The following is a 114,870-nucleotide window of genomic DNA, read 5'->3' as shown; positions in this document are numbered from 1 at the left end:
CCGACGCGGAGAGCACGCCGGGCGGCGGCGGCCACGGTCTGCTCGGCATGCGCGAACGCGTCACCGCGCTGCGCGGCACCCTCACCACCGGCCCGCGCTACGGAGGCGGCTTCCGCGTCCACGCGATCCTGCCGGTCAAGACCCGCGCCCGCTCCGCGGCGCCCGGCACCGCAGAGGATCTCGTATGACCATCCGCGTCCTGCTCGCCGACGACCAGGCGCTGCTGCGCAGCGCGTTCCGCGTGCTCGTCGACTCCGAGCCCGACATGGAGGTGGTCGGCGAGGCGTCCGACGGCGCTCAGGCGGTCGCGCTGGCGAGGAGCGAGCGCGCCGACGTCGTCCTGATGGACATCCGCATGCCCGGCACCGACGGCCTCGCCGCGACCCGCCTGATCAGCGCCGATCCCTCCCTCGCCCAGGTGCGGGTGGTCATCCTGACGACCTTCGAGGTCGACGACTACGTCGTGCAGTCGCTGCGAGCCGGCGCCTCGGGCTTCCTCGGCAAGGGCAGCGAGCCGGAGGAACTGCTCAGCGCGATCAGGATCGCCGCCGGCGGCGAGGCCCTGCTGTCGCCCACCGCCACCAAGGGCCTCATCGCCCGCTTCCTCGCCCAGGGCGGGGCGGACGACGACCCCGTCCGCTCCGCCCGGCTGGACGCGCTGACCGTGCGCGAGCGCGAGGTCCTGGTGCAGGTCGCGGGCGGCCACTCCAACGACGAGATCGCCGAGCGCCTGGAGGTCAGCCCCCTCACCGTGAAGACGCACGTCAACCGGGCCATGGCCAAGCTGGGCGCCCGCGACCGGGCGCAACTCGTGGTCATCGCCTACGAGTCGGGGCTGGTGCGCCCGCGCGCGGAGTGAGGCGCCGGCGGCGGTGCCTCACCCGGCGGCGCCTCGCCCGGCGGCGGCGGGCTTCCCTATGCTGGGTGCCTGAACTGCTCTGCGGGGGAGAGGATCGGAGCGGTGTCGCTGCACAAGGACGACCCGAAGACGCTCGGCGGATACCGGATCGTCGGCCGGCTCGGGGCCGGAGGCATGGGCGTCGTCTACCGCGGCCGGTCCCGCTCGGGGCGCGAGGTCGCCGTCAAGGTCGTGCACGCCCAGTACGCCGAGGATCCCGTCTTCCGCGCCCGCTTCCGCCAGGAGATCGAGGCCGTCCGCAAGGTCAGCGGCGCCTTCACCGCCCCCGTCGTCGACGCCGACCCGGAGGCCGTCCGGCCCTGGATGGCCACCCAGTACGTGCCCGGCCGCACGCTCGCCGCCCGCATCCGCGAGCACGGCCCGATGCGGGGCGGGGAACTGCGCCGGCTCGCCCTCGGCCTGGTGGAGGCCCTGCGCGAGATCCACCGGGCCGGAGTGGTCCACCGCGACCTCAAGCCCGGGAACGTCCTCATGGCACACGACGGGCCGCGCGTCATCGACTTCGGGATCTCCCGCGCCGCGGAGAACCAGACCCTCACCGAGACCGGAAAGATGATCGGCACCCCGCCGTTCATGTCTCCGGAGCAGTTCACCGACGCCCGCTCGGTCGGACCCGCCTCGGACGTGTTCTCCCTCGCCGCGCTGCTGGTGTTCGCCACGACCGGGCGCGGCCCCTTCGACGCGGACAGCCCGTACCTGACGGCGTGGCGGGTGCTCCAGGAGGAACCGAACGTGCGGGCGGTGGCCGAGCCGCTGCGCGCGGTCCTGACCCGCTGCCTGGCCAAGGACGCCGACTCCCGGCCCGGCCTCGGGGAACTGGCCGAGGACTTCGCACGGGCGCTGCCCGAGCCCGCGGACGACGACGCGCACACGGTGACCCTGCGCCTGCCGCCCGCGCCCGCGCCGCGCGAGGAGCCCGGCCCGGCCGTCGCCGCGCGCCGCCCCGGCCGCCGCGTCCGCCTGCGCCGCCGCCCGGTCCTGGCCGGCGTGGCGGGCGTCCTCGTCCTGGCGCTCACCGGCTACCTCGTGTCCGACCCGTTCTCGGGGGGCGGGAAGTCGCAGGCGTCGGCCGGCACCACCGACGACGCCCCGCGCTGGGACCCGCTGCCGAAGGGCTGGCGGCCCTGGCGGACCTCGCTGTTCGGGACGGCCGCGAGCGGGACGGCGAAGCCGCTGGGCTCCGGCGTCCAGAGCGGCGGCGTCTCCGCGTCCTGCGTGGGCGCCGGCGGCGCACTGTACTGCGGCGGCAACGGCACCCTGCCGGTCCGGATCGACGGGGCGACGGGCCGCCTCGCCTGGCGCGCGGGCTCCGCGGCGTCGCGCAAGGCGGCGGACTACGACAGCCTCGTCCTGGGAGTGCACCAGGGCGTCGTCGTGGTCAGCGAGTCGGTGCTGAACAGCACGCGCGACGACACGATCGTCACCGCGGTGGCGCTGGACGCCGCCACCGGTGCGCGGCTCTGGGCGCACCGGATGCGCCCGGGCAGCGTCGAGGGCGCCGTCGTCGGCGATCTGCTGCTGGCCCCGGACGGCGACCGTGTGACGGCGCGCGAACTGTCCGGGGGCGCCGTCCGGTGGCGGGCGACCCTGCCCGCGGGCGACGGGTACAGCTGCCGCTTCCACAGCTTCGCGGGCCTGCCGCCGTACGCGGGCTGCGCCGACGCGGGAGCGACCACGCGCAACGTGTTCTACGCCGTCGACCCGGCGGACGGCGTCTTCCGGAAGCTGGCGGTGCCGGACGGGGACGTCACCGCGCTCGGCGCGGTCGACGGCGAACTCGTCTTCGGGGTGGTCTCCCCGCGGGTCCGTACGGGCTTCGGGGGGAGTGCGTACGGCGAGGTCCTGCTGATCGACCCCGGCACCGGCGCCGTGCGCAGGAAGCCGCTGCCGGGCAATCCCCGCGGCCGGGCCGCGCTGGTGGGCGGGGTGCTGTGCGTCGCCGACTCGACGGGCCGGATGGTCGCCCACTCCGTGCGGACGGGCGGGCGGCTGTGGCGGACCTCCACGACGCTTCAGCAGCCCGGCACGCCCGTCGCCGACGGGCGGGGTCGCGTGGTGTTCGCGGCCAGCGCCTCGGGGCGGGTCGCCGCCGCCGACGTCCGGACGGGCGCGCTGCTGTGGGAGTCCTCGGCGAGGGCCGAGCAGGTCGACGCGTTCGGCTTCTCCCCGGCACGGGTGTTCCCCGACGAGGGCTCCCTGATCGTGCTCACCCCCGACGGCACCGTCTTCGGCGTGGACCCGGCCCACCCCGACCGGATGTCTCCGGGGGAGTGAACCGGGTCCACGGGGGGGCCCGCTACGGCAGCGCGAGCATGCGCTCCAGCGCCAGCTTGGCGAACGCCTCGGTCTCCTCGTCGACCTCGATGCGGTTGACCAGCTTGCCCTCGGCGAGGGACTCCAGGGTCCAGACCAGGTGGGGCAGGTCGATCCGGTTCATCGTCGAGCAGAAGCAGACCGTCTTGTCGAGGAAGACGATCTCCTTGCCCTCGGGCGCGAAACGGTTCGCCAGCCGGCGCACCAGGTTCAGCTCGGTGCCGATGGCCCACTTGGAGCCGGCCGGCGCCGCCTCCAGCGCCTTGATGATGTACTCCGTCGAGCCGACGTAGTCCGCGGCGGCCACGACCTCGTGCCGGCACTCGGGGTGCACGAGCACGTTCACGCCGGGGATCCGGGCGCGGACGTCCTCGACCGACTCCAGGCTGAAGCGGCCGTGCACCGAGCAGTGGCCGCGCCACAGGATCATCTTCGCGTCGCGCAGCTGCTCCGCGGTCAGCCCGCCGTTCGGCTTGTGCGGGTTGTAGAGGACGCAGTCGTCCAGGGACAGGCCCATGTCCCGGACGGCGGTGTTGCGGCCGAGGTGCTGGTCGGGCAGGAACAGCACCTTCTCGCCCTGCTCGTAGGCCCACTCCAGGGCCCGCTGGGCGTTGGAGGAGGTGCAGATCGTGCCGCCGTGCCTGCCCGTGAACGCCTTGATGTCCGCGGACGAGTTCATGTACGACACGGGCACGACCTGCTCGGCTATGCCGGCCTCGGTCAGCACGTCCCAGCACTCGGCGACCTGCTCGGCGGTGGCCATGTCGGCCATCGAACAGCCGGCGGCGAGGTCGGGCAGGACCACCTTCTGGTCGTCCGACGTGAGGATGTCGGCGGACTCGGCCATGAAGTGCACACCGCAGAAGACGATGTACTCGGCCTCCGGGCGGGCGGCCGCGTCCCGGGCGAGCTTGAAGGAGTCGCCCGTGACGTCGGCGAACTGGATGACCTCGTCGCGCTGGTAGTGGTGGCCGAGCACGAAGACCTTGTCACCGAGCTTCGCCTTGGCGGCGCGGGCGCGCTCGACCAGGTCCGGGTCGGAGGGCGAGGGCAGGTCGCCGGGGCACTCGACGCCCCGCTCGCTCTTCGGGTCGGCCTCGCGGCCGAGCAGCAACAGGGCGAGCGGAGTCGGCTGTACGTCGAGCTCCGTGGTCTGGGCGGTGGTCACGACACGCACCCTTTCTACTTTTCGTCGAATTGACGTTATCTATCATAACCCGCTTCACGTCACTTTGACGATGGTCATAGCGTCGGTGTGACGTGAATCCCCGTGAGGCGTTTTCCGCCCGCAACCGTGTGTGCGAGCATGAGAAGGGAACGCCGAAGACGACGGCCCGGCCCGGAATGAATCCGCGGCCCCGACGGTTGCAACCGTCGGCAAGCAGTCTCCGTACAACCCGGGAGAGATGTAGATGTCCGTATCGGACGAGACCAGCACCGTCACCGACGGCATCATCCTGTCCGACGCCGCCGCGGCGAAGGTCAGGGCCCTGCTCGACCAGGAAGGCCGTGACGACCTGGCCCTGCGTGTCGCCGTTCAGCCCGGCGGCTGCTCCGGCCTGCGCTACCAGCTCTTCTTCGACGAGCGTTCCCTCGACGGGGACGTCGTCAAGGACTTCGACGGCGTCAAGGTCGTCACCGACCGCATGAGCGCCCCGTACCTGGGCGGCGCGTCGATCGACTTCGTCGACACGATCGAGAAGCAGGGCTTCACGATCGACAACCCGAACGCGACGGGCTCCTGCGCCTGCGGCGACTCCTTCAACTAGACCGGCCCGCCCGCCGCACGACGGCCGGCCGGACGACGCGAAGGCGGCGGTCCCCCTCCGAGGGGGACCGCCGCCTTCGCGTTCACCACGGCAGCCGGTTCGCGGGCGCCGCGGCCGGCGCTACCGGGTCTGCGGCAGACGGGCCCCCGCCTTCTCCAGCGGGATCGCCCGGCCGTCCGAGTCGACCACCTTGCGGCTGCCCGGCGCCTCGTCCAGCTGCACCACCTGGTGGTACTCCTTGGCGATCATGATGCAGACCTTGTCCGGCCACGGCGTCTGCGTCACCGTGACCTTCACCTCACCCGCGCTCTCCACCGCCGTCGCCTTGTAGTCGGCGCACACCCCGCCGCTGAAGCCGACGGTCAGCTCCCTGCCCTCGACGGTGTAGCCGGTCACCCGCACGGTCCGCGCACCGGACGCCCCGGACGAGCCGCTCGGCGTCGGAGCGGGCGGGGGCGTGGTCGCCGGCTTCAGGTACGCGGGCTCGACGGCCGGCTGCGTCACCGTGTAGGCGGCCTCGGTCCCCGCCGCCTTCACCTCGAACAGCCAGGACGGCACGAGCACCTGGCGTCCGCCGGAGGTGTGCGGGGCCAGTCCGAGCACCGCGTCCTCGACCGTCGCGGTCTGCCGCGCCGGGGCCTTCGGCGTCCTGCACGGGCTCTCCAGCCGGTCCTTCAGCGGCACCGGGCTCGCACAGCCGCCGATGCCCATCCGGTGGCCGCCGCCGGGCGCCGCGTTCAGCGCGTCCAGCGCCTCCCGGGCGCTCAGCAAGGGGTACGCGGCGCCCTTGACCGGCGCCTTGAGCTGCCCGTTCCCGGCGACGATCTCGCCCTGGGCGCTGACCTGGACCCCGGTCGTCCAGCCGTAGGAGGACAGACCGCCGATCACCGGCTCGGCGTTCACCACCCGCAGGGCGCCCATCACCTGGCTCGCATCGACCTTGGCGTCGTCCTGGCCCACCGCCTTGAGCACGGGGGCCGCCGCCTTCTTCGCCGCCGCCTCGCTCACCGGGGCGGTGTCCCCCGGGGCCACGGGCGTCGGAGGGCAGGTGACCTTGCCGCGCACGCAGTTGTCGCTGCCGGGGGCGTACCGGGTGAACGTCCACATGCCCGGCGCCTGCCGGTTCACCCGCACGACCGGACCGGAGCCGTCGTTCCCGGCGCCGACCTTCCACCCCGCGCCGTCGGCCACCGGGGTCCCCTCGACGCCGAGCGCCTTCGCCAGCGCGGCCACGTCCTTGGCGGCGACCTCGCCCCGCGCCCAGTACACGGGCGCGGACCCGGGACCGTCGGGCAGGGGACCCGCGGCCTTGTACGTCACCCCGTAGGGGTTCGGCTCACCGGGCGCGATGCCGTTGGCGGGGCCGGTGCCCCCCGTGCCGTTCCCGGGGGTACCCGTACCCCGCGAGTAGTCGTCCAGAGCGAGGGGGACGGGCTTGCCGTCACCGGAGGGGGCCCCGGCGCCGGACCCTGCGTCCGAGCCGCCGAGGGCGTCGGAAGTGAGATACGCCCCGCCTCCGCCCACCAGCAGCACGGCGGCCGCGACGGAGGCGATGAGCACGGGGGAGCGGCGCCGGGAGCCGCCGGAGGGCTCGCCCTCGCCGGCGTGAGCGGCCACGGGGCGCGACACCACGGGCTCGTCGGCCGTCCCGTCGTCGGCGCTCCCGGCGTTCTCGCCGGCCTGCCCGGCGCTCCTGGGGGCTGCCTCGGAAGCGGTGGCGGGGACGCCGTCCGCACCGCCGGAGGCCTCGCCATCGGCAGACCGGTGGGCGTCGGAGGAGGCCCCGGAACGGGAATCGGGCCCGGAACCGCTCCCGGCGGCGGCTTCGGGAGCGGCGGCGGGCGGCTCGTCGGCGGGCCGGGGACGGGCGTCCGCGCCCGGGGCGTCCCGCTCCGCCGGTGGTACGGCGCCCTTGGTGAGTTCCACCGCCGTCTCTTCGGCGGCGGCCTCCCCGGCGCGGTCGTTCCGCGCCGCATCCGCCCCTGCCGCGGCCCCGGTCTCACCGCTCTCGGCGGCATCGGTCTCGTCCGCGCCGGGCGCACCGGTCTCGTCCGCACCGGCCCCGTCCGCACCGGGCGCACGGGCGGCCCCGGCCGCATCCGTCGCGTCCGGATCCGTTCCGGCCGTCGTCCCCTCGGAGCCCGTCGTTCCCGGCTCGCGCGCGGCGTCGTCGTTCTCGGGTCGCTCGGTGTTCACCGCATCGCTCCTTCGGCTGCCCTGCTGTCGTACCCCGCATCCCCTTTGCGGAGGATGCCGATGGGACGTGGCGGGGGAGCGCACGGTTCCCTTCCGAGCGCCGTGCCGGTGAAACGGAGGGAGCGGGGGAGGGGGCCGCCGGGGCGGTTCCCCTAGTTGCCGTAGTCGGGCATGGCCTCCAGGAGCCGGGCGGACGTCGCAGGAACGTTCACGCCGTGGATGAGTGAGGGGGAGACCGGACGGGAAAGGATCTTCTCCGGGGCCGCCCAGTGCAGCGCCGTCCGGGCGCAGTCGCCGCGCAGCGACGCCAGGTCGCCGTCGGACTCGGCCGGCCGGGGCGCGTGGACCTCGAGGTTCGTCATAACCGAACCGTATGCACGTGCGGCCTGCGAAGAAAGATCTACTATCGGGTAGTTTCGCGTGCTTCAGTGGCGCGAGCGGAGCGGGTAGCGTGAACTGTCAATCCCCCTCCCCTCAGGAGAGTCCACGCCGTGCGCATCGCAGTCACCGGCTCCATCGCGACCGACCACCTCATGACGTTCCCCGGCCGCTTCGCCGACCAGCTCGTCGCGGACCAGTTGCACACGGTCTCGCTCTCCTTCCTGGTCGACAACCTGGACGTGCGCCGGGGCGGCGTGGGAGCGAACGTCGCCTTCGGCATGGGGCAGCTGGGCACCCGCCCGATCCTCGTCGGCGCCGCGGGCGCGGACTTCGACGAATACCGGGCCTGGCTGGACCGGCACGGCGTCGACACCGCGTCGGTCCGCATCTCCGAGACCCTGCACACGGCCCGCTTCGTGTGCACCACCGACGCCGACCACAACCAGATCGGCTCCTTCTACACGGGCGCGATGAGCGAGGCCCGGCTCATCGAGCTGAAGACGGTCGCCGACCGGGTGGGCGGCCTGGACCTGGTCCTGATCGGCGCCGACGACCCGGAGGCGATGCTCCGCCACACCGAGGAGTGCCGCTCCCGCTCGATCCCCTTCGCCGCCGACTTCTCGCAGCAGATCGCCCGGATGGGCGGCGAGGAGATCCGGATACTGCTGGAGGGCGCGACGTACCTGTTCTCCAACGAGTACGAGAAGGGCCTCATCGAGTCCAAGACCGGCTGGTCGGACGCCGAGATCCTCGCCAAGGTCGGTCACCGCGTCACCACCCTCGGCGCGCGCGGCGTGCGCGTCGAGCGCGACGGCGAGGACCCGATCGAGGTCGGCTGCCCGCAGGAGGAGCGCAAGGTCGAGCCCACCGGCGTCGGCGACGCCTTCCGCGCCGGGTTCCTCTCCGGTCTGGCCTGGGGCGTCTCCCTGGAGCGCGCCGCCCAGATCGGCTGCATGCTCGCGACCCTCGTCATCGAGACGGTCGGCACGCAGGAGTACCAGCTGCGCCGCGGCCACTTCATGGACCGCTTCGCCGCCGCCTACGGCGACGAGGCCGCCTCCGAGGTCCGCAAGCACCTGGCCTGACTCAGGACGTCCGGCGGACCGTGTAGACGGCGCCGCGGTCCGCCGGCTCCTCGCCCAGGTACTCCTGCCCGCGCATCTCGCACCAGGCGGGGATGTCGAGCCGGGCCGCCTCGTCGTCGGACAGCACCCGCACCGTGCCGCCGACCGGCACGTCCCCGATGACCTTCGCCAGCTCGATGACGGGGATGGGGCACCGCCTGCCCAGCGCGTCCACGACGAGCCCCTCGCGCCCCTCGCCCTCCGCGTCCGCCGCAGCAGCCGACGCGGGGGCGGGGGCGGACGCCGGCGCCCCGAGCTTGTCGCGCACCCCCGCCACCGCGCCCGGCAGCACCGCGAGGAATCTCTCCACGTCCTCCTCGGCGGCTCCCCACGGCAGGGAAACCCGCACATTCCCCTCACTCAGCACCCCCATCGCGCGCAGCACATGGCTGGGCGTCAGCGTGCTGCTGGTGCACGACGAACCGGACGAGACGGAGAAGCCCGCCCGGTCCAGCTCGTGCAGCAGGGCCTCCCCGTCGACGTAGAGGCAGGAGAACGTGACGATCCCGGGCAGCCGCCGGATCGGGTCCCCGACCACCTCCACGTCCGGGACGACGTCCGCCACCCGCTCCCTGATCCGTGCCGTCAGGTCCCGCAGCCGCGCCGCCTCGGCCGCCGCCTCCGCCCGCATCGCCCGCAGCGAGGCCGCCGCGGCCACGATCGCCGGAAGGTTCTCGAACCCGGCCGCCCGCCCCGACTCCCGCTCGTCCACCGGCCCCTGAGCGGCGAACCGCGTCCCCTTGCGGACCACGAGCAGCCCCACCCCCGACGGCCCGCCCCACTTGTGGGCGCTGCCGGTCAGCAGCGACCAGGGCCCCTCCACCGCCCCCCACGCCAGCGACTGCGCCGCGTCCACCAGCAGCGGCACGCCCGCCGCCCGGCACGCCTCGGCCACCGCCGCCACCGGCTGCTCGGTGCCCACCTCGTGGTTGGCCGACTGCAGACAGGCCAGCGCGGTGCCGGACCGCAGGGCCTCGGCGTACGACTCGACGGCGACCGCGCCGGTCCTGGTCACCGGCGCCCGGGTCACCTCGCCGCCCGCGGCCTCGAACGCCTCGGCCGAATGCAGTACCGAGGAGTGTTCGACGGCTGACACGATCAGGTGACGTCCGACCCGTCGCCGTCCGGCCGACGCGCCCGCGACCGCGGTGTGCACGGCCCGGGTTCCGGAGGACGTGAAGGTCAGTTCGTCCGGCCGGCAGCCCACCGCCTCGGCCGTCGCCTCGCGTGCCGCGTCCAGCAGCAGCCGCGCCCGCCGCCCCTCTCTGTACAGGCGTGCGGGGTCTGCCCATCCCTCGTCGAGCGAGGCCAACAGCGCCTGGCGGGCGACGGGATGCAGGGGAGCGGCGGATGCGGCGTCGAAGTAGGACACACCGCCACCGTAGAACGTGCAGGGGCCGGACCGGGGCGCGGGCGGCTCCGGTCCGCACCCCGGCGCAGCCCGCGGGCGGCGGCCGTCGTCGTTCCGCAACCGCCGCACAAGCCGCATTGACGAGCTATTAGGCGCCGACGGGCGCTCTTCCCACCCCTTCGGGGTGACCCGCGGCGCGTATGCCACCCTCCCCGCGACCCCCCGGAGGGCGTCGGCTAGGGTTTGGTCCGCATAAACATCCAAACCCCTGCCCGACGCAGGGCGGCGACCGACCAGCGAGAAGGCAGGCCGCAGCCAACCGCGCGGGCGAGACTCTCGGGAAGGCGCTACGTGAGTCCCAACGGCTCCGACCGCTCGCCGCGGCGCCCGATGCGGCGGAAGCTGCTGCAGGCAATGACCGCGGGCCTGGTCCTGGCGACCGCCACCGGTTGCACATACAAGGACTTCCCCCGCCTTGGCATGCCCACCCCGGTCACAGAAGAGGCTCCGCGGATCCTCTCCCTGTGGCAGGGCTCGTGGGCCGCCGCGCTGGCCACCGGCGTGCTGGTGTGGGGCCTGATCCTGTGGAGTGCTTTCTTCCACCGGCGCAGCCGCACAAAGGTCGAAATCCCTCCGCAGACCCGGTACAACATGCCCATCGAGGCGCTGTACACGGTCGTGCCGATCATCATCGTCTCGGTGCTGTTCTACTTCACCGCCCGCGACGAGTCGAAGCTGCTGAGCCTCGACAAGAAGCCCGACGTCACGGTCAACGTGGTCGGCTTCCAGTGGAGCTGGTGCTTCAACTACATCGAGAAGGTCGACGGTTCCCAGGGGAACGCGACGACCGACGCGAACCTGGCCGCGATCCCGGACCGGTACAAGAAGGACTTCCCGTCCGACGCGGGCGGCGTCTACACCTGCGGCACCCCCGGTGAGCGGAACCCGCAGACCCACAACCCGGGCCCGACCCTCTGGCTCCCCAAGGGTCAGACGGTCCGCTTCGTCCTCACCTCGCGTGACGTCATCCACTCCTTCTGGGTGGTGCCGTTCCTCATGAAGCAGGACGTCATCCCGGGTCACACCAACTCGTTCCAGGTCACCCCCAACCGCGAGGGCACCTTCCTGGGCAAGTGTGCCGAGCTGTGCGGCGTCGACCACTCCCGGATGCTCTTCAACGTGAAGGTCGTCTCCCCGGAGCGCTACGAGCAGCACCTGAAGGACCTCGCCAAGAACGGGCAGACCGGGTACGTGCCGGCCGGCATCGAGCAGACCGGCCCCGAGAAGAACCGGGAGTCGAACGTCCTGTGAGCATCCTCAACGAACCCCAGGGTGCCTCCGCAGCTGAGGACTCGTACGAGAACGAGCTGCCGGTCAGGCGCAAGCAGCCCGGCAACGTCGTGGTGAAGTGGCTGACGACCACCGACCACAAGACCATCGGTACGCTGTACCTGGTCACGTCGTTCGCGTTCTTCTGCATCGGCGGCGTCATGGCACTCCTCATGCGCGCCGAGCTGGCCCGTCCGGGCCTGCAGCTCATGTCGAACGAGCAGTTCAACCAAGCGTTCACGATGCACGGCACGATCATGCTGCTGATGTTCGCGACGCCGCTGTTCGCCGGCTTCACGAACTGGATCATGCCGCTCCAGATCGGCGCGCCCGACGTGGCGTTCCCGCGGCTGAACATGTTCGCCTACTGGCTCTACCTGTTCGGCTCGACCATCGCCGTGGGCGGCTTCCTCACCCCGCAGGGCGCCGCCGACTTCGGCTGGTTCGCCTACAGCCCGCTGTCGGACGCCGTCCGCTCCCCGGGCATCGGCGCCGACCTGTGGATCATGGGCCTGGCCTTCTCCGGCTTCGGCACCATCCTCGGCGCGGTCAACTTCATCACCACGATCATCTGCATGCGCGCTCCCGGCATGACGATGTTCCGCATGCCGATCTTCGTGTGGAACGTGCTGCTGACGGCCGTCCTGGTCCTGCTCGCCTTCCCCGTCCTCGCCGCCGCGCTGTTCGCGCTGGAGGCGGATCGGAAATTCGGGGCACACGTCTTCGATGCCGCGAACGGAGGGGCGTTGCTCTGGCAGCACCTCTTCTGGTTCTTCGGCCATCCAGAGGTGTACATCATCGCCCTGCCGTTCTTCGGCATCATCTCCGAGGTCATCCCGGTCTTCTCCCGCAAGCCGATGTTCGGCTACATGGGCCTGGTCGCCGCGACGATCTCCATCGCCGGTCTGTCCGTGACGGTGTGGGCGCACCACATGTACGTCACCGGAGGCGTGCTGCTGCCGTTCTTCTCCTTCATGACGTTCCTCATCGCCGTGCCGACCGGCGTGAAGTTCTTCAACTGGATCGGCACCATGTGGAAGGGCTCCCTGTCCTTCGAGACGCCGATGCTGTGGGCGACGGGCTTCCTGATCACCTTCACCTTCGGCGGTCTGACCGGCGTCATCCTGGCCTCGCCGCCGATGGACTTCCACGTGTCCGACTCGTACTTCGTGGTGGCGCACTTCCACTACGTCGTCTTCGGCACCGTCGTCTTCGCGATGTTCTCCGGCTTCCACTTCTGGTGGCCGAAGATGACCGGCAAGATGCTCGACGAGCGCCTCGGCAAGATCACCTTCTGGACGCTGTTCATCGGCTTCCACGGCACCTTCCTGGTCCAGCACTGGCTGGGTGCCGAAGGCATGCCGCGCCGTTACGCGGACTACCTGGCCGCGGACGGGTTCACCGCCCTGAACACGATCTCGACGATCAGCTCGTTCGTCCTCGGCCTGTCCGTCCTGCCGTTCTTCTACAACGTGTGGAAGACCGCCAAGTACGGCAAGCCGGTCGGCGTCGACGACCCGTGGGGTTACGGCCGCTCCCTGGAGTGGGCCACGTCCTGCCCGCCGCCGCGCCACAACTTCCTCACCCTGCCGCGGATCCGCAGTGAATCCCCGGCGTTCGACCTGCACCACCCGGAGGTCGCCGCGCTCGAGCAGCTGGAGCACAGCGGCCACGGCGCCAGCGCCATCGCGGGCAGCAAGGAGGCCGGCAAGTGAAGATCCAGGGCAAGATGTTCGTCTGGCTGAGCGTCTTCCTCCTTGTCATGGCGACCGTCTACGGCGTCTGGTCGAAGGAGCCGGCCGGCACCACGGCCCTCTTCCTGGCCTTCGGCCTGAGCATCATGGTCGGCTTCTACCTGGGCTTCACCGCCCGGCGGGTCGACGCGGGCGCGCAGGACAACAAGGAGGCGGACGTCGCGGACGACGCCGGCGAGGTGGGCTTCTTCAGCCCGCACAGCTGGCAGCCGCTGTCGCTCGCCGTCGGCGGCGCCCTGGCCTTCCTCGGTGTCGCGGTCGGTTGGTGGGTGCTCTACTTCTCCGTCCCGGTGATCATGATCGGCCTGTGGGGCTGGGTCTTCGAGTACTACCGCGGTGAGAACCGCACCCAGTAGCACGCGCACCACCCCGCATGAGCCCGGACACTCCGTCAGGAGGGTCCGGGCTCACGCTTTTGCCGTACCGGGCGTCCGCCGTCCGTGTCACTCAGCGCGCCGCCGCCGACCCGGCTCCCTAGCGTGAAGCCATGAGCCACCAACCACGCCCTCGCACCGTCGTCGGCTGCACCCTGCTGGTGATCGCCCTGGGCGCGGTCGCAAGCGCCTGCGGCTCGGACGACGACCCGCTCTCCGCGCGCCCCTACGACGCGACGGACCAGATCTCCTTCAACACTCCCGACGGGGACGGCGAGAAGGCCGACCCGGACAAGCCCCTGCAGATCACCGCCGAGGACGACGACCGCATCACGGACGTCACCGCCGTGGACGCCACAGGCCGCTACCTCGCGGGCGAACTCGCCGCCGACGGCAGCCGCTGGCACAGCACCGAGCCGCTGGCCGCAGGAGCCCACTACACCGTCCGGGTGAGCACCGAGGACGACGACGGAGCGCCCGGCCGCCGGGTCCTCGCCTTCGACACCGGCAAGCCCACCAGCAAGAAGCGGCTGGCGGTCCAGTTCGGCCCCGACGCCGGCGAGTACGGCGTCGGCCAGCCCGTCACCGCCAAGCTCGACCAGCCCGTGAAGGACCCCGCCCAGCGGGCCGTCGTCGAACGCGGCCTCAAGGTCACCTCGTCGCCGTCCGTGCAGGGCGCCTGGTACTGGGTGGACGACAAGGAACTCCACTACCGGCCCAAGGACTACTGGCCCGCCCACGCCACCGTCCGCGTGCGCAGCAACCTCGACGGCATCAAGATCAGCGACCGGCTGTGGGGCGGCCCGGCCAAGGAGCTGAAACTCACCATCGGGGACCGCGTCATCGCCGTGACGGACGCCGCGGCGCACTCCCTGTCGGTGTTCAAGAACAACGAGGAGATCCAGCAGATCCCCGTCACCACCGGCAAGCCCGGCTTCGAGACCCGCAACGGCGTCAAGGTCGTCCTGGGCAAGGAGTACTTCGTACGGATGCGCGGGACCACCGTCGGCATCGCGGAGGGCTCCGCGGACTCCTACGACCTGCCCGTCTACTACGCCACCCGCGTCACCTGGAGCGGCGAGTACGTCCACGCCGCCCCCTGGTCCGTGGGCTCCCAGGGCTACGAGAACGTCAGCCACGGCTGCACGGGCATGAGCACGTCCAACGCCCAGTGGTTCTTCGACCACATCCGCCAGGGCGACGTCGTCCAGGTCGTCAACAGCAACGGCGACACGATGGAGACGTTCGGCAACGGCTTCGGCGACTGGAACCTGGACTGGAAGAACTGGACCACCGGCAGCGCGCTGACCGGCGGCAAGCAGCAGACCGGCCAGGAGACGGCGCGGCTGAGCCCGGCGGCCGTGTAGGCGCCGTGCACGCGCCGCCGAAAGCGCGGGGCCGGGAGCCGCGGGGCCGTGACCGGCACGGCTGCGCGGGCGGACGCGGCGGACGGCCCCGGACCCGGGTCCGCGCCGCGGCCGCATCCCGCCCCGGCAGGCGCTACGCGCTCTGCTGAAGCCTCTTCGTCCGCAGGAGGGACGCGAGGGCCTGAGCGAACTCCACGGGCTCCACAGGCAGCGTCACGGCCGCGTCGGCCCGGCTCCAGGTGGCGAGCCAGGCGTCCTGGGGCCGCCCGATCAGCAGCAGCACCGGCGGGCAGCGGAACACCTCGTCCTTGAGCTGACGGCACAGCCCCATGCCCCCCATGGGAGCGGCCTCGCCGTCCAGGACGACGACGTCGATGCCGCCCCGGTCCAGCTCGCGCTGCACGGCGGCGGGCGTCGCGCACTCCAGGAACTCCACCACGGGGACGTCCGGCGCGGGCCTGCGGCCGGTCGCGAGCCGTACCTGCTCCCGCGTGTTGGAGTCGTCGCTGTAGACCAGCACCGTGGCGGTCGCCTGCATGCTTCCTCCGTGACATCAGTGTCGTACGGACAGAACCGATGCCGCGGATGCTACTCCCTCACCCACCGCCCCAACACCGCTTGGAACACGGCTTCGATGGGCCATACGGGCAGTACACACGGTGCGAACACTCCGAACGGCACCCCCCGGAGTGAGGGCGGGATAAGGGACCGACATAATGTCGGTCGTGGCGACAGCAACGACAGTAGACACCGGGCACGCGCACCCGTCGGTCAATCGACCGAACCTCACCAGCGTCGGAACCATCATCTGGCTGAGTTCCGAGCTGATGTTCTTCGCGGCCCTCTTCGCGATGTACTTCACCCTGCGATCGGTGACGGGTCCTGATCACTGGAAGGAGATGGCCGAGGCCCTGAACCTCCCGTTCTCGGCCACGAACACCACGATCCTGGTGCTCTCCTCGCTCACCTGCCAGCTCGGCGTCTTCGCCGCCGAGCGCGGTGACGTGAAGAAGCTGCGGATGTGGTTCATCGTCACCTTCATCATGGGTGCGATCTTCATCGGCGGTCAGATCTACGAGTACACCGAGCTGGTGAAGAAGGACGGGCTCTCGCTCTCCTCGGATCCGTACGGCTCGGTGTTCTACCTGACCACCGGCTTCCACGGCATGCACGTGACGGGCGGCCTCATCGCCTTCCTGTTCGTCCTCGGGCGCACCTACGCGGCCAAGAGGTTCACCCACGAGCAGGCGACCGCGGCCATCGTCGTGTCCTACTACTGGCACTTCGTCGATGTCGTCTGGATCGGCCTCTTCGCCACGATCTACCTGATCAAGTAGCCGGGGCCCGCTCCCGCACCTCCACAAGCATCGACGCAGAAGATCCTGACACCGGGGTAATCCGTGAAAAAGCTCTCCGCACGACGACGCCATCCGCTGGCGGCGCTCGTCGTCCTACTCCTCGCGCTGGCATGCACAGGGGGGCTGTACGCCGCGTTCGCGCCCGCGAGCAAGGCGCAGGCAGACGACAGCGCCCAGTCCCTCACGATCGACGAGGGCAAGAAGCTCTACGCCGTCGGCTGCGCCAGCTGCCACGGCACCGGCGGTCAGGGCACCTCCGACGGTCCGAGCCTGGTCGGCGTGGGCGCCGCGGCCGTCGACTTCCAGGTCGGCACCGGCCGCATGCCGGCGGCGACCTCCCAGGGCCCGCAGGTGGTGAAGAAGAAGAACATCTACACGCAGGCCGAGATCGACCAGCTCGCCGCGTACATCGCCTCCCTCGGCTCCGGCCCGGCCGTTCCCACCAAGGCCGAGTACGGTCCGGAGGGCGCGGACATCGCCAAGGGCGGCGAACTGTTCCGCACCAACTGCGCGCAGTGCCACAACTTCACCGGAAAGGGCGGCGCCCTCACCAAGGGCAAGTTCGCTCCGACCCTGGAGGACGTGGACCCGAAGCACCTCTACGAGGCCATGCAGACCGGCCCGCAGAACATGCCCTCCTTCCCCGACACCACGCTGTCGGAGCAGAACAAGAAGGACATCATCGCGTACCTGCACGCGGTCAACAGCAGCGACACCGACAACCCCGGTGGTCTGGAGCTGGGCGGTCTCGGGCCGGTCAGTGAGGGCCTGTTCGCCTGGATCTTCGGTCTCGGCGCACTGATCGCGGTCGCCGTCTGGGTCGCCGCTCGGACCGCAAAGGCCAAGAAGTCATGAGTAGCCAAGACATTCCAGAAGAGAACCTGCCTGCCGAGCAGTCCGCAGGACACCACGAGCACGGCGCGGTAGACGTCGCGGACGAGAAGAACCCGTTCGCGGACCCCGGCCTGCCGCCCCACGAGCACCGCGTCCAGGACATCGACGAGCGGGCCGCCAAGCGGTCCGAGCGTGCGGTCGCCTTCCTGTTCACGCTGTCGATGCTGGCCACGGTCGGGTTCATCGCCTCGTACGTGGCGATCCCCGCCGACAAGTCGGTCTTCGTGTTCCCGATCGGCCACCTCAGCGCGCTGAACTTCGCGCTGGGCCTGACCCTGGGCACGGCGCTGTTCACCATCGGCGCCGGCGCGGTCCACTGGGCCCGCACCCTGATGTCGGACGTCGAGGTCGCCGACGAGCGCCACCCGATCGCCGCCGACCCCGAGGTCCGTGCCAAGGTCCACGCGGACTTCCGGCAGGGCGCCAAGGAGTCCGCGCTCGGCCGCCGCAAGCTGATCCGCAACACGCTGTTCGGCGCGGTCGCCCTGGTGCCGCTGTCCGGTGTCGTGCTGCTGCGCGACCTCGGCCCGCTGCCCGAGGACAAGCTGCGTCACACGCTGTGGGCCAAGGGCAAGCTGCTCGTCAACATGAACACGAACGAGCCGCTGCGTCCGTCGGACGTGGCCGTCGGTTCTCTCACCTTCGCCAAGCCCGAGGGCCTGGAGGAGCACGACGAGGACTTCCAGAACGAGATCGCCAAGGCGGCCCTGATGATCGTCCGGTTGCAGCCGGACAACATCAAGGACAAGCGCGAACTCGAGTGGTCGCACGAGGGCATCGTGGCGTACTCGAAGATCTGCACCCACGTCGGTTGCCCGATCTCCCTGTACGAGCAGCAGACGCACCACGTGCTGTGCCCCTGCCACCAGTCCACCTTCGACCTCTCCGACGGTGCCCGAGTGATCTTCGGCCCCGCCGGTCACGCCCTGCCGCAGCTGCGCATCGGCGTGAACGACGAGGGCTACCTTCAGGCGCTCGGCGACTTCGAAGAGCCCGTCGGTCCTGCTTTCTGGGAGCGCGGATGAGCACGACAGAGAACCACGACAGCGCCGTGACCCGCGAACGCGGGAAGGCCCCGGCCGGCGAGCGCATCGCCGACTGGGCCGACGGCCGGCTGGGGATCTACTCCCTCGCCAAGGCGAACATGCGCAAGATCTTCCCCGACCACTGGTCGTTCATGTTGGGCGAAGTGTGCATGTACAGCTTCATCATCATCATCCTGACGGGTGTGTATCTGACGCTGTTCTTCCACCCGTCGATGAACGAGGTGGAGTACCACGGCAGCTACGTCCCGCTCCAGGGACAGCTGATGTCCGAGGCGTTCAGCTCGACCCTGCACATCTCCTTCGACGTGCGCGGCGGTCTGCTCATCCGGCAGATCCACCACTGGGCGGCGCTGATCTTCCTCGCCGGCATGTTCGTGCACATGATGCGCGTGTTCTTCACGGGTGCGTTCCGCAAGCCGCGTGAGGTCAACTGGCTGTTCGGCTTCCTGCTGTTCGTCCTGGGCATGTTCACCGGATTCACCGGTTACTCGCTCCCGGACGACCTGCTCTCCGGCACCGGTGTGCGCTTCACGCAGGGCGCGATCCTGTCGATGCCGATCGTCGGCACGTACATCTCGATGTTCCTGTTCGGCGGCGAGTTCCCCGGCCACGACTTCGTGGCCCGGTTCTACTCGATCCACATCCTGCTGCTGCCGGGCATCATGCTGGGCCTGATGGTGGGCCACCTGATCCTGGTCTTCTACCACAAGCACACGCAGTTCGCGGGCCCCGGCAAGAGCAACAAGAACGTCGTGGGCATGCCGCTGCTGCCGGTGTACATGGCCAAGGCCGGAGGCTTCTTCTTCCTGGTCTTCGGCGTGATCGCGGCCATCGCGGCCGTGGCGCAGATCAACCCGATCTGGGCCATGGGCCCCTACCGTCCGGACCAGGTGTCGACCGGCGCCCAGCCCGACTGGTACATGGGCTTCGCCGAAGGCCTGATCCGCTTCATGCCGGGCTGGGAGATCAACTTCTGGGGCCACACCCTGGTCCTGGGCGTGTTCATCCCGCTGGTGCTGTTCGGCGTCCTGCTCGCCCTGCTGGCGCTCTACCCCTTCATCGAGGCGTGGATCACCGGCGACAAGCGCGAGCACCACATCCTGGACCGCCCGCGCAACGCCCCGACCCGTACGGCGCTGGGCGTCGCCTGGGTCACGATGTACATGATCATGCTGGTGGGCGGTGGCAACGACCTCTGGGCCACCCACTTCCACCTGTCGATCAACGCGATCACCTGGTTCGTCCGGATCTTCTTCTTCGCCGGACCGGCCATCGCGTACATCGCCACCAAGCGGATCTGTCTCGGCCTGCAGCGTCGCGACAAGGACAAGGTGCTGCACGGTCGCGAGACCGGCACCATCAAGCGCCTGCCGCACGGTGAGTTCATCGAGATCCACGAGCCGCTCAGCCAGGAGCAGCTGCACACCCTGACCGCGCACGAGCAGTACGCGCCGGCCGCGATCGGCGCCACCGTCGACGACAACGGCGTCGAGCGCAAGGTCACGGGCAAGGAGAAGCTCCGCGCCAAGATCAGCGAAGCGTACTTCGGCGAGGACCAGCAGATCCCGAAGCCCACCGTCGAGGAGTACAAGGAGATCACGAGCGGCCACGGCCACCACTGATCGCCCGGGCGTCGCCACGCCACGCACAGGGCCCCGTCCGGTTGCCGGACGGGGCCCTGTGCCGTGCCCGCGGCTGGATAGGGTGGGGTTCACCGTGTTCCACGACTCGCGGCCGGCGACGCGGCCCCCGGGTCCCGCGCCGCACACCGGCCGGCGAAGCACGACGCACGACGTATGAAGCACGACTCACGACGACACACGCAGGAGCGGCTATGAGCGCTGTGACCCCCGCTGGAGGCGACACCGCGGCGGGCCGTTCCTGGCCCGAGGTGCTGAACGGCCTGCTGTACGGCCGCGACCAGGACGCGGACGCCACGTTCTGGGCGCTGGACCGGATCATGCGCGGCGAGGCGACCGACGCCCAGATCGCCGGGTTCGTGGTGGCGCTGCGCGCCAAGGGCGAGACCGTCGCCGAGATCAACGGCCTGGTCCGCGCGATGTACGAGCACGCCAACCTGATCGAGGTGCCGGGTCCGACCGTCGACATCGTCGGCACGGGCGGCGACGGCGCGAAGACCGTCAACATCTCCACGATGTCGGCGATCGTCGTCGCCGGCGCGGGCGCCACGGTCGTCAAGCACGGCAACCGGGCCGCGTCCTCCGCGTCCGGCGCCTCGGACGTCCTGGAGAAGCTCGGCGTCAATCTGGAGCTGACCCCGAAGCGGGTGCAGGAGGTCGCCCAGGAGGCCGGGATCACCTTCTGCTTCGCGGTCAAGTTCCATCCGGCGCTGCGCCATGTGGGCGCCGCGCGCGGGCAGCTCGGCATCCGCACGGTGTTCAACGTGCTCGGTCCGCTGACCAACCCGGCCAGGGTGGCCGCCCAGGCGGTCGGGGTCGCCGACCCCCGCATGGCGCCGGTCGTCGCCGGCGTCTTCGCCGAGCGGGGAAACTCCTCGCTGGTCTTCCGCGGCGACGACGGCCTCGACGAGCTGACCACCACGGCCACCTCGCGCGTGTGGGTCGTGCGCGACGGCAAGGTCACCGAGGAGAGCTTCGACCCGCGCGACGTCGGCCTCGCCCTCGTCCCGGTCGAGGCGCTGCGCGGCGGCGACCCCTCGTACAACGCGGAGGTCGCCCGCCGGCTGCTGGAGGGCGAGACCGGCCCGGTGCGCGACGCCGTCCTGCTGAACTCGGCGGCGGCCCTGGTGGCGCTGGAACCGGGGGCCGGGCCGCTGGCCGGGCAGCTGCGGGCCGGCATGGACCGGGCGGCCGAGTCCATCGACTCCGGCGCGGCCAGGCGGGCGCTGGAGCGCTGGGTGGCGGCCAGCAACGCGTGACGCCGGCGGCGGCGGTCGTCCCGCGATCCGGACACGGGTTGCGGGACGACGATCACCTGACGTAGTTTCCTGTACCAGGTCATGAGTGACAGTCATGAGGCCCCGGCCGACTGTCCGGCAACCCTCCGTCCGTGGCGGGGTGCCCCGGGTGAAGACCAGGCCGTGGACAGCAAGGTCCACGGCAAGCGCGGACCCCTCGCGAAACCAGGGGTCCTGGGTCGTCCGAGGGAGTCTCCCGTGAGCAAGCGAATGCGCTAGGGCGCAGAGCCCCGCCCCGCATCCCCTGCACCTCTCTTCCCCTTCCTCCGTGCCGGAGCGCTGTCCGCCCGCACGGCGGTTCCCCCTGCTCTCACGGGAGTTCGCCATGTCCGTCTCCACCCTTGCCGCCGCCCGCACCCTTTGTGCCCCCCTGCCCGTTCTGGGCCGGGACGTCACCGTTCCGCTCGTGACCGGCGGCGAGGTCGCCTACGCGGCCCTCGACTACGCGGCCAGCGCCCCCGCCCTCCAGCGCGTCTGGGACGACGTGGCGGCCTACGCCCCCTACTACGGCAGCGTCCACCGCGGCGCCGGCTACCTCTCGCAGCTGTCCACGGACCTCTTCGAGAACGCCCGCCGCACCGTGACCGAGTTCCTCGACTGCCGCCCGGACGACCAACTGGTCTTCACCCGCTCGACGACGGACTCCCTCAACCTGCTCGCCTCCGCGCTCCCCGCCGGCTGCCAGGTCTTCGTCTTCGAGACCGAGCACCACGCCTCGCTGCTGCCCTGGACGAACGCCCACGTCACGTACCTCGACGCCCCGCGCAGCCCGCGCCAGGCCGTCGACACCCTGGAGCGGGCCCTCGCCGCGCGCGACCCGCACGGTCCGGCCCTGGTCTGCGTCACCGGCGCCTCGAACGTCACCGGCGAGCTGTGGCCGGTGCGCGAGCTGACGGCGGCGGCGCACGCCCACGGCGCCCGGATCGTCCTCGACGCCGCCCAGCTGGCCCCCCACCACCCCGTGTCGGTCCGTGACCTCGACGTGGACTGGATCGCCTTCTCCGGCCACAAGCTGTACGCGCCCTTCGGCAGCGGCGTCCTGGCCGGCCGCGCCGACTGGCTCACCCTGGCCGACCCCTACCTCGCGGGCGGCGGCGCCAGCCGCAAGGTCACCCGGCGCGAGGACGGGGGAGTGGACGTGGAGTGGCACGAGAGCGCCGCCCGCCACGAGGCCGGCTCCCCGAACGTGATCGGCGCGTACTCCATCGCCTCGGCCTGCAAGGCGCTGACCGAGGCGGGCTTCGACGCCCTGGTCGCCCGCGAGGAGCACCTGATCGCCAAGGTGCGGGCGGGACTGGCCGACGTCCCCGAGGTGCGGATCCTGTCCCTCTTCGGCGAGGATGCCCCCCGGGTCGGCGTGCTGTCCTTCGTCGTCGAGGGCTGGAACAGCTCCCACTTCGCCGCCGCCCTCTCCGCCGAGTACGGCATCGGCGTCCGCGACGGCCTCTTCTGCGCCCACCCCCTGGTCCGCACCCTCCTGGGCGGCGACCTGCAGACCCAGGGCGAGTGCGGCGCCCCCGAGGCGGCACCGGGGGAGAAGTCCCTCAACGCCATCCGCGTGAGCTTCGGCGCGGGCACCCCCGACGAGCACGTCGACCGCTTCGTGACGGCGGTCCGCGAGCTGGTCACCCAGGGCGCGAAGTGGCAGTACCACACGGAGAACGGCCGCTGCGTCCCGTCGGTGAACTGAACAGCCCCCCAAGCGGGGCCGACATGCCGCCAACGTGGGGGCCACCCCCTCAGGGGCGCGCGGAACTGCGGGGAACTGCGCGCTCGGCCCCGGCGGCAGTGCGCGGGTGGCGGGGCCCGCATGACCCCGACGTGAGGGCAGCCTCCCCAGGGGCGCGGGGAACTGCGCGCCCAGCTGACACGGAGCCGCACCCGCCCGCGGCGCGAGGGCCCCCGGCGGCAGTGCGCGGGTGGCGGGGCCCGCATGACCCCGACGTGAGGGCCACCCCCTCCAGGGGCGCGGGGAACTGCGCGCCCAGCTGACACGGAGCCGCACCCGCCCGCGGCGCGACGGCCCCCGGCGGCAATGCGCGGGTAGCGGGGCCCGCATGACCCCGACGTGAGGGCCACCCCCTCCAGGGGTGCGGGGAACTGCGCGCCCAACCGACACGGAGCCGCACCCGCCCGCGGCGCGAGGGCCCCCGGCGGCAGTGCGCGGGTGGCGGGGCCCGCATGACCCCGACGTGAGGGCACCCTCCCCAGGGGCGCGGGGAACTGCGCGCCCAGCCGACACGAAGCCGCACCCGCCCGCGGCGCGACGGCTCCCGGCGGCAGTGCGCGGGTAGCGGGGCCCGCATGACCCCGACGTGAGGGCAGCCTCCCCAGGGGCGCGGGGAACTGCGCGCCCAGCCGACACGGAGCCGCACCCGCCCGCGCAGCTGCGGCCACCCCGCCGGCGAGGCGCCCGCAGCGGGGGGCGACGTCTCACGGACGCCGTGGTGACACTCGCAGGCCGCCCGCCGGCACAGGAACCGCCCCGCCCAAGCCGAGCGCAGCGCCGCAGCGCCCCCTACGAGTCCAGCCCGATGGCGAACGCCGCCTCCAGGTCGTGCTGCGAGTACGTGCGGAACGCCACGTGCGTGTCCGTCCCCTCCACCCCGGGGATCTTGCTGATGCTGCCGGGGATGACCTCGGCGAGGTCCTCGTGCTGCTTCACCCGGACCATCGCGATGAGGTCGTACGTCCCCGTCACGGAGAAGACCTCGCTGACGCTGTCCAGCGAGGCGATCCGCTCGGCGATCTCGGGGATCCGGTCCACGCTGGTCTTGATGAGGACGATCGCGGTGATCACGGCTGGTTCTCTCCCTCGGGGGCCGGAGCTGGGGCGGCCTTCACTCTAGTCGCCCGCCCGTCTCCCCCCGCCGCCCTTCCGGGGCCGTCCCCGGCGCCGCGGCGCTCGCCGAAGCGGGCCCACGCGTAGAGGAGCCCCAGGCCGAAACCGACCAGGTGGGCCAGGTACGCCACCCCGGGCCCGTGCGGGGACCGCCCCGCCCCCACCCATTGCAGGCCCGCCCAGAAGGGCAGCACGACCCAGGCGGGGAAGCGCAGCGGAAGGAAGAACAGGAACGGCAGGAGACTGGTCACCCGCGCCCGCGGGAACAGGTACAGGAACGCTCCGAGCACCGCCGAGATCGCGCCCGAGGCGCCCACCAGGGACTGCGACGACTCGGCGTTCGCGGCCGCGTAGCCCAGCAGGGCCAGGGAGCCGCAGCAGGTGTAGAAGAGCGCGAACTGAAGGCGGCCCATCCGGCGCTCGGTCATGGCCCCGAAGACGAAGAGGAACAGCATGTTGCCCAGCAGGTGCACCCAGCTGCCGTGCACGAAGAGGGCGGTGGCCGGGCTCAGGACGGCGCCGGGAGCGCCGTCGAAGAGTTCGGCGGGCACCACGCCCCAGCGGCGGAAGTAGGCGCGCTGCGCGGCCGGCAGCCCGCCGCCCGCGCCGTACGCCGGGTTGAAACCCGAGGCGGGACCGATCACGAAGATCAGACAGCACAGGGCGATCAGGCCGTGGGTCACCGGCGCCGGGGAGGTGCGGAGCGCCCTGCGGACCGGCCCGCTCCAGTTGCTGGTCATGGCTACAAAGCATGACGTAACGGGACGCACTCCCGTGGGCCGCCTCGCCGCCGGACGGCCCCCGTGGACGGACGGGCGGCGAGTACCCGCCAGGCCGTAGGGTTACGAGCCACACGCACGGGGGAGCCTCCGGCCCGACCCCGGCACCAGAAGCGGGACACTAGAAGGAGCGGAAAGTCACGATGACGGTTCCCCTGCCGACCGCCACGACACGGTGGCGCTGCACGCTCTGCGGCAACCTCACGAGGTTCGACGTGACGCGCTCGTCGAAGGTCGTCGAGTACGTGCACCTCGACCTCGCCGGTGAGCCGAAGGTCGAGGAGCGCGACGTGGTCAGTGAGACCATCGAGTCGGTGCGGTGCCGCTGGTGCAACGCCGTGGACCAGGTGGAACTCGTGGACCGGCCGGGCGCCGGTTCCTGACGGTGGGGTCCCCCCGCTCGAGCGACGGCGAGAGCGGGGGAGGGCCCGCACGGATATTGGGGTGTGACGGATGGTGGAGAGCGCAGGCGGGGGGCCGGGCGACGGCGCCGCCGAGATGCTCGACCGTCCGCTGCCGGACGGCGTGCGGCGCAGGGTCGTCACGATCGTCTCCGACGGCTTCGGCGGGCTGACGGTCGGCGAACTGCCCACGCAGTTGCGGCAGTACGCCCGGTTCGCCCCCAATCGACGGGCCAAGTTCGCGGGGACCGCGATGGCGGCCGCGCTGGAGACCGATCCGCTGTTCCGGCAGCGCATCGCCGAGAAGTACAGAGAGGCCCAGCCGGAACTGTCCGGCGCCCTCGACTCCGGCTCGCCGACCCCGGCCGCGGACCCGCTCGACGTGGCGGCCGCGGCCTACGTACTGCGGCCCGCCGGCTGGGTGAAGCTGGTCACCGCGGCCGGCGAGGAGGCCCAGCGGGCCGACGCGGAACGGGCCGACGAGGAGAGCCGGGCCGAACTGGAACGGCTGCGCGAGGAGCTGGACCGGGCCCGGGAGCAGACCCGCGCGGACACCGAGCGGCTGCGCGCCGAGCTGGACGCGGCGAAGAAGGAGGCCGAGTCGCTGCACCGCAAGCTGCGCTCGGCCCTCAGCGACGTCAAGCGGGGCGAGGCCGCGCTGCGCAGGGTGCAGGCCGAGACGGAGACCGTGCGCGCCGAGGCGCACGCCCAGGTGTCCGCCGCCGAGAGCGAGACCCGGCGGCTGAAGTCGCGGCTGGGCGAGGCGGAGGCGGCCCTGGAGGCCACCCGGCGGGCGGCGCGCGAGGGCCGCAGCGTGGAGGACATGCGGGTGCGGCTGCTGCTGGACACCGTGCTGGACGCGGCCCAGGGGCTGCGCCGGGAACTGGCGCTGCCCCCGGTGTCGGTGCGGCCGGCGGAGACCGTCGAGGCGGTCGAGCCGGGCCGGATGACCCCCAAGGACATCGCCGCCCGGGCCCTGTCGGAGCACGATCCGGCCATTCTCGACCAGTTGCTCGCGCTGCCGCAGGCGCACCTCGTCGTCGACGGCTACAACGTCACCAAGACCGGCTATCCGCAGATGCCGCTGGAGAAGCAGCGGTTGCGGCTGCTGGGGCAGCTCTCGCAGCTCGCCGCGCAGACCGGCGCTGAGGTCACCTGTGTCTTCGACGGTGCCGAACTGGCCGCTCCGGTGCTGCTCGCGCCGCCGCGCGGGGTGCGGGTGCTGTTCTCCAAGCCGGGCGTCACGGCCGACGAGCTGATCCGTCAGCTGGTGCGGGCCGAGCCGTCCGGCCGCCCGGTCATCGTGGCCTCGACCGACCGTGAGGTGGCCGACGGGGTGGCCAAGGTGGGCGCCCGGCCGGTGGCTTCCGCGGTGCTTCTGAAGCGCCTGTCCTGAAGGTCGGCGTTCGCAGGGTTGATGACCGTATTGACGCAATCGTCACGCAACGTAGCGTCAATCGCGCACTACTGCTCGTGAGTTGAGTGAAAAAACTGCGTTGCGTGATGGGTTTTTTTCTCCTGAGGATTTGAACTGATCACGGCAAGGTCACTAAGGTCAGGCCTCGAACCTCCACACGGGTGATCACTCAAAAGAAGGAGCCCGTCTCCGTGGCGTCCCACCGTCGACCGAAGCAGCCGAGTCGCGCACGCGTGACCGTCCTGACCACCGCAGCCGCCGCTGCCGTCGTGCTCAGCTCCCAGGCCGCCAACGCGGCGCCCAGCGAGAAGCTCAGCAAGGACGAGGTCAAGAGCAAGGTCGACAAGCTCTACGAAGAGGCGGAGCAGGCCACCGAGACGTTCAACGGGGCCCAGGAGAAGCAGGAGAAGCTCCAGAAGGAGATCTCCACCATCCAGGACAACGTGGCCCGCGGTCAGGCGGACCTCAACGAGCTGCGCGACTCCATGGGGCTCGCGGCCGCCGCCCAGTACCGCACCGGGTCCATAGACCCCTCCCTCCAGCTCCTTCTCTCCTCGGACCCGGACGACTTCCTGGACAAGGCGTCGACCGCCGACCAGCTGAGCGGCCAGCAGGTCGCGGCGCTCAAGAAGATCCAGGAGAAGCAGCGCGAGCTCGCCCAGCAGCGCACCGAGGCCACCGGCAAGCTCAAGGACCTCGCCACCACCCGCACCGAACTGGGCAAGAAGAAGAAGGAAGTCCAGGCCAAGCTCGCCGAGGCGCGCAAGCTCCTCAACACGCTGACGGCCAAGGAGAAGGCGGCCCTCGCCGCCGCCGACACCCGCGCCAGCCGGGACGCCGGCCAGCGGGTCGACCTCGGCGACGCCCCCACCGGCTCCGGCCGGGCCATGGCCGCCTTCCAGGCCGCGCAGAGCCAGCTCGGCAAGCCGTACCACTACGGCTCCACCGGCACCGCCATGTACGACTGCTCGGGCCTCACCTCCTGGGCCTACGGCCAGGCCGGCGTCGGCATCCCGCGGACCTCGGAGGCGCAGGCCAACTACGGCACGCGCATCTACTCGCAGAGCGGCCTCAAGGTCGGCGACCTGGTGTTCTTCTTCAACGACCTGCACCACGTCGGTCTGTACGCCGGCAACGGCCAGATCATCCACGCGCCGCGCACCGGAACCGTCGTGCGCTACGAGTCGATGAGCACGATCGGCGGCCCGTTCATGTTCGGCGTCCGGGTCTGACCCACGCCGCGGCGGGGTCCGGTCCGGCTCCGGGATCAGGACGCCACGCCGCCCGAACGGGCGAATCATGACGACGAGGAGTGACCCCACGCCCCGCCGGTGACCTGCGTCAGCGGCGGGGCGTCACTGTGCGTGCCCGCCGAGGTCTTTGGCCGACCCCCCGTCGCGGGGCTACTGTCTGCCGCGTTTCCCTGTCCACCGGTGGAAGGAGCGCGGCTTCTCGTGGGGTCCCATCGCCGCCTTGCACAGTCCGGGTTCGACCGGGGCGCCTCCAGCGCCCTGAGCGTGCTGTCCGTCGCGGCCGCCGCCCTCGGCGCCGTGTCCGCCGTACCGGCCACGGCCGCGCCGCACGACGGCACCCGTGCCGAGGTGGACCGTCTCTACGAGGAGGCCGAGAAGGCCACCGAGGCCTACAACAAGGCCGACGAGAGCGCCGACGCCCTGCGCAGGCAGGTCACGGACGCCCAGGACCGCATCGCCCGGCAGCAGGAGCGCGTCAACGGCCTGCGCGATCAGCTCGGTTCGCTGGCCGGCGCCCAGTACCGCTCCGGCGGTCTCGACCCGTCCCTGGCGCTGCTGCTCTCCGACGACCCGGAGGAGTACCTCGCCAGGGCGTCCGTCCTGGACCGCATCACCGCCCACCAGGCCGGTGAACTGAGGGAACTGCAGGGCGCGTTGCGCGAGCTGGACCAGGAGCGCTCGGAGGCCGCCCGCAAGCTCGCCGACCTGGAGAGGAGCCGCAAGGCCGTGGTCGGCCACAAGCGGGCCGTGGAGCAGAAGCTCGCCCGGGCCAGGAAGCTGCTGGACTCCCTGTCCGCCGGGGACCGCGCCGCCTACGACCGGGCCTCCCGCTCCGGCCGCGAGGGCCTGCCCGCCCTCTCGGGCGAGGTCCCGGCGTCCGGCCGGGCGGCCGCCGCGCTGGCCGCCGTCCGCTCCGCGCTGGGCAGGCCCTACGTCTGGGGCGCCAACGGGCCCTCCGGCTTCGACTGTTCGGGCCTCATGCAGTGGTCGTACGCGCAGGCCGGCGTCTCGCTGCCGCGCACCTCGCAGGCCCAGGCGCACGCCGGCCGGCGGGTCCCGCTCTCGCAGGCACAGCCCGGCGACATCGTCACCTACCGCTCCGACGCCAGCCATGTCGGCATGTACGTCGGCAACGGGCAGGTCATCCACGCCCCCTATCCGGGCGCGCCGGTGCGCTACGACCCGGTCGGCATGATGCCGGTCTCGTCCGTCACCAGGCCCTGACCCGCGCCCCGCACGCCCCGGCCGCCGTACGATCGGGTGGATGACCGGTCGAGGGCGGGTGCGCGCATGCCGGGCCGTGGGGCCCTGGCCGGTGGTCGTCGCGCTCCTCGCCTCCCTGGTCGCCTGCGGCGGCCGGGCCCCGGCCGACGGTGCGCGGGCCGAGGTGCAGGGGCTGCTCGACCGGCGGGCCGCCGCCGTCCTCGACCGTGACGCGCGCGCGTACGCGGCCACCGGCGACGCCGCCGGGTTCGCCGCCGTGCGGGCCGTCCCGCTCGCGGCCTGGTCCTACCGGGTGACGGCGCTGCGGCGCGGCGGGGACACCGCGACCGCGGACGCCGAGCTGAGCTACCGGGTGGCGGACTACGACCGGGCCCCGGTGGTCGTGAAGCGCACCGTGCGCCTGGCCCTGGGCGCGGGCGGCCGGTGGTCGGTGACGTCGGAGAAGCCCGCGAAGGAGACCGGCCAGCAGCTGTGGGACCAGGGCACGGTGAACGTCGTGCGGGGGGAGCACAGCCTGGTGCTGGGCGTCGGGCAGTCCGGGGGCCGGCTGCGGTCCTTCGCGGAACTGGCCGACGACGCCGTCCCCGCGGTGTCGGCGGCCTGGGGCACGGCCTGGGCGGGCCATGTCGTCGTCCTGGTGCCCAGGTCGCTGGCGGGCATGGCGGGGCTGCTCGGCTCGCCGGCCGCCGCCTACCGGGGGATCGCCGCGGTGACGACGGGGGAGACGGGCGGGCGGGCGAGGACGCCCGCGGACCGGGTCGTCGTCAACCCCGACGCGTACGGCATGCTCGGCCAGGTCGGCCGGCAGGTGGTCCTCACCCACGAGACGACCCATGTCGCGACCCGGGCCCACACCGGCGCCGCGACCCCGCTGTGGCTGTCCGAGGGGTACGCCGACTGGGTCGGCTACCGCGGCACCGGACGCACCCCGCCCGAGGTCGCGCCGGAACTTCAGCACTCCGTCATGACCGGGAGCGTCCCGTCGGCGCTGCCCGCGGACGGCGACTTCGCGTTCTCCGGCGACGCGAGCCGGCTGGCCGAGGCGTACGAGGGCGGCTGGCTGGCCTGCCGGATGATCGCCGAGCGCTGGGGAGAGGCGCGGCTCGACGCGTTCTACCGGGCCGTCGGGGAGCACGAGGAGCGGCCGGGGGCGGTGGAGGGCGCGCTGAAGGACGTCCTGCACACCTCGCTCCCGCGGTTCACGGCCGACTGGCAGGCCTACCTGAAGAGCCGGCTCGGCTGAGCGCCCCCGGCGGCGCGGTCACGACGACTCGGCCGCCCGGTCCGGTCCCCCGGCCCCGCCCCGCGCCGTCAGCTCCTCGATCGCCTCACGCAGCCAGGCCCGCTCCGCCTCGGTCGGGGCCGGCGTGCGGGGTTTGGGTAGGGTCGGGCGCGATGGACAAGACCCTGATCGTGACCAACGACTTCCCGCCCCGGCCGGGTGGGATCCAGGCGTTCCTGCACAACATGGCGCTCCGGCTCGACCCGGACCGGATCGTCGTCCACGCCTCCACCTGGAAGCGCTCCCGCGAGGGAGCCGAGGCGACCGCCGCCTTCGACGCGGAGCAGCCCTTCCCCGTCGTCCGGGCCGCCACGACGATGCTGCTGCCGACGCCCGCGGCGACCCGCCGGGCGGCCGGGCTGGTGCGCGAGCACGGCTGCACGTCGGTGTGGTTCGGGGCGGCGGCGCCGCTCGGGCTGATGGCCCCGGCGCTGCGCCGGGCGGGCGCCGAGCGGCTGGTGGCCACCACCCACGGGCACGAGGCGGGGTGGGCGCAGCTGCCCGCCGCCCGGCGGCTGCTGCGCCGGATCGGCGACGGCACGGACACGATCACCTACCTCGGCGAGTACACCCGCTCGCGGATCGCGGCCGCGCTGAGCGCCGGGGCCGCGGACCGGATGGTGCAGCTGCCGCCGGGCGTCGACGAGAAGACCTTCCATCCGGGCTCGGGCGGCGACGAGGTGCGGGCGCGGCTCGGGCTGACCGACCGGCCGGTGGTCGTGTGCGTCTCGCGGCTGGTCCCGCGCAAGGGGCAGGACACGCTGATCCTGGCCATGCCGCGGATCCTGGCGGCCGAGCCGGACGCCGTGCTGCTGATCGTCGGGGGCGGCCCGTACGAGAAGGACCTGCGCAGGCTGGCGCGCGAGAGCGGGGTGGCCGCCTCCGTGCGCTTCACCGGGCCGGTGCCCTGGTCGGAGCTGCCCGCCCACTACGGCGCCGGGGACGTCTTCGCGATGCCGTGCCGGACGCGGCGGGGCGGACTGGACGTCGAGGGGCTCGGGATCGTCTATCTGGAGGCGTCGGCGACCGGGCTGCCGGTGGTCGCCGGGGACTCCGGGGGCGCGCCCGACGCCGTGCTGGACGGCGAGACGGGATGGGTCGTGCGGGGCGGTTCCCCGGCGGAGGCCGCCGAGCGGATCGGCGCCCTGCTCGGGGACGCCGAACTGCGCCGCCGGATGGGCGAGCGGGGCCGGCTCTGGGTCGAGGAGAAGTGGCGCTGGGACCTGCTCGCGGAGCGGCTGAAAACCTTGCTCTAGTTTTTTCCCCGCTGCTCTAGGCGGAGGGGGAAAATCCGCTGATGCTGCGCACATGACAGCCAAACTGATGCAACGTCAGCTGACGAGACGTCACATTCTTGGTATGGCCGCCCTCCAGACGGCGGCCTCCCTCGGTTTCACCCGCGTGGGTCTTCAGTCGGCCCGGGCGGCCGAGCCCGCCGCGGTCGAGTCCGCCCCCGCCGTCGTGGTCGGCTCCGGTTACGGCGCCGCCGTCGCCGCCCTGCGCCTCGGCCAGGCCGGCGTGCGCACCCTCGTCCTGGAAATGGGCCGGCTGTGGAACACGGCCGGCGCCGACGGCAAGGTGTTCTGCAGCACCGCGGCCCCCGACCAGCGGTCCATGTGGTTCCGCACCCGCACCGAGGCGCCGCTCGCCACCTTCCTGTGGCTGGACCTCGTCAACAAGGACATCGGCCGCTACCCGGGCGTCCTGGACCGGGTGCACTTCGACGCCATGTCCGTCTTCGTGGGCCGCGGGGTCGGCGGCGGCTCCCTGGTCAACGGCTCCATGGCGGTCACCCCGCTCCCGTCGTACTTCGCGGAGCAGTTCCCCACCGTCGACGCGGCGGAGATGTACGCGACGTACTACCCGCGCGCCCGCGCCATGCTCGGCGTCAACAGCGTCGACCCCGCCTGGTTCGAGTCGACCGAGTGGTACCGCTTCACCCGCGTCTCCCGCAGGCACGCGCAGAACGCCGGCCTGAGGACCACCTTCGTGCCGAGCGTCTACGACTTCGACCACATGCGGCGCGAGGCGGACGGCACCGCCGTCAGATCGGCTCTCGGGCAGGAGGTCATCTACGGCAACAACCACGGCAAGAAGAGCCTCGACAAGACGTATCTGGCGGCCGCGCTCGGCACCGGCAACGTCACCATCCACACCATGGAGAAGGTGCGCGGCGTCACCCGGGCCGCCGACGGGACGTACGTCCTGACCGCCGACCGCATCGACGACACGGGCGCGGTCGTCGAGACCAAGCAGTACGGCTGCACCTACCTGTTCCTCGGCGGCGGCAGCCTCGGCACCAGCGAACTCCTGGTCCGCGCCCGGGACACCGGCACGCTGCCCGGGCTGAACGCCGACGTGGGGGCGGGCTGGGGGCCCAACGGCAACGTGATGCTGGGGCGCGCCAACCACCTGTGGGACACCGTCGGCGCCAACCAGTCGACCATGCCGGTCATGGGGATCGACGACTGGGCCAACACCGCCAACCCCGTCTTCGCGGAGATCGCGCCGCTGCCCATGGGGCTGGAGCACTGGGTCAGCCTCTACCTGGCGATCACCAAGAACCCCCAGCGCGCCGCGTTCACCTACGACGCCGCCTCGGGCGGGGTGAAGCTCGGCTGGAGCGCCGCGCAGAGCGCCGTCTCGGCCGGTATGGCGAAGAAGCTGTTCGACCGCATCAACGCGGCGAACGCCACCATCTACCGCTACGACCTGTTCGGGTCCGGCGGCAAGGTCTTCGCCGACGACTTCACCTACCACCCGCTCGGCGGATGCGTGCTGGGCAGGGCCACCGACGACTACGGCCGGGTGAAGGGCTGTTCGCGGCTGTACGTCACCGACGGCTCGCTGGTGCCCGGCAACATCGGGGTGAACCCGTTCGTCACCATCACCGCGCTCGCCGAACGCACGATGGCGCGGGTCCTCGCGGAGGACATCGCGCCATGACGTGCCGTCAGCAGCCCTTCAGAGGCCGCTACTTGGCGTAGATCGCCTCGATCTCGCCCGCGTAGTCCTTCGCCACCACATTGCGCTTGAGCTTCAGGGACGGCGTGAGGTGGCCCGAGTCCTCCGTGAACTGGGAGGAGAGAATGCGGAACTTCCGCACCGATTCCGCCTTCGAGACCGCGGCGTTGCCGTCGTCGATCGCCGCCTGGATGGCCGCGTGCAGGTCGGCGTCCTCGCGCAGCGACGCCGCGGTCGAACCCGCCGGCTTGCCGTGGTCGGAAGCCCAGCGGCCCAGGAACTCCTCGTCGATGGTGACCAGCGCGCCCACGAACGGCCGCCCGTCGCCCACCACCATGCACTCCGCGACCAGCGCGTGCGCGCGGATGCGGTCCTCGATCACGGCCGGGGCGACGTTCTTGCCGCCCGCGGTGACGATGATCTCCTTCTTGCGGCCGGTGATCGCGAGATAGCCGTCCTCGTCCAGGGTGCCGATGTCGCCCGTGTGGAACCAGCCGTCGGCCAGCGCCTCCGCGGTCGCGCCCGGGTTGTTCCAGTACTCCTTGAACAGGTGCTCGCCGTGCAGCAGCACCTCGCCGTCGTCCGCGATGCGCACCACCGAGCCGGGCAGCGGCTGGCCGACCGTGCCGATCTTCTGCCGGTCCCACGGGTTGAAGGCGGTCGCCGCGCAGGACTCCGTCAGGCCGTAGCCCTCCAGGACGGTGAAGCCGATGCCGCGGAAGAAATGACCGAGGCGCTCGCCCAGCGGGGCGCCGCCGGAGATCGCGTACTCGCCCCTGCCGCCGAGCACCGCGCGCAGCTTGCTGTAGACCAGCTTGTCGAACACCTTGTGCTTGATCTTCAGCTTCAGCGGCGGGCCGCCCGGCAGTTCCAGCGCCTTGCTGTACGCGATCGCGGTGTCCGCCGCCTTGTCGAAGATCGCGCCCTTGCCGTCCGCCTGCGCCTTGGCGCGCGCCGAGTTGTACACCTTCTCGAAGACCCGCGGCACGCCCAGGATCAGCGTCGGGCGGAAGGACGCCAGTTCGTCGGTGAGGTTCTTGATGTCCGGGACCGTGCCCAGCTTGATCGGCGCCATCATCGGGGCGATCTGCACCAGCCGGCCGAAGACGTGCGCGAGCGGCAGGAACAGCAGGACGCTGCACTCGCCGGTGCGGAACAGCGGCCGCAGGCGCTCCACGACGTTGCCGCACTCGGCGAAGAAGCTGCGGTGGGTGAGCACACAGCCCTTGGGCCGGCCGGTCGTGCCCGAGGTGTACACGATGGTCGCCGGGTCGTCCGCCCCGGCCTGCGAGCTGCGCTCCTCGACGACCTGGTCGCCGACGTCGCGGCCGAGCCGCCCGAGCTCCTCGACGCCCCCCGCCTCGATCTGCCAGACGTGCTTGAGCGAGGGCAGCGACTCGCGCACCGACTCCACGGTCGCCGCGTGGGCGTCCAGCTCGACGACGACGGCCGTCGCGCCGGAGTCCGAGAGGATCCACTGCACCTGCTCGGGGGAGCTGGTCTCGTAGACGGGCACGGTGACCGCGCCCGCGCACCAGATCGCGAAGTCCAGCAGCGTCCACTCGTAGCGGGTGCGCGACATCAGGCCCACCCGGTCGCCGGGCTGGACGCCGGAGGCGATGAGGCCCTTGGCGGCCGCGTGCACCTCGGCGAGGAACGCCGTGGCCGTCACGTCCTGCCAGGCGCCGTCCACCTTGCGGGCGATGACGGCGACGTCGGGATGCTGCGCGGCGTTTCTGCGGACGATGTCGGTCAGGTTGCCGTCCGCAGGGACCTCGTACAAAGCCGGAAGGCTGAACTCGCGCAAGACTGCTGCTCCTCATAGGGCGCCGGCGCCACGACGTTGTGCGATGCGACGGTGCGGTCCAAGGCTCGGGCTGCGCTCAGGAATCTCGGCGGACCCCGTGGATCCGGTGAATCTCGTTGGTTGAAATCCTGAGCACGACTGGACTGCCCGGACGTTACCCGCCGGTATGGCCTCTTCGACAGGGGGGTCCGGCGAGATGTTCGCTGCGTCACACAGATTGATGTCTCCCGGCCGACAGTAGTCCACCACTTTACTGACTGGCCAGTAACCGCTATCCCGGCCGCCACTGTTCACCTGTGCCCCACACCCCTACCCTTGATCGACATGGCATCCACACCGCCCGCGCACCCCAGGACACGTATCCACGTGGTCAGCGACGTGCACGGCAACGCACGCGACCTGGCCCGGGCCGGCGACGGCGCGGACGCGCTGATCTGCCTGGGCGACCTCGTCCTCTTCCTGGACTACGCCGACCACTCCCGCGGGATCTTCCCCGACCTGTTCGGCGTGGAGAACGCCGACCGCATCGTCGAGCTGCGCACCGCCCGCCGCTTCGAGGAGGCCCGCGAGCTGGGCGCCCGGTTGTGGGGCGGCGTGGGCGGCGACCGGGCGGCCCTCATCGAGCGGGCGGTCCGCAAGCAGTACGGCGAGCTGTTCCCCGCCTTCCCGACGCCGACCTACGCCACCTACGGCAACGTCGACATGCCCCAGCTGTGGCCCGAGTTCGCCGGCCCCGGCACGACCGTCCTCGACGGCGAGCGGGTCGAGATCGGCGGCCGCGTCTTCGGCTTCGTCGGCGGCGGCCTGCGCACCCCGATGCGCACCCCGTACGAGATCAGCGACGAGGAGTACGCGGCGAAGATCGAGGCCGTCGGCGAGGTCGACGTGCTGTGCACCCACATCCCGCCGGAGGTGCCGGAACTCGTCTACGACACCGTGGCCCGCCGCTTCGAACGCGGCAGCCGCGCCCTCCTGGACGCCATCCGCCGCACCCGCCCCCGCTACTCCCTGTTCGGCCACGTCCACCAGCCGCTCGCGCGCCGGATGCGGATCGGGGCGACCGAATGCGTCAACGTCGGCCACTTCGCGGGCAGCGGCAGGCCTTATGCCCTGGAGTGGTGAAATCGCCCCACCGGCCGCGCGGTAGCCTTCACGCTGCACACACGTACCCTTGCGGGCCCGCATCCGGAGGAGCCACGGCGATGGCGGAACACACCAGCTCGAGCATCACGATCGAGGCGGCACCGGCCGACGTCATGGCGGTGATCGCCGACTTCGCCCGCTACCCGGACTGGACCGGAGAGGTGAAGCAGGCCGAGGTCCTCAAGGAGGACGCACAGGGCCGCGCCGAACAGGTGCGCCTGGTCATGGACGCCGGCGCCATCAAGGACGACCAGGTCCTCGGCTACACCTGGAGCGGCGGGCACGAGGTCTCCTGGACGCTCGTGAAGTCCCAGATGCTGCGCCAGCTCGACGGCTCCTACCTCCTCGAGCCGGCCGGCGCGGGCGCCACCCGGGTGACCTACCGGCTGACCGTGGACGTCAAGATCCCCATGCTGGGCATGATCAAGCGCAAGGCGGAGAAGGTCATCATCGACCGGGCGCTCGCCGGGCTGAAGAAGCGCGTGGAGTCGGGCGTGGAGTCGGGCGGGAAGTAGGGCGGGAAGGACGGCCGGACCGCGACGCGACCCGCGCGGCCGCCCGACCGGTAGCGTTCCCCCTCATGCGCACCCTCCTGATCACCGGCCCCGGCGGCAGCGGCCGCACGACCGTCGCGGCCGCCACGGCACAGCGCGCGGCGGCGGAGGGCGCCCGCACCCTCGTCCTCGGCGCCGACCGCGCCGACACCCTCGGCGCGGCCCTCGGAGTGCGCACCGGGCCGGTCCCCGTGAGCGTCGCCCCGCGCCTGACGGCCTGGCGTCCCGACGCCGCCGCCGGCTTCCGCGACGACCTCGCCGCCTTCCAGGACCGGGCCGCCACCGTCCTCGACCTGCTCGGCGCCTCCCGGCTCGACCCGGAGGAGGTCACCCCCCTGCCCGGCGCCGAGGAGCTGACCCTGCTGCGCGCCCTGCGCGACGCCGCGCTCGCCGAGGCGCACGACCTCCTCGTGGTCGACCTCCCGCCCGCCCCGCAGGCCCTCGCCCTGCTGGCCCTCCCCGAGGAACTGCGCCGCTATCTGCGCCGGCTGCTCCCGCCCGAACGCCAGGCGGCCCGCGCCCTGCGCCCCATGCTCGGCCGCCTCGCCGGCGTGCCGATGCCCGCCGAGTGGCTCTACGAGACGACGGCCCGCTGGGACACCGAGCTGGCCGCCGTCGAAGCCGTCCTCGCCGACCGGGGGACCGCCGTGCGGCTCGTCGCCGAGCCCGGACCGGCCGGCGCCGACGCGATCCGCGACGCCCGCCTCGGCCTGGCCCTGCGCGCCCTGCCCGTCGAGTCGCTCGTCGCCAACCGGGTCCTGCCCGAGGACGCCGCCGACGCCGGCCGGCTCGGCCGGCTCGTCACCCAGCAGCGCAAGGCACTGGAGGAGTGGGGCGCCCCGGCCCGTCCCGTCGCCCACCTCGGCCACGACCCCCGCGGCGCCGACGACCTCGCCGCGCTCGCCGTCCCCGCCGTCGGCCCGGCGGCCGCCCCGGTCGAGTGGCCCGTCGCCGACCGGCTCGCCCAGGACGGCGTGCTCGTGTGGCGCCTCCCGCTGCCCGGCGCCGTCCGCGACGAACTCGACCTGGTCCGGCGCGGCGACGAACTCGTCGTCACCGCCGGGCCGTTCCGCCGCATCGTCGCCCTGCCCTCCGTGCTGCGCCGCTGCACCGTCGACGGAGCGGCCCTGCGCGACGGCGCGCTGTGCGTGCGCTTCGCGCCCGATCCCGCCCTGTGGCCGCGGACGCGCTGAACCGGACACCGCCGTTCGGGTAACGTCGTAAGGGCGAGCCGCGGCCAGGCCTCGTCAACCCGCAGTCGTCAGGAGTCCGCCATGAGCGAAGAGCGCCCCACGCCCGACGCAGCCGGGGAGCCCGCCGGCGCCGGGACGGCCGACGAGCAACCGCGCGTGAGCGACGCCGACGCCTGGGCCACCGCCGCCGCCGAGGACCTGGCGGCGGAGAAGGCCCGCCGCCGCGCCGAGCACGGCCCGCAGCCGGGCTCGGCCGCCGAGGAACTGCGCAAGCTCGTCGACGCCGTCACCGACAAGCTGTCGTCGATCCAGTCCCCGCTGCTCGGAGCGGTCGCCGGCCCCGCGGCCCAGCAGGCCGTCCGCCAGGTCGTCCAGCAGGCCAGAGCGGCGGTGGAGCCCGTGATCGAGCGCAACCCGGACGTCTTCGACCACCTCGCGGCGGCCGGCGGCGAACTCCTCGCCGCCTACCGCTCAGCGGTCCAGACCCAGGAGCGGCGCTGGACCGCCGGAGCGGGCGACCCGCGCGACACGGGCCCCGACGGCGGCGAGGGCACGGGCCCCGGCCAGCGCATCGACTTGGACTGAAGCCCTCCCGGGGCAGGGCCTCGGGTACGGTTGGCCGTAGCGGGGCTCGACCGAAACTGAGGGATTCATGGGACTCACCATCGGCGTCGACATCGGCGGCACGAAGATCGCGGCCGGCGTGGTCGATGAGGAAGGCAGCATCCTGTCGACCCACCAGGTGCCGACCCCGGGCACGCCCGAGGCCATCGTGGACGCCATCGCCGCCGCAGTCGACGGCGCGCGCGTGGGACACGACATCGTCGGGGTGGGCATCGGCGCCGCCGGTTACGTCAACCGGCAGCGCTCGACGGTCTACTTCGCGCCCAACATCGACTGGCGCCAGGAGCCGCTGAAGGCGGAGGTCGAGGCCCGCGTCGGTCTCCCGGTCGTCGTGGAGAACGACGCCAACGCCGCGGCCTGGGGCGAGTACAAGTTCGGCGCCGGCAAGGGGCACCGCAACGTCATCTGCATCACGCTCGGCACCGGCCTCGGCGGCGGCATCATCATCGGCAACAAGCTGCGCCGCGGCCACTTCGGCGTCGCCGCCGAGTTCGGCCACATCCGCATGGTGCCGGACGGCCTGCTGTGCGGCTGCGGCTCGCAGGGCTGCTGGGAGCAGTACGCCTCCGGCCGCGCCCTGGTGCGCTACGCCAAGCAGCGCGCCAACGCCACCCCGGAGAACGCCGAGGTCCTGCTCGGCCTCGGCGACGGCAGCCCGGACGGCATCGAGGGCAAGCACATCTCCATGGCCGCCCGCCAGGGCGACCCGGTCGCCGTCGACTCCTACCGCGAGCTGGCCCGCTGGGCCGGCGCCGGCCTGGCCGACCTCGCGTCCCTGTTCGACCCGTCGGCCTTCATCGTCGGCGGCGGCCTCTCCGACGAGGGCGAACTGGTCCTCGACCCGATCCGCAAGTCCTACAAGCGGTGGCTGGTCGGCGGCAACTGGCGTCCGGTGGCCGACGTCATCGCGGCCCAGCTCGGCAACAAGGCGGGCCTGGTCGGCGCGGCGGACCTGGCCAGAGAGCCCGACCCGATCATGTAGCCGCGCCGCCGCCGGCGGGCGCACGGCGGTGACGGACGGACCGGGCGTGACGGACGGGCCTGGCGTGCCGGTCGCGGCGGACGTGCCGGTTGTGCCGGACGGGCCGGTCGTGCCGACCGTGCCGGACGGGCCGGTCGTGCCGACCGTGCCGGACGGGCCGGACGGGCCGGTCGTGCCGGACGGGCCGGTCGTGCCGGACGGGCCGGTCGCGACGGGCGTGACGGCGTGCCGGGCGTGCCGGGCGTGGCGGACCGGTTGTGCCGGCCGGATCGGTCGTGCCGACCGGGTCGTACCGGCCGCACCGGCCGCACCGGCCGCACCGGCCGCACCGGCCGCACCGGCCGCACCGGCCGTACCGGCGATCCGGCACACCGGTCCGGCGTGCGGCGGGACGGCGTGCGGTGGGACGGCGTGCGGTGGGACGGCGGTAACACGGGGGCTGCTCGCAGCCCCCGTTCGCTTTTCCGGACGTTCGGGACGCGGCGGCGTATCTTGATCGCTATGCCGACGACCTCGCCGCTTCCGAACTCCCGCACCGAGCCCGACGGTTCGGCCGTCATCCGGGTCCTCAGCTACAACGTCCGCTCCCTGCGGGACGACACCGACGCGCTCGCCCGGGTCATCACCGCCTGCGCTCCCGACCTGGTCCTCCTCCAGGAGTCGCCGATCTTCTTCCGCTGGCGCAAGAAGCTGGCCCGGCTCGCCGCGGCCACCGGCCAGGTCATCCTCACCGGCGGCGGCACGGCCGCGGGGCCGGCCGTCCTGTGCTCGCTGCGCGCCACCGTCGAGCGCACCGAGGACGTGCTGCTGCCGCTCACGCCGGGTCGGTTCCGGCGCGGACTGGCCACCGCGGTGGTGCGCTTCGGGGACGCGCGGGTGGGCGTCGTCAGCTGTCATCTCGGGCTGACGGCGGCCGAACGCCGCGAGCAGGGCGGCATGCTCCTCGACCGGCTGGCCGGGCTGGGCGTGGAGCACGCGATCGCGGGCGGCGACATCAACGAAGGGCCCGACGGACGCACCTTCGGACGGCTGGCCGCGACCCTCCAGGACTGCCGCACGGCCGCGCCCTGGGGGAGCGAGCACACGTTCCCCGCCCACGGGCCGGACCGCCGCATCGACGCGATCTTCGCCACGAAGGGCGTGCGGGCACTGGGCTGCGGGGTGCCGCGCGGGCTGCCCGGGGTCACCGACGCCGACCTGCGCGCGGCCACCGACCACCTGCCGGTCCTCGCCGCCGTCAGGGTCCCCGCCGCCGGGTCATCGCATCAGGCCGGCGCGGGCAGCACGCCCTAGACGACCGCTCCCCGCCCGGGGTCGCCCTCGTCCTCGTCGTCCGGCCGCATCCGCACCACCAGGGTGGCGAAACCGCCGAGGAAGCCGCCGACGCAGACGGTCGTCAGCCACCACGTCATCTCCCAGCCGAGCAGCACCGACAGCAGGAGCAGCACCGGTCCGCCGATCACCCCGAGCCAGGCAAACTTGGCCGTGGTGTCGGCGGCGGGCAGCGGCGGCGGCTCCGGCGGGACGAAGTGACCCTCGTCGTCGTCCTCGTCGTCCTCGTCGCCCTTGCCGGAGGATCCCTCGGCGGGCTCGGCGAGCGTGTGGTCGCGCGGGCCGACGCCGGGCGCGAAGGCGACCGAGCTGCCCAGCGGCTTGGCCGGTTTCTTCTCCTCGCCGGGCTCCTTGACGGGCTCTTCGCCCGTTTTCGTCCCCGGCTCTTCGTCGTTCGCCCCGACCTCCAGGAGCGCCAGGTCCTCGACCGACTTGAACGGCTTGGCGCCCGGCGGGTCCGGGGGCTCCTCGCCGAACCCGGCGACGATCGCCGCCCACGCCGCGGCCTCGTCGAAGGGCACGCTCTGCTCCTCCGGCTCGTGGCCCCGCCGGGCGTCCAGGCCGTCCCGCTCGTCCCGGTTCTCCCGGTCCTCGCGGTCGGAGTCGTGCTCAGCCACCTACGGCCGTCCCTTCCTTGCCGACACTGGGCGCGATCCGGGCGATGAACGCGTAGCTCTCCTCGAAGATCCGGTCCGCATCGTGGTCCAACGTTGCCACGTGGTAGCTCTGTTCCAGCAGGATCTCGGTCACGTCCGTCGACGACACCCGGCTGAGCACCCGGGCCGAGTCGGCGGGCGGCACCACGTGGTCGTGGACGCTGTGCAGCAGCAGCAACGGCTGGGTGACCTGCGGCAGCTCGCCGTCCACCAGCCGCAGGAAGGTCCGCAGGGAGTGCGCCGAGTGCAGCGGCACCCGGTCGTAGCCGCTCTCCAGGACGCCCCCCTTGGCGATGTCGCTGGTGATCCCCTTCGTCGTGCGCACGACGTGGCGGGCCACCGGGAGGGCGCGGGCGGCCAGACCGTGGACCTTGTTCGCCGGGTTGACGACGACGACCCCGTCCACCGCCTCCCCGTGCCGGGCGGCCAGCCGCAGGGCCAGCGCGCCGCCCATGGACAGACCGGCCACGAACACCCGTGCGCACCGGCGGCGCAGCGCGCGCAGCTCGCGGTCCACCGCGGCGTACCAGTCCTGCCAGCCGGTGAGGGCCATGTCCTGCCAGCGCGTGCCGTGCCCGGGCAGCAGCGGCAGCGAGACGGTCAGGCCCTGCCCGGCCAGATGCTCCGCCCAGGGGCGCAGCGACTGCGGGGAACCGGTGAAGCCATGGCAGAGGAGCACGGCGACCTCCCCGCCCTCATGGCGGTACGGCTCGGCTCCAGGAAGGACCGGCACCATCGGTCTCCTGTCTTCGTCTGTTCTGCATGGGAGGGACGTGTGTTTCACCGTACGCGACCCCACCGACACCGACCAGGGTCGCCGGAGCCTTTGCCGCCACCGGCGGGTTAAGGTCTGTGCGACACAAACAGGAGGCACTCGCTTGTTGTACGGCGCGATGAAGGTCGCTATCGGGGGACCGTTGAAGGTCGCCTTCAGGCCCTGGGTGGAAGGCCTCGAGAACATCCCCGACGAGGGCCCCGCGATCCTGGCGAGCAACCACCTGTCCTTCTCGGACTCGTTCTTCCTGCCCGCGGTCCTGGACCGCAAGGTCACCTTCATCGCGAAGGCGGAGTACTTCACCACGCCCGGGGTGAAGGGCCGGCTGACGGCGGCCTTCTTCAAGGGCGTCGGGCAGCTCCCGGTGGACCGCTCCGGGGGGCGCGGCGCCGGCGAGGCCGCGATCCGCAGCGGCATGGACGTGCTGGAGCGCGGTGAGCTGTTCGGTATCTACCCGGAGGGCACGCGCTCGCCGGACGGGCGGCTCTACCGGGGCAAGCCGGGCGGCCTCGCGCGCGTGGCGCTCGCCACCGGGGCGCCGGTGATCCCGGTCGCGATGATCGACACGGAGAAGATCCAGCCGCCCGGGAAGGTCCTCCCGAAGATCATGCGGCCGGGCATCCGCATCGGCCGGCCGCTGGACTTCAGCCGCTACCAGGGCATGGACCACGACCGCTTCGTGCTGCGCGCCGTGACCGACGAGGTCATGTACGAGATCATGAAGCTCTCCGGCCAGGAGTACGTCGACATGTACGCGACCGCCGCCAAGCGGCAGATCGCGGAGGCGGCGAAGGCCGAGAAGGAAGCGGAGAAGGCCGCGAAGGCGGCTCTCGCGCAGGCCGAGAAGGAACAGGCCAAGAAGGACGAAGAGCGGAACGACGACGCGGCGCGGAACGAGGGCACGGCGCGGAACGACGACGCGGCGCGGAACGACGACGCGGCGCAGAACGAGGACGCGGCGCGGAGCAAGGACGAAGAGCGGCCGTAGGACGCAGTGCGGCCGGGGGACGAAGAGCGGTAGTCGGCGGTCCGGGGGGCGGGCGAATGGCCAGGCGCGAGGCAGTGCTGAGAATGTCGGTCGAGTTGCCGCTGTGGCGTGCGCTCGCCGGCTACCGGGTGCTCACCATGCTGTACGCGGTGGGCTTCTTCGCCACCGCCTACGACGGGTTCGCGCGCCCCTGGGTCGCCGTCGTCTACTACTGCGTCCTGTTCGTGTGGACGCTGGCGACGCTGCCCAGGGTCGCGAACGCGGCGAGCTGCACCAGGCGTTTCCTCGCCGTCGACCTGGCGGTCGCCCTGACCGGCATCATGCTCACCGCCGTCGCGGACAGCCACGAGCGCATCCAGTCGGGCGGGCCGACGCTGCCGTCGATATGGACCGCCGGCTCGGTCCTGGCCTTCGCCATCAAGGGCGGCTGGCGCTGGGCGGCCTTCGCGTCCACGGCCGTCGCGGTGACCAACCTCGTCGAACGCGGCACCCCGGCCCGTGACACCGTGCACAACGTCGTCCTCGTGTGGGTCGCCTCCATCGCCATCGGCTACGTCGTCGAGGTGGCCCGCGCCTCCGAGCGCACCCTCGCCCGCGCCCTGGAGATCGAGGCGGCGACCCGCGAGCGCGAGCGCCTCGCCCGGGACATCCACGACAGCGTGCTACAGGTGCTGGCCATGGTGCAGCGGCGCGGCGCGGTCATCGGCGGCGAGGCGGCCGAGCTGGGCCGGATGGCCGGGGAACAGGAGGTCGCGCTGCGCACGCTGGTCTCCGGCGGCCTCGTGCCCGTCTCCCGGGTCTCGCGGGACGCGGCCGACGGCGCCGTCGTCTACGCCGTCGACGATCCCGCGCCGGAGGAGGCCGAGCCGGACGGCCCGCTCGATCTGCGCGCCCTGCTCGCGCCGTTCGCCGCGGCCCGGGTGAACCTCGCGGAGCCCGGCGCGCCGGTGGTGCTGCCGGGGCCCGCCGCGCGGGAGCTGGCGGCGGCGGTCGGGGCGGCCCTGGACAATGTGCGCAGACACGCCGGCGACGACGCCCGCGCCTGGATCCTGGTGGAGGAGGAGCCCGACGCGGTGATCGTCACCGTGCGGGACGACGGGCCGGGCATCCCGCAGGGGCGGCTCGCGCAGGCCGAGGGCGAGGGCCGGCTCGGCGTGGCCCAGTCGATCCGCGGCCGGCTGCGCGACCTCGGCGGCGGCGCCGAGCTGATCTCGACGCCGGGGCAGGGCACGGAGGTCGAACTGACGGTGCCGAAGGAGAAGAACGTGCAGCGGGGGAAGGCGGGATCACGATGAGCGGGAGACAGGATCCGATCAGGGTCATGGTGGTCGACGACCACCCGATGTGGCGCGACGCGGTCGCCCGGGACCTGGCGGAGTCGGGCCTGGACGTGGTCGCCACCGCCGGCGACGGCGAGCAGGCGGTGCGCCGCGCCAGGGCCACCACGCCCGACGTGCTCGTGCTGGACCTGAACCTGCCCGTGAAGCCGGGCGTCCAGGTGTGCAAGGAGGTCGTCGCCGCCGACCCCGCCCTGCGGGTGCTCGTGCTGTCGGCGAGCGGCGAGCACGCCGACGTCCTGGAGGCGGTGAAGTCGGGCGCGACCGGTTACCTGCTGAAGTCGGCGTCCACGGAGGAGTTGCTGGACGCGGTGCGCAGGACGGCCGCCGGCGACCCGGTGTTCACGCCCGGTCTCGCCGGACTGGTCCTGGGCGAGTACCGGCGGCTCGCCTCCGACCCGGGGCCGGCCACCGGTGGCGACGAGCCGGACGCGCCCCGGCTGACGGACCGGGAGACGGAGGTGCTGCGCCTGGTCGCCAAGGGTCTGAGCTACAAGCAGATCGCCGAACGCCTCGTCATCTCCCACCGCACCGTGCAGAACCACGTCCAGAACACCCTCGGCAAGCTCCAGCTGCACAACAGGGTCGAACTGGTGCGATACGCCATCGAGCGGGGTCTCGACGACGAGTGAGGGACGGGCCACACTGACCCCTCGTCAGGCAGTAACGGCGAAGGGACTCGTCCATGCGCGTCGGAGTACTGACCGGAGGCGGGGACTGCCCCGGCCTCAACGCCGTCATCAGGGCGGTCGTCCGCAAGGGCGTCCAGGAGTACGGCCATGAGTTCATCGGCTTCCGGGACGGCTGGCGCGGTCCCCTGGAAGGAAGGTCGGTCCCGCTCGGCATCCCCGCCGTGCGCGGCATCCTCCCGCGCGGCGGCACCGTCCTCGGATCCTCGCGGACCAACCCCCTCAAGGAGGAGGACGGCGTCCGCCGCATCAAGGACACCCTCGCGCGGCAGGGGGTGGACGCGCTCGTCACGATCGGCGGCGAGGACACCCTGGGCGTCGCCGCCCGGCTGTCCGACGAGTTCGGGGTGCCCTGCGTCGGCGTCCCGAAGACCATCGACAACGACCTGTCCGCCACCGACTACACCTTCGGCTTCGACACCGCCGTCGGCATCGCCACCGAGGCCATCGACCGGCTGCACACCACCGCCGAGTCCCACATGCGGGTCCTCGTCGTCGAGGTGATGGGCCGTCACGCGGGCTGGATCGCCCTGCACTCCGGCCTGGCGGGCGGCGCCAACGTCATCCTCATCCCCGAGCAGCGCTTCGACATCGAGCAGGTGTGCGCCTGGGTGGCCTCCCGCTTCCGGTCCTCCTACGCCCCGATCGTCGTGGTCGCCGAGGGCGCGATGCCCCGGGACGGCGACGCGGTGCTGAAGGACGGCTCGCTGGACTCCTTCGGGCACGTGCGGCTGTCCGGCGTCGGCGAGTGGCTCGCCAAGGAGATCGAGCGGCGCACCGGCAACGAGGCCCGCACGACGGTCCTCGGCCATGTCCAGCGCGGGGGCACCCCGAGCGCGTTCGACCGCTGGCTCGCCACCCGCTTCGGCCTGCACGCCGTCGACGCCGTCCACGAGGGCGACTTCGGGAAGATGGTCGCCCTGCGCGGCACGGACATCGTCCGCGTGCCGATCGCGGAGGCGACGGCCCGGCTCAAGACCGTCGACCCCGCGCTGTACGCGGAGGCGGGGGTGTTCTTCGGCTGAGCCGCTACGCGTCCAGGCGGGTCGCTCGGAGGCGGGCGACCGCCTCCCGCACCAGGGCCGCGCCGTTCAGCGTCAGCACCGACTCCGGATGGAACTGCACGCCGGCGAACCCGGGCCCCCGCAGGGCGTGCACCTCCCCGTTCGGTGCCCGGCTCACCTCCACCCCGCGTGCCGCGAGCCCGCGCGCCTCCTCGTCGTCGCACCGCGCCGCGAAGCTGTTGTAGAAGCCGACGGTCTCGGGCCGTCCGAACAGGTCGACCTCCGTCTGCGCACCCTGGTACGGCACCTCCTTGCGGACGATGTCGAGCCCCAGTTCGGCCGCGATCAGCTCGTGCCCGAGGCAGACGCCGAGCACCCCGTGGCGGTGCTCGCGCAGCAGCCGGGCGGTCAGCTCCCGCAGGAACCGCATCTTCGGGTCCCGCGGGTCGGACGGGTCGCCGGGGCCGGGGCCCAGCACCACCGGCCCCGCGTGCGCGCGCACCGCGTCCGGCACGCCGGCGTCGTCGTGGCGCAGCACGCTCACGTCGAGTCCGGCGGAGCGCAGCACGTGCCCGAGCATCGCCGTGAAGGTGTCCTCGGCGTCGACGACGAGCGCGTGCCCGGTCAGCTCGCCGGTCCGCTCCTGCATCCGCAGCCAGAACGGCGCGAGCGAGGCCCGCCGCCCGTCGAGCGCGGCCCGCACCCGGGGGTCGTCGGCGAGCCGCGGCCGCGCGTCCTCCCCGCCCGGCCGCCGGGGGCGTACCCCCAGCGCCGCCAGCACCCCCGCGGCCTTGGCGTGCGTCTCGGCGACCTCGCCCGCCGGGTCCGACCCGCGCACCAGCGTGGCCCCGACCGGCACCCGCAGCCCGCCGGCCGCGTCGATGTCGGCGGTGCGGATGAGGATGGGGGAGTCGAGGGTCTGCGCCCCGCCGGCGTCCCGGCCCAGCAGGGCCAGCGCGCCCGCGTAGTACCCGCGCCCGCCGGCCTCGTGCCGCTCGATGACCCGGCAGGCGTTCTGCACCGGCGAGCCGGTCACGGTCGCCGCGAACAGGGTCTCCCTGAGCACCTCGCGCGCGTCCAGCGAGGACTTCCCGCGCAGCTCGTACTCGGTGTGCGCGAGGTGCGCCATCTCCTTCAGCCGCGGCCCGACCACCACCCCGCCCATGTCGCCGACGGTGCACATCATCTTGAGCTCCTCGTCGACGACCATCGACAGCTCCTCGATCTCCTTGCCGTCGGCGAGGAAGTCCAGCAGCAGCTCCGGCGTCGGCCCCCCGGCGGGATACCGGTACGTCCCGCTGATCGGGTTCATGACGACCGTGCCGCCGGACATCCGCACGTGCACCTCGGGGCTCGCCCCCACCAGCGTCCGGTCCCCGGTGTGCACCACGAAGGTCCAGTACGCGCCGCGCTCGCCCGCCAGGAGCCGCCGGAACAGGGCCAGGGCGTCGGCCCGGGAGAATCCGGGGATCTCGCCCCGGTACGTGCGCCGGATCACGAAGTTCGCGCCCTCGCCGCGGCCGATCTCGTCCCGCAGCACCCGCGCGACGATCTCCGCGTACTCGTCGTCGTCCACGTCGAAGCCGCCGCCCTCGACGTCGACCCGGTGCGCGGGCAGCTGGTCGAGCGCCGTCGGCAGGGGGATCTCGTGCCGTTCCTCCGGGACCAGCACGCTCAGCGGGGTGCCGTCGTCGCGCACCTCGAAGCCGCGCTCGCGGATCTGCCGGAACGGGACGAGCGCCAGCCCCTCGTCGGGCAGGTCGGCCAGCTTCTCGTGGACGGCGACCGGGCCGAGGAGCAGCTCCACGACGTTCTCGTCGCGGCCCGGCGTACGGCGGCGCAGCAGGGCGAACGGGCGGGGGTCGGTGAGCAGGTCGAGCAGATGCATGGGGCGTGTCCTTCTCTCTGGTGGCTGGCAGGAGCTGTCAGGGAGAGGGGCGGCCGGGCCTGGAAACGCCGAAGGCCGCCCCTCGGGGCGGCCTTCGCGATGTCGTGGGTACGCGCAGTCAGCGGGCCGCCGGAGGAGCGGTCCACCACCAGTTCTGGGTCGAAAGCGCGAACATGCGCCGCACCTTACCCCATGCGTCCCGGGTCCACAGGTGAGCGGGCGGGTGTCTCACCTGTCGAGCCGCGCGAAAACGACTCGACACGACCCCGTAATGTGGAGGGCGTGACCGTGAACGCTAAGACCAGCGCCAGCGCTGGCAACACCTGGCGAGACCTGCCCGCGGCGCAGCAGCCCGAGTACCCCGACACCGAGGCTCTGCGCGCAGTGATCGCGGACCTCGAGTCGTATCCGCCGCTCGTCTTCGCGGGCGAGTGCGACCAGCTGCGCGCCCGGTTGGCGGCCGTCGCCAAGGGAGAGGCGTTCCTCCTCCAGGGCGGCGACTGCGCCGAGGCTTTCGACGCGGTGTCGGCCGACCACATCCGCAACAAGCTCAAGACGCTGCTCCAGATGGGCGCCGTGCTGACGTACGCGGCCTCGGTGCCGGTCGTCAAGGTCGGCCGCATCGCGGGCCAGTACTCCAAGCCGCGCTCCAAGAGCACGGAGACGCGCGACGGCGTGACCCTGCCGACGTACCGGGGCGACTCGGTCAACGGCTTCGACTTCGACGAGAAGTCGCGCGTCCCGGACCCCGAGCGGCTCAAGCGGATGTACAACGCGTCCGCGTCGACGCTCAACCTGGTGCGTGCGTTCACCACCGGCGGCTACGCCGACCTGCGGCAGGTGCACGCCTGGAACCAGGACTTCGTGAAGTCGTCGCCGTCGGGCCAGCGCTATGAGCAGCTCGCCCGTGAGATCGACCAGGCGCTGAACTTCATGCACGCGTGCGGGGCCGACCCGGAGGAGTTCAAGACCGTCGAGTTCTACGCCTCGCACGAGGCGCTGCTGCTCGACTACGAGTCCGCGCTCACCCGCGTCGACTCCCGCACCGGGCTGCTGTACGACGTGTCGGCGCACATGGTGTGGGTCGGCGAGCGCACCCGGCAGCTGGACCACGCGCACATCGAGTTCGCCTCGAAGATCCGCAACCCGATCGGCGTCAAGCTCGGCCCGACGACGACGGCCGAGGAGGCGCTTCAGTACATCGAGCGCCTCGACCCCGACCGCGAGCCCGGCCGGCTGACCTTCATCGTCCGCATGGGCGCCGACAAGGTCCGCGACAAGCTGCCCGAGCTGGTCGAGAAGGTCACCGCCTCGGGCGCGACCGTGGTCTGGATCACCGACCCGATGCACGGCAACACCTACGAGGCGGCCTCGGGCCACAAGACCCGCCGTTTCGACGACGTGCTCGACGAGGTCAAGGGCTTCTTCGAGGTCCACAAGGGCCTCGGCACCCACCCGGGCGGCATCCACGTCGAGCTGACCGGCGACGACGTCACCGAGTGCGTGGGCGGCGGCGACGAGATCTTCGTCGACGACCTGCACCAGCGCTACGAGACGGCCTGCGACCCGCGGCTGAACCGCAGCCAGTCCCTGGACCTGGCGTTCCTGGTGGCGGAGATGTACCGCGACCAGTAGGAAGAGGCCGCGAGGGCGGTGGGGCGCGGATCACACCCGATCCGCGCCCCACCGCCCTTTTGCGCTCACGGAACGCCGGGTAAGGTTAGGTTAGCCTTATCGATCTCGGCAGGAGGTGAACCGCGTGTACGTCTGCAACTGCTTCGGCGTGACCGAGGCGCAGGTCCAGCGGCACGTGGACGACGGGGCGTGCACCCCCCGCCAGATCGCCTCCGCCTGCAAGGCCGGCACCGACTGCGGCTCCTGCGTCCGCCGGATCCAGGCCATGCTCGGCAGGGGAGCCTGCTCGCGCGGCGACCTCGCCGACCGCGTCGCACCGGCCGTCGCGGAACGGGGAACCTCGTCCGTCGCCGCCGGGTTCGAGGGCGCGGCCGCGGCCTGACCCGGGTCTCGTGCCCGGCCTCGGTCAGCTCTCCGGCTGTTCGATCAGCTGCGCGAGGTACAGGGCCTCACCGAGCTTCTCCACCAGCTCCAGCTGGGTGTCGAGGTAGTCGATGTGGTGCTCCTCGTCCGCGAGGATCGACTCGAAGATGTTCGCTGAGGTGATGTCGCCCTTCTCGCGCATCACCCGGATGCCGCGCCGGAGGCGGTCGATCGCCTCGACCTCGACCTGCCGGTCGGCCTCGAACATCTCCTTCACCGTCTGGCCGACCCGTACGTGGAACAGCCGCTGGTAGTTCGGCAGGCCGTCCAGGAAGAGGATCCGGTCGGTGAGCACCTCGGCGTGCTTCATCTCGTCGAACGACTCGTGGCGCGTGTACTTCGCGAGCTTCGTCCAGCCGAAGTTCTCCTGCATCTTGGCGTGGAGGAAGTACTGGTTGATGGCGGTGAGCTCGCCGGTGAGCTGCTCGTTGAGGAACTCGATGACCTCGGGGTCGCCCTGCATCGCAGAGGCTCCTTCCACGTCGGGACTGCGGGGAGGTTGCGGCCGCATGATTTCACCGGGGCCGAAGATCGTCCAGTAAGTGCGTACTTAGTAGGTTGGTCCGCGATTGGCAGCAGTTGCCCGATTCGGGACGGGCCCGGTCATGGCTGGTCCTGCGCACCGTCCCGGGTCTGTCAGGATGGAGTCATGGGTCATCCGGTGGAGCGCGAGTCTGGAGAAGAAGCGGTGTCCGAGCTCCCGCCGGGACAGCGACTTCAGCGCGGCTGGCCCGTCACCCACTACGGTCCCGTCCCCAAGTTCCGGCCCGAACGCTGGGACTTCCGGGTCTTCGGCGCCACCGCCGACGGTGAGAAGCACTCCTGGAACCACGACGAGTTCGCCGCCCTCCCGTACGCCTCCGTCGTCGCCGACCTGCACTGCGTGACGAAGTTCAGCATGCTCGGCGCCGAATGGGGCGGGATCCCGGCCCGCACGGTCCTCGACATCGCGCCGCCCGCCCCCGGCGTCACCCATGTGATGGTGTGGGCCGAGTACGGCTTCAGCTCGAACCTGCGCCTGGCCGACTTCGCCGCCGAGCGCACGATCTTCGCCACCCACAAGGACGGCGAGCTGCTCACGGCGGAACACGGCTTCCCCCTCCGGCTCGTCGTCCCGCACCTCTACGCCTGGAAGGGCCCCAAGTGGGTCCGGGGCGTCGAGTACATGACGGCCGACCGGCGCGGCTTCTGGGAGGAGCGCGGCTACCACAACGTCGGCGACCCCTGGCGGGAACAGCGCTACTCCTACCAGGAGGAGCCGGGGGACGGCCCCGAGCTGTGAGGGGGACGGCGGCTCAGCCGTCCCGGAGCTTCTTCAGCCGCTCCACGTCCGCCGCATGGCCCTCCTTGCCGCCGGGCGTCTCGATGACCAGCGGGACGCCCGCGGTCGCCGGGTGCGTCATCAGCGCCCGGAACGGGTCCTCGCCGATGTGACCCGAGCCGATGCTCTCGTGCCGGTCCTTGTGGGCGCCGGCCACGTCCTTGGAGTCGTTGGCGTGGATCAGCCTCAGCCGGCCCTCGCCCACCGTCTCCACCAGCAGGTCGAGCGTCTGGTGCATGCCGACCGGACCCGTCAGGTCGTGCCCGGCCGCGAAGACGTGGCAGGTGTCGAGGCAGACGCCCAGTTTGGGGTGGGCGTCCAGCGCCTCGAAGTACGGCCCGAAGTCCCAGGTCCGGGAGCAGAGCGAGGAGCCCTGCCCGGCGGTGGACTCCAGCAGCAGGAACGGGTCGTCGTCATGGGTCAGCTCGTCCAGCAGCGGCAGCAGATGCTCGCGCACCTGCTTCAGCGCCACCGACCGGTCGCGCCCGCCCGTCGCGCTGCCCGTGTGCACGACCACGCCCAGGGCGCCGATCGCCCGGCCGCGCCGCAGCGAATGCCGCATCGACTCCACCGACCGCTCCACGGTCGCCTCGGTGTGCGAGCCGAAGTTGATCAGGTACGGCGCGTGCACGTAGGCCGGTATCGCCTCCGCCGCGCACCGCTCCCGGAAGGCCTCGTCCTGACGCGGGTTCCCTGCGGGCGTGGCCCAGCCGCGCGGGTTGGCGACGAACACCTGGACCGCCTCGGCCCGCAGATCGCGCGCGTACGACATGCCCACGTCGTGCAGACCGCCGGCCACGGGCACATGGCTGCCGACGGGGTTGCGGGACGGGAACGGCGACGAGGAAGAGCGGTACGCGGGGAGCGGGGCCGTGGCGAGCGGGGATGTGGAAAGCGGGGACGCGGGGGAGGGAGAGGCGGGGGCCGGAAAACGGGAGGGGGCTGCGGGACTCACCCGTTCAGGGTGTCATGTCCGCCGCCCCCGCCGGTCACCGGATGGTGATGGTGATCGTCGACCCCTTGGGGGCCTTGTCGCCCGCCTCCACCGACTGCTTCTTCACCGTGTCGCCGAACAGGCCGAGCAGTCCCCGGTCCTCCTTGACCTCGAACCCGGACTGCTCCAGGAGCGACTTGGCGTCGTCGACGCTCTCGCCCACGACGTCCGGGACCTCGATCATCTCCGGTCCCTTCGACAGCGTCAGCGTCACCGTGGCGCCGACGGCGAGCCGTCCGCCCTCCTTGGGCGTCTGCGCCGCGACCTTCCCCTTGTCGAACTCGGAGTTGACCTGCTGCGGGGCGATCTTCACCTTCAGACCGGCCTCCTGCAACTCGGCACGGGCGTCTTTCAGGTCCTCGCCGGTGACGTCGGGGACGTCGACCGGGCTGCCCTTGCTCACGACGATCGACACCGCGGTGCCCGCGCGGCGCTGAACGCCCGCCTCGGGATCGGTGCCGATCACCGCGCCCTGCTCGACGTCGTCGCTGAACTCCTCGGTGACCAGGCCCGGTTCCAGGCCGCCCTCCCTGAGCGACGCCTCGGCCTTCTTCAGCCGCGCGCCCCGCACGTCCGGCACCTTCACCATCTCGGGGCCGTCGGACACGGTCAGCGTCACCGCGTCGTGCTTGCGGATCCGGGCGCCCGGCCCGGGGTCGGTGCCCAGGACCGTGCCGCGCGCGACGGTGTCGCTGTGCCGGTGCTCGACCTTGCCCACCTTCAGCCCGGCCGCCTCCAGCCGCTGCCGGGCCTCGGCCTCCTTCTGCGTCAGCACCGCCGGGACCTTCGTGAACTGGCCGGAGTTGATGTACCAGACGCCCGCGCCCACGCCCAGCACCAGCAGCACGGCGGTGACGAGCGCGAGCACCCCGCGCCGGGGCCGCCCGAAACGGCGCCTCGGCGGCAGGGGCGGCGGGCTGTGGAAGCGTGAGGTGCGGTGCACCTCGGCCCCGGCCTCGTCGTCTCCGTCCACCGGCAGCGGCCGGGGCACCGTGAGCGAACGCGGGATCACGCTGGTGCGGTCCTCGGCGCCGTCGTGCGCGGCGGAGACCGCCTGCGGGGGCAGCGCGTCCAGCTGCTCCTCGCTGAGCGCGCCGCGCGCCTCCCGCGCCTTTGCGAGCAGCGCGACCGCGTCCGGCGGCCGGACGCCGGTGGTGCGGGCGGTGGCGGCGGCGACCAGTTCGTCCAGGACGGGCGGCAGGCCCGGGACCACGGCCGACGGCGGCGGGACGTCCTCGTGCAGGTGCTTGTAGAGCACGATCGCGGGGGAGTCCCCGTCGTGCGGCTTCTCGCCGGTGAGCATCTCGTACAGCACGACCCCGCACGCGTAGACGTCGACCCGGGGGTCGGCCGCGCCGGGCTGCTCGATCTGCTCGGGGGCGAGGTAGGCGACGGTGCCCAGCACCGCGCCGGTGGTGCTGGTGACGGTGTCCACGGACCGCACGAGCCCGAAGTCGGCGACCTTGACCCGCCCGTCGTCCCCTATCAGCACGTTCTCGGGCTTCATGTCCCGGTGCACGAACCCGGCCCGGTGCGCGGCGCCCAGCGCCGCGAGCACGGGCTCCAGGATGTCGAGCGCGGCCCTCGGCTGAAGCGCGCCGCGCTCGCGCAGCACGTCACGCAGCGTGCAGCCGGCGATGTACTCCATGGCGAGATAGACGTACGACCCGTCCGCGCCCTGGTCGAAGACCTGCACGACGTTGGGGTGGGCGAGCCGGGCGACGGACTTCGCCTCCCGGATGAACCGCTCGACGAACGCGCCGTCGGCGGCGAGCGCCGGATGCATCACCTTGAGCGCGAGCACGCGGTCGAGGCGGGTGTCCACGGCCCGGTAGACCGTGGCCATCCCGCCGACCGCGATCCGCGCCTCGACGCGATAGCGGCCGTCGAGCACCTGCCCGACCAGAGGGTCCTGAAGGGTCGTGTCCACGCAGGTGAGTGTACGAGCCGCCGCCGACACCTCGCCGGTCCCGCCGGGATCGCGGCCCGACTGCAGCCGACCTGTGACGCGCGTCCCGGTCCCCGGACGTCACCGCCGCCCCGCGCCCGACGCCGTCGCCGCGGGTCAGAAGGCGGGACGCTCCGGATCCAGCGCGGCCATGCCCTCGGCGGGCGACGAGGCCTGCGCGAACCAGCGGCGCGGGATACGGCCCGCCAGCCGGGCCAGCCGCCCCGCCTCGACGCCGGCCCGCATGGCGCACGCCATCCGTTCCGGATCCCGCGCGCGCGTCACCGCCGACGCCAGCATCACCCCCGCGCACCCCAGCTCCATCGCCAGCGCCACGTCGGACGCCGTGCCGGCGCCCGCGTCCAGGATCACCGGCACCCGCGCGTGCTCGACGATCAGCTGGAAGTTGTGCGGGTTGCGGATGCCCAGGCCGGAGCCGATCGGGGAGCCCAGCGGCATGACCGCGGCGCAGCCGACGTCCTCCAGCCTGCGCGCCAGCACCGGATCGTCGTTGGTGTAGGGCAGCACGGTGAAGCCGTCGTCCACCAGCGTCTCCGCCGCGTCCAGCAGCTCGACCGGATCCGGCAGCAGCGTCCGCTCGTCGGCGATGACCTCCAGCTTGACCAGATCCGTGCCGAGCGCCTCCCTGGCCAGCCGCGCGGTCAGCACGGCCTCGCCGGCCGTGAAGCACCCCGCCGTGTTCGGCAGCACCCGGATGCCCAGCCGCTCCAGCACCGACAGCACCGAGCCGTGCACCGTGGGGTCCACCCGGCGCATCGCGACCGTGGTCAGCTCGGTGCCGGACGCGACCAGCGCGCGTTCCAGCACGTCCAGGCTGGGCGCGCCGCCGGTGCCCATGATCAGCCGCGAGGAGAACGTGAGCCCTCCGAGGCCGAAGGAGTCGTCGGCCATGGCTCAGCCCCCCTGGACCGCGGTGAGGACCTCCACGCGGTCGCCTTCGTGGAGCGCCGTGGACGCCCACCGCGCGCGCGGGACGACGGTCTCGTTGAGCGCGGCGGCCACCCCGGAGGCGGCCGGCGTCAGGGACCGCACGACGCCGTCGAGGACGGTGCCGACCGCGAACTGCCGCCGCTCGCCGTTGACCGAGACGGTCAGCCGGGCGGCGGGTGCGGCCGGGGCGGCCGGTGCGCCTGGTGAGCCCGGTGTGCCCGGTGCGCCTGGAGTGGCCAGTGAGGTCGGGGCGGCCGGAGCGCCCGGAGCGCCCGGAGCGCCGGGAGCGCCGGGAGCGCCGGGAGCGCCGGGAGTGCCCGGTGTGGCCGGAGCGCCCGGTGTGGCGGAAGCGCCCGCAGCGCTCGGTATGGCCGATGCGGCCGGTGTGATCGGAGCGCTCGGCGTGGTTGAAGGGTTCTGTGCCCTCGCTGTGGCCGGTGTGGTCGGTTCGCCCGGAGCGCTCCGTGCGCTCGGTGTGGCCGGTTCGCCAGGAACGCTCTGTGCGGCCGGTGCGCTCTGTGCGGCCGGTGCGGCCGGTGCGGCCTGTGCGTCCGGGATGGGCGGGGTGGTCATGCGGGCTGCTCCGAGAGTGCGGCGACGCCGAAGCGCCGGGGAGTGAAGGGACGGGCCTCGTCCGGGAGTTCGCCGGTGGCCAGGACCTGCGCCATCGCGTCACCGGTCACCGGCGTCAGCAGCACGCCGTTGCGGTAGTGCCCGGTCGCCAGCGACAGCCCCGCGAGCCCGGTCGGCCCGAGCAGCGGCGCGTTGTCCGGGGACGCGGGGCGCAGACCCGCCCGCGTCTCGGTGAGCGGCAGTTCGGTGATCCCCGGGATCAGCTCGTGGGCGTCGCGCAGCAGTTCGTACACGCCCCCCGCCGTCACCGTCGTGTCCCAGCCCAGCTCCTCGCTGGTCGCGCCCACCACCAGTTCGCCGTTGTCGCGCGGCACGAGATAGACCTGGCTGCCGCGCACCACGGCCCGCACGGTCCGGCTGAGGAACGGCGCGCAGCGCTGCGGCACGGTCAGCCGCAGCACCTGCCCCTTCACGGGCCGCACGGGCGGCAGCACGTCCCTCGGGACCCCGGCGAGCCGCCCGCTCAGACTGCCGCCGGCGAGCACCGTCTGCCCTGCCGCCAGCGCCGTGCCGTCCCGCGTGACGGCGCCCGCGGCCCGCTCGCCCGCCACGGTCAGCCGCTCGGCCCAGGCCCGGTGGAAGACCACGCCCGTCCGTTCGCACGCGCTCACCAGGGCCCGCGCGAGCCGCCGCGGGTCGACCTGGTGGTCGCCGTCCACCCGCAGCCCGCCACGCACCCCCGGCGCGAGCATCGGCTCCAGGCGCCGGCACTCCCGCCCGGACAGCCACTCCGACTCCAGCCCCGACTGCCGCTGCAAGGCGTGCAGTTCGCGCAGGTGCGCCCGGTCGTCGGCGTCCAGCGCGACGGCCAGCGTGCCGCACCGCCGGTACCCGAGGTCCTGTCCGGTCAGCTCCGTGAGTTCGGCGGCGAAGTCCGGATAGCGCCGCGCCGACGCCAGGTTGAGGCCGAGCAGCGTCTGCTCGCCGTGGTGCAGTTCGGTGACGGCGGCCAGCATCCCGGCGGCCACCTGGGCGGCCCCGCCGCCCGGCTCCGGGTCGACCACCGCCGTGGCGAGCCCGCGCTGTGCGGCCCGCCAGGCCGTGACCAGCCCGATGATCCCGCCCCCGATGACGAGGACGTCTGACGTACGCGGAGACGACATGGGCGTCCAGCCCCTCCCTTCGCCGGCATGACCCGGATCAGGTTCGTACGGTCGGAGGCCGCCAGCCTCCCTCTCAGCCCGGTGCGTCCGGGCTCCCGCGAGTGCTCTACGGTGGCCACCCTAGCCCGCCGCCGCACACCGCAGTAAGGGAGCCTCCGCGCATGGCCAAGTCACTGGACGGCCTCGTCCTCGCCCCGGTGGCCGACCAGGCGCCCGGCCAGGTCGGCGTCCGCACCCGCTTCGCGTACCACGAGCGGGACGGGGCGGTGTGGGCCGACTACGCGGGCGGCGACGTCGTACGCGGCCATCTGCTGGGTACCCGGGAGGGAGACCGGCTCGACTTCCGGTACGTCCAGCTCAAGCACGACGGTACGACGTCCTCGGGGCACTGCGTGTCCACGGTGGCCGAACTGCCCGACGGCCGGGTGCGCCTCGACGAGCGCTGGGAGTGGGAGTCGCGGCCGGGCAGCGGGACGAGCGTCGTGGAGGAGATCCCCGGCGGTGCGGACGGCCCCGGCGGCGGCGGTGTGGAGCAGGTCACGGAGCACGGCCGCTGACTGACTGATCGTCAGGTGTCTAAGGTGATCGGGTGAGTGAGCAGAGGCGGGAAGAGGGCGGGCCGGACGGGCGCCGCGTGGTGATCGTGGGCGCCGGCATGGCCGGCGTGCAGACCGCGGTGGCCCTGCGCGAACAGGGCTTCGACGGCCGGGTGACGCTGATGGGCGCCGAACCCCATCAGCCCTACGACCGGCCGCCGCTGTCCAAGGCCGTGCTGCTCGGCAAGGCCGAGGGATCCGCCCTGGACGTCGACTTCGACGGCCTCGGCATCGAGCTGGAACTCGGCCGCGAGGTCCTCGGCCTGCGCGCGGGCGACCACGAGCTGGACACCGCGCGCGGACCCGTCGGGTACGACGTCCTCGTCCTCGCCACCGGCGCCGAGCCGATCCCGCTGCCCGGCGCGCAGGGCGTGCCCGGCGTGCACCTGCTGCGCACCCTGGACGACGCCGAACGCCTGCGGCCCGTGCTCGCCGGCCGGCACGACGTCGTGGTCGTCGGCGCGGGCTGGATCGGCGCGGAGTTCGCCACGGCCGCGCGCGAGGCGGGCTGCGAGGTCACCGTCGTCGAGGCCGCCGCCCGGCCGCTGGCCGGGGCCCTGCCCGCCGAGGTCGCCGCGCCGATGGCCGCCTGGTACGCCGACAGCGGCATTCCGTTGCGCACCCACGCGCGTGTGGAGCGCGTCGAGCCCGGCGCGGTCGTCCTCGACGACGGCTCGCGGCTGCCCGCCGAAGCCGTCGTCGTCGGCATCGGCGCCCGCCCCGCCACCGCCTGGCTGGCCGGCTCGGGCATCGAGCTGGGCGCGCACCGCGAGATCGTGGCCGACGCCGGCCTGCGCACCCGCCTGCCGGACGTGTACGCGGTCGGCGACTGCGCCTCCTTCCCCTCCGGCAGGTACGGCGAGCGGCTGCTCGTCCATCACTGGGACAACGCGCTCCAGGGCCCGCGCACGGTCGCGGCGAACATCGTCGGCGAGGCCACCGGCGAACCCGCGGCCGTCTACGACCCCGTCCCGTACTTCTGGTCCGAGCAGTTCGGCCGCTTCGTCCAGTACGCCGGCCACCACGCGCACGCCGACGCCGTCGTGTGGCGCGGCGACCCCGGCGGGCCCGCGTGGACGGTCTGCTGGCTGCGCGAGGACCGCCTGGTCGCGCTGCTGGCCGTGGGGCGGCCCCGCGACCTCGCCCAGGGCAAACGGCTGATCGAGGCGGGCACGCCCATGAACCCGCGGCTCCTCGCGGACCCGGCGCGGCCGCTGAAGGGCGCGACGGCCTGAGCCCGGCCGGGCCCGGTCGGACCGGCCCGGCTTCCGAGTGTCGGTGGCAGATGGCAGGCTTGTTCCCGTGACCGAGATTGACGCAAAGACCGATGCACTCGTCCCCGCCTGGCTCACCGTGCCGGACATCGCGGAGATGCTCGATGTGGACGTGATCCGCGTCCGGCAGCTGATCAAGGACGGCCAGCTCATCGCCGTGCGCCGCGGGGAGAACCGCGCGCTGCACATCCCCGCCGCCTTCATCGACGGGGACAAGGTGGTGAAGGGACTCGTCGGGACCCTGACCCTGCTGCGGGACGACGGCTTCAAGGACGAAGAGATGCTGGAGTGGCTCTTCACCCCGGACCCGAGCCTGCCCGGCACGCCGGCCCAGGCCCTGAGTGAGAACCGTGGCACGGAGGTGAAGCGCCGCGCCCAGGCGCTCGCCGTCTGACCCGCGGATCCGAACACCGACACCCGGCGTACGGGAGCGCACCCGGCCCCCGTACGCCGCCACCCTGGGGGAACCTCGTATGCCCGACACCGCCCGCCCGTCCCTGTCCGGCGCACGGCTGTACCTGTGCACGGACGCCCGTACCCGGCAGGGCGACCTCCCGGAGTTCCTCGACGCCGTGCTCGCGGGCGGCGTCGACATCGTCCAGCTGCGGGACAAGGGCATGGAGGCGGCCGAGGAGCTGGAGCACCTGAAGGTGTTCGCCGATGCCTGTGCCCGGCACGGCAAGCTGCTCGCGGTCAACGACCGCGCCGACGTCGCGCACGCGGCCGGCGCCGCCGTGCTCCACCTCGGACAGGGCGACCTGCCCGTGCCCGCCGCCCGCGCGATCCTCGGCGAGGGCGTGCTCGTGGGCCGCTCCACGCATACCGCGGCGGAGGCCGAGGCCGCCGCCGTCCAGGAGGGCGTGGACTACTTCTGCACCGGCCCGTGCTGGCCCACCCCCACCAAGCCCGGCCGCCACGCGCCGGGCCTGGACCTGGTGCGGCACACCGCGTCCCTCGGCACGGACCGCCCCTGGTTCGCCATCGGCGGCATCGACCTCGGCAACCTCGACGAGGTGCTGGCGGCGGGCGCCCGCCGGGTCGTCGTGGTGCGGGCGATCACCCAGGCGGACGACCCGGGCGGCGCGGCGGCGGAGTTCGCCAAGCGGCTGAGCGAGGGGTAGCGCCCGCGTCCCGGCCCGCGGCGCCACGGCGTCCGCCCGTCCGGCGGCGCCGTCCTCGTACGATTGTCCAAGGGGTGGACAACAACTCGACAATCCGGGCAAATTTCCCGCATTCGGTTGGGTGACCGCCCACCCCTGGCTAACCTGCCGGTATGGCCCTAGGAACCGCATCCACCAGGACGGACCGCGCGTGCACCGTGCGCGACATCCTGGCAACCGGCAAGACGACGTACTCGTTCGAGTTCACCGCGCCGAAGACGCCGAAGGGTGAGCGGAGCCTGTGGGACGCCCTGCGCCGGGTCGAGGCGGTCGCCCCCGACTTCGTCTCCGTGACCTACGGCGCCGGCGGGTCCACCCGGGCCACCACGGTCAAGGAGACCCAGCAGATCGTCGTCGACACCACCCTCACGCCGGTCGCGCACCTCACCGCCGTGGACCACTCCGTCGCCGAGCTGCGCAACATCATCGGGCAGTACGCCGACGCCGGCATCCGCAACATGCTGGCCGTGCGCGGCGATCCGCCCGGCGACCCGATGGGCCCCTGGGTGCCGCATCCGCAGGGCCTCACGTACGCCGCCGAACTGGTCCGTCTCATCAAGGAGTCCGGGGACTTCTGCGTGGGCGTCGCCGCCTTCCCCGAGATGCACCCGCGCTCCGACGAGTGGGACCTGGACGTGTCGCACTTCGTCGACAAGTGCCGGGCCGGCGCCGACTACGCGATCACCCAGATGTTCTTCGAGCCCGACTCGTATCTGCGGCTGCGCGACCGGGTCGCGGCGGCCGGATGTGTGACTCCCGTCATCCCCGAGGTCCTTCCGGTGACCAGTGTGCGGATGCTGGAACGCCTGCCCCGGCTCAGCAACGCCCGCTTCCCGGCCGCCCTGAAAGAGCGGATCCTCACAGCCAAAGACGATCCGGCCGCTGTACGCTCCATTGGCATCGACTTCGCCACGGAGTTCTGCGCACGGCTGCTGGCCGAGGGAGTGCCCGGACTGCACTTCATCACGCTCAACAACTCCACGGCGACGCTGGAAATCTACGAGAACCTGGGCCTGCACCATCCGCCGCAGGCCTAGACCGGTCGCACCCGGATACGACACACTGCGTAGCGGCCACTGGGAGAGGGGCGTACATGGGCTGGACGGTCCTCTACATCGCGTTCGGCATTGTCGCGCTGTGGCTGCTCGGCGAGGTTCTGCTGCAGTACAAGGCCCGGCTGCGCTGGCGGCTGCTGGCCTTCGTCGGCTTCCTGGGCGTCGTCCTCGGCGTCCTGATCCCGTCGGTCGTCGTCATCGCCCTGGGCGCGGCCGCCTTCGCGGTCGGCCAGACCTACGTCACCCTGTCGTTCCGCCGGGGCTTCGCCGAGGGCTGGGCCTTCCGCCGCTCGGACACGGAGAGCGACGGCACCGTCCTCACCAAGCGTCGCCGCGGCAAGGCCGAGCGCCAGGACCCGGCCCTGGAGGTCTCCGGCCCGGAGCCCGACGGGGCCGGCCCGGACTCCGGCGCGCCCCACGGTGACGGCACGGCGTTCGGCGGCCGGGACGAGCACGCCTTCGCCGCCGGGAAGGCCTACGGCGACGACGACTTCGACGGCGACGACCGCGACGACGTCTTCACCCCCGCGCCCCGCTCCTTCGACCCGGCCGCCTCCGTCTACGAGCCGCAGCCCCTGCCCGACGACACCGGCTCCTACGGCGTCTACAGCGACGCCGCCTACGCGGGCGCGACCGGCCAGGGGCAGTCCCAGGGCCAGGGGCAGGACCAGTACGCCACGGCCGGCCAGGGCACGGACCAGAACTACGGCTACGACTACGCCGGGTACCCCCAGCAGCAGTACGGCTACGACGCCACGGGCGAGCAGCAGTACGCCGCCTACTCCGACCCGTACATCGGCACCCAGACCTACGGCGGCGGCTCCTACGACGCCGGCTACGGCCAGCAGCAGTATGCGCAGCAGGGCTACGGCCAGGAGCAGTACGGCGCCGGCGGCTACGGCGGGGAGACCCCGGCCAGCGGGGTCTGGGTCCCGCAGCAGCGCAACACCGACGACCCGCTGGGCGGCGAACTCCCGCCCGACCAGCAGCAGTACCCGTACCAGGGCGACGGACAGCAGCCCGGCCAGGGCAACGGCTACGACGAGCAGTACCGGTTCTGACGGCCGCGTCCGCCTCCCCGTCCACCCCTCGGCCCCCGCGCGCGGCGGGCCGTCACGGCCTCACCGCGAGCCGCGGAACTCCGGCCCCTCCACGATCAGCCCGGACACCAGCGTGCCCGACATGCCCGCGTGCGGCAGGCCGCCGCCCGGATGCGACCAGCCGCCGACCGTGAACAGCCCGCGCAGCCCGGTCGAGTTGGCGGGATGCAGCAGCCGGCCCCCGGCCGCGGCCAGCGCGGGCGCGGGGACGGCCCCGCCTTCCGCGCCGGTCTCGTGTGCGACGTCGGCCGGGGTGCGCACCTCACGCCACAGGACACGCTCGCGCAGCCCGGGAACGGCCCGTTCGGCCATGTCGAGCAGCGCGTCCACGTGCGCGTCGGACACCCGCGCCCCGGCGGGGACCACGGCACTGAGCGTGACCGGCTCGTGGTCGCCGTCGGGTGCCAGCCGCGCGTCGTCGGGCCGCAGCACCGTGACCGTCGGCCGCGCGGGCACCGACGGCGCCGCGCCGAACACGCTCTCCAACTCCGCGTCCCGGTCCGGCGCGTGCACCACCGTCCGGTGCGCCACGCCCTGCGGCCGCGGGCCGCGCAGCGCCAGCAGCACGGTCAGCCGGCTCGGCAGCGCCCGCTGGGGCGCGACCTCGTCCCCGCCCCGGGCGGGAAGGCCGGGGAAGCCGCCCGGCGCCAGGACGAAGTCCGCCTCCGCCACCGTGCCGTCGGCGAGTTCGACGCCCGCCGCCCTGCCGTCCTCGTCCACGATCCGCGTGACCTCGGCGTCGAAGACGAACGCGACCCGGCGCGCCACACAGCGTTCGTACACCGCGCGGGCCAGCTCCCGCATCCCCCCGCGCACGTACCACGTGCCGAAGGCGTGCTCCATGTACGGCAGGACCGCCGCGCTCGCCGGGGTGGACCGGGGATCCAGGCCGTACGCGAGCGCGTGGCCCTCCAGCAGCGCGGCGAGCCGGGGATCGCGCAGCTCCCAGGCGCCGATCTCGGCCAGGGTGGCCGCCTGCCGGGTGCGCAGCAGACGCTTGTGGGGGACCGCCGGATAGGGCTCGCGGTCGGCGAGGACCGACCAGTTCGGCCACAGCGGCTCCTCCAGCAGCGGACGCCGGGTGCGGTCCCAGGCCTCACGCGCGCGCACCAGGAAGTCCCCCCAGCGCTGCCCGGCCCGCCCGCCGAGCGCCTCGTCCAGCGCGGAGACGACGCCCGCGCGCGAGGCGTTCGGCAGGGACACCTCGGCGCCGTCCGCGAACACGTGCCGTGCGGACGGGTCGACCTGGACCAGCTCGACGCAGGACTCCAGCGGCTCCTTGCCGGTCTTGACGAACAGGTCGCGGTAGACGGCGGGCAGGGGGAGCAGCGTCGGGCCGGTGTCGAACGCGAACCCGTCCCGCTCGAAGCGGCGCACCGCTCCGCCGTACGTCCCCGTCCGCTCGTAGACCGTCACCCGGTGGCCCGCCACGGCCAGCCGGGCGGCCGCCGTCAGCGCGCCCATCCCGGCGCCGATCACCGCAATCCCTGCCATGCCCGTGACTGTATCGGCCGCCACCGACAGTGACGTGATCAGCCCGGGGACGGCGGCCACGGGGGCGCGCCGAGCCGGCGTTCCTCGCGCCGTTGCGCCCGGCGCCGCAGGAACCGGCGGATCCGTGAGACGAGGAAGTACAGGACCAGCAGCCCGGTCAGCAGCAGGGCACCGGCGACGACGGAGGCCGCCACCGGGTGGAAGATCGCGAACGTGACGATCGCGGCGACCCCGAGATCCTCCGCCAGGCTCACCACGATGTTGCTGAACGGTTCGGGCGAGCTGTTGACCGCCATCCGGGCGCCCGCCTTCACGGCGTGGCTGGCCAGCGCGGTCGAACCGCCGAGCGCCGCGGCGGCCGCGTCGGAGAGCGAACCGCTCTGCCCGGCGAGCAGCGCGCCGACCCAGGCCCCGGCCACCGGCCGGACCACGGTGTGGGCCATGTCCCACGCCGAGTCCACGTACGGGATCTTGTCGGCGACCGCCTCGCACAGGAACAGGACGGCCGCGACGGCGAGCACCTCGGGTCGCTGCAACGTCTGCGGGACGTCGTCGCTCACACCGGTCGCGCCGAAGACGCCGAGCAGGAGCACCACCGCGTACGCGTTGACGCCGCTGGCCCAGCCGCTGGTGAACACAAGAGGGAGTACGGACACGGACGCGATCGTAGCCAGTGGGCCGCCCGGCGTCCTGGGGATGAGCGCGCGGAGCTGAGTACCCGTACCTAGGGGCGGAGTTGAGTACGCGCGCGGATGGGCTGCGACCTGCCCGGACGACAGAGTGGAGGCACGGAGAAGGGGCGCGGCTCCGGCACCGGCGACACGGGGCGCCGGAACGGAGCGGCCCTCGATCCGCTCCTTCCGCCGGCCGACCGGCTCGGCGGGAGCGAGACACGGGGGGAGCCCCGGGGGAACGACCGTACGGGGGAACGACGGGGGAGAGAACGGGGGGAACGGGGGAACGGGGGAGCACGCGCAGGCGCCGGTTCGCGGCGGCCCACGGGGGACGTGGCCGCAACGGACCGGCGCCTGTGCGTGCACGCGCGCGGGAGAGGCTCGCCTCCCCCGCGCGCGGTCGTACCGCCGAGGAGACCCGGCGAGGCCTAGCGGCCTCCGCTCACCCGCCCTTGCAGCAGCCGGGACAGCGCCGCGTGCACGTCGTCCAGGGAGCGCTCGGGCTGGAAGGCCTGCCAGTCCAGGGCGGCCACCAGCACCATGCCGACCAGCGCGGCCGCCGTCAGCTGCACGTCGATCTCGTCGCTGAACTCGCCGTTGTCCACGCCCTCGCGCAGCACCCCCTCGACGACGGCCACCGCCTCCTGCCGCACGACCATGAGCGTGGACTGCCAGGCCCGGTTGGTGCGCCACAGCTCGGCCACGTACAACTGCGTGAACGACGGGTAGCGGTCGATGAAGACCAGGCCGGCGCGGACCATCGCGTCCAGGGCGTCGACCCTGCTCCCGCCCTTGCGCGCCGTGTCCTCGGCGGCCTCCCGCAGCGAGGCGGTGAGCAGGCCCACGCCGTGCCGCAGCAACTCCTCGAAGAGGACCGACTTGCTCGCGAAGTTGTAGTAGACCGTGCCCTTGGCCACGCCTGCGCGTTCGGCGATCTCGTCCACGGTGGTGGCGGAGAAGCCCTGTTCGGCGATGAGGGTGACGGCCGCCTCGTAGAGCTTCTGCCGAGTGGCCTCGCGGCGGGTGCGGCCGCCCGGGGTGGTGCTGCTGTCCATGGTCCTGATTGTCACAGGAACGCGGCCTCCCGGGCGCCCGATCGTCACAGGCTCAGCTCCGGGTGCAGCCGGTCCAGGGTCCACACCTGGCGACGGCGCGCCGACAGGGCGGTCAGCGCCAGGGCGCCCGCGGTGAACGCGAGGAGCACCGCGCAGGCCTGCCACACCGGCCCCAGGCCGCCGCCGCTGATGAGCCTTCTCAGCGCGTCGACGACGTAACTCATCGGCAGGTACGGGTGGACGGCGTTGAAGAAGCCGGGACTGGTCTGCACCGGATAGGTGCCGCCCGCGGACGTCAGTTGCAGCATCAGCAGCGCCAGGACGAGGATCCGGCCCGCCGGCCCGAAGCGCGCGTTGAGCCACTGCACGAGTGCCGCGAAGCACGCCGCCACCAGGAACAGGAAGCCCACGGTGCCGGCCGCGCGGACCATCTCCAGGCCGATCGCCCAGTGCAGGACGGCCATCAGCGCCGTCGTCTGGAGCACGCCTATCGCCACGACGGGCAGCCAGCCGGCCAGCGCGATCCGCCATGCGGGAGCCCCCGCCGCCAGCGCGCGCCGGTTCATCGGCGCGATCAGCATGTACGCCACCATCGCGCCCACCCACAGCGACAAGGGGATGAAGTACGGGGCGAAACCGGTGCCGTAGTTGGGCGCCTTGTGCCGGTCGTGGGAGGCGAGCTGGACCGGGTCGGCCATGACGGCGGTGCGCGCGTCGCGCTGCCGGGCGTCGTAGTCGGGGATCCGTCCGACGCCCTCGTGCAGGCCGTCGGCGAGCTTGCCGGAGCCGTCGGAGAGCTTGAACATGCCGCCGTTGAGGTCCTGCGCGCCCGTCTTCAGCCTGCCGACGCCCGCGTCCAGGTTCACGGATCCGGTCGTGGCCGTGCCGATCCCGGTGTTGATCTTCTTGGCGCCCTTGGCCACCTTCGCCGCCCCGGTGTTCAACGCGTTGACCTGGGACACGGCGTTGTCCAGGTCCTCGGAGAGGTGCGGGGCGTCGTCGGCGAGGGACTGGGCCTGCTTGCGCAGGGCGGTGAGGTTCGCGCGGAGCGTCTTCAGGTCGCCGTCCTGATCGGCGACCAGCGTGTTGACGTCGTCGGCGACCGTCGCCACGTCGGCGGCCGTGTCCTTGGCCTTCTTCAGGTCGGCGCACGCGGGATCGGGCAGCACCGGCGTCTCGCAGCGCGCCTTGTACACCTCGGCGAGCGTGTCCGAGGCCGTGTGGGCGCCGGTGGCGGCCACCGGGGCGGCCTTCACCAGGGTCTCCAGGTTGTCGTGGACCACCTTCGAGGAGTCCGCGACGAGTCGGGCGGTGTCCCCGATGGTCTTCTCGTTCGACTTGACGAACGGGCCCAGGGCGCCGGAGATCCCGTTGACCTTGTCGGCCAGCTTCTGGGTGCCGTCCGCGACCTTCTGCGACCCCTCCTGGAGGGTGTCGGCGCCCGTGTCGAGCTTCTTCAGCCCCTTCGTCAGCTTGCCACTGCCGTCCTTGGCGTCGCCGAGACCGTCCGCGAGGTCCTTGGAGCCCTGCTCGGCCTTCCCGATGCCGCCGTTGAGGTCGTCGGCGCCGTCGGCGGCCTTCGCGGTCGCGCCGTGGATGTGGGAGAAGGAGACGAAGATCTTGTCGAGGAAGGACCGTGAGGCCTTCGTGGACGCGGCCGTGCGCACCTCGCTGAAGACGGTCCGCGAGATCTGCCCGACGATGTAGTTGTTCGCGTCGTTCGTGCGCACCTGGAGTGCGCTCGTCTCGGGGGAGTCGCCCGAGCTGGAGGCGATCCGCCGGCTGAAGTCGGCCGGCATGGTCAGCGACAGGTAGTACCTGCCGTCCTCCACGCCCGCGCGTGCCTCGGCGGCGCTCACCTCGTGCCAGTCGAAGACCTTGCTGTCGCGCAGCTTCGCGGTGATGTCGGCCCCGGCGGTGATCTTCTCGCCCCCGGCGGTGGCCCCCCGGTCGTCGTCGACCAGCGCGACCGGGATGCGGTCGAGCCGGCCGTAGGGGTCCCAGAAGGACCACAGGTACAGCGCGCCGTACAGCAGGGGCAGCAGCAGGAGCGCGACGAGGGCGGCCCGCGGGAGCCTGCCCCGGCCGAAGCGCCTCAGCTCAAGCGCGGCGAGTCTGGGCGAGCGCATCGGACTCCTCCTCATCCTTTTCCTTCAGGCCGGCCTGCGGCCCGGCGACCGCCTCCGTGACCGCGTCCGCGTCCGCCTCCGGCTCCGCGTCCGCCTCCGGCTCCGGCTCGGCTCTGTGATCGTCCTGGGGTCCGGCTCCCCGTGCGCCCCGCGGTCCGGTGTCCGGCTCGTCCTGCGGTGTCGTCGTCTCCGGGTGGTCCTGCGGTGTCGCGGTCCCCGGTTCGTCCTTCGGTCCGGGTGGACCGGCTTCCGGCGGGGCGGGACGACGGGTGTCCTGCGACTCCCGGCGCGCATCTCCTCGCGGGCCGTCGGGACGGTCCCCGGACGGGACGGCGTCCGCGCCGGTGCGCACCACGACCGCGCCCTCGGGCGCCTCGGCGCACACCGCCAGCACGGTCGTCCCGGCCTCGGCGAGGGACCGCAGCAGCGCCCAGACCTCCGCCCGCTCGGCCGCCGACAGCTTCAGGTCGACGTCGTCGACGCCGAGCAGCCGGGGCCGGCCGACGAGCGCCAGCGCCACCGACAGCCGCAGCGCCTCGACGCGCTCCAGGTCCCGCACGGCGGTCCGCGAGCCCTTGGGCAGGGTCTCGCGGTCGAGTCCGGCGGCGTCGAGCGCGGCGTCGATCCGCAACTCCGCCTCGGACGCCCGGTCCGCGCGCGACCGCAGCAGGTCGCGCAGGGAGCCGCCGAACCGCCTTTGCAGCAGCGCCCGTTCGCGCACGTGCTCGCCGACGGTCAGCGCCGGTTCGAGATCCGTCACGCCGGGTACGTGGGCGAGGGCGGCGATGCGACGCACGGCCGCCAACTGCTCGGGCAGGCGCGCCCCGCCCACGGTCGCCGTCCCCTCGGTGGCCTTCATGCGCCCCGTGAGGGCGAGCAGCAGGCTCGTGCGGCCGGAGCCCGAGGGCCCTTCGATCGCGATCAGCGAGCCGGGCTCCGCGTCGACGGCGACGTTTCGGAACGCCCAGCCGCGCGGGCCTCGGAGCCCGAGGCCGTCGGCTGTGACGGCGACTCCGTCCACAGGTCCCCCCTGGAATCCGTGTTTTTGAACTGACTGGTCAGTGCAAAAAGTAGCCCGAACTCTCGATCGAAGCAAAAGGCCAGGTCAGAACGGATTGTCAGTGGCATACCGCACGATGGGGTCATACGGCAGTCCGTATCGGACGTGCCGTCACACAGACGACAGGAGGTTCGTCATGGCCACCTACCACGCAGCCGCCGCACAGCGGCGCCGCGCCACCGGCCCTGCACCCTCACTGACCGGTCCCGCGAGCGACGTTCACCCCGTGCTGCGCCGCACCACGGCCCCGCCCGCCGCCCTCGACCTGCTCGCCCAGGCCCGCGCCGGGCTGGACGAGGCGGCCGTCCTCGAAACCCCCAACGAGCGTTACGCCACGGCCCATCTGGCGGCCCTGCGCACCGCGGCCGCCGTGCTCGCCGCCCGGGGCCGCCCGGAGCCCTCGCCCCGCCGCCGGGCCCGCATCCGCAGCGCCTGGGAAGTGCTCCCCGAGATAGCGCCCGAACTCGCCGAGTGGAGCGCGCTGTTCGCCTCCGGGGCCGGGCGCCGCGCCCGGGCCGAGGCCGGCATCCAGGGCGCGGCCACCCGCCGGGACGCCGACGACCTGATACGCGACGTGGCGATGTTCCTCCGTCTCGTCGAGCGCATGCTGGTGCTCCAGCCGGTCCTGCCACAGCCACGCCAGGAGGAGGACCCCGACGGCCCGGCGACGGACCACGGCCTCCCGGACGCGGGCTGACACGGCGTCACGGACACGGCCGGCACGACGCCGCGGACCGGGCTGACACGGCCCCCCGGGCGCGAGCTGACACGGCGTCGCGGGCGCGGGTCGGTGCGGCGTGGCGGGCGCGGGTCGGTGCGGCGTGGCGTGGCGCCCCGCGCACGTCGGCGCGGACGTCGCCACCCGCAAGGGACGTCCGCCGCTCACCTCCGGCGTGCACGCCCTGCGCGCACGCCAGGGCTTGCGTGTCAGGGCTCAGATCAGGCGTCCCTGCCCCTGCGCACGTTCGCCGGTGTGGTGGGCGACGCGGTCCGCCGCCGGGGTACGCCACCGGCGCCTGCGGACGGCGGGACCGACCGGCGCGCGGACGGCGGGACGGCGAAGGCGACGAGTGGGACCGGGAAGGCGAACAGGCGAGGCCAGGAAGGCGGAGGGACGGGGCCGGGAAGGCGAACGGGCGAGCTGGGGAAGCCGGGCTACCGGACCGGGGCGGACGACCGGACCGGGAGGGCGCGGGGACGGGGAGGGCGCGGTCCGGCCGCGTGACCGGACGGGACGCCGGAGCGATGGGCGTGACGTCGCGTATCGCTCCTCCCGGACCGGACGCCGAGGCGACGGGCTGACCGGACGGGACGCCGGGGGCGACGGGCGTGACGTTGCGCATCGCTCGTCCGGACGGAACGCGGAGGCGATGGGCGTGGCCGGACGGGACGCCGGGGGCGACGGGCGTGACGTCGCGTATCGCACGTCCGGACGGGATGGGACGGGACGCGGAGGCGATGGGCGTGGCCGGACGGGACGCCGGAGGCAATAGGGTGGAAGTCGCCTGAAGCCTTCCCCGCGTCCGTCCGTCCGCGCGCCGGTCCGGACCGGCCGGGGAGGGCAGCCCGTTCGCTCCGCCGCGCAAGAGGCGGTGCCGCGCCGAGGAGTCAACTGCCGTGTCGGACCCGATGCGCCCGCCCGTCTCCCACCCCGGTCCCCAGCCGACGCCGGCACGTTCCGGCCCCGCCCGGTCCCGTGCCTCGCTGCGCACCGCCGTGGTCTGGGAGGTCCTGCGCGACGCCCTCGAGGACCGGGTCAAGGCGACCGGCCGCGAGTCGCTGGACGTCCTCGACACCGGGGGCGGCAGCGGCAACTTCGCGGTGCCCGTGGCTCTCCTCGGGCACCGGGTCACCGTCGTCGACCCCAGCCCCAACGCCCTGTTCGCCCTGGAGCGGCGCACCGCCGAGGCCGGCGTGGCCGACCGCGTGCAGGGCGTCCAGGGCGACGTCCACGGGCTGTTCGACGTGGTCGGGCGCGACGGCTACGACGCCGTCCTGTGCCACGGAGTCCTGGAGTACGTCGACGACCCGGCCGAGGGCGTCCGCAACGCGGTCGCCGCGCTGCGCGCCGAGGGCTTCCTCAGCCTCCTCGCCGCAGGCCTCGGCGGGGCCGTCCTGGCGCGCGCCCTCGCGGGCCACTTCAAGGAGGCCCGGCAGGCGCTCACCGCGCCCGACGGCCGCTGGGGCGAGGGCGACCCCGTGCCGCGCCGCTTCACCGCCGAGCAGCTCACCGGACTCGTCGAGGACGCGGGCCTGACGGTGGGAGCCGTGCACGGGGTGCGGGTCTTCGCCGACCTGGTGCCCGGCGTCCTCGTGGACACCGAGCCCGGAGCGCTGGAGGCCCTGCTGAAGCTGGAGGAGGCGGCGGCCGAACTCCCCGCCTTCCACTCCGTCGCCACCCAGTTGCACGTGCTGGGTGAGGCGCGGTCGGCCGACGGGAGCTGAGCGCCACCCGGGACGCACCGCTGATCAGGGACTTGGCTGCGCATGGAGTACGCCACAGGCCCCCCGTTCGGGCGCGGTGCGCCGTATGATCGAGGGAGACCGCCCGGCATGACGGGCCGGCTGCCGGGGAAAGGAAACCTCAGCGAGTCGGACGTCCATGACGGGCGTCGGTTGGCCAATTGGCGTAGAGGGGCGGGTTTCACGGGGGCGATTCCCCGCCTATCCTGAAGGGACCCCCCGGGTCGCCCCGGCGACTGCACGATGAGGAGGACTCCGTGCCGCTCTCGGAGCACGAGCAGCGCATGCTCGAGCAGATGGAGCGAGCGCTGTACGCCGAAGATCCCAAGTTCGCGTCAGCGCTCGAGGGAAGCGGGCTGCGTACGTACACCCGGCGGCGGGTCTACCAGGCGGTCGCTGGCTTCCTCGTGGGAATCGCGCTCCTCATGGCAGGTATGGTCGCCAAGCAGGTGTGGCTGAGTGTGGTCGGCTTCCTCGTGATGCTCGGCTGCGCGGTGCTCGCCGTCACCGGCTGGCGCAAGGCCCCCAAGCCGGGTGAACAGCCCGCGGCGGGAGCCGCAGGCGCCCCGCCCGCCCGCGGTCAGGTCAGGCAGAAGCGCTCGATGATGGACCGGATCGAGCAGCGCTGGCAGCGCCGCCGTGACGAGCAGGGCGGTCACTGACACCGCCGCCGAACCGGACCGCCGCAGAACCGAATCTGCTCCTGGTTCGCGAACAGACATGGTTGAGGGGGCGACCACCCGACTGGGTGGTCGCCCCCTCAACCATGTCCGCCGCAACCATGTCCGCGCTGTCCTTTCCACCGGCCCGGGCCGCCTCACCACCGTCCCGCCCACCCGGACGGCCCTGACCGGCCGGGCCGCCCTCGGGCGCGGGCCTGCCAGCCGATTCGCCTGCCAGCCGATGCGCCGGTCAGCCGACGGCGCTCGGCGGACCGCCCGCCCGCAGGGGCTGGCCAGTCAGGTCGCCGTACGGGCCGGCCGCCCGTAGGGGCGGGCCGGTACGGCGACCCGACCGGGCACGCGGCCGCCCGCTGAGAGGGTGCGGCTGAGCGGTCCGCTTCCGAGGGCGGGCCGGTCAGCCGCTTTGCTGGCCGGACGGCCGGTGCACCAGGGCCGTCAGCCGGGCCGTCCAGGACGACCTGAGGGCCGTCCAGCGGTCCGCCACGTCCCAGAGCGCGCGCACGGCCGAACGCGGCGCCACGACCGCCCGCACCCGCGTCGTCCAGTCGGCCTTCTCCTGCAGTGCCGCCCGCACCGTGCGGACCTCGTCGGCGAGTCCCGCCTCGGCCCTCGGCTCCGGGGCGTACAGCACCTGCTCCACCGCCCCCGCGACCCGGTGCACCGAGCGGCCGGCCGTCTCGTCCAGCCCTCCGGTCCGCACGATCCGCGCCGCCGCCCGGCGGGGGGTCAGCGCGTCGTCCGGTTCGATGCCGAAGTCCCACGCCGTGTCGGTGAGCTCGCGCCACACCGCCAGGACATGGCCGACGGCGGCGGCCGCGGCCTCGTCCCCGGGCTCGTCCAGCAGGACCGCCGGCCCGGAGCCGTTCACGGCCTCGCCGCCCGCGCCCGCCCTGTCCCGCCGGCCCGGGGGAGCCCCGGAGGCCGCCGCGGAGTGCTGGGCGGACGCCAGCCGCGCCGAACGTCTTCTCAGCCGCCACAGCATCGGCAGCAGCGGCAGCACGAGCGCCGCGCCCCCCAGCAGCGTCCAGGTGGCGATCCGGTACCAGGGGGTGCCGCCGCCGCCCTGCCCCGGCTGGTCCACCGGCAGCGCGTTGGCGCAGTCCTCCAGCTTCTTCTCCTGGGCCGAGCAGCCGGAACGGGCCGAGGGCGCGGTCGACGGCGCGGCGTCCGCCGAGCGCGAGGCCTGCGGCGGCTCGGGGAGTGCCGCGCCCGGCGAGTCGGGCACGGTGTAGGTGGGCGTGGTGCCGCGGGTCGGGGTCGGCTCGAAGCGGGTCCAGCCCACGCCCTCGAAGTACAGCTCCGGCCAGGCGTGCGCGTCCCTCAGGCCCACCGCCACCGAACCGTCCGCCTGCGGGGAGCCCGGCGCGAAGCCCACCGCGACCCGCGCCGGTATGCCCAGGGTGCGGGCCATCGACGCCATCGCGAACGAGAAGTGCACGCAGAAGCCCTGCTTGTCCCGCAGGAAGCGGGCGATCGCGTTCGGGCCGTTGCCGACCTCGACCTGGGTGTCGTACTCGAAGCCGCCCGTCACCGCGAAGTAGTCCTGGAGCGCGACCGCCCTCTCGTAGTCGTTGTCGGCGCCCCTGGTGATTTGGCGGGCCTGCTTCGCCACCACCGGCGGCAGGGAGTCCGGCACCTTGGTGTAGTCGCGCCGGACGGAGTCGGGCGCCTGCGGCGCCGCGGCCAGCTGCTGCGCCGTCGGCTGCACGTCCAGGCTCTTGACCTGGTAGGACTTGCCGCTGGTGTTCTGGCCGTGGTCGCCGACGAGCGTCATGCCGACCGGCTCGTAGCGCCAGTTGCCCTTGATCTGCACACCGCTCGGCGGGTACGGCATCGGCAGCCAGTCCTGGGCGTAGTCGTCGACGGCCGCGATCCGGGTGGTGATCTCCGTGCGCTTGACGTCGGGGCCCAGCCCGGTGGGGGCGGGGAAGTCGTCGGGCACGGCGACGATGTGGCGCTTGGCGGGCCGCCACGTCGTGCCGTCGAATTCGTCCAGCGACACGATCCGCAGATACATGCCGGAGAGGTCGCTGGTGTTGGTGCGCAGCGTCAGGACCGTACGGTCGTCATCCACGTTCAGGCTGTCGCGCAGCGACACCAGCGGGTTCACCGCGGAGATCGTGCCCCCGCCTCCGTTGCCCGCGCCCACGCCGGCGCCCGTCGCGCCGAGCAGACCGCCCTGTATCGCCGGCAGCGGCAGCAGCGGCACCACGAGGGCGACGCCCAGCGCGGCCATCCCGATGCGCCGGCCGGTGCGCACCGGGGCGACCGGACCGGGCTGCCCGCCCGGCCCGCGCCCGGACCCGCCGAAGACCCGCCCCCACTGCGAGAGCCGCTCGCGGCCCTCGGCGAGCAGCAGGAGCAGATAGCCGGCGGCGGCCACCAGGAACCACAGCCAGTCGGCCGCCCCGTCGGACAGGCCCGCGGCGACCGAGTACAGCGCCAGCAGCGGCAGACCGGCCGGAGCCGCGTTGCGGAAGGTGACCGCGAGGGTGTCCACCACCAGGCCGATCACCAGCACCGCGCCGATCACCATCAGCCGGATGCCGTCGGACAGCGGGGCCGGGATCGCGTACCGCCCCACGTCGTCGGCGCCCGACCGGAGCAGGTCGCCGAAGTGGCGGAACGCCTCGGGGCCGGGGATCAGACCGGCGAGCGCCTGCTCGCGGGCGAAGACCAGGGTCAGCATCACGAGCGTGACCAGTGCCTGCGCCGCCACGGTCAGCGGCCGGGCCAGCGGGACGCGGCGGGCCGCGGCGCCCGCTGCCGACTGGACCGCCAGCATGAACGCCGCCTGCACCAGCCAGGTCGCCGGGTCCAGCAGCGGCAGCAGGGCGCACGACGCCATCAGGGTGGCCGCCGCCGAGCACAGCGTCAGCCGGGCACGTCCGCTCATGACCATCCCTCCCCGCCGTTCGCCGCGCCCGCCGTCGTCACGCCCGCCCGGTCGCGGTCCGCCTGGCGCCACAGCTCGTTCAGTGAAGCGCCCCGCGGCACGCTCAGGGCCGTCCAGCCCGCCTCGCGCAGCATCCGCAGCCGCTCCTCCTGCCTGTTCATCGGATCGGGGACGCCGTTCGGTTCACGCGCCCGGTGGTCGCCGTCCAGCAGGAAGGCGACCGCGCCCCCGCTGCGCTGGCGCATCTTCGCGGCCACCGCCGCCCCTTCGTCGTCGAGATCGCCGAAGAACGCCACCAGCAGGCCCTCGTTGCCGCCGCGCAGCACGTCGTACGCACGGGACAGGCCCGTGCCGTCGGAGTGGTCCACCACGGCGAGGGTGTCCATCATCAGTCCGGCCGCGTCGGCCGACTCCTGGTTGGCCCCGGCGAACCCGTCGGCCCCCTCGCCGGGCACCGAGTTCCCGGTGTCGGTCAGCAGCCGCACGGAGAAGCCCCGCTCCAGCATGTGCACCAGCACGGACGCGGCGCCGGAGACCGCCCATTCGAAGGCCGAGTCGGGGCCCGCGCCCTGGTAGGCCTCACCCCGCGTGTCGAGCAGCACCGTGCAGCGCGAGCGCTGGGGCTGCTCCTCGCGGCGCACCATCAGCTCGCCGTAGCGGGCGGTGAGGCGCCAGTGCACGCGGCGCAGGTCGTCGCCGTAGCGGTAGGCGCGCGGGATCACGTCGTCCTCGCCGGCCAGCGCCAGGGAGCGCTGGCGTCCCTCGCCGTACCCCTTGGCCTCGCCGCTGAGGCGGACCGGGGACAGCGGCTCGACGCGCGGTATGACCGTCAGCGTGTCGTGGGCGGAGAAGGAGCGGGTGAGCTCGCACATCCCGAACGGGTCGTTGAGCCGTAGCTGGAGCGGACCGAGCGGGTAGCGGCCGCGCAGGTCGGAGCGGACCCGGTAGGACACCTCGCGGCGGCCGCCCGCCTCGACGCGGTCCAGGACGAAGCGGGGGCGCGGGCCGAGCACGTACGGCACCCGGTCCTGGAGCATGAGCAGGCCGGTGGGCAGCCGTGACACGTTGTCCATCCGCAGGTGGACGCGGGCCTCGCTGCCGGCCGGGACGCGCGCGGGGGAGAGCCTGCGGCTGCCGGCCACCCGGTAGCGGGTGCGGTGGACGACGGCCGCGCAGATCAGCGGGAGCGCGGCGAGCAGCAGCCCGACGCGCAGCAGATCGGGCTGGCCCAGCACGTAGGCGCACACGGCGGCCGCGATGCCGGCGGCCAGGAAGGACCGGCCCCGGGTGGTCAGCCCGGCCAGCGCCGTGCGCACGCCGCCCTTGTCGCCCTTCGCTCCCCGGCCGGTCGGCGGCTGTCCGGAGCCCCCGGCGGCCATCACAGCCTCCGCGACTGCTGGCCGTACGCCTGCGGGTCCCGCCCGAGCCCGTATCCGTGCTGCTGCGGGGTGGCGGGCACGGGGGTGCGCTGGATGATCTCCTCGACGACCTGCTCCGCCGTGCGGCGGTTGAGCTGGGCCTGCGCGGTGGGCAGCAGGCGGTGGGCCAGCACGGCCACGGCGAGGCTCTGCACGTCGTCCGGCAGGGCGTAGTCCCGGCCGCTGAGGGCCGCGGTCGCCCTGGCCGCGCGCACCAGGTGCAGCGTCGCGCGCGGGGACGCGCCGAGTCTGAGGTCCGGGTGGCTGCGCGTGGCGGTGACCAGGTCGACCGCGTAGCGCCGCACCGCGTCGGCGACGTGGACACCGCGTACGGCGTCGATGAGCTTCACGATCTCGTGGGCGTGGGCGACCGGCTGGAGGTCGTCCAGCGGGTTGACGCCGCCGTGCACGTCGAGCATCTGCAGCTCGGCCTCGGGGCTCGGGTAACCGATCGAGACGCGGGCCATGAAGCGGTCGCGCTGGGCCTCGGGCAGCGGGTAGGTGCCCTCCATCTCGACCGGGTTCTGCGTGGCGACCACCATGAAGGGACTGGGCAGCTCGTAGGTCTGCCCGTCGATGGTGACCTGGCGTTCCTCCAGCGACTCCAGCAGCGCCGACTGCGTCTTCGGCGAGGCACGGTTGATCTCGTCGCCGATCACGATCTGCGAGAAGATCGCGCCCGGCTTGAACTCGAATTCGCGGCGCTGCTGGTCCCAGATGGACACGCCCGTGATGTCCGAGGGCAGCAGGTCGGGGGTGAACTGGATCCGGCGCACCGAGCAGTCGATGGACTTGGCCAGCGCCTTCGCCAGCATCGTCTTGCCGACGCCCGGTACGTCCTCGATCAGCAGATGCCCCTCGGCGAGGAGCACGGTCAGCGAAAGCCGTACGACCTCGGGCTTGCCCTCGATCACTCCCTCCACCGAACTGCGGACACGCTCCACAGTGGCGGTCAGATCTGTGAGGCTCGCTCGCTCGTCATAGGTCGTCACCCGGCCCTCCTCGGCCCAAACTTTCTCCGGGCCGACGCACTGTGCGGCAAACCGGCCCACCCCGAATCACGGACGCCGCCGCGAAAGTGCTCAGCGCGGCGTCACCCTCGCATTCTTGCTGCCGTTACCGATTCGTGTCACTCGCCTGTGGACAACTGTCCGCGATATGTCGGTTTTATGGGGATCCGGGTGCCCTGGAGGCGCGAATCAACAGCGAAACGACAGTGAACGACCGAGCCCGTGACAGGTCACACGGGCATCGGCGAGCGGCGCGGGGGCCTGACGGACGGGGAGGGGGTCACGCGGGGGCGATCTCGCGCAGCGAGCCCGTCCGCACGTCGAACACGAAGCCGCGCACGTCGTCGGTGTGCAGCAGGAACGGCGAGGTGCGCACCCGCTGCATCGACTGGCGGACGTCCTGGTCGACGTCGCGGAAGGCCTCCACCGCCCAGGCCGGACGCTGTCCGACCTCCATCTCCAGCTCGGTGCGGAAGTCCTCGGTGATCGCCTCCAGGCCGCAGCCCGTGTGGTGGATCAGGACGATGCTGCGCGTGCCCAGCTTGCGCTGGCTGATGGTGAGCGAGCGGATCACGTCATCCGTGACCACGCCGCCCGCGTTGCGGATCGTGTGGCAGTCGCCGAGTTCCAGGCCGAGCGCCGCGTGCAGGTCGAGGCGGGCGTCCATGCAGGCCACGACCGCGACCTCCAGAACGGGGCGGGCGTCCATGCCGGGGTCGGCGAAGGCCGCGGCGTACCGCTCGTTCGCCGCCACGAGGCGGTCGGTCACGGCGCCGCGGTGTATGGCGCCATCGGATTCGACGGGTACGGATGCGGAAGTCGTCATACTCATGACGGTACTGGTCACGACCCTTCCGGTCTCGCTGTGGGTACGGAAAAAGAGCGTCATCACGCCCCTTTTGTGAGGTACGCCACAGCCGCCCGGACGCGGCGCGCGGCCCCGGGCCGCGCCGCGCAGGCCGGTTGATTGACCGCGAGACACCGTGGACTAAAGTGACGCGAAGCGGGAGGCGACGATCTCCCTGCTGGACTGAACCCCGAGAGACCCCGGCCCGGCCGCCGGAGATCTCCCCGCGGCGCCGGAGGGCCTTCCCTTCACCAGGGGGCGGGGACCCGGCGGTGCGTACCACCCGCCGCATCTGAGAGGGCCCCTTGAGCCACAGTCGACATGTCCCGGTGATGCTCCAGCGGTGCCTGGACCTGTTGGCCCCCGCCCTGGGGGAACCCGGAGCGGTGGTCGTCGACTGCACGCTCGGCCTCGGCGGCCACAGCGAGGCCCTGCTGACGCGCTTCCCCGAGGCCCGGCTCGTCGCCCTCGACCGCGACAAGGAGGCGCTGCGCCTGTCCGGCGAACGCCTCGCCCCCTTCGGCGACCGCGCCACCCTCGTGCACGCCGTCTACGACGAACTCCCCGAGGTGCTGGACCGGCTCGGGCACACGCGCGTGCAGGGCGTCCTGTTCGACCTCGGCGTCTCCTCCATGCAACTCGACGAGGCCGACCGCGGCTTCGCCTACGCCCAGGACGCCCCGCTCGACATGCGCATGGACCAGACGACCGGCGTCAGCGCCGCCGAGGTCCTCAACACCTACCCGCCCGGCGAACTCGTGCGGATCCTGCGGGCCTACGGCGAGGAGAAGCAGGCCAAGCGGATCGTCTCCGCCGTCGTGCGCGAGCGCGACAAGGAGCCGTTCACCAACAGCGCGCGGCTCGTCGAGCTGATCCGCAACGCCCTTCCGCAGGCCGCCAAGCGAACCGGCGGCAACCCCGCCAAGCGCACCTTCCAGGCGCTGCGCATCGAGGTCAACGGCGAACTCTCCGTCCTGGAACGCGCGATCCCGGCCGCCGTCGAGACGCTCGCCGTGGGCGGAAGGATCGCCGTCCTGTCGTACCACTCCCTCGAAGACCGGCTGGTCAAGCAGGTGTTCGCGGCCGGAGCCGCCAACACCGCCCCGCCCGGACTGCCCGTCGTGCCCGAGCGCTACCAGCCGAGGCTCAAGCTGCTCACCCGTGGTGCCGAACTTCCCACCGAGGAAGAGATCGCCGAGAACCGGCGCGCCGCGCCGGCGCGGCTGCGCGGGGCGGAGCGGATCAGGGAGTCCATCGAATGACGGGCGTGAGCCGAGGGTGGCGCGTTCCACCCGGGGGAGGGCGAGTGAGCGGGAGACCCGAACTGAGGGGGAGGGCCGCCCGGTTCGCCCGGCTCTTCCCGGCAGGTCCGCGCCAGGCGGCCCGCACCCCGTTCGTCCTCCTCGTCGTCCTTCTCCTCGGCGGCGGCCTCATCGGACTGCTCGTGCTGAACTCCGCGCTCAGCGAGGGCTCGTTCAAGATGGACGACCTGCGCAAGGACACCAAGAGCCTCACCGACGAGGAGCAGGCGCTCCAGCGCGACATCGACTCCTACTCCGCCCCGGACGCCCTCCAGCGCCGGGCACGCGAACTGGGCATGGTCCCCGGCGGCGACCCGGCCTTCCTCAACCCCGACGGCACCGTGAAGGGCGTCCCCTCGCCCGCGGCCCGGCAGTCCGCGCAGGAGGCCCCCGCCGTCCGGCCCCCCGAGGCCCTGCTGTCGTCCCAGACGATCGGGTCGCCGCCCTCGCCGGCCCCGAGCGGCGCCCCGCTCGCCGCCCCGGCGCGCGGCGCGGCCCCCGAGCCGACCGCAACCACCCCCGAGACCCCCGGCAGGTGACGGAAGTGTCCGACAGGGAACCGCCGCGCCGGCGGGTGCCCGGCCCCGCCCGGCCCTCCCGCCCCGCGCCCGCCCAGCGGCGCCCGGGCCCCGGCGGACGTCCGGTCCGCCGTCCGGCCGCCGCCCGCCCCGCGGCCCCGCGCGTCATCCGGCTCGGCAGCCCCCGGCCCCGGCTGCGCATGGTCGGCCTCGCGCTGACGCTGGTGCTCCTCGCCTTCGTCTTCCGCCTCCTTCAGGTGCAGGCCGTCGACGCGAGCAGCTACACCGCCAAGGCCGAGCAGAACCGGTACGTCGGCCAGGTGCTGGCCGCCGAGCGCGGCGAGATCACCGACCGCGCCGGGGTGGCCTTCGCGACCAGCGAGGACGCCTACGACATCACGGCCGACCCCACGATGTTCGCCCGCGAGCAGCTCAAGGTCGACGACGGCCCCGAGCAGGCCGCCGCCCTCCTCTCGCCCATCCTCGGCCAGGACCAGGCCGCGCTGGTCAGGAAGCTGCGGCCCAAGAACCCCGGCGTGCGCTACGTCAAGCTCGCCGGCCGGCAGACCCCGCAGGTCTGGAAGCAGATCAGGGACCTGAGGTCCGCGCTCTCCGCCAAGGCCGGGACGGACCCGGGCACGGTCAACGTCCTCGCCGGGGTGTTCTCCGTGCCCAGCAGCAAGCGGGTGTACCCCAACGGCGACCTCGCCGCCGGGATACTGGGCTGGGTCAACGCCGACGGCAAGGGCGGCGGCGGCATCGAGCAGCAGCTGAACGCCACCCTGGCCGGCAAGGACGGCAAGATCCGCTACGCCCAGTCCGGCGGCCGCCAGGTGCCCACCGCGGGCTCCACCGAGACCCCGGCGGTGCCGGGCTCCGACGTCGAGCTGACGATCGACCGCGACATCCAGTGGGCCGCGCAGAACGCCATCGCCGACCAGGTCGAGCAGTCGAAGGCGGACCGCGGCTACGTGATGGTGCAGGACACGCGCACCGGCGAGATCCTCGCGATGGCCAACTCGCCCGGCTTCGACCCCAACGACCTCTCCAAGGCCCGCGCCGCCGACCTCGGCAACCCGTCCGTCCAGGACGCCTTCGAGCCCGGCTCCACCGCCAAGGTCATGTCGATGGCCGCCGTGCTGGAGGAGAACGCCGCCACCCCGCTGACCCACGTCACCGTGCCCAACCGGCTGCACCGCGGCGACCGCCTGTTCCAGGACGACGTCGACCACGCCACCTGGTACCTCACGCTCAACGGCGTGCTCGCCAAGTCCAGCAACATCGGCACCATCCTGGCCACCGGCCAGCTCGGCAAGACACAGGCCCAGGCCAACCGGGTCCTGTACTCCTACCTGCGCAAGTTCGGGATCGGCGGCCCCACCGGGCTCGGCTTCCCCGGCGAGACCAGGGGCATCCTCGCCGCGCCCGGCAAGTGGTCGACGTCGCAGCAGTACACGATCCCGTTCGGCCAGGGCATGTCGCTCAGCGCGCTGCAGGCGGCCTCGGTGTACTCGACGATCGCCAACGGCGGGGTCCGCGTCGAGCCCACCCTGGTGCGCGGCGCGAGGGGGCCGGACGGTCGCTTCACTCCCGCCCGGACGCCCGCCAAGTCCCGGGTCGTCAGTCAGAAGACGGCGAAGACCCTCGCCCAGATGCTGGAGTCGGTCGTGGACGACGAGCAGGGAACGGGCGCCAAGGCGCGCATCCCCGGCTACCGCGTCGCGGGCAAGACGGGCACCGCCAACCGCGTGGATCCGGCCACCGGCACCTACAAGGGCTACACCTCGTCGTTCGCCGGGTTCGCGCCCGCCGACAACCCCCGGATCACCGTGTACTGCGCGATCCAGAACGCCACCGAGGGCAGCTACTTCGGCGGCCAGATCTGCGGTCCCGTCTTCAAGAAGGTCATGGAGTTCGCCCTGAAGACCCTGCAGGTCCCGCCGACCGGGGCGAAGGCCGCGAACCTCCCGGTCTCCTTCACGCCCTGACCGGACCGCGTCCGTCCCGGGCCGCCCGCCGCGGGCCGCCCGGGACGCGCCCCCGCCCCGCCCTCCGCCCGCCCACGACCACCGCCCGCCACTGTTCAGCGCCGAACAAGCCAGGAACCGAGCCCGTGACCATGATCACTCCCGACCCCGGGAAACCCGCACCGCCCGAGTCCCCCGCCGCGCCCTCGCTTCGCCCCCGGGCGGGTGCGCCCGGTACGCTCACCGCCGTGCCACACGCTGATCAGTCCCAAACCACCCAGAAGGCCGCTTCCGTGACATATCCGGGACCGCCGCGACCGGCCCAGGTCTCCGCCACACCCCTCGCGGACCTCGCCGATCAGCTGGGCGCCGCGCAGCCGGAGAACGCCGCCGTCGAGATCACGGGCATCACCCATGACTCGCGCGCGGTCCGCCCCGGCGACCTGTACGCCGCCCTGCCGGGGGCCCGCCTGCACGGCGCCGACTTCGCCGCCCAGGCCGCGAGCCTGGGCGCGGCCGCCGTGCTGACCGATCCGGCCGGCGCCGAACGCGTCGCCGCCACCGGACTGCCCGCCCTGGTCGTCGACGACCCGCGCGGGTCGATGGGCGAGCTGGCGGCCACGATCTACGGGCGTCCCGGCCGCGGCCTGCTCCAGATCGGGATCACCGGCACCTCGGGCAAGACCACCACCGCGTACCTCGTCGAGGGCGGTCTGAAGTCGGTCAGGTCCACCGGGCTCATCGGCACCGTGGAGATGCGCATCGGCGACGAGCGCATCAAGTCCGAGCGCACCACACCCGAGGCCACCGACCTGCAGGCCCTGTTCGCCGTCATGCGCGAGCGCGGCGTGGAGGCCGTCGCCATGGAGGTGTCCAGCCACGCCCTGGTGCTCGGCCGGGTCGACGGCTGCGTCTTCGACATCGCCGTGTTCAACAACCTCAGCCCGGAGCACATGGAGTTCCACTCCGGCATGGAGGACTACTTCCGGGCCAAGGCGCAGCTGTTCACCCGGAAACGCAGCAAACTCGGCGTGGTCAACTTCGACGACGCGTACGGCCGCCGGCTGATCGACGAGGCGGAGGTCCCGGTCGTCACCTTCTCCGCCGAGGGCCACCCGGACGCCGACTGGCGCGCGGTGGACGTCGAGATCGGCCCGATGGACTCGACGTTCGCCGTGGTGGGCCCGGGCGGGGCGCGGGCGTCCGCCAGGTCGCCGCTGCCCGGCTCCTTCAACGTGGCGAACACCCTCGCCGCGATCGTCTCCCTCGCCGCCGCGGGCATCGACCCGCAGACCGCCGCCGACGGCGTCGCCGCCGTGCCGGGCGTGCCGGGCCGGCTGGAGCGGGTCGACGCCGGACAGCCCTACCTGGCGGTCGTCGACTACGCCCACAAGACGGACGCGGTCGAGTCGGTGCTGCGGGCGCTGCGCAGGGTCACCAAGGGGCGGCTGCACGTCGTCCTCGGCTGCGGCGGGGACCGGGACCGCACCAAGCGGGGCCCGATGGGCGCCGCCGTCGCCCGGCTCGCCGACACCGCCGTGCTGACCTCCGACAACCCCCGCTCCGAGGATCCGCTCGCGATCCTCGCGACCATGCTCGAAGGCGCGGCGTCCGTGCCCGCGCACGAACGCGGCGAGGTCGTGCTGTTCGAGGACCGGGCCGCCGCCATCGCCGCGGTCGTGGCCCGCGCGCACGCCGGGGACACCGTGCTGATCGCGGGCAAGGGCCATGAGCAGGGCCAGGACATCGCCGGCGTCGTCCGTCCGTTCGACGACCGCCAGGTGCTTCGCGAAGCTATCCAGCAGACCCAGGGATGAACTTGTGATCGCCCTCTCCCTCGCCGAGATCGCAGCAGTCGTCGGCGGGCAGACGCACGACATACCGGATCCGTCCGTGCGGATCACCGGACCGGTCGTCCGGGACTCCCGTGAAGTGGAGCCCGGCAGCCTCTTCGTCGCCTTCGTCGGCGAACGCGTGGACGGCCACGACTACGCGGCCCAGGTCGTCGAGGCGGGCGCGGCGGCCGTACTGGCCTCACGGCCCGTCGGCGTCCCCGCGATCGTCGTGGACGACGTCCAGACCGCGCTCGGCGCCCTCGCCCGGCACGTCGTGCACACGCTCGGCGCGACCCTCGTCGGTCTCACCGGCTCGGCCGGCAAGACCAGCACCAAGGACCTCATCGCCCAGGTGCTCCGGCGCAAGGCGCCGACCGTGTTCACGCCCGGCTCGCTCAACAACGAGATCGGACTGCCGCTGACGGCGCTGTCGGCCACCGAGGAGACCCGGTTCCTCGTGCTGGAGATGGGGGCCCGCGGCATCGGGCACATCCGCTACCTCACCGGACTGACGCCCCCGCGGATCGGCCTCGTGCTCAACGTCGGCACCGCCCACATCGGCGAGTTCGGCGGCCGCGAACAGATCGCACAGGCAAAGGGCGAACTGGTCGAGTCCCTTCCGCCGGCGAGCGAGGGCGGCGTCGCCGTCCTCAACGCCGACGACCCCGCGGTCCGCGCCATGGCCTCCCGTACACAGGCGAAGGTGGTCCTTTTCGGAGAGTCCGGCGAAGCGGACGTTCGGGCCGAGAACGTGCGACTCACGGACAGCGGACAGCCCGCCTTCAGTCTTCGCACACCCTCCGGGTGCAGCGATGTGACCATGCGCCTGTACGGTGAGCATCACGTGTCGAACGCGCTCGCCGCGGCCGCCGTCGCCCATGAGCTGGGCATGTCCGCAGCTGAGATCGCCACCGCGCTCTCCGAGGCGGGCTCCCTCTCCCGTTGGCGTATGGAGGTCACCGAGCGCCCGGACGGCGTGACGATCGTCAACGACGCCTACAACGCGAACCCCGAGTCCATGCGAGCCGCCCTGCGCGCGCTCGCGGCAATGGGCAGAGCCTCACAGGCGACGGGGGGCCGGACCTGGGCGGTGCTCGGCAAGATGGCCGAGCTGGGGGACGAGGCGCTCGCCGAGCACGACGCGGTCGGACGGCTCGCCGTCCGGCTCAATGTCGGCAAGCTCGTCGCGGTCGGGGGCAGGGAAGCCGCCTGGCTGCAACTGGGCGCATACAACGAGGGTTCGTGGGGTGAGGAGTCGGTGCACGTGTCCGACGCACAGGCGGCTGTCGACCTGTTGCGCAGCGAGTTGCGCCCGGGGGACGTCGTGCTCGTGAAGGCGTCCCGTTCGGTCGGCCTCGAGAGCGTCGCGCAGGCGCTGCTCGCGACCGGCGCCGAGGGTGAGGTCGCCACCCGATGATGAATCAGATCCTGTTCGCGGGTGTGATCGGCCTCTTCCTGACGCTGGTCGGAACGCCGCTGCTGATCAAGCTGCTGGCGCGCAAGGGCTACGGCCAGTACATCCGCGACGACGGCCCGCGCGAGCACGCCAGCAAGCGCGGTACGCCGACCATGGGCGGCATCGCCTTCATCTTCGCGACGGTCGCCGCGTACTTCCTGTCCAAGGTGATCACCGGCAAGCCGCCGACCTACTCCGGCCTGCTGGTGCTGGGCCTGATGTGCGGCATGGGCCTGGTCGGCTTCCTCGACGACTACATCAAGATCGTCAAGCGTCGTTCGCTGGGCCTGCGGGCCAAGGCGAAGATGGCCGGCCAGCTGATCGTCGGCATCGCCTTCGCGGTGCTGTCGCTCCAGTTCTCCGACAACCGGGGCAACACGCCCGCCTCCACCAAGCTGTCGTTCATCACGGACTTCGGCTGGACGATCGGCCCCGTGCTGTTCGTGGTCTGGGCGCTGTTCATGATCCTCGCGATGTCCAACGGCGTGAACCTGACGGACGGCCTGGACGGCCTCGCCACCGGCGCCTCCGTCCTGGTCTTCGGCGCCTACACGTTCATCGGCGTCTGGCAGTTCCAGGAGTCCTGCGCCAACGGCGAGACGCTGACCAACCCCAGCGCCTGCTACGAGGTGCGCGATCCGCTGGACCTCGCGGTCATCGCCTCGGCGCTGATGGGCGCCTGCCTCGGCTTCCTGTGGTGGAACACCTCGCCGGCCAAGATCTTCATGGGCGACACCGGTTCGCTGGCGCTCGGCGGCGTGCTCGCCGGGCTGGCGATCTGCTCCCGCACCGAGCTGCTGATCGCCCTCCTGGGCGGCCTGTTCGTGCTGATCACCATGTCGGTGGTCATCCAGGTCGGCTCCTTCAAGCTCACCGGCAAGCGCGTCTTCCGCATGGCGCCACTGCAACACCACTTCGAACTCAAGGGCTGGTCCGAGGTCCTGGTCGTGGTCCGCTTCTGGATCATCCAGGGCATCTGTGTGATCGTCGGACTGGGCCTCTTCTACGCGGGATGGGCAGCGGACAAGTGACCGACTGGCAGGGGAAGAACGTCACCGTCGCCGGGCTCGGCGTCTCCGGCGTACCGGCGGCCAAGGTGCTCCACGGGCTCGGCGCGCACGTCACCGTCGTCAACGACGGCGACGACGCCCGCGCGCGGGAGCAGGCCGCCGATCTCCAGGCGCTGGGCGTGACCGTGCGCCTCGGCGACGGCGACACCCTGCCCGACGGCGCCGAACTCGTCGTCACCGCACCCGGCTGGAAGCCGGACAAGCCGCTGTTCACGGCGGCGCGCGCGGCCGGCGTCCCGGTCTGGGGCGACGTCGAACTCGCCTGGCGGATCAGGGGGCTGGACGGCAGGCCGGCCGCCCCCTGGCTGTGCGTCACCGGCACCAACGGCAAGACCACCACCACCCGGATGCTGGCCTGCATCCTGGAGGCCGCCGGACTGCGCACGGCCGCCGTCGGCAACATCGGCGTCTCCCTGCTGGACGCGGTGACCGGCGACGAGCAGTACGACGTCCTCGCCGTCGAACTCTCCAGCTACCAGCTGCACTGGGCGCCCTCGCTGCGCGCCCACTCCGCCGCCGTCCTCAACCTCGCCCCCGACCACCTCGACTGGCACGGCTCGATGAAGGCGTACGCCCAGGACAAGGGGCGCGTCTACGAGGGCAATCAGGTCGCCTGCGTCTACAACGTGGCCGACCCGGCCACCGAGGACCTGGTGCGCGAGGCGGACGTCGAGGAGGGCTGCCGGGCCGTCGGCTTCACCCTGGGCCCGCCCGCCCCGTCCCAACTCGGCGTGGTGGACGGCATCCTGGTCGACCGCGCCTTCGTCGAGAACCGGCAGAAGAACGCCCAGGAACTCGCCGAGGTCGAGGACGTCGACCCGCCCGCCCCGCACAACATCGCCAACGCCCTCGCCGCGGCGGCCCTCGCCCGCGCCTTCGGGGTGCCCGCCAAGGCCGTCCGGGACGGTCTGCGGGCCTTCACCCCGGACGCCCACCGCATCGCCCACGTGGCCGACGTGGACGGCGTCGCCTACGTCGACGACTCCAAGGCCACCAACACCCACGCCGCGCAGGCCTCGTTGGCGGCCTACCCGTCGATCGTCTGGATCGCCGGCGGACTCGCCAAGGGCGCGACCTTCGACGAACTCGTCGCCGAGTCCGCCCCCCGCCTGCGCGCCGTCGTCCTCATGGGCGCCGACCGCGCCCTGATCCGCGAAGCCCTGGCGCGACACGCCCCGGAAGTACCCGTCGTCGACCTCGACCGGACCGACACTGGGGCGATGCTCGCGGCTGTCCGGGAGGCCCGCCGCCTCGCCGTCACGGGCGACACGGTGCTCCTCGCCCCGGCCTGCGCCTCCATGGACATGTTCGTCAACTACAACCAGCGCGGTGACGCGTTCGCACAGGCCGTTCGCGAACTCGGCGCCTGACCCGGCCGCCTGCCGGGCGACCTTGGGAGGGACGCGTGGGAACGTCACGGCCGACCTGCGGCGGACGACTCAGCGGGTACGGAGCGGAAGATGCCCGGTAGCCGAACCGGGCGTCCGCCCGTCCAGCGGACCGTCCGCCGACCCGCCGCCCCCTCCCGGTCCGGCCGCGACAACCCCCTGCGACGGCTCCACACGCGTCTCAGGAAGGCCTGGGACCGGCCGCTGACGGCCTACTACCTGATCTTCGGCGGCAGCCTGCTGATCACCGTGCTGGGCCTCGTGATGGTCTACTCGGCCTCCCAGATCACCGCGCTGCAGATGTCGCTGCCCGGCTCGTTCTTCTTCCGCAAACAGTTCCTGGCCGCCTCCATCGGCGCCGTGCTGCTGCTCGTCGCGTCGCGCATGCCGGTGAAACTGCACCGCGGGCTCGCCTACCCGATCCTCGCGGGCGCCGTCTTCCTCATGGCGCTGGTGCAGGTGCCGGGGATAGGGATGTCGGTCAACGGCAACCAGAACTGGATCTCGCTCGGCGGCTCCTTCCAGATCCAGCCCAGCGAGTTCGGCAAGCTCGCGCTGGTCCTGTGGAGCGCCGACCTCCTCGCCCGCAAACAGGAGCGGAACCTGCTCGCGCAGTGGAAGCACATGCTGGTGCCGCTGGTGCCGGTCGCGTTCATGCTGCTCGGACTGATCATGCTGGGCGGCGACATGGGCACGGCGATCATCCTGACGGCGATCCTGTTCGGCCTGCTGTGGCTCGCGGGGGCGCCCACCCGGCTCTTCGTCGGGGTCCTGTCGATCGCCGCCACCCTCGGCGTGATCCTCATCAAGACCAGCCCGAACCGCATGGCGCGGTTGCAGTGCATCGGCGCCACCGATCCCGGCCCGGGCGACGCCTGCTGGCAGGCCGTGCACGGGATCTACGCCCTGGCCTCCGGCGGGATCTTCGGCTCCGGACTCGGTGCGAGTGTGGAGAAATGGGGTCAACTCCCCGAGGCGCACACCGACTTCATCTTCGCCATCACCGGCGAGGAACTGGGTCTCGCGGGGACGCTGTCGGTGCTCGCCCTGTTCGCGGCTCTAGGCTATGCGGGTATCCGCGTGGCCGGACGCACGGAGGACCCCTTCGTGAGGTACGCCGCGGGAGGTGTGACCACCTGGATCACCGCTCAGGCGGTGATCAACATCGGTGCGGTGCTCGGCCTGCTGCCGATCGCCGGCGTCCCCCTCCCGCTGTTCTCCTACGGGGGCTCCGCCCTGCTTCCGACCATGTTCGCCATCGGGTTGCTGATCGCCTTCGCACGCGACGAACCCGCTGCGCGGGCGGCGCTTGCGATGCGGCACCCCCGCTTTGGTAGAAAGCGGGGGTCGGGGGGCTCGGCGTTCGACCGCAGTCCCCGGAGATGGAACACGATGCGACGGCGTGCCTCGGCGGCGCGCCCGTCCGGAGAGCGGTGAATTTCGGTGCATGTCGTACTCGCCGGCGGGGGGACCGCCGGCCACATCGAGCCCGCGCTCGCCCTCGCGGACGCCCTGCGCAGGCAGGACCCCGGTGTGGGGATCACGGCCCTGGGCACGGAGCGCGGCCTGGAGACCACGCTCGTCCCGCAGCGCGGCTACGAGCTGGCGCTGATCCCCGCCGTCCCGCTGCCGCGCAAGCCCACCCCTGAACTGATCACGGTCCCGGGCCGGCTGCGCGGCACGATCAAGGCCGCCGAGCAGATCCTGGAGCGCACCAAGGCGGACGCCGTCGTCGGCTTCGGCGGTTACGTGGCCCTGCCCGCCTACCTCGCCGCCAAGCGCCTCGGCGTGCCGATCGTCGTCCACGAGGCCAACGCCCGCCCCGGCCTGGCCAACAAGATCGGTTCGCGCTACGCGGCCCGGGTCGCCGTCTCCACGCCCGACAGCAAGCTGCGCGACGCCCGCTACATCGGCATCCCGCTGCGCCGCTCCATCGCCACCCTGGACCGGGCCGCGGCCCGCCCCGAGGCCCGGCACATGTTCGGCCTCGACCCCAACCTGCCGACCCTGCTGGTCTCCGGCGGTTCGCAGGGCGCGCGCCGCCTCAACGAGGTCGTCCAGCAGGTCGCGCCGTGGCTCCAGCAGGCCGGCATCCAGATCCTGCACGCGGTCGGCCCGAAGAACGAACTGCCGCACGTGCAGCAGATGCCGGGGATGCCCCCGTACATCCCGGTACCGTACGTCGAGCGCATGGACCTCGCGTACGCCGCCGCCGACATGATGCTCTGCCGGGCGGGCGCGATGACCGTCGCCGAGCTGTCCGCCGTCGGGCTCCCGGCCGCCTACGTCCCGCTGCCCATCGGCAACGGCGAACAGCGGCTGAACGCCCAGCCGGTGGTCAAGGCGGGCGGCGGGCTGCTGGTCGACGACGCGGAACTGACTCCCGACTGGGTCCGGGAGAACGTCCTGCCCGTCCTCGCCGACCCGCACCGGCTGTACGAGATGTCCCGCGCGGCCGGTGAGTTCGGCCGCCGCGACGCCGACGACCTGCTCGTCGGCATGGTGTACGAGGCGATCGCCGCCTCGCGCGCACACCGCTAGGCACGTCCGACGAAAGGGCAGGGAGCGTGGCCGGACCAGACACCGCCGAGCGCGGTGCACGCCAGCGGGAGTCCTCCGGCCCGCCCCCCGCCCGGCGACGGATGACGCGTCGACTTCGTACGATCATCATCCTGGCGTGCGCCGTCGTGCTCCTCGGCGCCGGCACCGTCTGGGCGTTGTACGGCTCGCAGTGGCTGCGGGTGCGCAGCGTCGGCGTCTCGGGCACGGCGGTGCTCACGCCCCAGCAGGTGCGCGAGGCCGCCGACGTGCCGGTCGGGGCGCCGCTGGTCTCCGTCGACACCGGCGCGATCGAGGCGCGGCTGCGCAGGGAACTCCCCCGGATCGACTCGGTCGACGTGGTGCGTTCCTGGCCGCACGGAATCGACCTGGAAGTGACCGAACGCACGCCGGTCCTGCTGGTGCGCAAAGGGGCGAAGTTCGTGGAAGTCGACGACGAAGGAGTCCGTTTCGCCACGGTTTCCAAGGCCCCCGCCGGGGTGCCGCTTCTCGAAACGGCCCTTTCCTCCTCGCGTTCGGCCGCGGCGAGCCTGCGCCGCTTCGGCGCGGAGCGACTGGTGCGCGAGGCCGTCATGGCCGCCCGTTCGCTCCCGTCCGCCGTCGCGCGGGAGACCCGCGCCGTCAAGGTCCGCTCCTACGACGACATCTCGCTGGACCTGGGGCGCGGCCGCACGGTTGCCTGGGGAAGCGCCGAGAACGGCGCCGCGAAGGGCCGCGCGCTGACCGCCCTCATGAAAGCCGCCCCGGGCGCGCGGCACTTCGACGTGAGCGCTCCCACCGCCCCTGCGTCATCAGGGAGTTGACGCACATCCGCGCAGGCCAGCACCCTGGTTGGGCAGCGACACGGCTGATCACATAGGGTGAAAAGAAAAACGGGAGGTTCGGCGTGTTCGTTGAACGGGCGCCACGTGTCGACTTAGTGTCCTGTTCAGAAGACTCCAAGGAACGGACACACTGGTAACCCTAAACTTCAGCGTTAGGGTTCGGGTCGGCGAAACGGACCGTCCCATTCGGCATCAGTCGTCGCATCGCACCACCTGCGAGCCGACGACACGTAACTCGAGGCGAGAGGCCTTCGACGTGGCAGCACCGCAGAACTACCTCGCAGTCATCAAAGTCATCGGTGTCGGCGGCGGTGGTGTCAATGCCATCAACCGGATGATCGAGGTCGGTCTCAAGGGCGTCGAGTTCATCGCCATCAACACCGACGCGCAGGCGCTGTTGATGAGCGACGCCGACGTCAAGCTCGACGTCGGCCGCGAACTCACCCGCGGACTCGGCGCCGGCGCCAACCCGGCCGTCGGCCGCAAGGCCGCAGAGGACCACCGCGAGGAGATCGAGGAGGTCCTCAAGGGGGCCGACATGGTCTTCGTGACGGCCGGCGAGGGCGGCGGCACCGGCACCGGCGGCGCGCCCGTCGTGGCCAACATCGCGCGCAACCTCGGCGCCCTCACCATCGGCGTGGTCACCCGCCCCTTCACCTTCGAGGGCCGGCGACGCGCCAACCAGGCCGAGGACGGCATCGCCGAACTCCGCGAAGAGGTCGACACCCTCATCGTCATCCCCAACGACCGGCTGCTGTCCATCTCGGACCGCCAGGTCTCGGTCCTGGACGCGTTCAAGTCGGCCGACCAGGTCCTGCTCTCCGGTGTCCAGGGCATCACCGACCTCATCACCACCCCCGGCCTGATCAACCTCGACTTCGCCGACGTCAAGTCGGTCATGTCCGAGGCCGGCTCGGCCCTCATGGGCATCGGCTCGGCCCGCGGGGACGACCGCGCGGTGGCCGCCGCCGAGATGGCGATCTCCTCGCCCCTGCTCGAGGCCTCCATCGACGGCGCCCGCGGCGTGCTGCTCTCCATCTCCGGCGGCTCCGACCTCGGCCTGTTCGAGATCAACGAGGCCGCCCAGCTGGTCAGCGAGGCCGCGCACCCCGAGGCCAACATCATCTTCGGCGCGGTCATCGACGACGCGCTCGGTGACGAGGTCCGGGTCACCGTGATCGCGGCCGGCTTCGACGGGGGCCAGCCCCCGGCCCGCCGGGAGACCGTCATGGGCTCGTCCTCGTCCTCGGCCCGCCGGGAGGAGCCCACCCCGGTACGGCAGCCCGAGAGCCGTCCGTCGTTCGGCTCGCTCGGCAGCGTCACGCCGAAGGAGGAGCCGGAGCCGGCCCCCGAGCCCGCGGCCGACCTCTCGGTCTCGCCGCCGGTGCCGCCGTCGCGGACCTACACGGACAGCGCGGCCGAGGAACTGGACGTGCCGGACTTCCTGAAGTGATAGGACAGCGCGAGAGCGTGAGCGGCGCGCACTTCGCCTTCACCGACCGGTGGGGCGGGGTGAGCGCCGCTCCGTATGAGCAGCTCAACCTCGGCGGAGCGGTCGGCGACGACCCCGACGCCGTGCGGACCAACCGTGGACTGGCGGCCGCGTCGCTCGGGCTGGACCCGGGCCGGGTCGTCTGGATGAACCAGGTACACGGCAACGAGGTGGCCGAGGTCGCCGGACCGTGGACCACCGCGGACGTCCCCGCGGTCGACGCACTGGTGACCGCGGCCCGCGGACTCGCCCTCGCCGTGCTGACGGCGGACTGCGTGCCGGTGCTGCTGGCCGACCCGGTCGCCGGGGTGGTCGCCGCGGCCCACGCCGGACGGCCGGGCATGGTCGCCGGGATCGTGCCCGCCGCCGTCGACGCCATGAAGCGGCTCGGCGCCGAGCCCGCCCGGATCGTGGCCCGCACCGGACCCGCCGTGTGCGGCCGGTGCTACGAGGTGCCGCAGGAGATGCGCGCCGAGGTGGCCGCCGTCGAACCGGCGGCGCACGCCGAGACGGGCTGGGGCACTCCCGCGGTCGACGTGAGCGCCGGCGTGCACGCGCAGCTCGAGCGGCTCGGGGTGCACGACCGGGAGCACTCGCCCGTGTGCACACGGGAGTCGGACGACCACTTCTCGTACCGCCGCGATCGCACCACGGGGCGACTCGCGGGATATGTCTGGCTGGACTGAGGCACATGACGGACCGTGAGGACGAACTCGCCGCGAATCTGGCGAAAGTGCGCGAGCGCATCGCCGCCGCGTGCACGGCCGCCGGGCGCGCGCCGCAGGACGTGACCCTGATCGTGGTCACCAAGACCTACCCGGCGAGCGACGTGCGGATCCTGTCCGGGCTCGGCGTGCGGCACGTCGCCGAGAACAAGGACCAGGACGCGGCGCCCAAGGCGGCCGAGTGCTCCGACCTGCCGCTCAGCTGGCACTTCGTGGGCCAGTTGCAGACCAACAAGGTGCGGTCCGTGGTGGGTTACGCGGACGTGGTGCAGTCCGTGGACCGCGCCAGGCTGGTGACGGCCCTGTCGAAGGAGGCCGTGCGGGCCGGCCGCGAGGTGGGCTGCCTCGTCCAGGTCGCCCTGGACGCGGGGGCGAGCGAGCGGGGCGAGCGCGGAGGCGTGGCCCCGGGCGGCGTCGCGGAGTTGGCGGACCTGATCGCCGGCTCACCGGGGCTGCGGATCGACGGACTGATGACCGTCGCACCTCTGACCGGGGAGTACGCGGGACGCCAACGGGCGGCGTTCGGGCGGTTGATGGATTTGTCGACTGACCTGCGCCGAGTCCATCCTGCTGCGAACATGGTGTCCGCAGGGATGAGTGCGGACCTCGAGGAGGCCGTGGCGGCCGGAGCGACACATGTACGCGTCGGCACCGCGGTACTCGGAGTCCGCGCCGGGCTCGGGTAACGTCGCCAGGAAGTCGGACCACAGTAGAAAATATGGTCATTACCGCCGAAAGGCGGACAGAAGGGCCACGTGGATCGCGGGACTTGGCAGTCGGAAGTCGATCCACCACAGAGCGGAGGACTCAGAGCATGGCCGGCGCGATGCGCAAGATGGCGGTCTACCTCGGCCTCGTGGAGGACGATGGGTACGACGGCCGGGGATTCGACCCCGACGACGACTTCGAACCCGAGCTCGACCCGGAACCCGAACGGGATCACCGGCGGCACGAGCCGTCCCACCAGTCACACGGAGCGCATCAGTCCCAAAGGGACGAAGAGGTGCGCATCGTGCAGCCGCCCGCTCCGCGTGAGCCGGCGGCCCGTTCCGCTTCGCTCCCCGCGGAATCCGGACGTCCGGCGCGTATCGCGCCCGTGGCATCCATCACACAAGAACGCCAGTCCCTGGAGAAGAACGCACCGGTGATCATGCCCAAGGTCGTGTCCGAACGAGAGCCTTACCGGATCACCACGCTTCACCCCCGGACCTACAACGAGGCCCGTACCATCGGGGAACACTTCCGTGAGGGCACCCCGGTGATCATGAATCTGACTGAGATGGATGACACAGACGCGAAGCGACTTGTCGACTTTGCGGCCGGTTTGGTGTTTGGTCTTCACGGCAGCATCGAGCGGGTGACGCAGAAGGTGTTCCTGTTGTCGCCTGCTAACGTCGATGTCACGGCGGAGGACAAGGCCCGCATCGCAGAGGGCGGGTTCTTCAACCAGAGCTGAGACGCACGACCGGAACAAGCGGCACAGAGCAGCACAGAGCAGGGGAGAGGGAAGCACCGAACATGAGCGTGGTCCTGGATGTCGTCTACATCGCGCTGATGGTCTTCCTCATCGTGCTCATCTTCCGGTTGGTCATGGACTACGTCTTCCAGTTCGCCCGCTCATGGCAGCCCGGCAAGGCGATGGTGGTCGTTCTGGAGGCCACTTACACTGTCACCGATCCACCGCTCAAGCTTCTGCGGCGGGTCATCCCGCCGTTGCGTCTCGGGGGCGTGGCGCTCGACCTGTCCTTCTTCGTACTGATGATCATCGTCTACATCCTGATCTCGATCGTGAGCCGGCTGTGAGCGATGTGAACTACCGTCTTGCCGATGCCGACGACTACGTTGAGGTGAAGAGATGCCGTTGACCCCCGAGGACGTGCGGAACAAGCAGTTCACGACCGTCCGCCTCCGAGAAGGCTATGACGAGGACGAGGTCGATGCCTTCCTCGATGAGGTCGAAGCCGAACTGACGCGCCTGCTCCGCGAGAACGAGGACCTGCGCGCCAAACTGGCGGCGGCCACGCGCGCGGCTGCCCAGAACCAGCAGAACATGCGCAAGCCCCCCGAGCAGGACCAGCAGCAGGGCGGCATGCCCCAGCAGGGCGGCATGCAGCAGGGCGGCATGCAGCAAGGCGGCATGCAGCAGGGCGGTATGCAGCAAGGCGGCATGCCCCAGCAGGGGATGCCTCCGCAGGGGATGCCGCAGCAGGGCATGCGAGGTCCGGGCGCTCCGGTGCCCGCCGGCATATCTGGCCCGCCGCAGCAGCAGATGGGCGGCCCCATGGGCGGCCCGCCCCAGCTGCCGAGCGGTGCACCGCAGCTGCCCGCCGGTCCCGGCGGACAGGGTGGCCCGCAGGGTCCCGGCCCGATGGGCCAGGGTCCGATGGGTCAGGGTCCGATGGGCCAGGGCGGCCCCATGGGCCAGGGCATGGGCGGCCAGCCCCCCATGCAGCAGCAGATGGGCGGTCCGATGGGCGGCCCCATGGGCGGCCCGATGGGCGGCCCCGGTCAGGCTCCCGGTGGCGACAGCGCCGCGCGTGTCCTCTCGCTGGCCCAGCAGACCGCCGACCAAGCGATCGCCGAGGCCCGTTCCGAGGCCAACAAGATCGTCGGCGAGGCGCGTTCGCGCGCCGAGGGTCTCGAGCGCGACGCCCGTGCCAAGGCCGACGCCCTGGAGCGGGACGCGCAGGAGAAGCACCGCGTCGCGATGGGCTCCCTGGAGTCCGCCCGCGCCACGCTGGAGCGCAAGGTCGAGGACCTGCGCGGCTTCGAGCGCGAGTACCGCACGCGTCTGAAGTCGTACCTCGAGTCCCAGCTGCGCCAGCTGGAGACCCAGGCCGACGACTCGCTCGCTCCGCCGCGCACCCCGGCCGCGGCCTCCCTGCCGCCGTCCCCGGCGCCCTCGATGGCTCCGGCCGGCGCCGGCGCCCCGTCGTACGGCGGCAACCCGGGCATGGGCGCTCCCAGTCCGGCCGCCCCGTCCTACGGCGGTCAGCAGCAGATGTCCCCGGCGATGACTCAGCCGATGGCTCCGGTACGTCCGCAGGGTCCCTCCCCGATGGGCCAGGCTCCCTCGCCGATGCGCGGCTTCCTCATCGACGAGGACGACAACTGACGGCCAGTAGTACGCCTTAGGCGTCGGCAGCGTTCAAAGGGGCGGGACCCCGGATCACGATCCGGGGTCCCGCCCCTTTTACGCGTGTTGACGTTGCTGTTGACGCCGCCGACGCCGCCGACGCCCGCGTCCGCACCGCGTCCCCCCGCCGGCACGACGAAGGGCCCGGCCTCCCCCGACGGGTCGAGGGGAGCCGGGCCCTTCGTGCGGCCTCAGGCCTTGCGCAGGCGGAACGTGAGGGTCAGGGCCTCGTCCGTGAACGGGGCGCCGTAGGAGTCGTCCGCCTCGCCCCGGGCGAAGTCGGTGGCGAGGACCTCGTCGGCGATGAGACCGGCGTGCCCGGACAGGGCGTCTGCCGTGGCCGGGTCGGTGGCGCTCCAGCGCAGCGCGATGCGGTCGGCCACGTCGAGGCCGCTGTTCTTGCGGGCCTCCTGGATCAGCCGGATCGCGTCACGGGCCAGGCCCGCGCGGCGCAGCTCCTCGGTGATCTCCAGGTCGAGGGCGACCGTGGCGCCGGAGTCGGAGGCGACCGACCAGCCCTCGCGCGGGGTCTCGGTGATGATCACCTCGTCGGGGGCCAGCGTGATCGTCTCGCCGTCGACCTCGACGGACGCCGTGCCCTCGCGCAGGGCGAGGGAGAGCGCGGCCGCGTCGGCGTTCGCGACCGCCTTGGCCACGTCCTGGACGCGCTTGCCGAACCGCTTGCCCAGCGCGCGGAAGTTGGCCTTGGCGGTGGTGTCGACCAGCGAGCCGCCCACCTCGGAGAGCGAGGCCAGGGACTCGACGTTCAGCTCCTCCGTGATCTGCGCGTGCAGCTCGGGGGAGAGGGCGTCGAACCCGGCGGCGGCCACCAGCGCGCGGCGCAGCGGCTGGCGGGTCTTCACGCCGGACTCCGCGCGCGTGGCGCGGCCCAGCTCCACCAGACGGCGGACCAGGACCATCTGCTTCGACAGCTCCGGGTCGATCGCCGAGAGGTCCGCCTCGGGCCAGGACGACAGGTGCACCGACTCCGGGGCGCCGGGGGTGACCGGCACGACCAGGTCCTGCCAGACCCGCTCGGTGATGAACGGGGTCAGCGGCGCCATCAGCCTGGTGACCGTCTCGACGACCTCGTGCAGGGTGCGCAGCGCCGCCTTGTCGCCCTGCCAGAAGCGGCGGCGGGAGCGGCGGACGTACCAGTTGGACAGGTCGTCGACGAAGGCGGAGAGCAGCTTGCCGGCGCGCTGGGTGTCGTAGGCCTCCAGCGACTGCGTCACCTGGTCGGTGAGGGCGTGCAGCTCGGACAGCAGCCAGCGGTCGAGCAGCGGGCGCTCGGCCGGGGCCGGGTCGGCCCCGCTGGGCGCCCAGCCCGACGTACGGGCGTACAGGGCCTGGAAGGCGACCGTGTTCCAGTACGTCAGGAGCGTCTTGCGGACGACCTCCTGGATGGTGCCGTGGCCGACCCGGCGGGCCGCCCACGGAGAGCCGCCGGCCGCCATGAACCAGCGGACCGCGTCGGCGCCGTGCTGGTCCATCAGCGGGATCGGCTGGAGGATGTTGCCCAGGTGCTTGGACATCTTGCGGCCGTCCTCGGCGAGGATGTGGCCGAGGCAGACGACGTTCTCGTAACTGGACTTGTCGAAGACGAGCGTGCCGACCGCCATCAGCGTGTAGAACCAGCCGCGGGTCTGGTCGATGGCCTCGCTGATGAACTGGGCCGGGTAGCGGGACTCGAACAGTTCCTTGTTCTTGTACGGGTAGCCCCACTGCGCGAACGGCATCGACCCCGAGTCGTACCAGGCGTCGATGACCTCCGGCACGCGGGTGGCCGTCGCACCGCAGCCCTCGTGCGGGCAGGCGAAGGTGACGGCGTCGATGAACGGGCGGTGCGGGTCCAGCTCCGACTGGTCCGTGCCGGTCAGCTCGGTGAGCTCCGCGCGCGAGCCGACGACGGTGAGGTGGTCGTCCTCGCAGCGCCAGATGGGCAGCGGGGTGCCCCAGTAGCGGCTGCGGGACAGCGCCCAGTCGATGTTGTTGTTCAGCCAGTCGCCGAACCGGCCGTGCTTGACGGTGTCGGGGAACCAGTTGGTCTTCTCGTTCTCCTGAAGCAGACGGTCCTTGACGGCCGTCGTGCGGATGTACCAGGAGGGCTGCGCGTAGTAGAGCAGCGCGGTGTGGCAGCGCCAGCAGTGCGGATAGCTGTGCTCGTAGGGGATGTGCTTGAACAGCAGGCCGCGCTGCTGGAGGTCCTCGGTGAGCTTTTCGTCCGCCTTCTTGAAGAAGACGCCGCCGACCATCGGCACGGACTCCTCGAAGGTGCCGTCCGGGCGGACCGGGTTCACCACGGGCAGGCCGTAGGAGCGGCAGACCTTGAGGTCGTCCTCGCCGAAGGCGGGGGACTGGTGGACCAGACCGGTGCCGTCCTCGGTGGTGACGTACTCGGCGTTGACGACGTAGTGCGCCTCGGCCGGGAACTCCACGAGCTCGAACGGACGTTGATAGGTCCAGCGCTCCATTTCGGCGCCGGTGAAGGTCTGCCCGGTAGTCTCCCAGCCCTCGCCGAGCGCCTTGGCGAGCAGCGGCTCGGCGACGACGAGCTTCTCCTCGCCGTCGGTGGCGACGACGTAGGTGACCTCCGGGTGCGCGGCCACGGCCGTGTTGGACACCAGGGTCCAGGGGGTCGTCGTCCACACCAGGAGCGCTGCCTGGCCGGCGAGCGGACCGGAGGTGAGCGGGAAACGGACGTACACGGACGGGTCGACGACCGTCTCGTAGCCCTGCGCCAGCTCGTGGTCGGACAGGCCGGTGCCGCAGCGGGGGCACCAGGGGGCGACGCGGTGGTCCTGGACCAGCAGGCCCTTGTCGAAGATCTCCTTCAGCGACCACCAGACGGACTCGATGTACTCGGGGTCCATCGTGACGTAGGCGTCGTCGAGGTCGACCCAGTAGCCCATGCGGGTCGTCAGGTCGGAGAAGGCGTCGGTGTGCCGCAGGACGGACTCGCGGCACCGGGCGTTGAAGTCGGCGATGCCGTACGCCTCGATGTCCTTCTTGCCGCTGAAGCCGAGTTCCTTCTCGACCGCCAGCTCCACCGGGAGGCCGTGGCAGTCCCAGCCGGCCTTGCGGGCCACGTGGTAGCCGCGCATGGTGCGGAAGCGGGGGAAGACGTCCTTGAAGACGCGCGCCTCGATGTGGTGGGCGCCCGGCATGCCGTTCGCGGTGGGCGGGCCCTCGTAGAACACCCACTCGGGGCGGCCCTGGGACTGCTCCAGGCTCTTGGCGAAGATCTTCTGCTCGCGCCAGAAGTCGAGCACCGCGTGCTCGAGGGCGGGCAGGTCGACCTGGGCGGGCACCTGGCGGTACTGCGGCGTTGTCATCTGCGAGCTTCCTCCGGCGGACGTGCTGCCTTCCGTCGGAGGGACGAGAGCCTTCTTGCCTGTCTACGCCGTGTGCGGCGCGCTCCCGCGGTACCACCCTCCTTGGCCCGCCGGGGCGGCCTGCGCTCCGGTGAGCCCCCTCATTGGGGTCGCGATGCCGGTTCTACCAACCCCTGCGGGGTCTTCTTCCGGCGGCTCCGGGGTGATCTTCACGTCGCGCTCGCCCCCGGGCTCCCACCGTCCCCGGGTCGCTCTGGGCTGCGTACGCCGCTACTCGTCCCCATCCACGCTTCTCGCTGCGCCCAGTGTACGGCGCGACGACGACAGCGGCCGACCGGTTTGCGGTGGCCCCGGGCACGGCGCAGGATCGGGTCCGTTATGCCCCGAATGGTGGCGGGAAGGGGAGGGGTGCGTGTTCGGATCGCGGGACGTCCGGCCCGGCGGATTACCGGGCGGGGAGCTGGGCACAACGCAGGCAGGCTTGCCGCGTGGCGTGCGCGAGGCGGGCGAATCGGGCGGTGTGCCCCGTTGCCGCGGGCTCCAAGTCGATTTATCGTCCCAGCACGATTCGCGTGCAAGATCACAATATGTGAAGGGGCCGCGGCCATGGTGGCGAAGAAGACCGCCGTACAGCAGTCGGCGTCCGACCGGGACACGGATGCCTCCGGCGCGGCCAGGGACGCGAAGGCGGGGCGGGCCGTGAAGACGGCGCGGCCCGCCGCCGCGGGGAAGACCGCGAAGACTACGGCCGCGAAGACGGGCGCCGCGAAGACGGCGGCGGCGAAGACGGCGGCCGCGAGGGCGCCCGCCACGAAGCGGGCCGCGGCGAAGAGGACCGCGGCGAAGAGGACCGGCGTGGCGCAGACCGTCCCGGAGGAGGCCGTCCCGGATGCAGCCGTGTCGGAGGAGACCGTCCCGCAGACGTCTGGCGTGGCGGTGACCGCCCCGGAGAAGGCCCCGGAGAAGGCCGCGGAGAAGGCCGCGGCGAAGAAGGCGGCTGCCGGCAGGACGGCCGCCGGGAGGACGGCGGCGAAGAAGGCGGGCGCCGGGAAGACCGCCGCCACGAAGGCGGCGGCCGGGAAGGCCGTCGGCTCCAAGGGCGTGGCGGCGACCAGCGCGGGCAGGAAGAACACGGCCAAGAAGGTGGGCGCGGCCTCGGCCGCGGAGCAGACGGGAGCCACGACTGTGGTTGCGAAGAAGACTCCGGGTACGGCCACGGCGGCGAAGACCGCTGTCCCCAAGGCACGCCTCGCGGCGGCGGAGCCTGGCGAGCTGGCGGTGCGCCCCGGTGAGGATCCGTGGACGCCGGAGGAGGTCGAGGAGGCCCGCGCGGAGCTGCAGTCCGAGATGGAGAGGCTGCGCGCGGAACTGTCCTCGTCCGAGGCGGCCCTGATGGGCCTGATGCGCGACTCGGGGGACGGCGCCGGCGACGACCAGGCCGACACCGGCACCAAGAACATCACACGCGAGCACGAACTGGCGCTGGCCGCCAACGCGCGCGAGATGCTCGACCAGACCGAGCACGCCCTGGAGCGGCTGGACGCCGGCACCTACGGACTGTGCGAGAACTGCGGGAACGCCATCGGCAAGGCCCGCATGCAGGCCTTCCCGCGGGCCACCCTGTGCGTCGAGTGCAAGCAGAAGCAGGAGCGCCGGTACTGATCGCCTGACGGCCGGGGGGTGTGCCGTACCCTCGTCCTCAGTCAGGCACCTAGGTTGAGGGACTCACGTGGCAGAGGCGGAGCGCGTCATCGGTACGCCGGACACCCCAGAGACGGGATCCGAGCCGGAGCAGTCGTCCGGCCCGGGTGAGCAGGAGGGCGCCGGGGCGCGGCCCGGGGGCAAGCGCCGTATCGCCGTGCTCTTCACCGTGGCCGCGTTCGCCTACGCGCTCGACCTGGTGAGCAAGATGCTCGTGGTCGCCAGGCTGGAGCACCACGCGCCGATCGAGATCGTCGGGGACTGGCTCCGGTTCGAGGCGATCCGCAACGCCGGCGCGGCCTTCGGCTTCGGCGAGGCCTTCACCGTGATCTTCACGGTGATCGCCGCGGCCGTGATCGTGGTGATCGCCCGGCTCGCCCGCAAGCTCTACAGCCTGCCCTGGGCGATCGCCCTGGGCCTGCTGCTGGGCGGTGCTCTGGGCAACCTCACCGACCGGATCTTCCGCGCGCCGGGGGTCTTCGAGGGCGCCGTCGTGGACTTCATCGCGCCGAAGCACTTCGCGGTCTTCAACCTCGCCGACTCGGCGATCGTGTGCGGCGGCATCCTGATCGTGCTGCTGTCGTTCCGCGGTCTGGACCCGGACGGCACCGTCCACAAGGACTGAGCCCCGCGCCCGAGCCCCGCGCGCGGGGGCCCGGACCGGCCTCCCGGGGGCGCGATCCGGCCGTCCGGCGGGGGCGGTCGTCCACAGGGCCGTGCGGCGGTGTCGTGCCCGTCCTGCATACTCGACGGGTGAGCACGATTCCCGAGATCCGTACCCTGCCCGTGCCGGACGGCCTGGAGGGCGAGCGCGTCGACGCCGCCATCTCCCGCATGTTCGGCTTCTCCCGTACGAAGGCCGCCGAGCTGGCCGCGGCGGGGAAGGTCATGGTCGACGGCTCGGTGGTCGGCAAGTCCGAGCGGGTCAGCGGCGGCGCCTGGCTGGAGGTAGAGATGCCCCAGGCCCCGGCGCCGGTGCAGATCGTCGCCGAGCCGGTCGAGGGCATGGAGATCGTCCATGACGACGACGACGTGGTCGTCATCGTCAAGCCGGTCGGCGTGGCCGCGCACCCCTCGCCCGGCTGGAGCGGGCCGACGGTGATCGGCGGGCTGGCCGCCGCCGGCTACCGGATCTCCACCTCCGGCGCGGCCGAGCGCCAGGGCATCGTGCACCGCCTGGACGTCGGCACGTCCGGCCTGATGGTCGTCGCCAAGTCGGAGCGGGCGTACACGTCGCTGAAGCGCCAGTTCAAGGAGCGCACGGTCGACAAGCGCTACCACACGCTCGTCCAGGGCCATCCCGACCCGACCAGCGGCACCATCGACGCCCCCATCGGCCGCCACCCCCAGCACGACTACAAGTGGGCGGTCACGGCCGAGGGCAAGCCGTCCGTCACGCACTACGACCTGATCGAGGCGTTCCGCGCGGCCTCCCTGCTGGACGTGAAGCTGGAGACGGGCCGCACGCACCAGATCCGCGTGCACATGGCCGCCCACCGCCACCCCTGCGTGGGGGACCTGACGTACGGCGCGGACCCCACCCTCGCCAAGCGGCTGGGCCTCACCCGGCAGTGGCTGCACGCCGTGCGGCTCGGCTTCGAGCACCCCGGCGACGGGCAGTGGGCGGAGTTCGCCAGCGACTACCCCGAGGACCTGGCCAAGGCCCTCGACCAGGTCCGCGAGGAGACCTACGGATGACCGGCGCGCCCGCGTACACGGTGCGTGTCGCCGGGGACCTCGCCGACCGGGAGGCGTGCTTCGCCGTCCGCAAGGAGGTCTTCGTCGGCGAGCAGGGCGTCCCCGAGGACCTGGAGTACGACGAGCACGACGCCGGCGCCGTGCACGTGCTGGCGGTCGCCGACGACGGGCGGCCGCTCGGCGCCGGACGCCTGCTGTACGGCGAGGCGGCCGCGCCCAGGACCGGCGATCCGTCGGTCGGCTCGCTGGGGCGGCTCGCCGTGACCCGCGAGGCGCGCGGGCTGGGCGTCGGCGCGGCGCTGGTGCGGGGCATCGAGGACGCGGCACGCGCGCGCGGGCTCGCGGCGGTGGACCTGCACGCGCAGACGCACGCGTTGGGATTCTACGAACGGCTGGGGTACAAGGCCTACGGACCGGAGGACCTGGAGGCGGGCATCCCGCACCGGTCCATGCGGCGTTCGCTGTAGCGGGCGCGAGGCGTGCGACGCTGGGGGTCCGGAGGTTCTTGATCGTCTAGACCCGGAGCGCTGACCGTGGATCAGTTGGCCCTGTTGTTCGTCCTGCTGCTCGGGGCCGTGGTGAGCGTCCCCGTCGGGGACCGGTTCGGACTGCCCGCTCCGGTGCTGATGACCCTGCTGGGGATCGTCCTCGCGGTGCTCGACTTCGTGCCCAACGTGGAAGTCCCGCCCGACCTGATCCTGCCCCTCCTGCTGCCGCCGCTGCTGTACGCGGCGGTGCGGCGGACCTCCTGGCGCCAGTTCGCCGCGAACGTGCGGCCCATCTTCCTGCTCGCCGTGGCGCTCGTCTTCGTCACCACGATCTGCGTGGCGGCCGTGGCCCACACCATCGTGCCCGGCCTGCCGCTGGCCGCCGCCGTCGCGCTGGGGGCGCTCGTCGCGCCTCCGGACCCCGTGGCGGCGACCGCCGTGGCCGGACAGCTCGGCCTGCCCCGCCGGCTGGTGTCCATCCTGGAGGGCGAGGGGCTGTTCAACGACGTCACGGCCATCGTGCTCTACCACGTCGCGATCGCGGCGGCCGTGAGCGGGAGCTTCTCGCCCTGGCGGGCCGGGCTCGACCTGGTGCTGTCCGCCGTGGTGGCCGTGGTCGTGGGCGTCGCGCTCGGCTGGGGCGCCAACCGGCTGCTGGACGTCCTCGGTGACACCACGCTGCAGATCGGCCTGACGCTGCTGGTGCCGTACGCCTCGTACGTGCTGGCGGAGGAGTTCCACGGGTCCGGGGTGCTGGCCGTGCTGACGACCGCCCTGTTCCTCGCCGAGTACGCCACCGATCCCGACGACGTGCTGACCCGGCTGGCCGGCCACACCTTCTGGGACATCATCGACACCCTCGTCACGGGCGTCGCCTTCGGACTGATCGGCCTGGAACTGCACAACGCGATCCGCACGGCCGCCGGGCGGTGGGAGGAGATGCTCGGGTGGGCCGGGGTGATCGTGGCGGTGGTCGTCGTCGTACGGCTGCTGTGGCTCATGCCGGCGACCTGGCTGACGCAACGCCTGCACGCCAGGAAGGACCACCTGGAGGACATCCCGACCAACTGGCGCGAGACCGTCGTCATGTGGTGGTCCGGGATGCGGGGAGTGGCCTCGGTGGCGCTGGCGCTGGCCGTCCCGCTGAAGACCGACGACGGGGGCCCCTTCCCGGAACGGGACGTGATCGTCTTCATCGCGTTCGGCGTGATCATGGCGACGCTGGTGCTCCAGGGGCTCACCCTGCCGTGGCTGGTGAAGCGGCTCGGCGTGCAGGCCGACACCGGCCGGGAGAAGGAGTTCGAGAAGGAGCTGGCGGTGCGGGCCGCGACGGCGGCGAAGAAGCGGCTGCGCGAGATCGAGTCCGAGGAGGACCTCTCCGAGGAACTGGCCGAGCAGATGCTGCGCCGGGCCTTCGACATCGGGCTGCGGATCAGTCCGGACGTCGGGGAGGACGAGCGGCGCGAGGGTCACGAGCAGCGGGTGCGCCGGCTCAAGCGGGTCCGGCGGATCCAGAACGAGATGCTGAGCGCGGCCCGGCACGAGGTGGTCGCCGCCCGCAACGAGACCGGCGCCGACCCCGAGATCGTCGACCGGGTGCTGCGTCACCTGGACGTGCGCAGCCTGCGCTGAGGCCGGCCGACGGTCCGGCCGGGGCTGTGCGGTAGGCGCCTCGGCGAGACCCGCGCCGGCCGGGCGGGCGGCGCGCGCCTCGCCGGCACGGCCGCCACCCGGCGCCGAGGGCCGCCATCCGGCGCACGCCTGGTCGCCGCCGGGACGCGCGACCTTCCAGGCCGCCGAAGTCACTCCGGCCGCCGAAGTCACTCCGGCTGCCGAAGTCACTCCGGCCGCTGAAGGCACTCCAGCCGTCGAAGCCACTCCGACGCGTCGAAGCCGTGGGGGGCCGCCGAAGCCGTCCCGGCCGGCGGGGGCGCCGGGTGGGACGGTTTCGGTGTTCAGCGGGGCGTGCGGCGTGGGACGGTTTCGGCGTTCAGCGGGGCGTGCGGGGTGCTTCGGAGGTGCGGCGGGCCACGCCGTCGGGGGAGGAGCTCTGGGCCGGCAGACGGCCCGGCGGTACGGCCGCGTGCGCGGTGTTGACCCGCGGCAGCGCGTACGGGTGCTCCTTCGACAGCCAGCGGATCATCTCCTCGCGGACCCTGACCCGTACCGTCCAGATGTCGTCGGAGTCCTTGGCCGTGACCAGCGCCCGCACCTGCATGGTGTTGGGCGTGGTGTCGGTGACGTCCAGACCGTAGGCGCGGCCGTCCCAGGCCGGGCACTCGCGCAGGATGTCGCGCAGCTTCTCCCGCATCGCCTCCAGCGGCGCCGCGTGGTCGACGTGCCAGTAGACGATGCCGGTCATCTGCGGCGTGCCGCGCGACCAGTTCTCGAACGGCTTCGACGTGAAGTACGACACGGGCATCGTGATGCGGCGCTCGTCCCAGGTGCGCACGGTCAGGAAGGTCAGGGTGATCTCCTCGACCGTGCCCCACTCGCCGTCCACCACGACCGTGTCGCCGATGCGCACCATGTCGCCGAACGCGATCTGCAGGCCGGCGAACAGGTTGCTCAGCGTGGACTGGGCGGCCACACCGGCGACGATGCCGAGGATCCCGGCCGAGGCCAGCAGGGAGGCGCCCGCCGCGCGCATCGCGGGGAAGGTCAGCAGCATCGCGGCGGCCGCGACCGTGCCGACGACGGCCGAGACCACCCGCATGATCAGCGACACCTGGGTCCGCACCCTGCGCACCCGGGCCGCGTCGCGGTGCATGCGCGCGTAGTGCGAGTACGACGTCTCGACGACCGCCCCGGCGATCCGGATCACCAGCCAGGCGGCCGAGCCGATCAGCACCAGGGTGAGAGTGCGGCCGATGCCGACCTTGTGGTCCTCCAGCATCTGCGCCTGGTCGTAGGAGCCTCTCAGCATCGCCGCGCACAGCACCAGCTGATACGGGATGCGACCACGGCGCAGCAGCCCCCAGAGTGAGGTCTCGGGGTGCCGTCGGTCGGCCTTGCACAGCAGACGGTCGGTGGCCCAGCCGATGAGGAAGGTGAGCACCACCGATCCGCCCACCACGATCACGGGGCGGAGCAGGTTCTCCATGCCTTCGAACGTAACCGGGTCCACCCGGCCTTGAACCTGCCACTTCTGTGAGGAGGCGCACGCGCGGCGCTGTCAGCGCAGGCTGGCACCATGGGCGCATGAACATCATGCTCTTCCATTCGACCTACGGTCCGCGGCCCGCGGTGTCCGCCGCGGCGGACCGGCTGCGCGCCGCCGGACACGAGGTCAGCACCCCGGACCTCTTCGACGGGCGCACGTTCGACACGGTCGAGGAGGGCATGGCGTACAAGGAGGAGATCGGCAAGGACGAGCTGCTGAGGAGAGCCGTGCTGGCCGCCGCGCCCTACTCGGAGCGCGGGCTGGTGTACGCCGGGTTCTCGCTGGGCGCGTCGATCGCCCAGACCCTCGCCCTCGGCGACGACAAGGCCCGCGGCCTGCTGCTCCTGCACGGCACCTCGGACCTCGCGCCGAACGTCACGGTGGACGACCTGCCGGTACAGCTGCACGTGGCCGAGCCGGACCCGTTCGAGACCGACGACTGGCTGAGCGCCTGGTACCTGCAGATGGGCCGGGCCGGCGCCGACGTGGAGGTGTACCGGTACGCGGGCGCCGGCCACCTGTACACCGACCCCGGCCTGCCCGACTACGACGAGGAGGCCGCCGAGGCCACCTGGCGGGTGGCGCTCGGCTTCCTCGGCACCCTGTGACCGGAGCCCCGTGAGCCGGAGCCCCGTGCCCGGAGGCCCGTGAGCCGGAGTCCCGGGACCGGACCGCCGGGCGGAGGGGTCCGCCCGGCCGCCCGGCCGCCCGGCTACACCGGGTCGTACGTGCGCTCCACCTTCTGCGTGCCGCTGCGCGTGCGGTACGAGCGCGACCACGAGGAGGTCGCGGCGGGGTTGGTCCGGTCGGACACGACGTAGTAGTCCATCTGCGCGCGTTCGGCGGTGACGTCCAGGACGCCGTAGCCGTGCCGGTCGGTGTCCACGAAGTGCACATGCCGGTTGGCGGCCCGGATGACCGGGGAGGCGACCGCGGTGAGGACGCCCTCGGGGACCTTCACGATGTCGTCGAGGTTGTCGGAGGTCATCGAGGTGACCACGAACTCCGCGGCGGCCGAGGCCGACAGGGGGTAGGTCCCGGCGTCCACCGGCACGTCGTTGGCCCACGCCATGTGGATGTCGCCGGTCAGGAAGACCGTGTTGCGGATGGCGTTCGAGCGCAGATGGGCGAGGAGTTCACGGCGGTCGTCGGTGTAACCGTCCCACTGGTCGGTGTTGAGGCCGAGGCCGTCCTCGGGCAGCCCGAGCAGCTTGGCGAGCGGCTTGAACAGGTCCGCGGAGAGGGAGCCGATCACGAACGGCGAGATCATCACCGAGTTGCCGACCAGCCGCCAGGCGGTGTCGGACGCCTTCAGCCCGGCCTTCAGCCAGTCCAGTTGGGCTCGGCCGGTGATCGTGCGGTCCGGGTCGTCCACGGCGCCCTTGCCGACGGCGACCTGCTGGGAGCGGAAGGACCGCAGATCGAGCAGCGACAGGTCGGCGAGCTTGCCGAAGCGCAGCCGGCGGTAGGTGGTGCCGGCTATCGCGGGGCGGACCGGCATCCACTCGAAGTAGGCCTGCTTGGCGGCCGCCTGACGGGCCGACCAGGCGCCCTCGGCACCCTCGGTGTGGTTCTCCGCGCCGCCCGACCAGGTGTCGTTGGCGAACTCGTGGTCGTCCCAGATCGCGATGACCGGGGCCTTGGCGTGCAGCGACTGGAGGTCCGGGTCGGTTTTGTACGTGCCGTGCCGGGTGCGGTAGTCGGCGAGCGTGAGGATCTCGTGGGTGGGCGCTGTCTGGCGGACGACGGTGCCGCGCGTGCCGTACTGGCCGGTGCCGTACTCGTAGATGTAGTCGCCGAGGTGCAGCCAGGCGTCCAGGTCGCCGCGGGCCGCGAGGTGGCGGTACGCGGAGAAGTAGCCGGCCTCCCAGTTGGCGCAGGAGACCACGCCGAAGCGCAGGCCGCTCACCGCCGCGTCCGCCGCCGGCGCGGTGCGGGTGCGCGCCACCGGGGAGTCGACGCCGCCGGCCGAGAAGCGGAACCAGTAGTCGGTGGCGGGCGCGAGGCCGCGGATGTCGGCCTTGACGGTGTGGTCGGAGGCGGCGGTCGCGGTGGTCGTCCCCCGGGAGACGACGTCCGTCAGCGCCTTGTCCCGGGCGACGACCCAGCTCACCTCGGTGTCCGGGCCGAGTCCGGAGCCCGGGGCCGCCTCGGCGGTGGGCGTCACCCGGGTCCACAGCAGGACGCCGTCGGGCAGGGGGTCTCCGGAGGCGAGGCCGTGCAGGAAGGCGGGCGTGTCCGTGGCGGCCCGCGCGGGCAGGGCGGCGGCGAGCGGGCCGGCCAGGACAGCGGTCGCCGCCGCGGCCTTGACGACCGTACGGCGGCGCGGGGAGAGGGAGTTGACTCCCTCGGGCGATGTGGAGGCTCTGTATCGACTGGTCACGGCGCATCAGGTTACTGATCGGTACCCCAGCGCGTGAGTGAACTCCCGAATCGGACGCACGTCCTGTCGGACGCGAACGGACTCCCGAACGACGAAGCGCCCCCTCGGACCCGATGACGGAATTCCGAGGGGGCGTGCCGGGCCGTCGCGGAACCGGCCGGATGTCAGCCGGTTCGGACCCCGGTCAGCAGTGCTTCACCGTGCCCGACTTGAGAGCCAGGTGTCCGCTGTAGATCCATCCCTCGTTCACGCGGACCCACTGGTTGCCGAAGCTGTTGACGGTGAAGCACCAGGCGTTCAGGTTGTGACCCGGCGCCATGCTCATCACCGCCGTGCACTTCGACGAGGGCTCGTTGTACGCCTTCGCGCCGCCGACGACCACGACAACCCCGTTGGATATGTTGCTCGCCGACACGTGATCGCAGGCCGCGGCAGCCGCCGGGCCCGCGGCCGCCACGTTCACCGCGATGCCGCTCACGGCCAGCGCGGTCGCTCCCAGAGCCCCCGCCAGCTTCTTGTGGAATCCCATGTACACCCTCGTTCGCTTGCCAAGGTCGTCTGACGAACCTTGATTCAACCCGCTGCCGGTGGAGCCCCACCACAAGGTTTCCGCCAAAAGCCGGGCCGAAGTGGACGGCGGTGGCGGGGAGCCTCCGGGCGCCGCCGGCCGGCGGGAGGGCCACTGAAGAGGGCGAGGCGCAATCGCCTGACGTGCGAGCCGAAAGCCACAACCCGAAAGTCGAAAGGGAAGTGTCCCGGGCCTGAAGCCGGCCCGGGGCACTTCCCTTTCTCACGGCTGTGGAACCAGGGCGTGTTGCGCCCTAGGAGCCGAGAGCCTTCTGAATGCCGGTGTTGAAGTCGGCGACCGACATGGGGGCGCTCTTGCCGTCGCTGCCGGTGACGGCCTTGCCGTCCATGAGCAGGGTCGGGGTCCCCTGGAAGCCGTACTTCTTCGCGTCCGTGTCGAACTTGCTGCTCATCACGAGGGCCCACTTGTCGTAGGTCCCCTTCTTCACGGCATTCTGGAACGCCGCGTTGCCCTTGAGGGCGCTCACCGTGTCCGCCACCTTGATCAGGTAGTCGTCGCTGTTGAACTTGTCGTCCTGCTCGTCCGGGTGGTATTTCGCCGAGTAAAGGGCGGTCTTGTACTCGAGGAAAGCCTCGGGGCTGACGTTCAGGGCCGCGCCCAGTGCGCTCAGCGCGCTCTTGGAGCCCTCGCCCGGGATGTTGTTGTCGATGAAGGTGGCGCCGACGTACTGGATCTTGAACTTGCCGGCGTCGAGGTCCTGCTTGACCGTCGGGCCGACCGTCTGCTCGAACTGGGCGCAGACCGGGCAGCGCGGGTCCTCGTACATCACGAGGGTCTTCTTGGCGGTGCTCTTCCCGACGACGACGGTCGTGCCGTCCGCCCCGGTGCTGTTGGCCGGCTTGACCAGCTTCTGCTTCTTCACCGCGTCCCAGCCGCTGGGCTTGTTGGCCTGGACGACGGCGTAGCCTATGCCGCCGGCCGCGGCCAGGACGCCGACGACCGAGAGCGCGACGATGATCTGGCGCTTGGTCTTGGCGCGCTTGGCCTCGCGCTCGCGCTCGATGCGCAGCCGCTCCCGGGCCGCCGTCTTGGACGCGGCGCTGTTCCGCTTGCTCATGGTGATCTCCAAAGGGGACGCGCACGTCTCGTGCGCGGAAGTTCGTGTGGGGACTGGACTCGGTACGGGAGGTGGTGCCCGGCGTGCCCGGTCTGTGCGGACGTGTCCGTGCGGACGTGTCCGTCCAGACGTGCGTCCGTGCGGACGTGTGTCCGGGGTGGGGACGCGTCTTCGTGCGGACGTGTCGTCGCGCGGGCGTGTGGTCCGTCAGACCGTGGCGGGCGAGCGCGGCGGTCCACGCCGTCCCAGGGAGTGCACGAGCAGCCGGTCGCGGGCGGTGGCCGCGCGGTGCGCGGGCCGCGGCAGGCGGCGGGCCGCCGGGGCGCGTCGTACGTTCACGGCGGCCACCGCGATCAGCAGGGGCCGGAAGGTGGTCGCCGTGGCCGCCCGGAGCAACTGGACGAGAGCCCGCTCGCCCCGGCGCAGCCAGGCGGCGGCGAGCAGGCCGACGCCGATGTGCGCGGCGAGCAGCAGCCAGGCGGTGACCGGGTGGACCTGGGCGAGGTGGCCGCCCAGCCCCGTGGGGTCGGGACCGCCCGCGACCTGTGCCAGTGGAGAGCCGACCGGCGTCCCGTCGCCGCACAGCACGTCCCAGCCGACCGAGGCCAGCGGGCCGGCCACGGGGCCGCCCGCCCGGCCGTAGCAGACGTGCTGCCCGGTGGTGAAGACGGTGTCGGCGGCCAGCTCCAGCGGGATCAGCAGGGCGGCGATGCGCCCGAAGCCGCGCTCGCGGCCGGCGAGGGCGTACGCGAGGGCGAACACGGCGGCCGCGACGGCGGCCACCGTGTTGAGCGGCAGCGGGGCCCGCGACAGCAGCACGTGGGACGCGCTGCTGAGTGTCACGACGAAGGCCGTGAACAGTGCCGCGCGTACGGCTCTGAGGCGGGTCCCGGATATGTCCATTGCGCAGGAGAGTGTGCCACGTGCCGCTGTAGGAAGCCGCTAAAGGGTCCCTGTGAGCGGCGGACCGTTAGAGACCTGGGATCCGGCCGTTGCGGAACAGGTCGACGAAGATCTGGTGGTCGGCACGCGCGCGGGCGCCGTAGGCGTGCGCGAAGTCGACCAGCAGCGGCGCGAAGCCGTCCTCGTCGGCGGCGATGGCGGCGTCGATGGCCCGCTCCGTGGAGAAGGGCACCAGCGACTCGCCGGACTGGTCGTCCGCGGCCGCGTGCATGGTGGCCGTGGCCCGGCCCAGGTCGGCGACGACGCCCGCGATCTCCTCCGGGTCGTCGATGTCGCCCCAGTTCAGGTCGACCGCGTACGGCGAGACCTCGGCGACCAGCTGTCCCGCGCCGTCCAGCTCGGTCCAGCCCAGCCAGGGGTCGGCGTGCGCCTGGAGGGCGCGCTGGGAGATCACCGTGCGGTGGCCCTCGTGCCGGAAGTAGCCGCGGATCGCCGGATCGGTGATGTGCCGGGAGACGGCAGGCGTCTGGGCCTGCTTGATGTAGATCACCACGTCGTTCTCCAGGGCGTCGCTGTTGCCCTCCAGGAGGATGTTGTACGACGGCAGGCCGGCCGAGCCGATGCCGATGCCGCGGCGGCCGACGACGTCCTTGACGCGGTAGGAGTCGGGGCGGGCCAGCGAGGACTCCGGCAGCGTCTCCAGATAGCCGTCGAAGGCGGCCAGGACCTTGTAGCGGGTCGCCGCGTCCAGCTCGATGGAGCCGCCGCCCGGCGCGAAGCGGCGCTCGAAGTCACGGATCTCCGTCATCGAGTCCAGCAGCCCGAAGCGGGTCAGCGAGCGGGCGTCGCGCAGCGCGTCCAGCAGCGGGCCCTGGGCGGTGTCCAGGGTGAAGGGCGGCACCTCGTCGCTCTTGGCGCCGGTGGCGAGCGCGTGCACGCGCTCGCGGTAGGCGCCCGCGTAGATCTCCACCAGCTCGCTGATCTGGTCGTCGGAGAGCGCCTTCGCGTACCCGATCAGGGCGAGCGAGGCGGACAGGCGCTTGAGGTCCCAGGTGAAGGGGCCGACGTAGGCCTCGTCGAAGTCGTTGACGTTGAAGATCAGCCGGCCCGTGGCGTCCATGTACGTGCCGAAGTTCTCCGCGTGCAGGTCGCCGTGGATCCACACGCGCGAGGTGCGGTCGTCGAGGAACGGGCCGCCCCGCTTCTCCGCGTCCAGGTCGTGGTAGAAGAGGCCCGCCGTGCCCCGGTAGAACGCGAACGCCGAGGCCGCCATCTTCCGGAACTTCACGCGGAACGCGGCCGGGTCGGCGGCCAGGAGCTCGCCGAACGCGGTGTCGAAGACGGCGAGGATCTGCTCGCCGCGGTGCTCGTCGTCGAGCTGCGGAACCGACATCGCTGGGTGCCTCCTGGTGCATGACGTGTACGACAGCGTTTCTGCCGTCTCCAACGGGCGGAGCCGTGCGAAAGTGCCCGTGCCCCTCGCTGTGAAGGTACGCGGGGGAGCGCCCGCGGTGTCAGTGGCGAGGCATAGACTTCGACGCTGTCCCCCGGACCGTCCGCAACCCGTGGGGCGCCCGTAGACCCCTGGTTCCCTGGAGGCCGCAACCGTGTCGAAGCCGCCGTTCACGCACCTGCACGTCCACACCCAGTACTCGCTGCTGGACGGTGCCGCGCGGCTCAAGGACATGTTCGACGCGTGCAACGAGATGGGCATGACGCACATCGCGATGTCCGACCACGGCAACCTGCACGGGGCCTACGACTTCTTCCACACCGCGAAGAAGGCCGGAGTCACCCCGATCATCGGGATCGAGGCGTACGTCGCCCCCGAGTCGCGGCGCAACAAGCGCAAGATCCAGTGGGGCCAGCCGCACCAGAAGCGCGACGACGTGTCCGGTTCCGGCGGCTACACCCACAAGACGATCTGGGCGGCGAACGCGACGGGCCTGCACAACCTCTTCCGGCTGTCCTCGGACGCGTACGCCGAGGGCTGGCTCCAGAAGTGGCCCCGGATGGACAAGGAGACCATCTCCCAGTGGTCCGAGGGGCTCATCGCCTCCACCGGCTGCCCCTCCGGCGAGCTCCAGACCCGGCTGCGCCTGGGCCAGTTCGACGAGGCCCTGAAGTCGGCCGCCGAGTACCAGGACATCTTCGGCAAGGACCGCTACTTCCTGGAGCTGATGGACCACGGCATCGACATCGAGCACCGGGTCCGCGACGGTCTGCTGGAGATCGGCAAGAAGCTCGGCATCCCGCCGCTGGTGACGAACGACTCGCACTACACGTACGCGCACGAGGCGACCGCGCACGACGCGCTGCTGTGCATCCAGACCGGCAAGAACCTCTCCGACCCGGACCGCTTCCGCTTCGACGGCACCGGCTACTACCTGAAGTCCACGGAGGAGATGTACGCCATCGACTCCTCGGACGCCTGGCAGGAGGGCTGCGCCAACACCCTCCTGGTGGCCGAGCAGGTCGACACCACCGGCATGTTCCAGGCCAGGAACCTCATGCCGAAGTTCGACATCCCCGAGGGCTACACCGAGGTCAGCTGGTTCAAGGAGGAGGTCCGCCGGGGCATGGAGCGCCGCTTCCCCGGCGGCATCCCCGACGACCGGCAGCGGCAGGTCGAGTACGAGATGGACGTCATCATCCAGATGGGGTTCCCGGGGTACTTCCTCGTCGTCGCCGACTTCATCATGTGGGCCAAGAACAACGGCATCGCGGTCGGCCCCGGCCGAGGCTCGGCGGCGGGCTCGATCGTCGCCTACGCCATGGGCATCACCGACCTCGACCCCATCCCGCACGGTCTGATCTTCGAGCGGTTCCTCAACCCCGAGCGCGTCTCCATGCCCGACGTCGACATCGACTTCGACGAGCGCAGGCGCGTCGAGGTGATCCGCTACGTGACCGAGAAGTACGGCGCCGACAAGGTCGCCATGATCGGCACCTACGGCAAGATCAAGGCGAAGAACGCCATCAAGGACTCCGCGCGCGTGCTGGGCTACCCGTACGCGATGGGCGACCGCCTCACCAAGGCCATGCCCGCCGACGTCCTGGGCAAGGGCATCGACCTGAACGGCATCACCGACCCCTCGCACCCGCGCTACAGC

At 72.4% G+C, this 114,870-nt stretch carries 101 protein-coding genes and 2 riboswitches (2 of these 103 cut by a window edge); of the genes, 67 read left to right on the top strand and 34 right to left on the bottom strand.

Translation table 11 applies throughout. The features are described 5' to 3' along the window. From OG802_RS09680 to OG802_RS09670, 3 genes are all read left to right on the top strand, one after another. Window positions 1-188 carry the 3' end of a sensor histidine kinase gene (locus OG802_RS09680; RefSeq protein WP_329409101.1) on the top strand. The gene continues 1,051 nt to the left of window position 1, outside the view, so only the last 188 of its 1,239 coding nucleotides appear in the window; its start codon lies off the left edge, out of view; it ends in the stop codon at window positions 186-188. Further along, complete coding sequence (locus OG802_RS09675; RefSeq protein ID WP_329409099.1) at window positions 185-859, top strand: response regulator transcription factor; 675 nt, start codon at window positions 185-187, stop codon at window positions 857-859. The genes OG802_RS09680 and OG802_RS09675 overlap by 4 nt, the downstream gene beginning before the upstream one ends. A gap of 102 nt (window positions 860-961) precedes the next feature. Next, window positions 962-3,193: a serine/threonine-protein kinase gene (locus OG802_RS09670; protein ID WP_329409097.1), complete on the top strand. Its 2,232-nt coding sequence runs from the start codon at window positions 962-964 to the stop codon at window positions 3,191-3,193. 22 nt (window positions 3,194-3,215) lie between these two features. On the opposite strand, the gene nadA is transcribed toward OG802_RS09670, so the two are convergent. Next, complete coding sequence (nadA, locus tag OG802_RS09665; RefSeq protein WP_329409094.1) at window positions 3,216-4,400, bottom strand: quinolinate synthase NadA; 1,185 nt, start codon at window positions 4,398-4,400, stop codon at window positions 3,216-3,218. A 244-nt stretch (window positions 4,401-4,644) separates the two neighbouring features. On the opposite strand from nadA, the gene OG802_RS09660 reads away from it, so the two are divergent. Next, window positions 4,645-5,001 (top strand): HesB/IscA family protein, encoded by a 357-nt coding sequence (locus tag OG802_RS09660; RefSeq protein WP_329409091.1) that lies wholly within the window; start codon window positions 4,645-4,647, stop codon window positions 4,999-5,001. Window positions 5,002-5,121: 120 nt separating this feature from the next. On the opposite strand, the gene OG802_RS09655 is transcribed toward OG802_RS09660, so the two are convergent. Together OG802_RS09655 and OG802_RS09650 are read right to left on the bottom strand one after the other, a co-directional pair. Continuing rightward, complete coding sequence (locus tag OG802_RS09655; RefSeq protein WP_329409088.1) at window positions 5,122-7,197, bottom strand: hypothetical protein; 2,076 nt, start codon at window positions 7,195-7,197, stop codon at window positions 5,122-5,124. A 152-nt stretch (window positions 7,198-7,349) separates the two neighbouring features. Further along, on the bottom strand, window positions 7,350-7,559 hold the full coding sequence (locus tag OG802_RS09650) for a hypothetical protein (RefSeq protein WP_329409085.1): 210 nt from the start codon (window positions 7,557-7,559) through the stop codon (window positions 7,350-7,352). A gap of 129 nt (window positions 7,560-7,688) precedes the next feature. On the opposite strand from OG802_RS09650, the gene OG802_RS09645 reads away from it, so the two are divergent. Then, the gene (locus OG802_RS09645) at window positions 7,689-8,663 is read left to right on the top strand and encodes a carbohydrate kinase family protein (RefSeq protein ID WP_329409082.1); all 975 of its coding nucleotides are present in this window, start codon (window positions 7,689-7,691) and stop codon (window positions 8,661-8,663) included. Window position 8,664: 1 nt separating this feature from the next. Here OG802_RS09645 and OG802_RS09640 read toward each other — a convergent pair whose 3' ends face one another. Then, window positions 8,665-10,074 carry a cysteine desulfurase/sulfurtransferase TusA family protein gene (locus OG802_RS09640; protein WP_329409081.1) on the bottom strand — a complete coding sequence of 470 codons (1,410 nt, stop codon included), beginning with the start codon at window positions 10,072-10,074 and terminating at the stop codon, window positions 8,665-8,667. A gap of 330 nt (window positions 10,075-10,404) precedes the next feature. On the opposite strand from OG802_RS09640, the gene ctaC reads away from it, so the two are divergent. The 4 genes from ctaC (at window position 10,405) to OG802_RS09620 (ending at window position 14,877) form a co-directional block, all read left to right on the top strand. Further along, window positions 10,405-11,364: an aa3-type cytochrome oxidase subunit II gene (ctaC, locus tag OG802_RS09635; protein ID WP_329409079.1), complete on the top strand. Its 960-nt coding sequence runs from the start codon at window positions 10,405-10,407 to the stop codon at window positions 11,362-11,364. Further along, on the top strand, window positions 11,361-13,097 hold the full coding sequence (gene ctaD, locus OG802_RS09630) for an aa3-type cytochrome oxidase subunit I (RefSeq protein ID WP_329409077.1): 1,737 nt from the start codon (window positions 11,361-11,363) through the stop codon (window positions 13,095-13,097). The genes ctaC and ctaD overlap by 4 nt, the downstream gene beginning before the upstream one ends. Further along, window positions 13,094-13,492 carry a cytochrome c oxidase subunit 4 gene (locus tag OG802_RS09625; protein WP_329409075.1) on the top strand — a complete coding sequence of 133 codons (399 nt, stop codon included), beginning with the start codon at window positions 13,094-13,096 and terminating at the stop codon, window positions 13,490-13,492. The genes ctaD and OG802_RS09625 overlap by 4 nt, the downstream gene beginning before the upstream one ends. A gap of 131 nt (window positions 13,493-13,623) precedes the next feature. Next, window positions 13,624-14,877 (top strand): L,D-transpeptidase, encoded by a 1,254-nt coding sequence (locus OG802_RS09620; RefSeq protein ID WP_329409073.1) that lies wholly within the window; start codon window positions 13,624-13,626, stop codon window positions 14,875-14,877. A gap of 133 nt (window positions 14,878-15,010) precedes the next feature. Here the strand turns inward: OG802_RS09620 and OG802_RS09615 are convergent, their stop codons facing one another. Beyond that, window positions 15,011-15,415 carry a hypothetical protein gene (locus OG802_RS09615; protein WP_329409070.1) on the bottom strand — a complete coding sequence of 135 codons (405 nt, stop codon included), beginning with the start codon at window positions 15,413-15,415 and terminating at the stop codon, window positions 15,011-15,013. A gap of 178 nt (window positions 15,416-15,593) precedes the next feature. Here OG802_RS09615 and ctaE point away from each other — a divergent pair, with 178 nt between their 5' ends. The 6 genes from ctaE to OG802_RS09585 all read left to right on the top strand — a co-directional run bounded on the left by ctaE (window position 15,594) and on the right by OG802_RS09585 (window position 22,803). Continuing rightward, on the top strand, window positions 15,594-16,214 hold the full coding sequence (gene ctaE, locus OG802_RS09610; RefSeq protein WP_069771220.1) for an aa3-type cytochrome oxidase subunit III: 621 nt from the start codon (window positions 15,594-15,596) through the stop codon (window positions 16,212-16,214). 63 nt (window positions 16,215-16,277) lie between these two features. Continuing rightward, a complete protein-coding gene (gene qcrC / locus OG802_RS09605; protein ID WP_329409067.1) occupies window positions 16,278-17,090 on the top strand; it encodes a cytochrome bc1 complex diheme cytochrome c subunit in 813 nt (270 codons plus the stop codon). Continuing rightward, window positions 17,087-18,154, top strand: coding sequence for a cytochrome bc1 complex Rieske iron-sulfur subunit (gene qcrA, locus OG802_RS09600; RefSeq protein ID WP_329409065.1), 1,068 nt, complete (start codon window positions 17,087-17,089; stop codon window positions 18,152-18,154). Before qcrC ends, qcrA begins: the two co-directional genes overlap by 4 nt. Continuing rightward, window positions 18,151-19,797, top strand: a complete 1,647-nt coding sequence (qcrB, locus tag OG802_RS09595) for a cytochrome bc1 complex cytochrome b subunit (RefSeq protein WP_329409062.1) — start codon at window positions 18,151-18,153, stop codon at window positions 19,795-19,797. Before qcrA ends, qcrB begins: the two co-directional genes overlap by 4 nt. A 212-nt stretch (window positions 19,798-20,009) precedes the next feature. Continuing rightward, complete coding sequence (gene trpD, locus OG802_RS09590; RefSeq protein WP_329409060.1) at window positions 20,010-21,074, top strand: anthranilate phosphoribosyltransferase; 1,065 nt, start codon at window positions 20,010-20,012, stop codon at window positions 21,072-21,074. A 77-nt stretch (window positions 21,075-21,151) separates the two neighbouring features. Then, a riboswitch (SAM riboswitch) is annotated at window positions 21,152-21,268 on the top strand. A gap of 170 nt (window positions 21,269-21,438) precedes the next feature. Beyond that, on the top strand, window positions 21,439-22,803 hold the full coding sequence (locus tag OG802_RS09585; protein WP_329409058.1) for an aminotransferase class V-fold PLP-dependent enzyme: 1,365 nt from the start codon (window positions 21,439-21,441) through the stop codon (window positions 22,801-22,803). A gap of 828 nt (window positions 22,804-23,631) precedes the next feature. Here the strand turns inward: OG802_RS09585 and OG802_RS09580 are convergent. Both OG802_RS09580 and OG802_RS09575 read right to left on the bottom strand, forming a co-directional pair. Further along, on the bottom strand, window positions 23,632-23,913 hold the full coding sequence (locus OG802_RS09580; RefSeq protein WP_069771225.1) for an Lrp/AsnC family transcriptional regulator: 282 nt from the start codon (window positions 23,911-23,913) through the stop codon (window positions 23,632-23,634). After that, entirely contained in the window at window positions 23,910-24,695 is a 786-nt protein-coding gene (locus OG802_RS09575; protein ID WP_329409053.1) for a rhomboid family intramembrane serine protease, read from the bottom strand. Before OG802_RS09575 ends, OG802_RS09580 begins: the two co-directional genes overlap by 4 nt. 182 nt (window positions 24,696-24,877) lie before the next feature. Here OG802_RS09575 and OG802_RS09570 point away from each other — a divergent pair, with 182 nt between their 5' ends. The 7 genes from OG802_RS09570 (at window position 24,878) to OG802_RS09540 (ending at window position 33,257) form a co-directional block, all read left to right on the top strand. Then, a complete protein-coding gene (locus OG802_RS09570) occupies window positions 24,878-25,117 on the top strand; it encodes a hypothetical protein (protein WP_095756136.1) in 240 nt (79 codons plus the stop codon). Between the two features lie 70 nt (window positions 25,118-25,187). Then, window positions 25,188-26,531: an NYN domain-containing protein gene (locus tag OG802_RS09565; protein WP_329409048.1), complete on the top strand. Its 1,344-nt coding sequence runs from the start codon at window positions 25,188-25,190 to the stop codon at window positions 26,529-26,531. Window positions 26,532-26,743: 212 nt separating this feature from the next. Further along, window positions 26,744-27,784: a C40 family peptidase gene (locus OG802_RS09560; RefSeq protein WP_329409045.1), complete on the top strand. Its 1,041-nt coding sequence runs from the start codon at window positions 26,744-26,746 to the stop codon at window positions 27,782-27,784. Between the two features lie 222 nt (window positions 27,785-28,006). Continuing rightward, window positions 28,007-29,029 (top strand): C40 family peptidase, encoded by a 1,023-nt coding sequence (locus OG802_RS09555; protein ID WP_329409043.1) that lies wholly within the window; start codon window positions 28,007-28,009, stop codon window positions 29,027-29,029. 40 nt (window positions 29,030-29,069) lie between these two features. Continuing rightward, window positions 29,070-30,272, top strand: a complete 1,203-nt coding sequence (locus OG802_RS09550; RefSeq protein ID WP_329409041.1) for a hypothetical protein — start codon at window positions 29,070-29,072, stop codon at window positions 30,270-30,272. A gap of 152 nt (window positions 30,273-30,424) precedes the next feature. Next, the gene (locus OG802_RS09545) at window positions 30,425-31,567 is read left to right on the top strand and encodes a glycosyltransferase family 4 protein (protein WP_329409039.1); all 1,143 of its coding nucleotides are present in this window, start codon (window positions 30,425-30,427) and stop codon (window positions 31,565-31,567) included. A 103-nt stretch (window positions 31,568-31,670) separates the two neighbouring features. Next, the gene (locus OG802_RS09540) at window positions 31,671-33,257 is read left to right on the top strand and encodes a GMC oxidoreductase (RefSeq protein ID WP_329409036.1); all 1,587 of its coding nucleotides are present in this window, start codon (window positions 31,671-31,673) and stop codon (window positions 33,255-33,257) included. Between the two features lie 28 nt (window positions 33,258-33,285). Here the strand turns inward: OG802_RS09540 and OG802_RS09535 are convergent, their stop codons facing one another. Beyond that, the gene (locus OG802_RS09535; RefSeq protein ID WP_329409035.1) at window positions 33,286-35,082 is read right to left on the bottom strand and encodes an AMP-dependent synthetase/ligase; all 1,797 of its coding nucleotides are present in this window, start codon (window positions 35,080-35,082) and stop codon (window positions 33,286-33,288) included. Window positions 35,083-35,448: 366 nt separating this feature from the next. Here OG802_RS09535 and OG802_RS09530 point away from each other — a divergent pair, with 366 nt between their 5' ends. The 6 genes from OG802_RS09530 (at window position 35,449) to OG802_RS09505 (ending at window position 40,871) form a co-directional block, all read left to right on the top strand. Continuing rightward, window positions 35,449-36,204 (top strand): metallophosphoesterase family protein, encoded by a 756-nt coding sequence (locus OG802_RS09530; RefSeq protein ID WP_329417010.1) that lies wholly within the window; start codon window positions 35,449-35,451, stop codon window positions 36,202-36,204. 80 nt (window positions 36,205-36,284) lie between these two features. Continuing rightward, window positions 36,285-36,740, top strand: coding sequence for an SRPBCC family protein (locus OG802_RS09525; protein WP_329409033.1), 456 nt, complete (start codon window positions 36,285-36,287; stop codon window positions 36,738-36,740). Between the two features lie 65 nt (window positions 36,741-36,805). Next, the gene (locus tag OG802_RS09520; protein WP_329409031.1) at window positions 36,806-37,972 is read left to right on the top strand and encodes an ArsA family ATPase; all 1,167 of its coding nucleotides are present in this window, start codon (window positions 36,806-36,808) and stop codon (window positions 37,970-37,972) included. A gap of 81 nt (window positions 37,973-38,053) precedes the next feature. Beyond that, window positions 38,054-38,557: a DUF5304 family protein gene (locus tag OG802_RS09515; RefSeq protein ID WP_329409028.1), complete on the top strand. Its 504-nt coding sequence runs from the start codon at window positions 38,054-38,056 to the stop codon at window positions 38,555-38,557. 67 nt (window positions 38,558-38,624) lie between these two features. Then, the gene (locus OG802_RS09510) at window positions 38,625-39,578 is read left to right on the top strand and encodes an ROK family glucokinase (protein ID WP_329409026.1); all 954 of its coding nucleotides are present in this window, start codon (window positions 38,625-38,627) and stop codon (window positions 39,576-39,578) included. A 501-nt stretch (window positions 39,579-40,079) separates the two neighbouring features. Further along, the gene (locus tag OG802_RS09505; RefSeq protein ID WP_329409024.1) at window positions 40,080-40,871 is read left to right on the top strand and encodes an endonuclease/exonuclease/phosphatase family protein; all 792 of its coding nucleotides are present in this window, start codon (window positions 40,080-40,082) and stop codon (window positions 40,869-40,871) included. Here the strand turns inward: OG802_RS09505 and OG802_RS09500 are convergent. Both OG802_RS09500 and OG802_RS09495 read right to left on the bottom strand, forming a co-directional pair. After that, entirely contained in the window at window positions 40,868-41,527 is a 660-nt protein-coding gene (locus tag OG802_RS09500) for a hypothetical protein (RefSeq protein ID WP_329409022.1), read from the bottom strand. The two genes, OG802_RS09505 and OG802_RS09500, sit on opposite strands and share 4 nt — an antisense overlap. Then, the gene (locus OG802_RS09495; RefSeq protein ID WP_329417009.1) at window positions 41,520-42,299 is read right to left on the bottom strand and encodes an alpha/beta hydrolase; all 780 of its coding nucleotides are present in this window, start codon (window positions 42,297-42,299) and stop codon (window positions 41,520-41,522) included. The genes OG802_RS09500 and OG802_RS09495 overlap by 8 nt, the downstream gene beginning before the upstream one ends. 160 nt (window positions 42,300-42,459) lie before the next feature. Here OG802_RS09495 and OG802_RS09490 point away from each other — a divergent pair, with 160 nt between their 5' ends. The 4 genes from OG802_RS09490 to OG802_RS09475 are packed head-to-tail and all read left to right on the top strand — an operon-like array spanning window position 42,460 to window position 46,380. Continuing rightward, window positions 42,460-43,329: a lysophospholipid acyltransferase family protein gene (locus tag OG802_RS09490; RefSeq protein WP_329409020.1), complete on the top strand. Its 870-nt coding sequence runs from the start codon at window positions 42,460-42,462 to the stop codon at window positions 43,327-43,329. 56 nt (window positions 43,330-43,385) lie between these two features. Next, the gene (gene macS / locus OG802_RS09485; protein ID WP_329409018.1) at window positions 43,386-44,624 is read left to right on the top strand and encodes a MacS family sensor histidine kinase; all 1,239 of its coding nucleotides are present in this window, start codon (window positions 43,386-43,388) and stop codon (window positions 44,622-44,624) included. Next, window positions 44,621-45,298 (top strand): response regulator transcription factor, encoded by a 678-nt coding sequence (locus OG802_RS09480; protein WP_329409016.1) that lies wholly within the window; start codon window positions 44,621-44,623, stop codon window positions 45,296-45,298. The genes macS and OG802_RS09480 overlap by 4 nt, the downstream gene beginning before the upstream one ends. 53 nt (window positions 45,299-45,351) lie before the next feature. Continuing rightward, complete coding sequence (locus OG802_RS09475) at window positions 45,352-46,380, top strand: 6-phosphofructokinase (RefSeq protein WP_329409014.1); 1,029 nt, start codon at window positions 45,352-45,354, stop codon at window positions 46,378-46,380. A gap of 4 nt (window positions 46,381-46,384) precedes the next feature. Here the strand turns inward: OG802_RS09475 and OG802_RS09470 are convergent, their stop codons facing one another. Both OG802_RS09470 and OG802_RS35930 read right to left on the bottom strand, forming a co-directional pair. Beyond that, window positions 46,385-48,247 (bottom strand): anthranilate synthase family protein, encoded by a 1,863-nt coding sequence (locus tag OG802_RS09470; RefSeq protein WP_329409012.1) that lies wholly within the window; start codon window positions 48,245-48,247, stop codon window positions 46,385-46,387. A gap of 118 nt (window positions 48,248-48,365) precedes the next feature. Beyond that, a complete protein-coding gene (locus OG802_RS35930) occupies window positions 48,366-48,422 on the bottom strand; it encodes a trp operon leader peptide (RefSeq protein ID WP_393345483.1) in 57 nt (18 codons plus the stop codon). Window positions 48,423-48,529: 107 nt separating this feature from the next. On the opposite strand from OG802_RS35930, the gene OG802_RS09465 reads away from it, so the two are divergent. Beyond that, on the top strand, window positions 48,530-49,882 hold the full coding sequence (locus tag OG802_RS09465) for a class II 3-deoxy-7-phosphoheptulonate synthase (protein ID WP_329409011.1): 1,353 nt from the start codon (window positions 48,530-48,532) through the stop codon (window positions 49,880-49,882). 115 nt (window positions 49,883-49,997) lie between these two features. Continuing rightward, window positions 49,998-50,264, top strand: a complete 267-nt coding sequence (locus OG802_RS09460) for a (2Fe-2S)-binding protein (RefSeq protein WP_329409009.1) — start codon at window positions 49,998-50,000, stop codon at window positions 50,262-50,264. Window positions 50,265-50,288: 24 nt separating this feature from the next. Here the strand turns inward: OG802_RS09460 and bfr are convergent, their stop codons facing one another. Continuing rightward, window positions 50,289-50,768 (bottom strand): bacterioferritin, encoded by a 480-nt coding sequence (gene bfr / locus OG802_RS09455; RefSeq protein ID WP_329409007.1) that lies wholly within the window; start codon window positions 50,766-50,768, stop codon window positions 50,289-50,291. 186 nt (window positions 50,769-50,954) lie between these two features. On the opposite strand from bfr, the gene OG802_RS09450 reads away from it, so the two are divergent. Beyond that, window positions 50,955-51,587 (top strand): sulfite oxidase-like oxidoreductase, encoded by a 633-nt coding sequence (locus tag OG802_RS09450; protein ID WP_329409004.1) that lies wholly within the window; start codon window positions 50,955-50,957, stop codon window positions 51,585-51,587. Window positions 51,588-51,600: 13 nt separating this feature from the next. Here the strand turns inward: OG802_RS09450 and OG802_RS09445 are convergent, their stop codons facing one another. From OG802_RS09445 to thiO, 5 genes are all read right to left on the bottom strand, one after another. Next, a complete protein-coding gene (locus tag OG802_RS09445) occupies window positions 51,601-52,431 on the bottom strand; it encodes a deoxyribonuclease IV (RefSeq protein WP_329417008.1) in 831 nt (276 codons plus the stop codon). Window positions 52,432-52,615: 184 nt separating this feature from the next. After that, on the bottom strand, window positions 52,616-54,550 hold the full coding sequence (pknB, locus tag OG802_RS09440) for a Stk1 family PASTA domain-containing Ser/Thr kinase (protein ID WP_329409002.1): 1,935 nt from the start codon (window positions 54,548-54,550) through the stop codon (window positions 52,616-52,618). Between the two features lie 135 nt (window positions 54,551-54,685). Continuing rightward, on the bottom strand, window positions 54,686-55,480 hold the full coding sequence (locus tag OG802_RS09435; RefSeq protein ID WP_329409001.1) for a thiazole synthase: 795 nt from the start codon (window positions 55,478-55,480) through the stop codon (window positions 54,686-54,688). A 3-nt stretch (window positions 55,481-55,483) separates the two neighbouring features. Further along, window positions 55,484-55,684 carry a sulfur carrier protein ThiS gene (gene thiS, locus OG802_RS09430; RefSeq protein WP_329417007.1) on the bottom strand — a complete coding sequence of 67 codons (201 nt, stop codon included), beginning with the start codon at window positions 55,682-55,684 and terminating at the stop codon, window positions 55,484-55,486. 404 nt (window positions 55,685-56,088) lie between these two features. Continuing rightward, window positions 56,089-57,255 carry a glycine oxidase ThiO gene (gene thiO, locus OG802_RS09425; protein WP_329408999.1) on the bottom strand — a complete coding sequence of 389 codons (1,167 nt, stop codon included), beginning with the start codon at window positions 57,253-57,255 and terminating at the stop codon, window positions 56,089-56,091. Beyond that, a riboswitch (TPP riboswitch) is annotated at window positions 57,253-57,364 on the bottom strand. Its footprint overlaps the gene before it by 3 nt. 52 nt (window positions 57,365-57,416) lie before the next feature. Here thiO and OG802_RS09420 point away from each other — a divergent pair. From OG802_RS09420 to OG802_RS09395, 6 genes are all read left to right on the top strand, one after another. After that, window positions 57,417-57,812, top strand: coding sequence for a hypothetical protein (locus tag OG802_RS09420; RefSeq protein WP_329408997.1), 396 nt, complete (start codon window positions 57,417-57,419; stop codon window positions 57,810-57,812). A 32-nt stretch (window positions 57,813-57,844) separates the two neighbouring features. Then, complete coding sequence (locus tag OG802_RS09415; RefSeq protein WP_329408996.1) at window positions 57,845-59,086, top strand: NAD(P)/FAD-dependent oxidoreductase; 1,242 nt, start codon at window positions 57,845-57,847, stop codon at window positions 59,084-59,086. Window positions 59,087-59,153: 67 nt separating this feature from the next. Continuing rightward, window positions 59,154-59,519: an Rv2175c family DNA-binding protein gene (locus tag OG802_RS09410; RefSeq protein WP_020129955.1), complete on the top strand. Its 366-nt coding sequence runs from the start codon at window positions 59,154-59,156 to the stop codon at window positions 59,517-59,519. A 79-nt stretch (window positions 59,520-59,598) separates the two neighbouring features. Further along, window positions 59,599-60,246, top strand: a complete 648-nt coding sequence (gene thiE / locus OG802_RS09405; RefSeq protein WP_329408994.1) for a thiamine phosphate synthase — start codon at window positions 59,599-59,601, stop codon at window positions 60,244-60,246. A gap of 152 nt (window positions 60,247-60,398) precedes the next feature. Then, window positions 60,399-61,322, top strand: a complete 924-nt coding sequence (gene metF, locus OG802_RS09400; protein ID WP_329408993.1) for a methylenetetrahydrofolate reductase [NAD(P)H] — start codon at window positions 60,399-60,401, stop codon at window positions 61,320-61,322. A 56-nt stretch (window positions 61,323-61,378) separates the two neighbouring features. Further along, window positions 61,379-62,401 carry an SCO2102 family sporulation regulator gene (locus OG802_RS09395; RefSeq protein WP_329408991.1) on the top strand — a complete coding sequence of 341 codons (1,023 nt, stop codon included), beginning with the start codon at window positions 61,379-61,381 and terminating at the stop codon, window positions 62,399-62,401. A gap of 60 nt (window positions 62,402-62,461) precedes the next feature. On the opposite strand, the gene OG802_RS09390 is transcribed toward OG802_RS09395, so the two are convergent. The 5 genes from OG802_RS09390 to OG802_RS09370 form a co-directional block, all read right to left on the bottom strand. Beyond that, entirely contained in the window at window positions 62,462-63,934 is a 1,473-nt protein-coding gene (locus OG802_RS09390; RefSeq protein ID WP_329408989.1) for a phytoene desaturase family protein, read from the bottom strand. A 38-nt stretch (window positions 63,935-63,972) separates the two neighbouring features. Continuing rightward, the gene (locus OG802_RS09385; RefSeq protein ID WP_329408987.1) at window positions 63,973-64,590 is read right to left on the bottom strand and encodes a DUF4126 domain-containing protein; all 618 of its coding nucleotides are present in this window, start codon (window positions 64,588-64,590) and stop codon (window positions 63,973-63,975) included. A 446-nt stretch (window positions 64,591-65,036) separates the two neighbouring features. After that, the gene (locus tag OG802_RS09380; RefSeq protein WP_329408985.1) at window positions 65,037-65,663 is read right to left on the bottom strand and encodes a TetR/AcrR family transcriptional regulator; all 627 of its coding nucleotides are present in this window, start codon (window positions 65,661-65,663) and stop codon (window positions 65,037-65,039) included. 44 nt (window positions 65,664-65,707) lie between these two features. Beyond that, window positions 65,708-67,792, bottom strand: coding sequence for a YhgE/Pip domain-containing protein (locus tag OG802_RS09375; protein ID WP_329408983.1), 2,085 nt, complete (start codon window positions 67,790-67,792; stop codon window positions 65,708-65,710). Then, the gene (locus OG802_RS09370) at window positions 67,764-68,813 is read right to left on the bottom strand and encodes an ABC transporter ATP-binding protein (protein WP_329408981.1); all 1,050 of its coding nucleotides are present in this window, start codon (window positions 68,811-68,813) and stop codon (window positions 67,764-67,766) included. The genes OG802_RS09375 and OG802_RS09370 overlap by 29 nt, the downstream gene beginning before the upstream one ends. 175 nt (window positions 68,814-68,988) lie before the next feature. Here OG802_RS09370 and OG802_RS09365 point away from each other — a divergent pair, with 175 nt between their 5' ends. The 3 genes from OG802_RS09365 to OG802_RS09355 all read left to right on the top strand — a co-directional run bounded on the left by OG802_RS09365 (window position 68,989) and on the right by OG802_RS09355 (window position 71,977). After that, the gene (locus OG802_RS09365; protein WP_329408978.1) at window positions 68,989-69,549 is read left to right on the top strand and encodes an SAV_6107 family HEPN domain-containing protein; all 561 of its coding nucleotides are present in this window, start codon (window positions 68,989-68,991) and stop codon (window positions 69,547-69,549) included. Window positions 69,550-70,469: 920 nt separating this feature from the next. Continuing rightward, window positions 70,470-71,297 carry a methyltransferase gene (locus OG802_RS09360; protein ID WP_329408976.1) on the top strand — a complete coding sequence of 276 codons (828 nt, stop codon included), beginning with the start codon at window positions 70,470-70,472 and terminating at the stop codon, window positions 71,295-71,297. Between the two features lie 275 nt (window positions 71,298-71,572). Further along, window positions 71,573-71,977 carry a DUF3040 domain-containing protein gene (locus OG802_RS09355; RefSeq protein ID WP_329408974.1) on the top strand — a complete coding sequence of 135 codons (405 nt, stop codon included), beginning with the start codon at window positions 71,573-71,575 and terminating at the stop codon, window positions 71,975-71,977. A 415-nt stretch (window positions 71,978-72,392) separates the two neighbouring features. Here OG802_RS09355 and OG802_RS09350 read toward each other — a convergent pair whose 3' ends face one another. From OG802_RS09350 to OG802_RS09335, 4 genes are all read right to left on the bottom strand, one after another. Continuing rightward, window positions 72,393-74,894, bottom strand: coding sequence for a transglutaminase TgpA family protein (locus OG802_RS09350; protein ID WP_329408970.1), 2,502 nt, complete (start codon window positions 74,892-74,894; stop codon window positions 72,393-72,395). Next, the gene (locus OG802_RS09345) at window positions 74,891-76,273 is read right to left on the bottom strand and encodes a DUF58 domain-containing protein (RefSeq protein WP_329408968.1); all 1,383 of its coding nucleotides are present in this window, start codon (window positions 76,271-76,273) and stop codon (window positions 74,891-74,893) included. Before OG802_RS09345 ends, OG802_RS09350 begins: the two co-directional genes overlap by 4 nt. Then, a complete protein-coding gene (locus OG802_RS09340) occupies window positions 76,273-77,304 on the bottom strand; it encodes an AAA family ATPase (protein WP_329408966.1) in 1,032 nt (343 codons plus the stop codon). The genes OG802_RS09345 and OG802_RS09340 overlap by 1 nt, the downstream gene beginning before the upstream one ends. 298 nt (window positions 77,305-77,602) lie before the next feature. Beyond that, the gene (locus OG802_RS09335) at window positions 77,603-78,148 is read right to left on the bottom strand and encodes a beta-class carbonic anhydrase (protein ID WP_443055210.1); all 546 of its coding nucleotides are present in this window, start codon (window positions 78,146-78,148) and stop codon (window positions 77,603-77,605) included. Between the two features lie 326 nt (window positions 78,149-78,474). Here OG802_RS09335 and rsmH point away from each other — a divergent pair, with 326 nt between their 5' ends. The 16 genes from rsmH (at window position 78,475) to OG802_RS09255 (ending at window position 96,419) form a co-directional block, all read left to right on the top strand. Then, complete coding sequence (gene rsmH / locus OG802_RS09330) at window positions 78,475-79,431, top strand: 16S rRNA (cytosine(1402)-N(4))-methyltransferase RsmH (RefSeq protein ID WP_329408964.1); 957 nt, start codon at window positions 78,475-78,477, stop codon at window positions 79,429-79,431. Window positions 79,432-79,475: 44 nt separating this feature from the next. Continuing rightward, window positions 79,476-80,009 (top strand): septum formation initiator family protein, encoded by a 534-nt coding sequence (locus tag OG802_RS09325; protein WP_329408962.1) that lies wholly within the window; start codon window positions 79,476-79,478, stop codon window positions 80,007-80,009. A 5-nt stretch (window positions 80,010-80,014) separates the two neighbouring features. Continuing rightward, the gene (locus OG802_RS09320) at window positions 80,015-81,976 is read left to right on the top strand and encodes a peptidoglycan D,D-transpeptidase FtsI family protein (protein WP_329408959.1); all 1,962 of its coding nucleotides are present in this window, start codon (window positions 80,015-80,017) and stop codon (window positions 81,974-81,976) included. Between the two features lie 125 nt (window positions 81,977-82,101). Then, window positions 82,102-83,772 carry a UDP-N-acetylmuramoyl-L-alanyl-D-glutamate--2,6-diaminopimelate ligase gene (locus OG802_RS09315; RefSeq protein WP_443055209.1) on the top strand — a complete coding sequence of 557 codons (1,671 nt, stop codon included), beginning with the start codon at window positions 82,102-82,104 and terminating at the stop codon, window positions 83,770-83,772. 4 nt (window positions 83,773-83,776) lie between these two features. Then, window positions 83,777-85,207 (top strand): UDP-N-acetylmuramoyl-tripeptide--D-alanyl-D-alanine ligase, encoded by a 1,431-nt coding sequence (locus tag OG802_RS09310; protein ID WP_329408954.1) that lies wholly within the window; start codon window positions 83,777-83,779, stop codon window positions 85,205-85,207. After that, window positions 85,204-86,277 carry a phospho-N-acetylmuramoyl-pentapeptide-transferase gene (mraY, locus tag OG802_RS09305; RefSeq protein ID WP_069772583.1) on the top strand — a complete coding sequence of 358 codons (1,074 nt, stop codon included), beginning with the start codon at window positions 85,204-85,206 and terminating at the stop codon, window positions 86,275-86,277. Before OG802_RS09310 ends, mraY begins: the two co-directional genes overlap by 4 nt. Continuing rightward, window positions 86,259-87,686 (top strand): UDP-N-acetylmuramoyl-L-alanine--D-glutamate ligase, encoded by a 1,428-nt coding sequence (gene murD / locus OG802_RS09300; RefSeq protein WP_329408951.1) that lies wholly within the window; start codon window positions 86,259-86,261, stop codon window positions 87,684-87,686. Before mraY ends, murD begins: the two co-directional genes overlap by 19 nt. 90 nt (window positions 87,687-87,776) lie before the next feature. Then, a complete protein-coding gene (gene ftsW / locus OG802_RS09295; RefSeq protein ID WP_329408949.1) occupies window positions 87,777-89,141 on the top strand; it encodes a putative lipid II flippase FtsW in 1,365 nt (454 codons plus the stop codon). Window positions 89,142-89,147: 6 nt separating this feature from the next. Next, a complete protein-coding gene (gene murG, locus OG802_RS09290; protein ID WP_329408947.1) occupies window positions 89,148-90,245 on the top strand; it encodes an undecaprenyldiphospho-muramoylpentapeptide beta-N-acetylglucosaminyltransferase in 1,098 nt (365 codons plus the stop codon). 26 nt (window positions 90,246-90,271) lie between these two features. Continuing rightward, window positions 90,272-91,066, top strand: coding sequence for a cell division protein FtsQ/DivIB (locus OG802_RS09285; RefSeq protein WP_329408945.1), 795 nt, complete (start codon window positions 90,272-90,274; stop codon window positions 91,064-91,066). Window positions 91,067-91,343: 277 nt separating this feature from the next. Then, window positions 91,344-92,540, top strand: coding sequence for a cell division protein FtsZ (gene ftsZ, locus OG802_RS09280; RefSeq protein ID WP_256906829.1), 1,197 nt, complete (start codon window positions 91,344-91,346; stop codon window positions 92,538-92,540). Beyond that, window positions 92,537-93,265, top strand: coding sequence for a peptidoglycan editing factor PgeF (pgeF, locus tag OG802_RS09275; protein WP_329408942.1), 729 nt, complete (start codon window positions 92,537-92,539; stop codon window positions 93,263-93,265). The genes ftsZ and pgeF overlap by 4 nt, the downstream gene beginning before the upstream one ends. 5 nt (window positions 93,266-93,270) lie before the next feature. Continuing rightward, window positions 93,271-93,990 carry a YggS family pyridoxal phosphate-dependent enzyme gene (locus OG802_RS09270; protein ID WP_329408941.1) on the top strand — a complete coding sequence of 240 codons (720 nt, stop codon included), beginning with the start codon at window positions 93,271-93,273 and terminating at the stop codon, window positions 93,988-93,990. A gap of 128 nt (window positions 93,991-94,118) precedes the next feature. Then, the gene (locus tag OG802_RS09265; RefSeq protein WP_329408939.1) at window positions 94,119-94,760 is read left to right on the top strand and encodes a cell division protein SepF; all 642 of its coding nucleotides are present in this window, start codon (window positions 94,119-94,121) and stop codon (window positions 94,758-94,760) included. Between the two features lie 62 nt (window positions 94,761-94,822). Next, entirely contained in the window at window positions 94,823-95,107 is a 285-nt protein-coding gene (locus OG802_RS09260) for a YggT family protein (protein WP_020129925.1), read from the top strand. A 52-nt stretch (window positions 95,108-95,159) separates the two neighbouring features. Continuing rightward, complete coding sequence (locus OG802_RS09255; protein WP_329408936.1) at window positions 95,160-96,419, top strand: DivIVA domain-containing protein; 1,260 nt, start codon at window positions 95,160-95,162, stop codon at window positions 96,417-96,419. 212 nt (window positions 96,420-96,631) lie between these two features. On the opposite strand, the gene ileS is transcribed toward OG802_RS09255, so the two are convergent. Further along, window positions 96,632-99,775 carry an isoleucine--tRNA ligase gene (ileS, locus tag OG802_RS09250; RefSeq protein ID WP_329408934.1) on the bottom strand — a complete coding sequence of 1,048 codons (3,144 nt, stop codon included), beginning with the start codon at window positions 99,773-99,775 and terminating at the stop codon, window positions 96,632-96,634. A gap of 606 nt (window positions 99,776-100,381) precedes the next feature. Here ileS and OG802_RS09245 point away from each other — a divergent pair. The 5 genes from OG802_RS09245 (at window position 100,382) to OG802_RS09225 (ending at window position 105,294) form a co-directional block, all read left to right on the top strand. Continuing rightward, window positions 100,382-101,437, top strand: a complete 1,056-nt coding sequence (locus OG802_RS09245; protein ID WP_329408932.1) for a TraR/DksA family transcriptional regulator — start codon at window positions 100,382-100,384, stop codon at window positions 101,435-101,437. 67 nt (window positions 101,438-101,504) lie between these two features. Beyond that, window positions 101,505-102,101, top strand: coding sequence for a signal peptidase II (gene lspA / locus OG802_RS09240; protein WP_329408931.1), 597 nt, complete (start codon window positions 101,505-101,507; stop codon window positions 102,099-102,101). A 128-nt stretch (window positions 102,102-102,229) separates the two neighbouring features. Then, window positions 102,230-103,174, top strand: coding sequence for an RluA family pseudouridine synthase (locus tag OG802_RS09235; RefSeq protein WP_069772595.1), 945 nt, complete (start codon window positions 102,230-102,232; stop codon window positions 103,172-103,174). Further along, window positions 103,171-103,641, top strand: a complete 471-nt coding sequence (locus tag OG802_RS09230; protein ID WP_329408929.1) for a GNAT family N-acetyltransferase — start codon at window positions 103,171-103,173, stop codon at window positions 103,639-103,641. Before OG802_RS09235 ends, OG802_RS09230 begins: the two co-directional genes overlap by 4 nt. 66 nt (window positions 103,642-103,707) lie before the next feature. Further along, window positions 103,708-105,294, top strand: coding sequence for a Na+/H+ antiporter (locus tag OG802_RS09225; RefSeq protein WP_329408927.1), 1,587 nt, complete (start codon window positions 103,708-103,710; stop codon window positions 105,292-105,294). Between the two features lie 358 nt (window positions 105,295-105,652). Here OG802_RS09225 and OG802_RS09220 read toward each other — a convergent pair whose 3' ends face one another. Further along, window positions 105,653-106,765 carry a mechanosensitive ion channel family protein gene (locus OG802_RS09220; protein ID WP_329408926.1) on the bottom strand — a complete coding sequence of 371 codons (1,113 nt, stop codon included), beginning with the start codon at window positions 106,763-106,765 and terminating at the stop codon, window positions 105,653-105,655. A gap of 98 nt (window positions 106,766-106,863) precedes the next feature. On the opposite strand from OG802_RS09220, the gene OG802_RS09215 reads away from it, so the two are divergent. After that, entirely contained in the window at window positions 106,864-107,433 is a 570-nt protein-coding gene (locus tag OG802_RS09215; protein ID WP_329408924.1) for a dienelactone hydrolase family protein, read from the top strand. Window positions 107,434-107,537: 104 nt separating this feature from the next. On the opposite strand, the gene OG802_RS09210 is transcribed toward OG802_RS09215, so the two are convergent. The 5 genes from OG802_RS09210 to OG802_RS09190 form a co-directional block, all read right to left on the bottom strand. After that, window positions 107,538-109,208, bottom strand: a complete 1,671-nt coding sequence (locus OG802_RS09210; protein WP_329408922.1) for an alkaline phosphatase D family protein — start codon at window positions 109,206-109,208, stop codon at window positions 107,538-107,540. Window positions 109,209-109,392: 184 nt separating this feature from the next. Further along, window positions 109,393-109,737, bottom strand: a complete 345-nt coding sequence (locus OG802_RS09205) for a hypothetical protein (protein ID WP_329408920.1) — start codon at window positions 109,735-109,737, stop codon at window positions 109,393-109,395. 292 nt (window positions 109,738-110,029) lie between these two features. Then, entirely contained in the window at window positions 110,030-110,854 is an 825-nt protein-coding gene (locus OG802_RS09200) for a thioredoxin domain-containing protein (protein ID WP_329408918.1), read from the bottom strand. 207 nt (window positions 110,855-111,061) lie between these two features. After that, complete coding sequence (locus tag OG802_RS09195) at window positions 111,062-111,757, bottom strand: hypothetical protein (protein ID WP_329408915.1); 696 nt, start codon at window positions 111,755-111,757, stop codon at window positions 111,062-111,064. A 67-nt stretch (window positions 111,758-111,824) separates the two neighbouring features. Further along, a complete protein-coding gene (locus OG802_RS09190; RefSeq protein WP_329408913.1) occupies window positions 111,825-113,150 on the bottom strand; it encodes a DUF2252 domain-containing protein in 1,326 nt (441 codons plus the stop codon). A gap of 214 nt (window positions 113,151-113,364) precedes the next feature. Here OG802_RS09190 and dnaE point away from each other — a divergent pair, with 214 nt between their 5' ends. Further along, window positions 113,365-114,870, top strand: partial view of a DNA polymerase III subunit alpha gene (gene dnaE, locus OG802_RS09185; protein WP_329408912.1) — the 5' portion only. It continues 2,034 nt past the right edge of the window; the window shows 1,506 of its 3,540 coding nt (coding positions 1-1,506); its start codon is at window positions 113,365-113,367; its stop codon lies beyond the right edge, outside the window.

Source organism: Streptomyces sp. NBC_00704 (genome assembly GCF_036226605.1).
Classification (GTDB): Bacteria; Actinomycetota; Actinomycetes; order Streptomycetales; family Streptomycetaceae; genus Streptomyces.
Note: the sequence above shows the minus strand (reverse complement) of the source record. Positions and strands in the feature narration are given on the sequence as shown.

Excerpts from the sequence above, each read along its gene's own strand:
- OG802_RS09675 (WP_329409099.1), top strand. The coding sequence starts at position 185 with ATGACCATCCGCGTCCTGCTCGCCGACGACCAGGCGCTGCTGCGCAGC.
- OG802_RS09660 (WP_329409091.1), top strand. The coding sequence starts at position 4,645 with ATGTCCGTATCGGACGAGACCAGCACCGTCACCGACGGCATCATCCTG.
- OG802_RS09650 (WP_329409085.1), bottom strand. The coding sequence starts at position 7,559 with ATGACGAACCTCGAGGTCCACGCGCCCCGGCCGGCCGAGTCCGACGGC.
- OG802_RS09620 (WP_329409073.1), top strand. The coding sequence starts at position 13,624 with ATGAGCCACCAACCACGCCCTCGCACCGTCGTCGGCTGCACCCTGCTG.
- OG802_RS09615 (WP_329409070.1), bottom strand. The coding sequence starts at position 15,415 with ATGCAGGCGACCGCCACGGTGCTGGTCTACAGCGACGACTCCAACACG.
- ctaE (WP_069771220.1), top strand. The coding sequence starts at position 15,594 with ATGTCGGTCGTGGCGACAGCAACGACAGTAGACACCGGGCACGCGCAC.
- qcrA (WP_329409065.1), top strand. The coding sequence starts at position 17,087 with ATGAGTAGCCAAGACATTCCAGAAGAGAACCTGCCTGCCGAGCAGTCC.
- qcrB (WP_329409062.1), top strand. The coding sequence starts at position 18,151 with ATGAGCACGACAGAGAACCACGACAGCGCCGTGACCCGCGAACGCGGG.
- trpD (WP_329409060.1), top strand. The coding sequence starts at position 20,010 with ATGAGCGCTGTGACCCCCGCTGGAGGCGACACCGCGGCGGGCCGTTCC.
- OG802_RS09585 (WP_329409058.1), top strand. The coding sequence starts at position 21,439 with ATGTCCGTCTCCACCCTTGCCGCCGCCCGCACCCTTTGTGCCCCCCTG.
- OG802_RS09575 (WP_329409053.1), bottom strand. The coding sequence starts at position 24,695 with ATGACCAGCAACTGGAGCGGGCCGGTCCGCAGGGCGCTCCGCACCTCC.
- OG802_RS09570 (WP_095756136.1), top strand. The coding sequence starts at position 24,878 with ATGACGGTTCCCCTGCCGACCGCCACGACACGGTGGCGCTGCACGCTC.
- OG802_RS09565 (WP_329409048.1), top strand. The coding sequence starts at position 25,188 with ATGGTGGAGAGCGCAGGCGGGGGGCCGGGCGACGGCGCCGCCGAGATG.
- OG802_RS09550 (WP_329409041.1), top strand. The coding sequence starts at position 29,070 with ATGACCGGTCGAGGGCGGGTGCGCGCATGCCGGGCCGTGGGGCCCTGG.
- OG802_RS09545 (WP_329409039.1), top strand. The coding sequence starts at position 30,425 with ATGGACAAGACCCTGATCGTGACCAACGACTTCCCGCCCCGGCCGGGT.
- OG802_RS09540 (WP_329409036.1), top strand. The coding sequence starts at position 31,671 with ATGGCCGCCCTCCAGACGGCGGCCTCCCTCGGTTTCACCCGCGTGGGT.
- OG802_RS09525 (WP_329409033.1), top strand. The coding sequence starts at position 36,285 with ATGGCGGAACACACCAGCTCGAGCATCACGATCGAGGCGGCACCGGCC.
- OG802_RS09520 (WP_329409031.1), top strand. The coding sequence starts at position 36,806 with ATGCGCACCCTCCTGATCACCGGCCCCGGCGGCAGCGGCCGCACGACC.
- OG802_RS09515 (WP_329409028.1), top strand. The coding sequence starts at position 38,054 with ATGAGCGAAGAGCGCCCCACGCCCGACGCAGCCGGGGAGCCCGCCGGC.
- OG802_RS09510 (WP_329409026.1), top strand. The coding sequence starts at position 38,625 with ATGGGACTCACCATCGGCGTCGACATCGGCGGCACGAAGATCGCGGCC.
- OG802_RS09505 (WP_329409024.1), top strand. The coding sequence starts at position 40,080 with ATGCCGACGACCTCGCCGCTTCCGAACTCCCGCACCGAGCCCGACGGT.
- OG802_RS09490 (WP_329409020.1), top strand. The coding sequence starts at position 42,460 with ATGAAGGTCGCTATCGGGGGACCGTTGAAGGTCGCCTTCAGGCCCTGG.
- macS (WP_329409018.1), top strand. The coding sequence starts at position 43,386 with ATGGCCAGGCGCGAGGCAGTGCTGAGAATGTCGGTCGAGTTGCCGCTG.
- OG802_RS09480 (WP_329409016.1), top strand. The coding sequence starts at position 44,621 with ATGAGCGGGAGACAGGATCCGATCAGGGTCATGGTGGTCGACGACCAC.
- OG802_RS09475 (WP_329409014.1), top strand. The coding sequence starts at position 45,352 with ATGCGCGTCGGAGTACTGACCGGAGGCGGGGACTGCCCCGGCCTCAAC.
- OG802_RS09470 (WP_329409012.1), bottom strand. The coding sequence starts at position 48,247 with ATGCATCTGCTCGACCTGCTCACCGACCCCCGCCCGTTCGCCCTGCTG.
- bfr (WP_329409007.1), bottom strand. The coding sequence starts at position 50,768 with ATGCAGGGCGACCCCGAGGTCATCGAGTTCCTCAACGAGCAGCTCACC.
- OG802_RS09450 (WP_329409004.1), top strand. The coding sequence starts at position 50,955 with ATGGGTCATCCGGTGGAGCGCGAGTCTGGAGAAGAAGCGGTGTCCGAG.
- OG802_RS09435 (WP_329409001.1), bottom strand. The coding sequence starts at position 55,480 with ATGGCCGACGACTCCTTCGGCCTCGGAGGGCTCACGTTCTCCTCGCGG.
- thiO (WP_329408999.1), bottom strand. The coding sequence starts at position 57,255 with ATGTCGTCTCCGCGTACGTCAGACGTCCTCGTCATCGGGGGCGGGATC.
- OG802_RS09420 (WP_329408997.1), top strand. The coding sequence starts at position 57,417 with ATGGCCAAGTCACTGGACGGCCTCGTCCTCGCCCCGGTGGCCGACCAG.
- thiE (WP_329408994.1), top strand. The coding sequence starts at position 59,599 with ATGCCCGACACCGCCCGCCCGTCCCTGTCCGGCGCACGGCTGTACCTG.
- metF (WP_329408993.1), top strand. The coding sequence starts at position 60,399 with ATGGCCCTAGGAACCGCATCCACCAGGACGGACCGCGCGTGCACCGTG.
- OG802_RS09395 (WP_329408991.1), top strand. The coding sequence starts at position 61,379 with ATGGGCTGGACGGTCCTCTACATCGCGTTCGGCATTGTCGCGCTGTGG.
- OG802_RS09390 (WP_329408989.1), bottom strand. The coding sequence starts at position 63,934 with ATGGCAGGGATTGCGGTGATCGGCGCCGGGATGGGCGCGCTGACGGCG.
- OG802_RS09380 (WP_329408985.1), bottom strand. The coding sequence starts at position 65,663 with ATGGACAGCAGCACCACCCCGGGCGGCCGCACCCGCCGCGAGGCCACT.
- OG802_RS09375 (WP_329408983.1), bottom strand. The coding sequence starts at position 67,792 with ATGCGCTCGCCCAGACTCGCCGCGCTTGAGCTGAGGCGCTTCGGCCGG.
- OG802_RS09365 (WP_329408978.1), top strand. The coding sequence starts at position 68,989 with ATGGCCACCTACCACGCAGCCGCCGCACAGCGGCGCCGCGCCACCGGC.
- OG802_RS09350 (WP_329408970.1), bottom strand. The coding sequence starts at position 74,894 with ATGAGCGGACGTGCCCGGCTGACGCTGTGCTCGGCGGCGGCCACCCTG.
- OG802_RS09345 (WP_329408968.1), bottom strand. The coding sequence starts at position 76,273 with ATGGCCGCCGGGGGCTCCGGACAGCCGCCGACCGGCCGGGGAGCGAAG.
- OG802_RS09335 (WP_443055210.1), bottom strand. The coding sequence starts at position 78,148 with ATGACGACTTCCGCATCCGTACCCGTCGAATCCGATGGCGCCATACAC.
- mraY (WP_069772583.1), top strand. The coding sequence starts at position 85,204 with ATGATGAATCAGATCCTGTTCGCGGGTGTGATCGGCCTCTTCCTGACG.
- murD (WP_329408951.1), top strand. The coding sequence starts at position 86,259 with ATGGGCAGCGGACAAGTGACCGACTGGCAGGGGAAGAACGTCACCGTC.
- ftsW (WP_329408949.1), top strand. The coding sequence starts at position 87,777 with ATGCCCGGTAGCCGAACCGGGCGTCCGCCCGTCCAGCGGACCGTCCGC.
- OG802_RS09270 (WP_329408941.1), top strand. The coding sequence starts at position 93,271 with ATGACGGACCGTGAGGACGAACTCGCCGCGAATCTGGCGAAAGTGCGC.
- OG802_RS09265 (WP_329408939.1), top strand. The coding sequence starts at position 94,119 with ATGGCCGGCGCGATGCGCAAGATGGCGGTCTACCTCGGCCTCGTGGAG.
- OG802_RS09260 (WP_020129925.1), top strand. The coding sequence starts at position 94,823 with ATGAGCGTGGTCCTGGATGTCGTCTACATCGCGCTGATGGTCTTCCTC.
- OG802_RS09255 (WP_329408936.1), top strand. The coding sequence starts at position 95,160 with ATGCCGTTGACCCCCGAGGACGTGCGGAACAAGCAGTTCACGACCGTC.
- ileS (WP_329408934.1), bottom strand. The coding sequence starts at position 99,775 with ATGACAACGCCGCAGTACCGCCAGGTGCCCGCCCAGGTCGACCTGCCC.
- OG802_RS09245 (WP_329408932.1), top strand. The coding sequence starts at position 100,382 with ATGGTGGCGAAGAAGACCGCCGTACAGCAGTCGGCGTCCGACCGGGAC.
- OG802_RS09230 (WP_329408929.1), top strand. The coding sequence starts at position 103,171 with ATGACCGGCGCGCCCGCGTACACGGTGCGTGTCGCCGGGGACCTCGCC.
- OG802_RS09220 (WP_329408926.1), bottom strand. The coding sequence starts at position 106,765 with ATGGAGAACCTGCTCCGCCCCGTGATCGTGGTGGGCGGATCGGTGGTG.
- OG802_RS09215 (WP_329408924.1), top strand. The coding sequence starts at position 106,864 with ATGAACATCATGCTCTTCCATTCGACCTACGGTCCGCGGCCCGCGGTG.
- OG802_RS09205 (WP_329408920.1), bottom strand. The coding sequence starts at position 109,737 with ATGGGATTCCACAAGAAGCTGGCGGGGGCTCTGGGAGCGACCGCGCTG.
- OG802_RS09200 (WP_329408918.1), bottom strand. The coding sequence starts at position 110,854 with ATGAGCAAGCGGAACAGCGCCGCGTCCAAGACGGCGGCCCGGGAGCGG.
- OG802_RS09195 (WP_329408915.1), bottom strand. The coding sequence starts at position 111,757 with ATGGACATATCCGGGACCCGCCTCAGAGCCGTACGCGCGGCACTGTTC.
- OG802_RS09190 (WP_329408913.1), bottom strand. The coding sequence starts at position 113,150 with ATGTCGGTTCCGCAGCTCGACGACGAGCACCGCGGCGAGCAGATCCTC.